The sequence below is a fragment of the Streptomyces rubiginosohelvolus genome, assembly GCF_014649875.1.
In the GTDB taxonomy this organism is placed as follows: domain Bacteria; phylum Actinomycetota; class Actinomycetes; order Streptomycetales; family Streptomycetaceae; genus Streptomyces; species Streptomyces rubiginosohelvolus.
On record NZ_BMTW01000017.1, the window covers coordinates 56,341 to 166,689 of the forward strand.

98 protein-coding genes, 2 tRNA genes, 1 pseudogene and 1 riboswitch (1 of these 102 only partly in view) are annotated in these 110,349 nt (G+C 71.9%); of the genes and pseudogenes, 63 read left to right on the forward strand and 38 right to left on the reverse strand.

All coding sequences use genetic code 11. From position 1 onward, the window contains the following. Positions 1-140, forward strand: partial view of a spherulation-specific family 4 protein gene (locus IE134_RS28790; protein WP_189432142.1) — the final stretch only. The gene continues 694 nt to the left of window position 1, outside the view; the window shows 140 of its 834 coding nt (coding positions 695-834); the start codon falls outside the window, past its left edge; the stop codon is at positions 138-140. A 99-nt stretch (positions 141-239) separates the two neighbouring features. After that, entirely contained in the window at positions 240-1,418 is a 1,179-nt protein-coding gene (moeZ, locus tag IE134_RS28795) for an adenylyltransferase/sulfurtransferase MoeZ (protein ID WP_030716783.1), read from the forward strand. Positions 1,419-1,531: 113 nt separating this feature from the next. On the opposite strand, the gene IE134_RS28800 is transcribed toward moeZ, so the two are convergent. Then, the gene (locus IE134_RS28800; RefSeq protein WP_189432144.1) at positions 1,532-1,924 is read right to left on the reverse strand and encodes a MerR family transcriptional regulator; all 393 of its coding nucleotides are present in this window, start codon (positions 1,922-1,924) and stop codon (positions 1,532-1,534) included. 203 nt (positions 1,925-2,127) lie between these two features. On the opposite strand from IE134_RS28800, the gene IE134_RS28805 reads away from it, so the two are divergent. Further along, the gene (locus tag IE134_RS28805; RefSeq protein WP_189432146.1) at positions 2,128-3,039 is read left to right on the forward strand and encodes an NmrA/HSCARG family protein; all 912 of its coding nucleotides are present in this window, start codon (positions 2,128-2,130) and stop codon (positions 3,037-3,039) included. Between the two features lie 9 nt (positions 3,040-3,048). On the opposite strand, the gene IE134_RS28810 is transcribed toward IE134_RS28805, so the two are convergent. Together IE134_RS28810 and IE134_RS28815 are read right to left on the reverse strand one after the other, a co-directional pair. Beyond that, a complete protein-coding gene (locus IE134_RS28810) occupies positions 3,049-4,641 on the reverse strand; it encodes an alpha/beta hydrolase (protein ID WP_189432148.1) in 1,593 nt (530 codons plus the stop codon). Between the two features lie 146 nt (positions 4,642-4,787). Beyond that, positions 4,788-7,610, reverse strand: coding sequence for a lysylphosphatidylglycerol synthase domain-containing protein (locus IE134_RS28815; RefSeq protein ID WP_126930805.1), 2,823 nt, complete (start codon positions 7,608-7,610; stop codon positions 4,788-4,790). 221 nt (positions 7,611-7,831) lie between these two features. Here IE134_RS28815 and IE134_RS28820 point away from each other — a divergent pair, with 221 nt between their 5' ends. The 5 genes from IE134_RS28820 (at position 7,832) to nudC (ending at position 18,166) form a co-directional block, all read left to right on the forward strand. Further along, positions 7,832-8,353, forward strand: coding sequence for an MGMT family protein (locus IE134_RS28820; protein WP_189432150.1), 522 nt, complete (start codon positions 7,832-7,834; stop codon positions 8,351-8,353). Positions 8,354-8,556: 203 nt separating this feature from the next. Further along, entirely contained in the window at positions 8,557-12,093 is a 3,537-nt protein-coding gene (locus IE134_RS28825; RefSeq protein WP_189432152.1) for an ATP-dependent helicase, read from the forward strand. 86 nt (positions 12,094-12,179) lie between these two features. After that, on the forward strand, positions 12,180-15,734 hold the full coding sequence (locus IE134_RS28830; RefSeq protein WP_189432155.1) for a UvrD-helicase domain-containing protein: 3,555 nt from the start codon (positions 12,180-12,182) through the stop codon (positions 15,732-15,734). A 10-nt stretch (positions 15,735-15,744) separates the two neighbouring features. Then, positions 15,745-17,142 (forward strand): dipeptidase, encoded by a 1,398-nt coding sequence (locus IE134_RS28835; RefSeq protein WP_098895434.1) that lies wholly within the window; start codon positions 15,745-15,747, stop codon positions 17,140-17,142. Positions 17,143-17,209: 67 nt separating this feature from the next. Next, positions 17,210-18,166 carry an NAD(+) diphosphatase gene (nudC, locus tag IE134_RS28840; RefSeq protein WP_189432157.1) on the forward strand — a complete coding sequence of 319 codons (957 nt, stop codon included), beginning with the start codon at positions 17,210-17,212 and terminating at the stop codon, positions 18,164-18,166. Between the two features lie 93 nt (positions 18,167-18,259). Here nudC and IE134_RS28845 read toward each other — a convergent pair whose 3' ends face one another. Next, the gene (locus IE134_RS28845) at positions 18,260-18,514 is read right to left on the reverse strand and encodes a glutaredoxin domain-containing protein (protein WP_006127421.1); all 255 of its coding nucleotides are present in this window, start codon (positions 18,512-18,514) and stop codon (positions 18,260-18,262) included. A 276-nt stretch (positions 18,515-18,790) separates the two neighbouring features. On the opposite strand from IE134_RS28845, the gene IE134_RS28850 reads away from it, so the two are divergent. From IE134_RS28850 to IE134_RS28870, 5 genes are all read left to right on the forward strand, one after another. Then, positions 18,791-21,010 carry an ATP-dependent DNA helicase UvrD2 gene (locus IE134_RS28850; protein WP_030716758.1) on the forward strand — a complete coding sequence of 740 codons (2,220 nt, stop codon included), beginning with the start codon at positions 18,791-18,793 and terminating at the stop codon, positions 21,008-21,010. Between the two features lie 176 nt (positions 21,011-21,186). Beyond that, positions 21,187-21,519 carry a hypothetical protein gene (locus IE134_RS28855; protein WP_030716755.1) on the forward strand — a complete coding sequence of 111 codons (333 nt, stop codon included), beginning with the start codon at positions 21,187-21,189 and terminating at the stop codon, positions 21,517-21,519. Between the two features lie 173 nt (positions 21,520-21,692). Further along, a complete protein-coding gene (locus IE134_RS28860) occupies positions 21,693-22,061 on the forward strand; it encodes a WhiB family transcriptional regulator (protein ID WP_006127424.1) in 369 nt (122 codons plus the stop codon). Further along, the gene (locus IE134_RS28865; RefSeq protein ID WP_075264344.1) at positions 22,058-22,417 is read left to right on the forward strand and encodes a putative WhiB-interacting protein; all 360 of its coding nucleotides are present in this window, start codon (positions 22,058-22,060) and stop codon (positions 22,415-22,417) included. Before IE134_RS28860 ends, IE134_RS28865 begins: the two co-directional genes overlap by 4 nt. 143 nt (positions 22,418-22,560) lie before the next feature. Further along, a complete protein-coding gene (locus IE134_RS28870; RefSeq protein ID WP_030716749.1) occupies positions 22,561-22,782 on the forward strand; it encodes a hypothetical protein in 222 nt (73 codons plus the stop codon). A gap of 37 nt (positions 22,783-22,819) precedes the next feature. On the opposite strand, the gene IE134_RS28875 is transcribed toward IE134_RS28870, so the two are convergent. After that, positions 22,820-24,244 (reverse strand): ABC1 kinase family protein, encoded by a 1,425-nt coding sequence (locus IE134_RS28875; RefSeq protein WP_189432159.1) that lies wholly within the window; start codon positions 24,242-24,244, stop codon positions 22,820-22,822. A 65-nt stretch (positions 24,245-24,309) separates the two neighbouring features. Next, positions 24,310-25,434 carry a ThiF family adenylyltransferase gene (locus IE134_RS28880; RefSeq protein ID WP_189432160.1) on the reverse strand — a complete coding sequence of 375 codons (1,125 nt, stop codon included), beginning with the start codon at positions 25,432-25,434 and terminating at the stop codon, positions 24,310-24,312. 235 nt (positions 25,435-25,669) lie between these two features. On the opposite strand from IE134_RS28880, the gene IE134_RS28885 reads away from it, so the two are divergent. From IE134_RS28885 to IE134_RS28900, 4 genes are all read left to right on the forward strand, one after another. Beyond that, positions 25,670-26,293, forward strand: coding sequence for a M48 metallopeptidase family protein (locus IE134_RS28885; protein ID WP_098895435.1), 624 nt, complete (start codon positions 25,670-25,672; stop codon positions 26,291-26,293). 121 nt (positions 26,294-26,414) lie between these two features. Continuing rightward, positions 26,415-28,049: a TerD family protein gene (locus tag IE134_RS28890; protein ID WP_030716730.1), complete on the forward strand. Its 1,635-nt coding sequence runs from the start codon at positions 26,415-26,417 to the stop codon at positions 28,047-28,049. A gap of 11 nt (positions 28,050-28,060) precedes the next feature. Continuing rightward, a complete protein-coding gene (locus tag IE134_RS28895) occupies positions 28,061-28,741 on the forward strand; it encodes an AIM24 family protein (protein WP_010061571.1) in 681 nt (226 codons plus the stop codon). Between the two features lie 19 nt (positions 28,742-28,760). After that, on the forward strand, positions 28,761-29,516 hold the full coding sequence (locus IE134_RS28900; RefSeq protein WP_030716728.1) for an AIM24 family protein: 756 nt from the start codon (positions 28,761-28,763) through the stop codon (positions 29,514-29,516). A gap of 87 nt (positions 29,517-29,603) precedes the next feature. Here IE134_RS28900 and IE134_RS28905 read toward each other — a convergent pair whose 3' ends face one another. Further along, positions 29,604-30,152 carry an NUDIX hydrolase gene (locus IE134_RS28905; protein ID WP_030716726.1) on the reverse strand — a complete coding sequence of 183 codons (549 nt, stop codon included), beginning with the start codon at positions 30,150-30,152 and terminating at the stop codon, positions 29,604-29,606. Beyond that, entirely contained in the window at positions 30,149-31,582 is a 1,434-nt protein-coding gene (locus IE134_RS28910; protein WP_189432163.1) for a zinc-dependent metalloprotease, read from the reverse strand. The genes IE134_RS28905 and IE134_RS28910 overlap by 4 nt, the downstream gene beginning before the upstream one ends. A 190-nt stretch (positions 31,583-31,772) precedes the next feature. On the opposite strand from IE134_RS28910, the gene IE134_RS28915 reads away from it, so the two are divergent. The 3 genes from IE134_RS28915 to IE134_RS28925 all read left to right on the forward strand — a co-directional run bounded on the left by IE134_RS28915 (position 31,773) and on the right by IE134_RS28925 (position 35,006). Continuing rightward, positions 31,773-32,924 carry an SDR family oxidoreductase gene (locus tag IE134_RS28915; RefSeq protein WP_030716720.1) on the forward strand — a complete coding sequence of 384 codons (1,152 nt, stop codon included), beginning with the start codon at positions 31,773-31,775 and terminating at the stop codon, positions 32,922-32,924. A 106-nt stretch (positions 32,925-33,030) separates the two neighbouring features. Further along, the gene (locus IE134_RS28920; RefSeq protein ID WP_010061565.1) at positions 33,031-33,492 is read left to right on the forward strand and encodes a molybdenum cofactor biosynthesis protein MoaE; all 462 of its coding nucleotides are present in this window, start codon (positions 33,031-33,033) and stop codon (positions 33,490-33,492) included. A gap of 398 nt (positions 33,493-33,890) precedes the next feature. After that, on the forward strand, positions 33,891-35,006 hold the full coding sequence (locus IE134_RS28925) for a YlbL family protein (protein WP_126930796.1): 1,116 nt from the start codon (positions 33,891-33,893) through the stop codon (positions 35,004-35,006). 85 nt (positions 35,007-35,091) lie between these two features. On the opposite strand, the gene IE134_RS28930 is transcribed toward IE134_RS28925, so the two are convergent. Further along, entirely contained in the window at positions 35,092-35,652 is a 561-nt protein-coding gene (locus tag IE134_RS28930) for a PPA1309 family protein (RefSeq protein ID WP_234431486.1), read from the reverse strand. A gap of 135 nt (positions 35,653-35,787) precedes the next feature. On the opposite strand from IE134_RS28930, the gene IE134_RS28935 reads away from it, so the two are divergent. The 4 genes from IE134_RS28935 to IE134_RS28950 all read left to right on the forward strand — a co-directional run bounded on the left by IE134_RS28935 (position 35,788) and on the right by IE134_RS28950 (position 41,387). Further along, positions 35,788-38,781, forward strand: coding sequence for a UPF0182 family membrane protein (locus IE134_RS28935; protein ID WP_097887452.1), 2,994 nt, complete (start codon positions 35,788-35,790; stop codon positions 38,779-38,781). A 42-nt stretch (positions 38,782-38,823) separates the two neighbouring features. Beyond that, positions 38,824-38,897 (forward strand) — tRNA-Met (locus IE134_RS28940). Between the two features lie 226 nt (positions 38,898-39,123). After that, the gene (locus IE134_RS28945) at positions 39,124-41,196 is read left to right on the forward strand and encodes a tetratricopeptide repeat protein (protein WP_030716711.1); all 2,073 of its coding nucleotides are present in this window, start codon (positions 39,124-39,126) and stop codon (positions 41,194-41,196) included. 117 nt (positions 41,197-41,313) lie between these two features. Beyond that, positions 41,314-41,387, forward strand: a tRNA-Met gene (locus IE134_RS28950). Between the two features lie 114 nt (positions 41,388-41,501). Here IE134_RS28950 and IE134_RS28955 read toward each other — a convergent pair. Further along, positions 41,502-41,921, reverse strand: coding sequence for a Fur family transcriptional regulator (locus IE134_RS28955; RefSeq protein ID WP_010061558.1), 420 nt, complete (start codon positions 41,919-41,921; stop codon positions 41,502-41,504). A 163-nt stretch (positions 41,922-42,084) separates the two neighbouring features. On the opposite strand from IE134_RS28955, the gene IE134_RS28960 reads away from it, so the two are divergent. Continuing rightward, a complete protein-coding gene (locus IE134_RS28960; protein ID WP_030716708.1) occupies positions 42,085-43,536 on the forward strand; it encodes a catalase in 1,452 nt (483 codons plus the stop codon). A gap of 79 nt (positions 43,537-43,615) precedes the next feature. Here the strand turns inward: IE134_RS28960 and IE134_RS28965 are convergent, their stop codons facing one another. Both IE134_RS28965 and hisN read right to left on the reverse strand, forming a co-directional pair. After that, positions 43,616-44,020, reverse strand: coding sequence for a CBS domain-containing protein (locus IE134_RS28965; RefSeq protein ID WP_030716705.1), 405 nt, complete (start codon positions 44,018-44,020; stop codon positions 43,616-43,618). A gap of 196 nt (positions 44,021-44,216) precedes the next feature. Beyond that, positions 44,217-45,017 carry a histidinol-phosphatase gene (hisN, locus tag IE134_RS28970; RefSeq protein WP_097885558.1) on the reverse strand — a complete coding sequence of 267 codons (801 nt, stop codon included), beginning with the start codon at positions 45,015-45,017 and terminating at the stop codon, positions 44,217-44,219. A gap of 122 nt (positions 45,018-45,139) precedes the next feature. On the opposite strand from hisN, the gene IE134_RS28975 reads away from it, so the two are divergent. Next, positions 45,140-45,766: a TetR/AcrR family transcriptional regulator gene (locus IE134_RS28975; protein WP_189432165.1), complete on the forward strand. Its 627-nt coding sequence runs from the start codon at positions 45,140-45,142 to the stop codon at positions 45,764-45,766. On the opposite strand, the gene IE134_RS28980 is transcribed toward IE134_RS28975, so the two are convergent. From IE134_RS28980 to IE134_RS28995, 4 genes are all read right to left on the reverse strand, one after another. Continuing rightward, entirely contained in the window at positions 45,723-46,046 is a 324-nt protein-coding gene (locus IE134_RS28980; RefSeq protein WP_030716696.1) for a DMT family transporter, read from the reverse strand. The genes IE134_RS28975 and IE134_RS28980 overlap by 44 nt on opposite strands. 121 nt (positions 46,047-46,167) lie before the next feature. Further along, entirely contained in the window at positions 46,168-47,184 is a 1,017-nt protein-coding gene (gene rsgA / locus IE134_RS28985; RefSeq protein ID WP_030716693.1) for a ribosome small subunit-dependent GTPase A, read from the reverse strand. 5 nt (positions 47,185-47,189) lie between these two features. Beyond that, complete coding sequence (aroA, locus tag IE134_RS28990; protein WP_189432167.1) at positions 47,190-48,542, reverse strand: 3-phosphoshikimate 1-carboxyvinyltransferase; 1,353 nt, start codon at positions 48,540-48,542, stop codon at positions 47,190-47,192. A 103-nt stretch (positions 48,543-48,645) separates the two neighbouring features. Then, positions 48,646-49,359, reverse strand: coding sequence for a M50 family metallopeptidase (locus tag IE134_RS28995; protein WP_010061549.1), 714 nt, complete (start codon positions 49,357-49,359; stop codon positions 48,646-48,648). 53 nt (positions 49,360-49,412) lie between these two features. Here IE134_RS28995 and IE134_RS29000 point away from each other — a divergent pair, with 53 nt between their 5' ends. From IE134_RS29000 to def, 8 genes are all read left to right on the forward strand, one after another. Further along, on the forward strand, positions 49,413-50,228 hold the full coding sequence (locus tag IE134_RS29000) for an SOS response-associated peptidase (protein WP_030716684.1): 816 nt from the start codon (positions 49,413-49,415) through the stop codon (positions 50,226-50,228). A 25-nt stretch (positions 50,229-50,253) separates the two neighbouring features. Then, a complete protein-coding gene (locus IE134_RS29005; protein ID WP_189432169.1) occupies positions 50,254-50,895 on the forward strand; it encodes an alpha/beta hydrolase family protein in 642 nt (213 codons plus the stop codon). Between the two features lie 311 nt (positions 50,896-51,206). After that, positions 51,207-51,863 carry a sigma-70 family RNA polymerase sigma factor gene (locus IE134_RS29010; protein WP_010061546.1) on the forward strand — a complete coding sequence of 219 codons (657 nt, stop codon included), beginning with the start codon at positions 51,207-51,209 and terminating at the stop codon, positions 51,861-51,863. Then, a complete protein-coding gene (rsrA, locus tag IE134_RS29015) occupies positions 51,860-52,180 on the forward strand; it encodes a mycothiol system anti-sigma-R factor (protein WP_030716680.1) in 321 nt (106 codons plus the stop codon). The genes IE134_RS29010 and rsrA overlap by 4 nt, the downstream gene beginning before the upstream one ends. A 98-nt stretch (positions 52,181-52,278) precedes the next feature. Then, positions 52,279-53,706, forward strand: coding sequence for an HD-GYP domain-containing protein (locus IE134_RS29020; protein WP_189432171.1), 1,428 nt, complete (start codon positions 52,279-52,281; stop codon positions 53,704-53,706). After that, positions 53,703-54,989, forward strand: a complete 1,287-nt coding sequence (locus IE134_RS29025; RefSeq protein WP_189432173.1) for an HD-GYP domain-containing protein — start codon at positions 53,703-53,705, stop codon at positions 54,987-54,989. The genes IE134_RS29020 and IE134_RS29025 overlap by 4 nt, the downstream gene beginning before the upstream one ends. Positions 54,990-55,081: 92 nt before the next feature. Then, a complete protein-coding gene (locus IE134_RS29030; protein WP_006127468.1) occupies positions 55,082-56,077 on the forward strand; it encodes a tetratricopeptide repeat protein in 996 nt (331 codons plus the stop codon). 75 nt (positions 56,078-56,152) lie between these two features. Next, positions 56,153-56,791, forward strand: a complete 639-nt coding sequence (def, locus tag IE134_RS29035; protein ID WP_030716672.1) for a peptide deformylase — start codon at positions 56,153-56,155, stop codon at positions 56,789-56,791. Between the two features lie 6 nt (positions 56,792-56,797). Here def and IE134_RS29040 read toward each other — a convergent pair whose 3' ends face one another. Further along, entirely contained in the window at positions 56,798-57,772 is a 975-nt protein-coding gene (locus tag IE134_RS29040) for a GlxA family transcriptional regulator (protein ID WP_030716669.1), read from the reverse strand. 81 nt (positions 57,773-57,853) lie between these two features. On the opposite strand from IE134_RS29040, the gene IE134_RS29045 reads away from it, so the two are divergent. Next, positions 57,854-58,066 carry a hypothetical protein gene (locus tag IE134_RS29045; protein ID WP_030716667.1) on the forward strand — a complete coding sequence of 71 codons (213 nt, stop codon included), beginning with the start codon at positions 57,854-57,856 and terminating at the stop codon, positions 58,064-58,066. Here IE134_RS29045 and IE134_RS29050 read toward each other — a convergent pair. From IE134_RS29050 to IE134_RS29095, 10 genes are all read right to left on the reverse strand, one after another. After that, the gene (locus IE134_RS29050) at positions 58,045-58,845 is read right to left on the reverse strand and encodes an ABC transporter permease (RefSeq protein WP_030716663.1); all 801 of its coding nucleotides are present in this window, start codon (positions 58,843-58,845) and stop codon (positions 58,045-58,047) included. The genes IE134_RS29045 and IE134_RS29050 overlap by 22 nt on opposite strands. Before the next feature lie 5 nt (positions 58,846-58,850). After that, entirely contained in the window at positions 58,851-59,708 is an 858-nt protein-coding gene (locus tag IE134_RS29055; RefSeq protein WP_030716660.1) for an ABC transporter permease, read from the reverse strand. Beyond that, positions 59,705-60,676, reverse strand: coding sequence for an ABC transporter ATP-binding protein (locus IE134_RS29060; RefSeq protein ID WP_030716656.1), 972 nt, complete (start codon positions 60,674-60,676; stop codon positions 59,705-59,707). Before IE134_RS29060 ends, IE134_RS29055 begins: the two co-directional genes overlap by 4 nt. A 181-nt stretch (positions 60,677-60,857) precedes the next feature. Next, positions 60,858-61,874 (reverse strand): ribonucleotide-diphosphate reductase subunit beta, encoded by a 1,017-nt coding sequence (locus tag IE134_RS29065; RefSeq protein ID WP_030716654.1) that lies wholly within the window; start codon positions 61,872-61,874, stop codon positions 60,858-60,860. Next, positions 61,874-64,288, reverse strand: coding sequence for a ribonucleoside-diphosphate reductase subunit alpha (locus IE134_RS29070; protein WP_098018076.1), 2,415 nt, complete (start codon positions 64,286-64,288; stop codon positions 61,874-61,876). Before IE134_RS29070 ends, IE134_RS29065 begins: the two co-directional genes overlap by 1 nt. 137 nt (positions 64,289-64,425) lie before the next feature. After that, a riboswitch (cobalamin riboswitch) is annotated at positions 64,426-64,549 on the reverse strand. Between the two features lie 64 nt (positions 64,550-64,613). Continuing rightward, positions 64,614-65,123: a GNAT family N-acetyltransferase gene (locus IE134_RS29075; RefSeq protein WP_030716648.1), complete on the reverse strand. Its 510-nt coding sequence runs from the start codon at positions 65,121-65,123 to the stop codon at positions 64,614-64,616. Beyond that, entirely contained in the window at positions 65,123-65,815 is a 693-nt protein-coding gene (locus IE134_RS29080; RefSeq protein ID WP_030716646.1) for a hypothetical protein, read from the reverse strand. Before IE134_RS29080 ends, IE134_RS29075 begins: the two co-directional genes overlap by 1 nt. A 123-nt stretch (positions 65,816-65,938) precedes the next feature. Next, positions 65,939-66,142, reverse strand: coding sequence for a YbdD/YjiX family protein (locus IE134_RS29085; RefSeq protein WP_010061528.1), 204 nt, complete (start codon positions 66,140-66,142; stop codon positions 65,939-65,941). After that, the gene (locus IE134_RS29090; RefSeq protein WP_030716644.1) at positions 66,139-68,364 is read right to left on the reverse strand and encodes a carbon starvation CstA family protein; all 2,226 of its coding nucleotides are present in this window, start codon (positions 68,362-68,364) and stop codon (positions 66,139-66,141) included. Before IE134_RS29090 ends, IE134_RS29085 begins: the two co-directional genes overlap by 4 nt. Positions 68,365-68,526: 162 nt before the next feature. After that, entirely contained in the window at positions 68,527-69,519 is a 993-nt protein-coding gene (locus tag IE134_RS29095; protein WP_098018070.1) for a helix-turn-helix transcriptional regulator, read from the reverse strand. Between the two features lie 533 nt (positions 69,520-70,052). On the opposite strand from IE134_RS29095, the gene IE134_RS29100 reads away from it, so the two are divergent. From IE134_RS29100 to IE134_RS29150, 11 genes are read left to right on the forward strand one after another with little or no spacing between them, the layout of a single operon-like run. Next, positions 70,053-70,433 (forward strand): hypothetical protein, encoded by a 381-nt coding sequence (locus IE134_RS29100; protein WP_030716641.1) that lies wholly within the window; start codon positions 70,053-70,055, stop codon positions 70,431-70,433. Beyond that, positions 70,430-71,440: a glycosyltransferase family 2 protein gene (locus tag IE134_RS29105; RefSeq protein WP_229823762.1), complete on the forward strand. Its 1,011-nt coding sequence runs from the start codon at positions 70,430-70,432 to the stop codon at positions 71,438-71,440. Before IE134_RS29100 ends, IE134_RS29105 begins: the two co-directional genes overlap by 4 nt. Further along, entirely contained in the window at positions 71,437-72,573 is a 1,137-nt protein-coding gene (locus IE134_RS29110; RefSeq protein ID WP_229823759.1) for a lysylphosphatidylglycerol synthase domain-containing protein, read from the forward strand. Before IE134_RS29105 ends, IE134_RS29110 begins: the two co-directional genes overlap by 4 nt. Further along, a complete protein-coding gene (locus IE134_RS29115; protein WP_030716636.1) occupies positions 72,570-74,018 on the forward strand; it encodes an aspartate aminotransferase family protein in 1,449 nt (482 codons plus the stop codon). The genes IE134_RS29110 and IE134_RS29115 overlap by 4 nt, the downstream gene beginning before the upstream one ends. After that, the gene (locus IE134_RS29120; RefSeq protein WP_030716634.1) at positions 74,006-75,052 is read left to right on the forward strand and encodes an NAD-dependent epimerase/dehydratase family protein; all 1,047 of its coding nucleotides are present in this window, start codon (positions 74,006-74,008) and stop codon (positions 75,050-75,052) included. Before IE134_RS29115 ends, IE134_RS29120 begins: the two co-directional genes overlap by 13 nt. Before the next feature lie 17 nt (positions 75,053-75,069). Next, the gene (locus IE134_RS29125; protein WP_189432177.1) at positions 75,070-76,125 is read left to right on the forward strand and encodes a UbiA prenyltransferase family protein; all 1,056 of its coding nucleotides are present in this window, start codon (positions 75,070-75,072) and stop codon (positions 76,123-76,125) included. Positions 76,126-76,177: 52 nt separating this feature from the next. Beyond that, on the forward strand, positions 76,178-77,209 hold the full coding sequence (locus IE134_RS29130) for a glycosyltransferase family 2 protein (RefSeq protein WP_030716630.1): 1,032 nt from the start codon (positions 76,178-76,180) through the stop codon (positions 77,207-77,209). Beyond that, positions 77,206-78,378 carry an endonuclease/exonuclease/phosphatase family protein gene (locus tag IE134_RS29135; protein WP_098018059.1) on the forward strand — a complete coding sequence of 391 codons (1,173 nt, stop codon included), beginning with the start codon at positions 77,206-77,208 and terminating at the stop codon, positions 78,376-78,378. The genes IE134_RS29130 and IE134_RS29135 overlap by 4 nt, the downstream gene beginning before the upstream one ends. Beyond that, positions 78,375-79,541, forward strand: a complete 1,167-nt coding sequence (locus IE134_RS29140) for a glycosyltransferase family 4 protein (protein ID WP_189432178.1) — start codon at positions 78,375-78,377, stop codon at positions 79,539-79,541. The genes IE134_RS29135 and IE134_RS29140 overlap by 4 nt, the downstream gene beginning before the upstream one ends. Beyond that, positions 79,541-80,680, forward strand: a complete 1,140-nt coding sequence (locus IE134_RS29145; RefSeq protein ID WP_098895215.1) for an endonuclease/exonuclease/phosphatase family protein — start codon at positions 79,541-79,543, stop codon at positions 80,678-80,680. Before IE134_RS29140 ends, IE134_RS29145 begins: the two co-directional genes overlap by 1 nt. Next, positions 80,637-81,647: an aldo/keto reductase gene (locus tag IE134_RS29150; protein WP_030716615.1), complete on the forward strand. Its 1,011-nt coding sequence runs from the start codon at positions 80,637-80,639 to the stop codon at positions 81,645-81,647. Before IE134_RS29145 ends, IE134_RS29150 begins: the two co-directional genes overlap by 44 nt. A gap of 90 nt (positions 81,648-81,737) precedes the next feature. On the opposite strand, the gene IE134_RS29155 is transcribed toward IE134_RS29150, so the two are convergent. Continuing rightward, complete coding sequence (locus tag IE134_RS29155; RefSeq protein WP_006127478.1) at positions 81,738-82,502, reverse strand: GntR family transcriptional regulator; 765 nt, start codon at positions 82,500-82,502, stop codon at positions 81,738-81,740. Positions 82,503-82,781: 279 nt separating this feature from the next. On the opposite strand from IE134_RS29155, the gene IE134_RS29160 reads away from it, so the two are divergent. The 4 genes from IE134_RS29160 to IE134_RS29175 all read left to right on the forward strand — a co-directional run bounded on the left by IE134_RS29160 (position 82,782) and on the right by IE134_RS29175 (position 87,599). Next, positions 82,782-84,080, forward strand: coding sequence for a sugar ABC transporter substrate-binding protein (locus IE134_RS29160; protein WP_010061526.1), 1,299 nt, complete (start codon positions 82,782-82,784; stop codon positions 84,078-84,080). 115 nt (positions 84,081-84,195) lie between these two features. Further along, a complete protein-coding gene (locus IE134_RS29165) occupies positions 84,196-85,200 on the forward strand; it encodes a carbohydrate ABC transporter permease (RefSeq protein WP_030716612.1) in 1,005 nt (334 codons plus the stop codon). Beyond that, positions 85,197-86,060: a carbohydrate ABC transporter permease gene (locus tag IE134_RS29170; protein WP_030716609.1), complete on the forward strand. Its 864-nt coding sequence runs from the start codon at positions 85,197-85,199 to the stop codon at positions 86,058-86,060. Before IE134_RS29165 ends, IE134_RS29170 begins: the two co-directional genes overlap by 4 nt. Positions 86,061-86,069: 9 nt before the next feature. Next, positions 86,070-87,599 (forward strand): glycoside hydrolase family 3 protein, encoded by a 1,530-nt coding sequence (locus IE134_RS29175; protein WP_030716606.1) that lies wholly within the window; start codon positions 86,070-86,072, stop codon positions 87,597-87,599. Positions 87,600-87,759: 160 nt separating this feature from the next. On the opposite strand, the gene nagB is transcribed toward IE134_RS29175, so the two are convergent. Then, positions 87,760-88,545: a glucosamine-6-phosphate deaminase gene (gene nagB, locus IE134_RS29180; RefSeq protein WP_006127483.1), complete on the reverse strand. Its 786-nt coding sequence runs from the start codon at positions 88,543-88,545 to the stop codon at positions 87,760-87,762. A gap of 207 nt (positions 88,546-88,752) precedes the next feature. Here nagB and IE134_RS29185 point away from each other — a divergent pair, with 207 nt between their 5' ends. Next, on the forward strand, positions 88,753-89,835 hold the full coding sequence (locus IE134_RS29185; protein ID WP_030716604.1) for an SIS domain-containing protein: 1,083 nt from the start codon (positions 88,753-88,755) through the stop codon (positions 89,833-89,835). A 367-nt stretch (positions 89,836-90,202) separates the two neighbouring features. Continuing rightward, complete coding sequence (locus tag IE134_RS29190; RefSeq protein ID WP_030716602.1) at positions 90,203-91,669, forward strand: sensor histidine kinase; 1,467 nt, start codon at positions 90,203-90,205, stop codon at positions 91,667-91,669. A 185-nt stretch (positions 91,670-91,854) separates the two neighbouring features. On the opposite strand, the gene IE134_RS29195 is transcribed toward IE134_RS29190, so the two are convergent. Together IE134_RS29195 and IE134_RS29200 are read right to left on the reverse strand one after the other, a co-directional pair. After that, complete coding sequence (locus IE134_RS29195) at positions 91,855-92,112, reverse strand: WhiB family transcriptional regulator (protein WP_003953983.1); 258 nt, start codon at positions 92,110-92,112, stop codon at positions 91,855-91,857. A gap of 320 nt (positions 92,113-92,432) precedes the next feature. Further along, complete coding sequence (locus IE134_RS29200) at positions 92,433-93,401, reverse strand: diacylglycerol/lipid kinase family protein (RefSeq protein WP_010061515.1); 969 nt, start codon at positions 93,399-93,401, stop codon at positions 92,433-92,435. Between the two features lie 165 nt (positions 93,402-93,566). Between IE134_RS29200 and IE134_RS29205 the strand changes: the two genes are divergently transcribed. Next, positions 93,567-94,016: a hypothetical protein gene (locus IE134_RS29205; RefSeq protein ID WP_032763749.1), complete on the forward strand. Its 450-nt coding sequence runs from the start codon at positions 93,567-93,569 to the stop codon at positions 94,014-94,016. Positions 94,017-94,046: 30 nt separating this feature from the next. On the opposite strand, the gene IE134_RS29210 is transcribed toward IE134_RS29205, so the two are convergent. The 3 genes from IE134_RS29210 to IE134_RS29220 all read right to left on the reverse strand — a co-directional run bounded on the left by IE134_RS29210 (position 94,047) and on the right by IE134_RS29220 (position 95,906). Beyond that, the gene (locus IE134_RS29210) at positions 94,047-95,003 is read right to left on the reverse strand and encodes an RNA polymerase sigma factor SigF (RefSeq protein ID WP_373296724.1); all 957 of its coding nucleotides are present in this window, start codon (positions 95,001-95,003) and stop codon (positions 94,047-94,049) included. Continuing rightward, on the reverse strand, positions 95,000-95,413 hold the full coding sequence (locus tag IE134_RS29215; RefSeq protein ID WP_003966375.1) for an ATP-binding protein: 414 nt from the start codon (positions 95,411-95,413) through the stop codon (positions 95,000-95,002). The genes IE134_RS29210 and IE134_RS29215 overlap by 4 nt, the downstream gene beginning before the upstream one ends. A gap of 232 nt (positions 95,414-95,645) precedes the next feature. Beyond that, positions 95,646-95,906 carry a UBP-type zinc finger domain-containing protein gene (locus IE134_RS29220; RefSeq protein WP_030716598.1) on the reverse strand — a complete coding sequence of 87 codons (261 nt, stop codon included), beginning with the start codon at positions 95,904-95,906 and terminating at the stop codon, positions 95,646-95,648. A gap of 34 nt (positions 95,907-95,940) precedes the next feature. Between IE134_RS29220 and IE134_RS29225 the strand changes: the two genes are divergently transcribed. Then, positions 95,941-97,542, forward strand: a complete 1,602-nt coding sequence (locus IE134_RS29225) for a Na+/H+ antiporter (protein WP_098018049.1) — start codon at positions 95,941-95,943, stop codon at positions 97,540-97,542. On the opposite strand, the gene IE134_RS29230 is transcribed toward IE134_RS29225, so the two are convergent. From IE134_RS29230 to IE134_RS29240, 3 genes are all read right to left on the reverse strand, one after another. Beyond that, entirely contained in the window at positions 97,518-98,456 is a 939-nt protein-coding gene (locus IE134_RS29230) for a 1-aminocyclopropane-1-carboxylate deaminase/D-cysteine desulfhydrase (protein ID WP_098018047.1), read from the reverse strand. The genes IE134_RS29225 and IE134_RS29230 overlap by 25 nt on opposite strands. 37 nt (positions 98,457-98,493) lie before the next feature. Continuing rightward, the gene (locus IE134_RS29235) at positions 98,494-99,690 is read right to left on the reverse strand and encodes a globin domain-containing protein (RefSeq protein WP_189432180.1); all 1,197 of its coding nucleotides are present in this window, start codon (positions 99,688-99,690) and stop codon (positions 98,494-98,496) included. 95 nt (positions 99,691-99,785) lie between these two features. Next, entirely contained in the window at positions 99,786-100,232 is a 447-nt protein-coding gene (locus tag IE134_RS29240; protein WP_097944699.1) for an RrF2 family transcriptional regulator, read from the reverse strand. A 177-nt stretch (positions 100,233-100,409) separates the two neighbouring features. Between IE134_RS29240 and IE134_RS29245 the strand changes: the two genes are divergently transcribed. The 6 genes and pseudogenes from IE134_RS29245 to IE134_RS29270 all read left to right on the forward strand — a co-directional run bounded on the left by IE134_RS29245 (position 100,410) and on the right by IE134_RS29270 (position 105,655). Then, positions 100,410-101,816, forward strand: a complete 1,407-nt coding sequence (locus tag IE134_RS29245; protein WP_030716587.1) for a family 2B encapsulin nanocompartment shell protein — start codon at positions 100,410-100,412, stop codon at positions 101,814-101,816. 91 nt (positions 101,817-101,907) lie between these two features. Beyond that, positions 101,908-102,951 (forward strand): family 2 encapsulin nanocompartment cargo protein polyprenyl transferase, encoded by a 1,044-nt coding sequence (locus tag IE134_RS29250; protein ID WP_189432186.1) that lies wholly within the window; start codon positions 101,908-101,910, stop codon positions 102,949-102,951. Positions 102,952-103,038: 87 nt separating this feature from the next. Further along, on the forward strand, positions 103,039-103,635 hold the full coding sequence (locus IE134_RS29255; protein ID WP_126930784.1) for a GNAT family N-acetyltransferase: 597 nt from the start codon (positions 103,039-103,041) through the stop codon (positions 103,633-103,635). A 67-nt stretch (positions 103,636-103,702) separates the two neighbouring features. Further along, a pseudogene (locus tag IE134_RS29260) lies at positions 103,703-104,125 on the forward strand (DUF6304 family protein); the annotation flags it as partial. A gap of 202 nt (positions 104,126-104,327) precedes the next feature. Beyond that, positions 104,328-105,296 carry a DUF1648 domain-containing protein gene (locus IE134_RS29265; RefSeq protein WP_030716575.1) on the forward strand — a complete coding sequence of 323 codons (969 nt, stop codon included), beginning with the start codon at positions 104,328-104,330 and terminating at the stop codon, positions 105,294-105,296. Between the two features lie 2 nt (positions 105,297-105,298). Further along, a complete protein-coding gene (locus IE134_RS29270; protein ID WP_006127498.1) occupies positions 105,299-105,655 on the forward strand; it encodes a GntR family transcriptional regulator in 357 nt (118 codons plus the stop codon). A gap of 187 nt (positions 105,656-105,842) precedes the next feature. Here the strand turns inward: IE134_RS29270 and snpA are convergent, their stop codons facing one another. Beyond that, entirely contained in the window at positions 105,843-106,508 is a 666-nt protein-coding gene (gene snpA / locus IE134_RS29275; protein WP_098018037.1) for a snapalysin, read from the reverse strand. Between the two features lie 316 nt (positions 106,509-106,824). Here snpA and IE134_RS29280 point away from each other — a divergent pair, with 316 nt between their 5' ends. From IE134_RS29280 to IE134_RS29290, 3 genes are all read left to right on the forward strand, one after another. Then, positions 106,825-107,778, forward strand: coding sequence for a LysR family transcriptional regulator (locus IE134_RS29280; protein ID WP_189432182.1), 954 nt, complete (start codon positions 106,825-106,827; stop codon positions 107,776-107,778). A 125-nt stretch (positions 107,779-107,903) separates the two neighbouring features. Further along, entirely contained in the window at positions 107,904-108,890 is a 987-nt protein-coding gene (locus tag IE134_RS29285; RefSeq protein ID WP_098018034.1) for an NAD-dependent epimerase/dehydratase family protein, read from the forward strand. A 148-nt stretch (positions 108,891-109,038) separates the two neighbouring features. After that, on the forward strand, positions 109,039-110,349 hold a 1,311-nt coding region (locus tag IE134_RS29290; protein ID WP_229823761.1), incomplete at its 3' end, for a choice-of-anchor A family protein.

Sequence of the window (110,349 nt, forward strand, 5' to 3'; positions counted from 1 at the left end):
GCTGGCAGGGCGCCGGGACGATCTTCTTCACCGACCGGAACGACCGGGACGGTCGAAGCGGACAAAGCGATCCATTTGCGGCGCTGCCCAGTTACTGGGACGAAATCGTCTCGCGGATCGGACCTGGTATCTCGGAATGAGGAGGGGCGTGGCAGTGTTACGGGGAGAACAACCGTACGTAGTCGACCGTAAGAAGCCGGTCTACGTAGAATCCGACCACCTGCATTGTTGAGGTTCCTGTGTCGCTGCCACCCCTGGTCGAGCCAGCTGCTGAGCTCACCGTCGACGAGGTCCGCAGGTACTCCCGTCACCTGATCATCCCTGATGTCGGGATGGACGGACAGAAGCGCCTGAAGAACGCCAAGGTGCTGTGTGTCGGCGCCGGCGGGCTCGGCTCGCCGGCCCTGATGTATCTCGCGGCGGCCGGTGTCGGCACGCTCGGCATCGTGGAGTTCGACGAGGTCGACGAGTCGAACCTGCAGCGCCAGATCATCCACAGCCAGTCCGACATCGGCCGCTCCAAGGCGGAGTCCGCCAAGGACTCGGTGCTGGGCATCAACCCGTACGTCAACGTGGTCCTTCACGAAGAGCGGCTCGAAGCCGAGAACGTGATGGAGATCTTCGCGCAGTACGACCTGATCGTGGACGGCACGGACAACTTCGCCACCCGCTATCTCGTCAACGACGCCGCGGTGCTGCTGAACAAGCCGTACGTGTGGGGCTCGATCTACCGCTTCGACGGCCAGGCCTCCGTGTTCTGGTCCGAGCACGGCCCCTGCTACCGCTGCCTCTACCCGGAGCCCCCGCCGCCGGGCATGGTCCCCTCCTGCGCCGAGGGCGGCGTGCTGGGCGTGCTCTGCGCGTCCGTCGGCTCCATCCAGGTCACCGAGGCCATCAAGCTGCTCGCCGGGGTCGGCGACCCGCTGGTCGGCCGGCTGATGATCTACGACGCCCTGGAGATGCAGTACCGCCAGGTCAAGGTCCGCAAGGACCCCGACTGCGCGGTCTGCGGCGAGAACCCCACCGTCACCGAGCTCATCGACTACGAGGCCTTCTGCGGCGTCGTGTCCGAGGAGGCGCAGGAGGCGGCGCTCGGCGCGACGATCACTCCCAAGCAGCTCAAGGAGTGGATCGACGGCGACGAGACGATCGAGATCATCGACGTCCGCGAGCCGAACGAGTACGAGATCGTCTCGATCCCCGGCGCGAAGCTGATCCCGAAGAACGAGTTCCTCATGGGCACCGCCCTCCAGGACCTCCCGCAGGACAAGCGCATCGTCCTGCACTGCAAGACCGGTGTCCGCAGCGCCGAGGTCCTCGCGGTCCTCAAGTCCGCGGGCTTCGCCGACGCGGTGCACGTCGGCGGCGGCGTGATCGGCTGGGTCAACCAGATCGAGCCCGAGAAGCCGGTGTACTAACACCCGTCCCGTACGGCTGTGGTGAGAAGGGGCTTGGTCCGCGCGTCGCGGACCGGGCCCCTTCTTCCGTACTCCCTGGGCGTGTTCCTCCGCCGCGCGCCGGAGGCGGCTCCTCAGGTCCTCCCGTCGCGCGGGCTGCCGTCGCCGGAGGACCGTTCCGCTTCCCCATCGCGGTGTGCCTCGGTGATGCAGGCGTGCAGCCGGTCGCGTGCGTCCCGCAGATCCGTCATCTGCCGTTCCAGGCGGTCGCGTTCGGCGGTGAGCAGCCCCACCAGTTCCGGTGATGCCCCGCCGGCGTCCGCGAACGACAGCACTTCGCGGACGATTCTGCTCGGCAGGCCCGCGGAGTAGAGACGCCGGATCAGGCAGACCCGCTCGACGGCGTCGGCCGTGTACTGGCGCTGGCCGCCCAGGTTCCGCGTGCAGTGCAGCAGGTCCCGCTCCTCGTAGTAGCGCAGCGCCCTGACGCTGACCCCCGCTTTCGCGGCGACCTCTCCGATCCGCATCCCGGCCTCCCGACCCGACTCCACGTCTCCCTTGCACCTGACGCCGACGTCAGGTTTTAGCGTAGCGGCGACCGGTGCGAACCGCCCTCACGAACCTCGGAGCCCCCTGTGACCAGCACACCCCGGACCTGCTTCCCGCGATGCCCGGCAGGCGCGGCCCTGTCCGCCGCCGTGATCCGCGCCCGGACCGGCGGGAGCGCGGCATGACCGGCACGGACGGCAGCCGGACCGTCGTCGTCCTGGGCGCCACGGGTCAGCAGGGCGGAGCGGTCGCGGCGGCGCTGCGGGCCGACGGCTGGTCGGTGCGCGCGGTCGTGCGGAATCCGTCCGGCCGCCGGGCCCGCGCCCTCGCCGCCGGCGGTGTCGACATCGTCCCCGGCGACCTCCGGGAGCCGGAGTCGCTCGGCGCGGCCTTCTCGGGCGCTCACGGCGTCTTCAGCGTCCAGCCGAACTCCGGGCAGGCCGGTGCGGAGGTGACCGACGAGGACGAGGTCCGTTTCGGTACGACGGTGGCGGACCTCGCCGAGCGCCTCGGCGTCGCCCATTTCGTCCAGAGTTCGGCGGTCACCGCGGGCGCCACGACGGGCGTCGGCCACCTCGACACCAAGAACCGTGTCGAAGCCCACGTCCGGAAGCTGGACACCGCCGTCACCGTCCTCCGGCCGGCCACCTTCATGGAGCTGCTGGTGGCCCCCGAAACGGGCCTCGACCAGGGGCGGCTGTCCTTCCTCATGCGCCCCGAACAGGCCATGCAGTTCATCGCGGTACGCGACATCGGGCGTATCGCCGCCACGGTCTTCGGCGCACCCGGTCGCTACGCCGGCCGGACGCTGGAGATCGCCGGTGACTCCCTCACCGGCGAGGCCCTGGCCGGCCACCTGACCCGGGCCGCCGGGCGGCCGATCGGCTACCGCCGACTGCCGGCAGGGGGCGAGGTCCTCGATCGGCTGATGGCGCTCGTCGACGACGGCAGGCTGGCGGGAAACGCGGACCTCGACGCCTTGCGCGCCGAGTTCCCCTTCCTGCTGGACTTCGACCGCTGGCTGGCGGGCCCGGGGGCAGGCCTGCTCGACGAGGCGCTCCGCGCCCCGCAGGAGGGCCGCGCGCAGCGCTGAGAGCCGGGGTCAGCCGCAGACCGTGCCGGACTTCGGCACCCGGCCGTCCAACAGGTAGCCGTCCACCGCCCGTTGCACGCACGTGTCCTTGCTGTTGTACGCCCCGTGGCCCTCGCCCTTGTACGTCAGCTCCACGCCGACGCCCTTGCCGAGCTGCTGCACCATCGCCTTCGCACCCGCGTACGGGGTCGCCGGGTCACCGGTGTTGCCGATGACCAGGATCGGCGCGGACCCGGAGGCGCTGACGTCCGGGGTCTCCCAGGCGCCCGCCACCGGCCAGCCGGTGCAGCTCATCAGCCCCCAGCCCAGGTACTCGCCGAACAGCGGGGACGCCTTGCGGAACTCGGGCAGCGCCGCCTTCGTCTGCTCCAGGGTGAACCGCTGCTTGCTGTCGGCGCAGTTGATGGCGATGCTGGCGGCGTTGGAGTTGTCGTACCGCCCGTCCTCCGAACGGCCGTTGAGGGAGTCGGCCAGGGCGAGCAGCAGCCCGCCGTTCCCGCCGCCCGCCTCGTCCAGGCCCTGCTCCAGCAGCGGCCAGGTCTCCTGGGAGTAGAGCGCGGACGCGATACCGGTGGTGGCCAGCGTCTGCGTCAGGGTCCGGTCGCCGAGCCCGTCGACGGGCTCCTCCTCCAGCTCGCCCAGCAGATCGGCGATGCCCTGCTCGACCTCCTGCGGGGTGGCCCCGGGGAGGGCGCAGTCGTCGCGCTCCGCACAGTCCTTCGTGAAGTTGTCCAGGGCGAGCTGGAATCCCTCGGCCTGGCCGAGGGCGGACTGCTCGGCGTCCTTCGTGGGGTCGACCACCGCGTCGAAGACCGCCCGTCCCACCTTGTCCGGGAAGAGATTGGCGTACACGCCGCCCAGTTCGGTGCCGTACGAGATGCCGAAGTAGTGGAGCTCGTCGTCGCCCAGCACCGTACGCATCAGGTCCATGTCGCGGGCGGCGTTCGTCGTGCCGACGAAGGGGAGTTCGGGGCCGGAGTTCTCCTCGCAGTCCGCGATGTAGTCCTTCTGCCCCTGGACGAACTGCTTCTGTTCGGCCGCGTCGTCCGGGGTGGAGTCCTCCTGGTAGAACGCGTCGAGCTGGGCGTCGTCCGCGCACTGGACGCCCTCGCTGCGTCCGACCCCGCGCGGGTCGAAGCTCACCAGGTCGTAGCGGGTGCGGAGCTTGTCGTACTCGGTGCCGAACGCGGGCAGCGTCGCGACGCCGGACGCGCCGGGCCCGCCGAAGTTGAACACCAGCGAGCCGATCCGCCGCTGCTGGTCCTTGGCCTTGGCCCGCACCAGCGCCAGTTCGATCGTGCGGCCGTCCGGCTTCGCGTAGTCGAGGGGTACGTCCATGAACGAGCACTCCCACACCACCCCGCCGGGCAGCGGGGACGGCGACTCGCCGCCGCCCTGGGCCGTGTTCGGGGGCGGGCAGGGGGACCACTCCAGCTTCTGCGAGGACAGGTCCTCGGCGGTGGCGGTCGGCGAGGCGGTCGAGGCCCCGGTGGGCGTCGAGGACCCCTCCCCGCCCCCGTCGTCCGAACAGCCGGCCAGCGGCAGCAGCACGGTGGCGGTGGCGGCGAGGGCGGCGGCACGCAGAGCGGGGGAAGTCCTCATGCCCCCATCGTGCGGCGGGCCGCCGGGGAGCGCGGCCGGGCGCGGTCCATGCGGGTGGCGGTGGGGCCGCGACCGGTGGACGGCGGCCGGGCCGCCACGGGTGGACGGCCGGCCGCGCCGCTACCGCCCTCGCCCGCCCGGCCGGATCACAGCTCGCCCTTGCGGGTCAGCTGGTTGAAGGCGAGCCACCCCGGCAGCACCGGCAGCCACAGCGTCATCACGCGGTACAGCAGCACCGCGGGCGCCGCGACCTCCTTCGGCAGCCCGACCGCGATCAGGCCCAGCGTCAGGGCCCCCTCGACCGCACCCATACCGCCCGGGGTGGGGGCGGCCGAGCCGAGCGCGTTCCCGGCGAGGAAGACCACCGCGATGCTCGCGTAGCTCAGCTGGGGGACGTCCGGTCCGCTGAACGCCCGGATCGAGGCGTCCAGGCAGAGCACGAACAGGCCGGTCAGCAGCAGCATCCCGCCGATGCCGGTGAGCAGCTTCTGCGGCCGCTGCACCACGTCCAGCATGCGCGGCACGACCCCGGCGAACAGCGAGCGCACCCGGGTCACCACGAACTTCCGCAGGAAGGGGACCGCCGTCACCACCAGCACCAGCACCGCGACCGTCAGCAGACCCGCGATCACGGTCCGGGACGGGGTCAGCGAGTCCGGCGTCTTCTCCGTACCCGTGAGATAACCGAACAGCGCCAGCAGCGTGATGTGGGCGCCGAGCCCGAAGAGCTGCGACGCTCCGACGCTCGCCACCGCGAGACCGGGGCGCACCCCGGCCCGTTGGAGGAAGCGGGTGTTCAGCGCCACGCCGCCGACCGCGGCGGGCGCCACGATCTTCACGAACGAGCCGGCCACCTGCGCCTGCACGGTCTTCAGGAACGACACCCGCTCGGGCACGAAGCCCAGCAGGCTCATCGCAGCCGCCACATAGCTCAGCGCCGAGAAGCCGAGGGCGGCCGCCACCCAGCCCCACTCCGCCTGCTCCACGACCGTCCCGAAGTCGGCCTGGGTGACCTGCGAGATCAGGAAGTACGCGGCGATGGCCCCGGCGATGAAGCTGAACAGGGTGCGCGGCTTGATCCGCTCCAGGCGGACCGGTTCGACCGGGGCCTGCGGGCGGATCAGCAGCACCTGACGGCGGATCTGGGCGAGCAGATCCTCCTCGCGGGCCTCCTCCAGCGCATCGTCGATGGCGCGCTTCTCGGCCTGCTTCTCCGTGCGCAGCGACTTCCGCTCGGCCTTCGTCTCCGCCTTGGACTCCGCCTTGGTCTCCGGCTTGGACAAGGCCGCGGGGCTGTCCGTCGTCTGCTCGGCCTTCGCCTGCTCGGCCCGCGCCTGCTTGGCCGCCTGTGAGGCCTCCACCACCGCCTCCCGCTCGCGCTGCGAACGCTCGCGGGCGATCCGGCGCAGCGTCGCCCGCGTGGAGCGGCTCAGCGCGATCGGCTGGAGCAGCGGCAGACAGTCCGCCACCGCGTCCGGGCCGAGCACGGCCAGCGCCCCGGCGACCGACCGCTCGGCCCCCACCCGCAGCCCCAGCGTGGTCAGCAGCTGGGCCACGTCCATCCGCAGCACCAGATCGCCCGCGGCGATCTCGCCGCCGCGCAGATCCGTCACGAACGCCCTGCCGGAACGATCCACCAGAAGCGCGTCACCGGTCAGCCTGCGGTGCGCGATCCGCCGCGACTGGAGGGCCTTCACCTGACGCCAGGCGCTGCGCACCAGATCGTCGGTGATCTCGTCGTCCTCCATCTGGTCCAGCGACCGGCCGCCGATGTGCTCGTAGACCAGCATCACCGCGTCGGGGCCCAGCTCCGACGTGGCGATCAGCTTGGGCGCATTCGCCCCGGCGGCGATGGCCGCGTACGCGAGCAGCGCCTCCTGCTCCAGCGCCTGGCGCAACGACTGGATCGAGCGCCGCTGGGTGAGCGTGCGCAGCGTGATCCGCCGCCAGGCCCGGTAGAAGAACCCCTGGGCCTGCTGTTCCCGGTCGACGACGGTGACGTCCAGCGGTGGCCCGTCCTCCAGCGTGACCAGATAGCGCCGCCCCCGGTCGCCCTGGTCGGCGCTGTCCTTGTCCGGGGTGTCCTCGGTGCGCATCGCCGCGACCGGGCGGAAGCCCACGTGCCGCAGACCCGCCATCAGGTGCTGGCCGGTGGGGCGGACGTTCGGCGAGCCGACCGCGTACAGCGTCCCGTACGCCACCGTCCAGCCGATCAGCACGGTGAGGATGATCGAGAACGGGGTGGTGTACCCGCCGACCAGCATCGCGAACGCGTCGAGCAGCAGCACCACCCACAGCACCACGCGCCAGCGCGGCCGGCGGGCCATCCCGACCGCCGTCATGTACGCGATGACCGGCGCGAGATAGCCGTGCACGGGGTCGGTCAGACCGCCCGCCGTCTGCGGCTGGGTCAGCGCGTCCTGGATGGTGCCGGGCGCGGTCCGCGAGACCCAGAGGTCCGTCGCGAGCGTCACCCCGTGGGCGAGCACGGCGGCGAGCACCCCGTCCGCGATGCGCAGCCCGTCGCGTTTGATGAGGCGTTCGATGGCGAAGGCGACCGGCACCAGCAGCACCGCGATGCTGGACACCAGACCGGCGATCTTGATCAGCAGATCGGGCGCCTGCTCGGTGCCCTTGGAGATGTCGTCCTCAAGACCGGTGGTGGTGCCCTGGGCGAACGCGGCGATCGCGAACAGCACCGCGATCGCGAGCACCCCGATGAGCAGCCGCATCAGGTCGGAGGGGCGGTGCACCCGGGCGGGGAGCAGCGGTTCGTCGCCGGAGACGCGGTCGGTCAGCGCGGCCTCGGCGGAGGCCAGCGTCGAGCCGGCCAGATGCCCGGTGGTGGACGCCGTGGGGCCGTCGGCACGGGACGGTCCGGCGGCGGCGCCGGGCGGCGCGGAGGACTCGGGAGCACCCTGCGGGCGCTCCCCGGCATCGGAGGCGTCCGCCGCCTTCGGTGGCTGCACGCCCTGCTCCTTCGTCGCCTCTGGTTCGTCTTCGTGTTCTGGTATCACCGGTCACCGCCCGCATGATGGTGGCACGGCCCGTAGACAGAGGGGGGCATCAGGGTGCATGGCACGGGCGCGGGAAGCGCAACATACGCTCCTTTGCCCCCGCGTGCACGCTGTGTACCCGGACGGACACCGTTTCGGCCGGGCTGTCGGTGGCGTACGGCAGGATGGGGCGGATGAGCCAGGACCAGAGGGACGGGGGCGGCTCCGGCACGGCCCCGCCGGGCGCCGGACCGCCGGATCACCCGGAGCTGCCGGAGTACGCGGAGCGCGTCCTCGACGTGGCCGAGCTGATCCCGCCCGGCCGGGTGATGACCTACGGAGACATCGCGGAGTGGCTGGGCGAGGGCGGTCCCCGCCAAGTCGGCCGGGTCATGGCGCTGTACGGCTCGGCCGTGCCGTGGTGGCGCGTCGTCCGCGCCGACGGGACGCTGCTCCCCGCCCACGAGCTGCGGGCGCTGGACCACTACCGCGCGGAGTCCACCCCGCTGCGCGAGGCGTCCCGCCAGGCGGAGGGGCACATCCCGCGCATCGACATGCGGCGGGCGCGCTGGGACGGCGGGACCGGAGGCTCCGGCGGCGCGGCCGGTCCGAGCGGCTCCGGTGGCGGGCCGGGCGGCCGTGCGAAGGACAGAGGCGGTCCGGGCGGCGGCGGCCCGGGCGGTCCAGGGGGTCCGGGCGAGGAAGCTCACACCTGACAGCTTCCGCCATGCGCCCCTGGCACGGGCGGCCCGACGCGGCCGCGCACGTGACGAGGGACGCAGCGCAGCCGCCGCCTCCCGCGCCACCGCTGGCGTAGCGTCGTCATCGCGCGGCACGCTCCGCCCCTCTCCTGGGGCTGTCCCGACTGCCCCGAACCTGTTCCTCATCACCTGTACACCCACCAGGACCGGCGATCCACGTGAGTTCCTCCTCCACCCGGCACAGTCCGCGCAGTGAGTCACGGCCGCGGACCACGGGCGCGTACCGACTGGTGCGGACTCCGCCGGGATCCGTGGAGCCCCCCCTCCTGGACGCAGGCCAGCGCGCGGTGGTTGATCACGCCGGCGGCCCGCTGCTGGTCCTCGCCGGGCCGGGCACCGGCAAGACCACCACCCTCGTCGAATCCGTCGCCGCCCGGGTGAACCGGGGCGGCGACCCCGCCCGCATCCTCGTCCTCACCTTCAGCCGCAAGGCCGCCGTCGAACTGCGTGACCGGATGGCGGCCCGCCTCGGGGCCGCCCGGGGCCCGCAGGCCACCACGTTCCACTCCTACTGCTACGCCCTGGTCCGGGCCCATCAGGACGCCGACCTGTTCGCCGATCCGCTGCGCCTGCTGTCGGGACCCGAGCAGGACGTCACGGTCCGCGAACTGCTCGCGGGCCAGCTCGACCTGGAGAAGGAGGGCCTGGCCCAGGTCCGCTGGCCGGACGAGCTGCGTGCCTGCCTGACCACCCGCGGTTTCGCCGACGAGGTGCGCGCCGTGCTGGCCCGCAGCCGCGAGCTGGGCCTGGGCCCGGACGCGCTGGCCGACTTCGCCCGCCGCACCGGCCGCCCGGACTGGAGCGCGGCGGCCCAGTTCCTCGCCGAGTACCTCGACATCCTCGACGCCCAGGGCGTGCTGGACTACGCCGAGCTGGTGCACCGCGCGGTCCTGCTCGCCGAGCGTCCCGAGGTGGCGGCGGAGCTGGCCGGCCGGTACGACGCGGTGTACGTCGACGAGTACCAGGACACCGACCCCGCCCAGGTGCGCCTGCTGCACGCGCTGGCCGGGAACCGGGGGCGCGCGCCGGGGTACGCCCGGGGGCACGGCGAGGAGGCGCGCGGCGGGGGCGGCCGGGGCGAGGGAGAGAGCGTGCGCGGTGAGGGTGCGCGCGCCGGGGATGCGCGAAGCGAGGGGGCGCGCGCCGGGCGGACGCTGATCGCCTTCGGCGACCCCGACCAGTCGATCTACACGTTCCGGGGCGCCGATGTGAACGGCATCCTCGACTTCCCGGACACCTTCCGCCGGGCGGACGGGACCCCCGCGCCCGTGGGCGTGCTCACCACCTCGCGCCGCTCCGGTGCCGGACTGCTGGCGGCGACCCGGCTGCTCACCCGCCGGATGCCGCTGACCCGGCTGCCCGCCGACACGGTCCGCGCCCACCGCGAGCTGCACGCCGTCCGGGACGGCGGCCGCGTCGAGACGTACACCTACCCGACCGCGTCCACGGAGCTGGAGAACATCGCGGACCTGCTGCGCCGCGCCCATCTGGAGGACGGGGTGCCGTGGCAGGAGATGGCCGTGCTGGTACGGGCCGGAGGCCGCTCGCTGCCCGCCGTCCGCCGCGCCCTCACCTCCGCCGGCGTCCCCCTGGAGGTCGACGGCGACGACCTCCCGCTGCGCCACGAACCAGCCGTCGCCCCGCTGCTGACGGCCCTGCGGGCGGTGGCGACGGCAGCGCTGCGAGGCCTCCCCGAGGGGGACGAGGACGAGGCGGACGGGGCGGAACAGGGCGAGACCGGCGGGGCGGACCAGGGCGAGGCGGACGGAGCGGACCCGGGTGAGACCGGCGGGGTGGGCCGTGCGGGGGCCCGGACGTCCTCCTGGCTCGACACCGAGACCGCCCTCACCCTCCTCACCTCGCCCCTCGGCTCCATGGACGCCGCCGACCTGCGCCGCCTCGGCCGCGCCCTGCGCGACGAGGAACGCGCCGCCGGGATCCGGGTCCCCGCCCCCTCCGACGAGCTGCTGGCCCGCGCCCTCGCCGAGCCTGAACGCCTCGTCACCCACGACCCGGCGTACGCCCACGGCGCGCAGCGCCTCGGCGCGCTCCTGCGCAAGGCCCGCGAGCTCCTCGAAGTCGGCGGCACCGCCGAGGAGGCCCTGTGGACCCTGTGGAACGGCACCCCCTGGCCCGGCAGGCTGGAGCGGGCCGCGCTGCGCGGCGGGGCGGGCGGCCGCAACGCCGACCGCGATCTCGACGCGGTCTGCGCCCTGTTCGACACGGCCGCGCGCGCCGAGGAGCGCACCGGCGGGCGCGGGGCCCTCAACTTCCTGGAAGAGGTCGACGCCCAGGACATCGCCGCCGACACCCTCTCCCGGCGGACCGCCCGCCCCGACGCCGTACGCCTGATGACCGCCCACCGGTCCAAGGGCCTGGAGTGGCGGCTCGTCGTCGTCGCCGGGGTCCAGGAGGGGCTCTGGCCCGACCTGCGCCGCCGGGGCTCCCTGCTGGAGGCGGACCGGATCGGCCGCGACGGGCTCGCCGAACCCCTCACCCCTGGGGCCCTCCTCGCCGAGGAGCGCCGCCTCTTCTACGTCGCCGCCACCCGCGCCCGCGAGCGCCTGATCGTCACCGCCGTGAAGGCCCCCGCCGACGACGGCGACCAGCCCTCCCGCTTCCTGACCGAGCTGGGCGTCGAACCCCGCGACGTGACCGGCCGTCCGCGCCGCCCCCTCGCCGTCGCCGCGCTCGTCGCCGAACTGCGCGCCACCACCGTCGACCCGGGGGCCACCGACGCGCTGCGCGAGGCCGCCGCCCACCGGCTCGCCCGGCTCGCCGCGCTCACCGACGACGAGGGGCAGCCGCTGGTGCCCGCGGCCCACCCGTACCGCTGGTGGGGTCTTGAGGAGCCGACCCGCTCCGCCGTCCCGCTGCGCGACCGCGACCAGCCCGTCACCCTCTCCGGCTCCGCCCTCGACCAGCTCGCCAACACCTGCGCCCTCCAGTGGTTCCTGGGCCGCGAGGTGAAGGCCGACGCCCCCGCCACCGCCGCCCAGGGGTTCGGCAACGTCGTCCACGTCCTCGCCGACGAGGTCGCTTCCGGCCGGACCCCCGCCGACCTGGACGTCCTCATGGAGCGCCTGGACTCCGTCTGGAACGGCCTCGCCTTCGACGCCCCCTGGAAGTCCGAGCAGGAGAAGGACCACGCCCGCGCCGCCCTCGAACGCTTCCTGCACTGGCACGTCCTGGACCGGGCCGGCCGGACCCCCGCCGCGAGCGAGCACGACTTCGACGTGACGCTGGAGGCGGGGGAGTACGCCGTCCGCATCCGGGGCTCCATGGACCGGGTAGAGCAGGACGCCGAGGGCCGGGCGTACGTCGTCGACTTCAAGACCGGCAAGGGCGCCCCCACCAAGGACGAGGTCGCCGCCCACCCCCAGCTCGCCGTCTACCAGCTCGCCGTCCGCGAGGGCGCGGTCGACGAGGTCTTCGACGGCGACCGGCCCGAACCGGGCGGCGCCGAACTGGTCCAGCTCCGCCAGCCCGCCCCCAAGAAGGAGGGCGGCGAGGCATTCCCCAAGGTCCAGGCCCAGGAACCGCTGGCGGGCGAGTGGGTCTCCGACCTGCTCGCCACCGCCGCCGGAAAGGTCCTGGACGAACGGTTCACGCCCACCACCGGAACGCACTGCTCCCACTGCACCTTCCGCGCCTCGTGCAGCGCCCAGCCGGAGGGACGCCAGGTGGTGGAGTAGCCGCCGCTTCCGGATGCCAGGTGGTGGAGCAGCCGTCGCATCCGGTTCGTGCCGGGTTGTCGGCGGTCCCGGTTACCGTTGTCCGGGTGTCCCCACGCATCACCGATCCCGAGCAGCTCAAGGAGCTCCTCGGGATCCCGTTCACCCCGGAGCAGACGGCCTGCATCATCGCGCCGCCAGCCCCGCAGGTGATCGTGGCCGGAGCCGGGTCGGGTAAGACCACGGTGATGGCCGCCCGCGTGGTCTGGCTGGTGGGCACCGGACAGGTCGCGCCCGAGCAGGTCCTCGGTCTCACCTTCACCAACAAGGCGGCGGGCGAGCTGGCCGAGCGCGTCCGCAAGGCGCTGATCGCCGCCGGGGTCACCGACCCCGACGTCATCGACCCGGACAACCCCCCGGGCGAGCCCACCATCTCCACCTACCACGCGTTCGCCGGCCGCCTCCTCACCGAGCACGGCCTGCGCATCGGCCTGGAGCCCTCCACCCGCCTCCTCGCCGACGCCACCCGCTACCAGCTGGCGGCCAAGGTGCTGCGTGAGGCCCCGGGGCCGTATCCGGCGCTCACCCGCTCCTTCTCCACCCTGGTCAGCGATCTGCTCGCGCTCGACGGGGAGCTGTCCGAACACCTCGTACGGCCGGGGACGCTGGAGTCGTACGAAACCGAGCTGCTGCGGGACCTGGCCAGCGCCAAGCTCAGCAACGCCGACCTGCGCAAGATCCCCGAGGCCGCCGAGGCCCGCCGCTCGCTGCTCGGCCTCACCGAGCGCTACCGGGCCGCCAAGCGCAGCCGGGACCTGCTGGACTTCGGTGACCAGATCGCGCTCTCCGCCGAGCTGGCCCTGACCCGGCCGGAGGTCGGGAGGATCCTGCGCGAGGAGTTCCGGGTCGTCCTCCTCGACGAGTACCAGGACACGTCGGTGGCCCAGCGGCTGCTGCTCTCGGCGCTGTTCGGCAGCGGTACACAGTCGGGGGCGGCCGACCACGCGCCTCCCACCGGCCACGCGGTGACCGCCGTGGGCGACCCCTGCCAGGCGATCTACGGCTGGCGCGGCGCGTCCGTCGCCAACCTCGACGACTTCCCCGAGCACTTCCCGCACGCCGACGGCACCCCCGCCACCCGCTACAGCCTCAGCGAGAACCGGCGCAGCGGCGGCCGTCTCCTCCAGCTCGCCAACGGCCTGGCCGAACCGCTGCGCGCGATGCACGAGGGCGTCGAGGCGCTGCGCCCGGCGCCGGGCGCCGAACGTGACGGCGTGGTCCGCTGCGCCCTGCTGCGTACGCACACAGAGGAGATCGACTGGCTCGCCGACTCCCTCGCCCACCTCGTGCGCACCGGCACCCCGCCCGGCGAGATCGCCGTCCTGTGCCGCACCGCCGGGGACTTCCCCGAGATCCAGGCGGCCCTGGTCGCCCGGGACATCCCGGTCGAGGTCGTCGGCCTCGCCGGACTGCTCCACCTGCCCGAGGTCGCGGACCTGGTGGCCGTCTGCGAGGTGCTCCAGGACCCGGGGGCCAACGCCTCGCTGGTCCGCCTGCTCACCGGACCGCGCTGGCGCATCGGCCCCCGTGACCTCGCGCTTCTCGGCCGCCGCGCCCGCCTCCTGGTGCACCGCGCCGGCCACGCGGACGACGCCGACGCGGACCAGCGGCTCGCGGCGGCCGTTGAGGGCACGGACCCGGCCGAGGTGATATCGCTCGCGGACGCGCTGGACACCTTCCTGGTGGCGGGGGACGCGGCCGACGACGGGCTGCCGTTCTCCGCCGAGGCCCGCGTCCGCTTCGCCCGGCTCGCCCGGGAGCTGCGCGACCTGCGCCGCTCGCTCGCGGACCCCCTGATGGACGTGCTGCACCGGGTCCTGGCCACCACCGGCCTGGAGGTCGAGCTGTCCGCGTCCCCGCAGGCGCTGGCAGCCCGCCGCCGCGAGACGCTGGCCAACTTCCTCGACACAGCGGCCCGGTTCGCCTCGCTGGACGGCGAGGCGTCGCTGCTCGCCTTCCTCGGCTTCCTGCGGACCGCCGCGCAGTACGAGAAGGGCCTCGACAACGCGCTGCCCGGCGGCGAGAACACCGTCAAGGTGCTCACCGCCCACAAGTCCAAGGGCCTGGAGTGGGATGTGGTCGCCGTCCCCGGACTGGTCACGGGCCAGTTCCCCAGCGGCCAGTCCCGGGACGCCTGGACCGCCCAGGCCAAGGTGCTCCCGCACGCCCTGCGCGGCGACGCGGCGACGCTCCCGGCCCTCGACAGCTTCGACGCCAAGGGGATCAAGGCGTTCAAGGAGGAGATGAAGGAGCACCAGCACACGGAGGAACTGCGCCTCGGCTACGTCACCTTCACCCGCCCCCGCTCCCTGCTCCTCGGCTCCGGCCACTGGTGGGGCCCGTCCCAGAAGCGGACGCGCGGTCCGTCCGCCTTCCTGGAGGCGCTGTACGAGCACTGCGCGGCGGGCCACGGCGAGATCGAGGCCTGGGCGGACGAGCCCGCCGAGGACGAGGAGAACCCGGCCCTCGCGGAGCGCGACGCGGACCTGGCCTGGCCGCTCCCGCTCGACCCCGACGCCCTGGCCCGCCGCCGCGCCGCCCGGGACACGGTCCTGGCCCACCTGGAGCGCATGGCCCTCCAGGGGGACGAGCAGGCACCGGCGTACGCCCCCGGACCCGGCGACGTACCGGCGCACGAACCCTGGGACGAGGAGCCTCCGCTCGACGAGCCCCCGGCCGACGAGGACTGGGACTGGGACGCGCTCCCCACCGAACGCCCCCCCGGCCCGCCGGAGGCCGAACCGGACCCGGCGGACACGGCCTCCGCGCCGGCCCCGCACACCGAGGTCGCACCGGACACGGCCTCCGAGCAGGCGGCCCCGCACATTCCGGCGGCCCGCCACCCGCGGGAGGACCCGGCCGCCCGCCACGCCCCGGAAACCACCGGCCCGGCCGACCGGCTCACCCCCGAGGAGGCCCGCACCCTCGCCTCATGGGACCGGGACCTGGACTCCCTCGCCGGGGAGCTGCGCCGCGCCCGCGCCACCGTGCGCGAGGTGGTCATCCCCGCCGCCCTCTCCGCCACCCAGCTGCTGCGCCTGGCCGAGGACCCCGACGCCTTCGCCCAGGAGCTGGCCCGCCCCATGCCCCGGCCTCCGCAGCCCGCCGCCCGCCGGGGCACCCGGTTCCACGCCTGGGTCGAATCCCGGTACGAGGAGCTGCCGCTGCCCATGCTCGGCCCCGACGAGCTGCCCGGCGGAGACGAGAGCGACGCCGAGATCGCCGACGAGCGGGATCTCGCCGAGCTGAAGGAGGCGTTCGAGCGCACGGCGTACGCCCGGCGCACCCCGTACCGGGTGGAGACCCCCTTCCAGATCACCCTGGCGGGCCGGGTGATCCGGGGCCGGATCGACGCCGTCTACCGCACGGGCGACACCTACGAGATCGTCGACTGGAAGACCACCCGCCACCGCACCGCCGACCCCCTTCAGCTCGCCGTCTACCGGCTGGCCTGGGCCGAGCTGCACGATCTGCCGCTCGACGCGGTCACCGCCACCTTCCTCTACGTACGCACCGGCGAGACCGTCCATCCGCAGGGGCTGCCCGGCCGGGCGGAGCTGGAGCGGATCCTGCTGGACGAGCCGGACCCCGATGGCGGATAGGCTCAAGAGCATGAGCGAGACCCCGGACAGCGTCGTCCGTACGTACACCGAGCAGCACCGCGCCGCCTTCCTCGACGACCTCGCCGAGTGGCTGCGCATCCCCTCCGTATCCGCGCAGCCGGAGCACGACGGGGACGTACGGCGCAGCGCCGCGTGGCTGAGCGCCAAGCTCAAGGAGACCGGCTTCCCGGTCGCCGAGATCTGGGAGACCCCCGGCGCCCCGGCGGTCTTCGCCGAGTGGCCGAGCGATGACCCCGGCGCCCCGACCGTCCTGGTCTACGGTCACCACGACGTCCAGCCCGCCGCCCGCGAGGACGGCTGGGCGACCGACCCGTTCGAGCCGGTGATCCGGGACGGCCGGATGTACGGGCGCGGCGCGGCCGACGACAAGGGCCAGGTCTTCTTCCACACCCTGGGCGTCCGCGCCCACCTCGCCGCGACCGGCCGCACCACCCCCGCCGTCAACCTCAAGCTGCTGATCGAGGGCGAGGAGGAGTCCGGATCGCCGAACTTCCGCGCCCTGGCCGAGCGGCACGCGGAGCGGCTCGCCGCCGACGCGGTGATCGTCTCGGACACCGGCATGTGGGACGAGGACACCCCGACCGTCTGCACCGGCATGCGCGGCCTCGCCGAGTGCGAGATCCAGCTGTACGGACCCGCCCAGGACATCCACTCCGGATCGTTCGGCGGAGCCGTCCCCAACCCGGCCACCGAGATCGCCCGGCTGGTCGCCGCCCTCCACGACGCGGACGGCAAGGTCGCGATCCCCGGCTTCTACGACGGGGTCACCGACCTCACCGACGCCGAGCGGGCCCTCTTCGCCGAGCTGCCCTTCGACGAGGCGACCTGGCTGCGCACCGCGAAGTCGGGCGCCGCGTCCGGCGAGGCCGGGTACTCCACGCTGGAGCGCGTCTGGGCCCGCCCCACCGCCGAGGTCAACGGCATCGGCGGCGGCTACCAGGGCGCCGGAAGCAAGACGATCATCCCCTCGTCCGCCCTGGTGAAGATCAGCTTCCGGCTGGTCGACGGCCAGGACCCCGACGACGTACAGAAGGCCGTCCGCGCCTGGGTGGAGTCCCGCATTCCGGCAGGCGTCCGGCACACCATCGCCTTCCAGCCCGCCACCCGGCCCTGTCTGACCCCGCTGGACCACCCCGCCCTGCAGGCCGTGGCCCGCGCGATGGGCCGGGCCTTCGGGAAGAAGATCCTCTTCACCCGTGAAGGAGGCTCGGGCCCGGCCGCCGACCTCAGGGACGTGCTCGGCGCCCCCGTCCTCTTCCTCGGCATCTCCGTACCCTCCGACGGCTGGCACGCCCCCGACGAGAAGGTCGAGCTGGACCTGCTGCTCAAGGGCGTGGAGACGACCGCCCACCTGTGGGGCGAACTGGCCACGGCGCTCGGCCGGTGAACCCCGGCCGATGAACCCCGCCCCACCTCCGTACACCCGATCCACCCAGGGGGAGTAGGAAGCACCTGTGAGCACCTTCGACAACGCTACCGCAGACCGCCCGATCGGCCTCACCGCGCCGAGCGGCATCGACCGCGCGGCACACCACCGTCTCGACGAGGCGTGGCTGGCCGTGGCGTGGAGCCACCCGACGACCCGCGTCTTCGTCGTCTCCGGCGGGCAGGTGCTGATCGACGACACCCCCGACGGGGGCACCGAGATCGTCATGACCCCGGCCTTCGAGGCCCCGGTCACCGAGACCCACCGGTACTTCCTCGGCACCGACGAGGACGGCGTCAGCTACTTCGCGCTCCAGAAGGACTCGCTGCCCGGCCGCATGGACCAGTCGGCCCGCCCGGCCGGACTCCGCGAGGCGGGCCTCCTCCTCGGCCCCCGGGACGCGGGGCTGATGGTGCACGCCGTCGCCCTGGAGAACTGGCAGCGGCTCCACCGCTTCTGCTCCCGCTGCGGCGAGCGCACCGTCATCGCGGCGGCCGGACACATCCGCCGTTGCCAGGCGTGCGGGGCCGAGCACTACCCGCGTACCGACCCGGCGGTCATCATGCTGGTCACCGACGACCAGGACCGGGCGCTGCTCGGCCGCCAGGTGCACTGGCCCGAGGGCCGCTTCTCCACGCTCGCCGGGTTCGTCGAGCCGGGGGAGTCGATCGAGCAGTCCGTGGCCCGTGAGGTCTACGAGGAGGCCGGGATCACGGTCGGCGAGGTCGAGTACATCGCGAGCCAGCCCTGGCCGTTCCCCTCCAGCCTGATGCTCGGCTTCATGGCGCGGGCCATCTCCTTCGACATCAACGTCGACGGCGAGGAGATCGAGGAGGCCCGCTGGTTCTCCCGCGAGGACCTCACCGCCGCCTTCGAGTCCGGCGAGATCATGCCCCCGTTCGGCATCTCCATCGCGTCCCGCCTGATCGAGCTCTGGTACGGCAAGCCGCTGCCGAAGCCGGGCACGGTGAAGCGGACCGCCTGAGGTCCGTCGACGTCCGCGCCCTCGGACACACGACTGCCCCCGGCGGTGCCGGGGGCAGTGGTACGCGCGACAGGCAGTCGTCTATCCGCCGGATCAGGCGGCGAGCGCCTGCTTCACCTGGGCGAGCGACGGGTTCGTCATGACCGACTCGGTGCCCGAGGGGGCCACGATCAGCAAGGTGGGGACCGTCTGGTTTCCGCCATTCGCCTTCTCGACGAACGCGGCCGACTCCGGGTCGTGCTCGATGTTGACCTCGTTGTACGCGATGCCCTCGCGGTCCATCTGGCTCTTCAGCCGACGGCAGTAGCCGCACCAGGTGGTGCTGTACATCGTCACAGTGCCCGCCATGTCGCTGGCGCTCCTTCGTCTCGTCCGTACCGCTGCGCGGCCGGCAGCGTCACCTGCGGACCGGCCACTCACCGCAGCGCTCCCGCAAGGTTAAGGAACGCACGGGAGGCGGCCACCATTCCCGCGAGGCAGGTACGGGCCCCGCGAGCGGCCGCTTATCGCCCGTCCGGGTCCGGGTCCGGGACCGGCCCCGCACCGCCCGCCCCGGTACGACAAACAGCTCACACCTGTGGACGACGGCCGCATCCGCCCCCGGGGACCTGGCAGCATGGCGGGGTGACAGCAGCAACGCACTCCACCCTCTTCCCGCAGGTACCCGAGACCCCGGACGCCGTGCTCGACGGGCTCGACCCCGAGCAGCGCGAGGTGGCGCTCGCCCTGCACGGACCGGTGTGCGTGCTGGCCGGAGCCGGTACGGGCAAGACCCGCGCGATCACCCACCGCATCGCGTACGGGGTGCGGGCGGGCATCCTCCAGCCCGCCACGGTCCTCGCCGTCACCTTCACCAACCGGGCCGCCGGAGAGATGCGCGGCCGCCTCCGCCAGCTCGGCGCGACCGGCGTCCAGGCGCGGACCTTCCACTCCGCCGCGCTCCGGCAGCTCCAGTATTTCTGGCCGAAAGCAGTCGGTGGCGAGCTGCCCCGGCTGCTGGAGCGGAAGGTGCAGCTCGTGGCCGAGGCCGCCGCCCGCTGCGAGCTCCGGCTCGACCGCAGCGAGCTGCGGGACGTCACCAGCGAGATCGAGTGGGCCAAGGTCACCCAGACCGTCCCCGCCGACTACGCGGCGGCCGTCGCCAAGGCCCAGCGGGACGCCCCCCGGGACCCGGCGGTCCTCTCCCAGATCTACTCCGCGTACGAACAGCTCAAGCGCGACCGCTCGGTGATCGACTTCGAGGACGTGCTGCTGCTGATGGTCGGCATCCTCCAGGACCGGGGAGACATCGCCGACCACGTGCGCGGCCAGTACCAGCACTTCGTCGTCGACGAGTACCAGGACGTGAGCCCGCTCCAGCAGCGGCTGCTCGACCTCTGGGTCGGCGACCGGGACAATCTGTGCGTCGTCGGCGACGCGAGCCAGACGATCTACTCCTTCACCGGGGCCACCCCCGACCACCTGCTGAACTTCCGCACCCGCCACCCCGGGGCGACCGTCGTCAAGCTGGTCCGGGACTACCGCTCCACCCCGCAGGTCGTCCACCTCGCCAACGGCCTGCTGAGCCAGGCCCACGGCAAGGCCGCCGACCACCGCCTGGAGCTGGTCTCGCAGCGGGACAAGGGCCCCGAGCCGGTCTACACGGAGTACGGGGACGAGCCCGGCGAGGCCGAGTCCACCGCCCGGCGCATCCGCGACCTCATCGCCGCGGGCGTGCCGGCCGGAGAGATCGCCGTGCTCTACCGGGTCAACTCCCAGTCCGAGGTCTACGAGCAGGCCCTCGCGGACGCCGGGGTGCCCTACCAGCTGCGCGGCGCCGAGCGGTTCTTCGAGCGGGCCGAGGTCCGGGAGGCGGGCGTCGCCCTGCGCGGCGCGGCCCGCGCCGGGGGCAACGACTCCCTCCTCGACGGGGCGGAGGACCTGGCCTCCCAGGTGCGGGCGGTGCTCTCCACCAAGGGCTGGACCACCCGCCCGCCCGCCGGATCGGGCTCCGTGCGCGACCGCTGGGAGTCGCTGGCCGCGCTGGTGCGCCTCGCCGAGGACTTCGAGACGGCGAAACCCGGGGCGACCCTGACCGACCTGGTCCGCGAGCTCGACGAACGGGCGGCCGCCCAGCATGCCCCGACGGTCCAGGGGGTGACCCTGGCATCGCTGCACGCTGCCAAGGGCCTCGAATGGGACGCCGTGTTCCTGGTCGGCCTGACCGAGGGCATGATGCCGATCGCCTACGCCAAGACCGATGAGCAGGTCGAGGAGGAGCGGCGCCTGCTGTACGTCGGGATCACCCGCGCCCGCGTCCACCTCTCGCTCTCCTGGGCGCTGACCCGGTCGCCGGGCGGCCGGGGAGGCCGCAAGCCGACCCGCTTCCTGAACGGGCTGCGGCCGGGCTCGACGGGGTCCGGTGCGCGGGGCGGCGTCGGCGGGGGCGGCGGGATCGACCGGGGCACCGGGCGGGCCGCGACGGCCGGGCGGACCCCGGCCGTCGAACGGAAGCCCAGGAGCCCGGTGCGCTGCCGGGTCTGCGGCCGGACGCTCACCGACGCGGGCGAGATGAAGCTGATGCGCTGCGAGGAGTGCCCCTCGGACATGGACGAGGCACTGTACGAGCGGCTCCACGACTGGCGCGCCGGCCAAGCGGCCCAGCTCGGCCAGCCCGACTACTGCGTCTTCACCGAGAAGACCCTCATGGCGATCGCCGAGGCCGTGCCGTCCACCGAGGGCGAGCTGGTCGTCATCGCCGGTGTCGGCAACCGGAAGTTGAGCCGCTTCGGCGCCGACGTTCTGGCCATCTGCGCAGGTGAGACGGTTGGTGACGGGCCCGAGGAGGGCGCCGGCACGACCTGAGGAAAACTCGTCCAGAAAATAGTTTGCGCGCGCACCAGTCGTCACCATAGGTTCTTAACCACGGGAACAGCGACTTCTCTGAAGCCCTGGCTCCGTGCTGTACTTAGCTGTACTTATCCGAATACGCAGGACCGGCCCCGGCCGGTCCCATGAGACGCCGAGAGGAGGCGATTGAAGTGATCAGCATCATCGAAACCCAGAAAATGACCGATCTTTCGGTCGTCTCCGCCTGCTCGCTCGGCCTCACCCGCTCCGCGGCTGCCTCGCTCCACGCCACCGGTCTGTCCGGCATTTCTGCCGCCCGTCCGCTGTCCCCGGCGAGCCTCCCCGTGACGCGGGAGCGCAATGAGCGACCGATCGAGGCACCGGCGGCAGCAGTAGTGAAGGCAGCGCAGGCTCAGGCCTATGCCTTTGCGGCAGCCGGTGCCGGAGTCAAGAAGCAGACGCAGATGAAGCACCACACGATGTGGGCCTTCCGTGGGCCTGAACCCTGGAGTGATCCAGCCTGATCCAGCATCAGGCCGGCGCCTTCAGGGCCGCGGAACCCCACTCGGGATCCGCGGCCCTTTTGTTTTGTCCGAACGGACGGAACGGAACGAAGGAGCCTCGGGACAAGCAGGACCTGGTACCAGCAGCCAACCGGCCAACAGGCCGGCACGACCAGACGAGGACACCACCCACCGTGCACATCGAAACGCACGCCCCGTCAGTACCGCTCTCCACCCCGATCTCGCCGCCCGGCTCCACGGAGGACTCCACCTTGACCCCGCTCACCACGCTCACCGCGCTCGACGACGCCATCGAGAACCTCGGTGTGCCCGTCCCGTGCCGCTCCTACGACCCGGAGGTCTTCTTCGCCGAGTCGCCCGCCGACGTCGAGTACGCCAAGTCCCTCTGCCGCACCTGCCCGCTCGTCGAGGCCTGCCTCGCCGGCGCGAAGGACCGCCGCGAGCCGTGGGGTGTCTGGGGCGGCGAGCTCTTCGTCCAGGGTGTCGTCGTGGCCCGCAAGCGTCCGCGTGGCCGTCCGCGCAAGAACCCGGTCGCAGCGTGACCGCGACCTGTGGGGTCCCCGCCCCCACCCGCAGTCTGCGCCTCGGAACGATCGACCGCCCCTACACACATGACCCCCGGAATCAGGCACCGATGATCACCCCCACGAAGGAGCCCGTCGGCTCCGCCACCCCCGACGTCACCATCATCGGCGCGAACGACTCGCGTCAGAACAGGACCCGCGAAATGCAACTCATCCCAGAAGCCCTGGCGCGTGCGCATATGCACGACCGCCTGCGGGAGGCCCAGGAGGACCGCCAGTCGGCCCGCCTGCTCGCCGCCCGCCGGATGCAGCGCCGAGCGGAGCGCGCCTCGCTGCGCGCCCGCCGCGCGCTGGCCATGGCGGTCATGCACTGATCTGCCATGCACCGATCTGCCATGTACTGGCGGTCACGCACTGACCTGCGTAGCCATCACGCCCCGGGGGGCCGTCCGGACACGGACGGCCCCCCGGGGCGTTTGCGCTGTCGGCCGTCCGGCCACGGGGATATCGTCAGGACGTGGACGAGGAGACCGAGCCCCCCGAACAGACCGCGCAGACCGAGCAGCCCGCCACGGGAAGCGTCGTGTGCGCCCGGTGCGGCACCACCGCCGGAGGCGACACCGTCCCCGTGACCTGGCTCAGCTCCGTGGAGGACGGACGCCGTCTCCACTTCTGCGAGGGCTGCGCCCGCCTTCACATCCGTGCGATCGAGAGCCGCCTCGACTCACTCTGGTGGTGAACCCCGGAGCCCCCCGGCCCGCCTACACCCGGCCCGCCTACACCTCGACCGTCTCCCCCTCCGGCTCGCCCTCCTCCTCCGGTGCCTCGGCTGCCTCGGTCGCCTCGGCGAGGAACCCCGGCAGCCACTCCTCCAGCTCTTCGCGCATCCGGACCGTCGCACCGAGCTGGCACAGCACCCCGATCGTGCTGAGCGTCACCCGGTGTATGAGGACATAGGACGGGGGGAGGTTCAGCTGCCGGCCGAGCTGATGGGCGGGGGAGCGCGGGTCCGCCACCCGGGCCGCCTGGTCACGGATCCAGCTCCGGGTGAAGGCGAACTCCTCCGCCTGCGTGGGCTCGATCATCGGAAGCAGATAGTCGAGGACCTCGTCCGGGTCCAGGTCGATCGACTCCTTCACGAAGTTCTCTTCGCGCAGCAGCTCGTACACCCCGGCCGCGTCGCCCTCCATCGCCATCCTCAGGGAGTCGCCGATGGTCTGCGGCAGCCCGCCCGGAAGCCGGTCGACCGTGCCGAAGTCCAGCACCCCCAGCCGCCACGAACCGGCCGAGGCGTCTTCCTCCTCCGGATGCTCCGCGTCCCGGGCCGGGGGCAGCAGGCGGAAGTTCCCCGGATGCGGGTCGGCGTGCAACAGCCCGGTGCGTGCCGGACCGGAGAAGAGGAAGCGGGCCAGCAGCTGCCCTGCGCGGTCCCGCTGCTCCGCCGTACCCTCCACGATCACCTCGGACAGCGGGATCCCGTCGATCCACTCCGTCACCAGCACCTGATCGGCCTGGTGCACCACCTGGGGGATCACCACATCCGGGTCGTCCGCGAACTCCGCCGCGTGCTCCCGCTGCGCCTGCGCCTCCAGCTCGTAGTCCAGCTCCTCCGACACCCGGTCGCGCAGCTCCTTGATCAACGGCTTGATGTCCACCCCCGGGACCAGCGGACCGAGCAGCCGGGCGAAGCGGCTGAGCTGGGCGAGGTCGGAGAGCAACGCCTCGCCCGCCCCGGGGTACTGCACCTTCACCGCGACGACGCGGCCGTCGTGCCACACCCCACGGTGCACCTGTCCGATCGAGGCGGCAGCCGCCGGCGTGTCCTCGAACTCCAGGAAGTACTCCCGCCAGTCCTCCCCGATCCGTTCCGCGAGCACCCCGTGGACCGTGCGCGCGGGCAGCGGCGGCGCGGCCTCCTGCAGCTTGGTCAGCGCGGCCCGGTAGGGGCCGGCGATCTCCTCGGGGAGCGCCGACTCGAAGACCGAGAGGGCCTGGCCCAGCTTCATGGCCCCGCCCTTCAGCTCACCCAGGGTCTTGAACAGCTGGTCCGCCGTGCGCTGCTGCACCTCACGGGCGACCAGCTCGGCCGACTTCCCGCCGATCCGCTTGCCCAGACCCCAGGTGGCACGGCCGGCGAAGCCCAGCGGAAGCGCGGCCAGCTTGGCCGTACGCGTAACCGCCTTCCGGGGAAGATCAGACATGTGCCCCTCCAGTTCCCAGACTGCCGTGCCGCTCGGGCCTGAAGGTGTCCCTCCGGCGCCGACGGTCACCCCGCCATTGTGTCCTGCGCCGGAACGCCACCGAAGACCCGTGTCCCCGCACCGCCCCCGGCGGCCCCGCAGGAGCAGTCCGCATGCGGGCCGATCTGCTCGGAACGCCAGTCCAGCAGGGGGAGAGCGGCCTCCCAGCGGGTTCCGGTACAGGCGGGGAGATCCCCGTCAAGGAACGCCAGGGCATGCGCCGCTGCCAGACCCGCGACCGCTGTGGCGAGCCCCAGATCGCAGGCCGGCACCGCTCCGCGCCGCCCGGAACGCCACTGCGCCAGCATCCGGGGCCACTGCGGATCCCGGTCCGCACGGTGCAGCTCCAGGCACCCCGCGCAGCCGGTGCCGCCGGGCAGGACGAGCGGCCCGACCACCCCGGTGGCCTCGATCACTCCCGCATAGAGATGGGGAGTGCCCGACGCGATCCAGGGACCCGCGGTGTCCGTGACCGGTGCGTACACCGCGAGGCCGTCCCGGGGGGCGACGACGATCAGGGACAGGCCGGGCTCCCCGGTGCTCTCCGCCGGGCCGGACCCCGGCGCCGAGCGGCGGACGAGCCGGCGGGCCGCCACATCGCGCCGTTCCCCCACGGACGCGGGAGGGAGGCCCCCGGGCGCCACGTCCCAGGGCTCGGCCCGGCCCCCGTCGAGCACTTCCACATGCCCCACCCCCGCACCGGAGAGCACGGAGGCGATGGACGCCCCGACCCGGCCCGCACCCCGCACCTGGACCCGCATCGCCCGCCGGGCCTCCATCCGGCGCAGCCCGCCGCCCGGCTCGGGCCGTACGACCGACAGCGAAGCCACGTCGGGACGCTGGCGGTCCATCACTTCGGCACGGCGGCGCAGCACATCGGCCTGTGGGCCGGCCGACCTCGGGTCGTCGAGGAGCCCGGCCTCCGCCAACCGACCGAGGAGAACGTCCATATGACGTTCCGACAGGTCCAGTGCGCGCGCCTCCTCGTACAGCAGCGGCAGTCCACGCGTGCCGTCGAGCAGTTCCAGGAAGCTCCCCGTGGCGATGTCCACCGGTCCGAGCGTCACGGCATGCGCGGGTGTCACACCGAACTGCACGGTGTTCCGTCCGCGCCAGGCGCGACGCAGTGCGGGCTTCAGCATCGGATACATGACTTCTCCCCCCCGGGAAATGCCACGGGCACGGGTGCGCCCGCGGACCTGCTGATCCGCGGAACTTCGGATCTTTCCGCCCTTTCCGCAGGACCACCGCCAGAATGCGGGCCCGCCCCGAACCGTGCGCGGAGTTGTCCACAGGCGCGGGCTGTTCATCGGGTAATCCGGGGATTGCGGTCGAACCGTTCCCCGGGGCGGGACTTCTTTCCCGGACAGCGGGTAACGTCGTGGCGTGCCCGCCGACCCCTCGTACGGCTCCGCCGGGGAGACCCCCGCGCGCAGCGCCGGAAGCCATCAGCGCAGCGCGGCAGCCCATCCGGCCCGCGCTTCGGCGACGAGCGCGGTCGAGGTCCGCCGGAGCACCCGGCGGAGGAAGTCGGTCTCCGCCTACCGCGAGGGCGACCGCACCATCGTGCTCATCCCCGCCCGGATGTCGCAGGCGGAGGAGCGGCGCTGGGTGGGCGTGATGCTCGACAAGCTCGCCGCCCAGGAGAGCAAGCGCCACCTGGGCGACACCGAGCTCACGGAGCGTGCCGCCCGGCTGTCCGCCCAGTATTTCGACGGTCGTGCCAGGCCCGCGTCGGTGCGCTGGGTGACCAACCAGAACACCCGCTGGGGCTCGTGCACCCCCGCCGAGGGCAGCATCAGACTCTCGCACCGGCTGCAGGGCATGCCGGAGTACGTCGTCGACTACGTGCTCCTCCACGAGCTGGCGCATCTGCTCGTTCCCGGACACGGCCCGGAGTTCTGGCGGCTGCTGGAGGCGTATCCGCGCACCGAGCGCGCCCGGGGGTTCCTGGAGGGCGTGGTGGCGGCCGAGCGGCTGCCGCAGCTGCCCGCCGACCGCGACGAGTGATCCGAGGTCATTCGCGTTCGTCGATTCTGTACCGGGTGTGTACCGGCTTGGTCCGATCTCGTTGTTTGCGGTTAGCCTGACGCGACGCATTTACCTTCGGGATGGGGGACGGTCGTTACGCATGGCCAGGGAATTCCAACGCGGCCACAAGGCCAAGATCAGTGATCTCACGGCAGGGACGGATCTGTACGTAGGCGTGCAGATCGCCGCTCCGGGGCTGACTTTCGACATCAGCTGCTTCGGTCTCGACGCCAACGAGCAGCTCTCCGACGACCGGTACTTCATCTTCTTCAACCAGCCGAAATCGCCCGAGGAGTCCATCCAGCTCCTGGGCGCGCAGTCCGGTGACACCGAGTCCTTCCGCGTCACGCTCGACCGCATCCCGGCAGCCATCCAGAAGCTCTCCTTCACCGCGACGCTCGACGGCGCCGGGCAGATGTCGCAGATCGGCCCGGGGTACATCCGGATCGTCGCGGGCGGCGAGGAAGTGGTGCGGTACTCCTTCACCGGATCGGAGTTCACCACCGAGCGCGCGGTGATGCTCGGCGACTTCTATCTGAAGGACGTCTGGCGTTTCGCCGCCGTCGGGCAGGGCTTCGACGGCGGTCTCGACGCGCTCCTGAAGAACTTCGGCGGCGAGGTCGCCGAGGAAGAGGCACCGCCCGCTCCGGCGGCAGCCGCCCCGGGATTCGCCCCGCCGGCCCAGGCCACCGCGCCCCCGTCCTTCGGCGCGCCGGCCGCCCCGTCCGCGCCCCAGGCCCCGCAGCCCGCCCCGTCCTTCGGTGCCCCGTCCGCGCCCACGCCGCCGCCCGCGCCGCAGCAGCCGGTGCACACGGCACCGACCATCGCCGCCCCGCTGGCACCGCAGGCCCCCGTGCCTCCGCAGGCGCCCCAGGCCCCGTCCCCGTACGGCCAGCCGCAGCAGCCGCAGTTCGGCCAGGTCCCGGGCCAGGCCGCCCCGCCCGCCGCTCCCTTCGGCCAGCAGGCCCCCGCTCCCTACGGTCAGCCCGCACCGGCCCCGTACGGTCAGCAGCCCCCCGGCTCCATGCCCCCGGGCGCCCCGCAGGGTGTGCCCCAGGGCGTGCCGGCCACGGGCGCGGGTCTTGAGGCAGCCCTCCGGCCGTACAAGGAGACTGCGACCGGGCAGCGCTGGACCCCGCAGAACCAGCAGCTCATGCGGGTCGACCTGACCATGGGCGGAGCCGGAGTCCTGGCCCGCCAGGGCAGCATGGTGATGTATCAGGGCAAGGTGGACTTCGGCTACAAGAGCGCCGGATTCGTCGGCCGCGCCGTGGGCAACGCCACCGGCCAGGAGATGCAGCTGATGCGCTGTACCGGCCGCGGCCAGGTCTTCCTCGCCGAGGAGGGCTCGCACCTGCACCCGATCGAGCTGCAGGGCGACGGCATCTGCGTCTCCGCCGAGAACGTCCTCGCCTTCGACGAGTCCCTCCAGTACGAGGTGCGCAGGGTCGAGGGCCACGGCATCCCCGGCGGCGCGCTGTTCACGATGCTGTTCCAGGGCACCGGCACCGTGGTCGTGAAGACCCACGGCACCCCGGTGGTCCTGCCGGTCACGCCCACCACGTTCGCCGACTGCAACGCGGTGGTCGCCTGGTCGGCCGCCTCCCAGGTGATCGTCTCCAGCCAGGTCCGGCTGCGCCGCAACGCGTACCCCGGACACAGCGGCGAGACCGTGAACCTCCAGTTCCGGGGAGCCCCCGGCAACTTCATCGTCGTCCAGCCCTACGAGGTCTGAGGGAGCCCGTCATGAACCAGCAACTCGCGGGCTTCGCCCCGACCCCCGTCACGGCCCGAATGGAGAACCACGGCAGGACCATGCTCAAGGTCGCCATGGCCTCCGGGCAGGACCTCTTCGCACGCACCGGCTCGATGGTCGCGTACGAGGGCTTCATCCAGTACGAACCCAACCCGCCCGCCGCCCGGCAGATCGCCTCACAGTGGATCACCGGCGAGGGCGCACCCGTCATGAAGTGCTCCGGCGACGGGCTGCTCTACCTCGCCGACTACGGCGCCGACGTGGTCGTCATCAACCTCAACAACGACTCCATCTCCGTCAACGGCACCAACCTCCTCGCCTTCGACGCCCACCTCACCTGGGGCGTCGAGAAGGTCAAGGGGCTCGCCAAGTTCGCCGGACAGGGCCTGTGGAACGTCGTCGTCCAGGGCACCGGATGGGTCGCCATCACCTCCCGGGGCACCCCGATCGTCGTCGACTGCGGACGCGGCGAGGACGAGACGTACGTCGACCCGGACGCGCTCGTCGCCTGGTCCCCGAACCTCAAGGTGAAGGGCAAGCGCAGCTTCAAGGCGGGCTCGCTGATCGGACGGGGCAGCGGCGAGGCGTACCAGATGGCCTTCTCCGGCCAGGGCATCGTCGTCGTCCAGCCGAGCGAGGACAGCACGGACCGTCTGCGGATCCGGAACTGACGGGGAGGGAGAACACATCATGCAGAGTCCGCTTTTCAGCTACACCGAGCAGCAGACCCAGGACCGGTACGCGATCCAGAACCCGCAGCTCCTGCGGGTCTCGCTGACCGGCCACGACGACATCCTCGCCCGCAAGGGCGCGATGGTCGCCTACCAGGGCCTGATGGACTTCGACGGGGAATACCAGTCGCGGAACCAGCGCAACGCCCGCGCGCGCACCGGCGAGGGCCTCGACCTGATGCGCGTGTCCGGTCAGGGCACCGTCTACCTCGCCAACCTCGCGCAGTACATCCACGTCGTGGACGTCGACCGTGAGGGGATGACCGTGGACAGCTCCTACGTCCTCGCGCTCGACTCCTCGCTGCACACCGAGGTCATCGCGGTCGACAGCCAGTACGGCATCTCCGGCAGCGGCAAGTACCAGCTCAACATCTCCGGCTCGGGCAAGGTCGCCCTCATGACCTCGGGCCAGCCGCTGATGATGCAGGTCACGCCCGAAAAGTACGTCAACGTCGACGCGGACGCGATCGTCGCCTGGTCCAGCTCCCTGCGGGTGCAGATGCAGGCCCAGACGCACTCCTCCGGCGTCTTCAGGCGTCGGGGCAACACGGGGGAGGGCTGGGAGCTGAGCTTCCTCGGCCAGGGCTTCGCCCTGGTCCAGCCGAGCGAGGTCATGCCTCCGCAGAACGCCCAGATCGGCCAGGGCGCCCGTGCCCAGTTCGGCATGGGCCAGCAGGGCTCCCACGGCCAGAACCAGAACAACGCCTGGAACTGACCGGCACCGCGCGGGTCCGGCGGACCACAGCGGTAAGGGGCGGCCTCCGGGAGGCCGCCCCTTACGCACATCGCCTGCCGCCCGCCGCTACAGCCGGGCCCGCGTCGCCTCCAGCAACCGGACGACCGAGTCGTCGGCCACGTCGGGCACCTCCTCGTAGCCGAACCAGCGCAGCTCGAGGGACTCCTCGCTGATCCGCTCCGCCGCCCCGGCCGGGGCCAGCGCGGCGTATTGCACATCGAGGTGCCAGTTGCAGGGGGACGGAATCGGGTGCCGGTCCAGCCGGACCGGTCCGCCGGGCAGCAGGGTGAGCCCCGCGATGCCGGACTCCTCCGTCGCCTCCCGGAGCGCCGCCGCCTCCAGGGTGGCGTCCTGCTCCTCACAGTGGCCGCCCATCTGCAGCCACATCCGCAGCTTCCGGTGCAGGGTCAGCAGCACCTTCCCGCGCTCCGGATCGATCACCAGGGCGCTGGCCGTCACATGCCCGGCGCCGCACGCCTTCCACATGCCGTCGTCGTGGCGTGCCAGGTGGTCCAGGTAGGCCTGACGCAGCTCAGCCTGGTCACCGTGCGCGTCCTCGGGGCCCTCGGGGGCGTACCCCTTCAGTACGAGAACGGCGTCATCGTGCAGGCTCACTGCTCGGGGCCGCCCTTGCCGTCTTCCTTGCCCTCATCGCCCTCATTGCTCTCGGAGGGCTTCTGCGGGCCCTTCGCCGCCTCGCCGAGCATCTTGTCCAGCTCGGAGAAGTCGGCCTGCTCGTGGTGGACGAAGCCGTCCGGGTCGTCCAGGTCGTGGGCGGTCGGCAGCATGTCCGGGTGGGCCCAGAGCGCGTCCCGGCCCTCCAGACCCCGGGCGTCCGCGAGCGAGGCCCACAGGCGCGAGGCGTCCCGCAGCCGGCGCGGGCGCAGCTGGAGACCGATGAGCGTGGCGAACGTCTGCTCGGCCGGACCACCGGAGGCGCGACGCCGGCGCATCGTCTCGCGCAGCGCGTCGGACGAGGTCAGCCGGGACTTCGCGGCCTCGTGGACCACCGCGTCCACCCAGCCCTCCACCAGCGCGAGAGCCGTCTCCAGACGGGCCAGGGACGCCTTCTGCTCGGGCGTGTCCTCGGGCTGGAACATGCCCTGCTGAAGGGCGTCCTGCAGCTGCTCCGGCTGCGAGGGGTCGAACTGGCCGACGACGTCCTCCAGCTTGCTGGTGTCGACCTTGATCCCGCGCGCATACGCCTCGACGGCACCGAACAGATGCGACCGCAGCCACGGCACATGGGCGAAGAGCCGCTGGTGAGCGGCCTCGCGCAGGGCCAGATACAGCCGGACCTCCTCCTGCGGGACGCTGAGGTCCTTGCCGAACCGCTCCACGTTCAGCGGGAGGAGCGCGGCTTTGCCCGCAGGGCCGAGCGGCAGCCCGATGTCGGTGGAACCGACCACCTCACCGGCCAGCGTGCCCACGGCCTGCCCGATCTGCTGGCCGAACATGGCGCCGCCCATCGACCGCATCATGCCGATCAGCGGGCCCGCCATGGCCTGCATCTCCTCGGGCAGCACGTCGCCCATCGCCAGGCCCACCCGCTCGGCCACCGGGTCGACCAGCTGCTGCCAGGCCGGCAGCGTCGCCTCGACCCACTCCGCGCGGCTCCACGCCACGGTGGAGACCGAACCGGAGGGCATCGACGTCACACCGTCCAGCCAGAGGTCCGCCAGGCGCAGCGCCTCGTCGACCGACGTGCGCTCCGACGGGCCGACGCTGGCGTCCTTCGTGCCGTCCGGGGTGCCCTGCGACACCGTCTGGCGGGCGATCTGCTTGGCCATGTCCCAGTTCACGGGACCGCCCTCGTAGCTCAGCATCTGGCCGAGCTGCTGGAAGGCCGCGCCGAGATCGTTCGGATTCATCGAGCCGAACATTGCGGCGAACGGGTTGTCCCCGCCCGCCCCCGGCCCGAAACCGAACGGGTTTCCCATCCCGCCCGCGCTCTGCCCACCTTCGGTGGGGTCCTTCTTCTTGCCCTCGTCGCCGTTCTCCGGCTCCTCCGGCGGAAGGCCGAATCCGAATGGGGTGTCACTCACGGGTTTCCTCGGCTCGTAGGGCCGCCGGCTCGAACCGACGGCGACTGCCCGACATCACCATCCAGCGTAGACACCACGCCCGCTTCGGGCCTCAGTGCTCCGCCGACTCCCGGCCTGCGGCAGGATGGACGCCACCTGGTACGTACGCGTCATTCGGGTACGTACTGAAGACAACCGCTGGAGACGCCCGGTGAGTTCCCCAGATCCGCAGGTTCGCGCAGCGCGAAACCTGACCGACCCCTCGCCCGAGAGCACGCCCGAAGAGAAACGCCCCAGGTCCCCCGGAAACCGGGGTCCCGTCGTCGCGGTCACCGGCGCCGCCACCGGCATCGGCGAACTGCTGACCGCCCACCTCGCCGCATCCGACGCGATCAAGCAGGTCATCGCGATCGACGAGCGGCGCGGTGAGGTCTCCGAGGCGACCTGGCACATCCTGGACGTACGGGACCCGGCGATCGCCGAGAAGCTGCGCGGCGCGGACGTCGTCGTGCACCTGGCCCTCGACCTCGACCTGGAGACCGACCCCGCAGCCCGCACCGCGTACAACGTACGCGGCACCCAGACCGTGCTCACCGCCGCGGCCGCCGTCGGGGTTCACCGGGTCGTGCTGTGCACCTCGGCGATGGTCTACGGGGCACTCGCCGACAACGACGTGCCGCTCTCCGAGGACGCGGAGCTGCGCGCCACCGCCGAGGCCACCGGCGTCGGCGACCTCCTGGAGATCGAACGGCTCGGCCGCCGGGCCCCGCGCGCCCACCCCGGGCTCAACGTCACCGTCGTACGCCCCACCGTCCTGGTCGGCGGCACCGACACCGCCCTGACCCGCTACTTCGAGTCCCCGCGCCTCCTGGTCGTCGCCGGATCACGCCCCACCTGGCAGTTCTGCCACGTCGAGGACCTGGTGACGGCGCTGGAGTACGCCGCCCTGGAGAAGATCGACGGCGAGTTCGCGGTCGGCTGCGACGGCTGGCTGGAGCAGGAGGAGGTCGAGGAGCTCAGCGGCGTACGCCGGATGGAGCTGCCCTCCGCCGTCGCGCTCGGCGCCGCCGCCCGGCTGCACCGGATCGGCCTCACCCCGTCCCCGGCGGGCGACCTGGCGTACACGATGCACCCGTGGGTGGTCAGCGTCAGCCGGCTGCACGATGCGGGATGGCGGCCGAAGTGGACGAACGAGGAGGTGCTCGGCGCCCTCCTCGAAGAGGTCGAGGGCCGCCACACGCTCGCCGGACGCCGTCTCGGCCGCAAGGACGCCACCGCCGCCGGAGCCGCCGGAGCCACGGTCGCCCTGCTCGGCGCCGCCGCCGTGGTCCGCCGCGCCCGCAAGGCCCGCCGCCGCATCTGACCGCGCACCGCGCCCGCGGACCCTGTAGGAGGCTCCAAACCGGCCGGCCGGCCGCCGGTAGAACAGGCAATTCCGGGATGTCGGAGCCGTACGGCACGATGGGAGCATGGCACCCACCCACGACCACCCCGGCGAGTACGCGGCGGCCGACCCCGTCCGGCTGCTGGCGATCCGGGACACCCCGCTCTCCGTCGACGAGGTCTTCCGCGCCGTCGGTGACGACGCGGCGGGCGGCATCGCGCTCTTCGTCGGCACCGTGCGCAACCACGACGCGGGACAGGACGTCGGCGCGCTCGGCTATTCCTGCCACCCCTCGGCCGAGGAGGAACTGCGCCGAGTGGCGGAGAAGGTCGTCGCCGACTTCCCGGTCCGTGCCCTGGCGGCCGTCCACCGAGTGGGTGAACTGGAGGTGGGTGACCTGGCCGTCGTCGTCGCGGTCGCCTGCCCGCACCGCGCCGAGGCCTTCGAGGCCTGCCGCAAGCTCATCGACGACCTCAAGCACGAGGTTCCGATCTGGAAACACCAGCGTTTCTCGGACGGCACGGAGGAGTGGGTCGGAGCCTGCTGAGCGCAAACCGTACCGGGGCGCATCAGCCCCGATTTGCGTAACCGCACCCCCGCCACGAGCGTTGGTCTTCCGGATCGTTAATCTGCTGATCGGGCATCCGGTCGCTCATGGGGTAGGGAGGTCGTGATGGCGGCACTCGCTTGGCTGTTGATTCCACTTATCGCTGCTGTCGGTGGTGCGATATGGGCGAGTTGGGCAGCCCGCAATCGCACGACCGGCGATGTCACCGAACTCGCCGGCTACGCCAGGTTCCGTGACGCGATGGAGAAATCGCACTCCGGTTCCGAGGCTCTCTGAGACCGACGCACGCCGCGTGACCACTTCCGCCGCGTTTCCGGTCGCCTCGTACGGACCGGCCCCGGCGGTGCACTGACAGGCCCTTCCCGTACTGTCGTTCCATGCCACGCCGCACCGCGACGATGCTCGCCTCCACTCTCGTCCTCATCGCGCTGCTCTGCGCAGGCGTGCTGATCAAAGTGCCGTATTCGGAGATGTCTCCCGGACCGACGGTCAACACGCTGGGCGAGGCGCGTGGCGAGCCCGTCCTGCAGATCTCCGGTCGCAAGACGTACCCGGCGTCCGGCCATCTCAACATGACGACCGTCCGCGTCACCGGGGCGGACTACCGGATGAACATCTTCGAGGCCGTCTACGGCTGGCTGGCCCACGACAGCGTCGTGGTGCCGCACGACACGCTCTACCCGGACGGCAAGACCGAGGAGCAGTCCACCCAGGAGAACGCCGAGGAGTTCAGCCAGTCCCAGGAGAGCGCCAAGGTGGCCGCTCTGAAGGAGCTGGACATCCCGGTCTCCACGCAGGTCGTGGTCTCCACAGTGGTCAAGGGCAGCCCGTCCGAGGGCAAACTGCACGCGGGCGACGTGATCAAGGCCGTCGACGGCACGGTGGTCAAGGAGCCCGACGACGTCGCGAAGCTCGTCACCGAACACCGCCCCGGCGAGAACGTCACCTTCACCATCGTCCCGGCCGCGGACGCCGCCGCGGCCGAGAAGGCCGGCCGTGAGCCCGAGGGCAGCGAGAAGATCACGATCAAGACCGTGAAGGCTCCCCCCGCCGAGGGCGACGGCGAGGAGGGCGGCAAGGACCGCGCGATCGTCGGGATCAGGGCCGGGACGGACCACACGTTCCCGTTCGAGATCGACATCAAGCTCGCGGACGTCGGCGGGCCGAGCGCCGGGCTGATGTTCTCCCTCGGCATCATCGACAAGCTCACCCCGGGCGATCTGACCGGCGGCAAGTTCGTCGCGGGGACCGGCACCATCGACGACGCGGGGACCGTCGGACCGATCGGCGGCATCACCATGAAGCTGGTCGGCGCCCGCGACGCCGGGGCCCGCTACTTCCTCACACCCGACGACAACTGCACCTCGGCCGCCGCCGACACCCCGGACGGGCTCACCCTCGTACGGGTCAAGACCATCGAGGACGCCACGAAGTCGCTGGAGCAGATCAAGGCGGGGAAGACCGCCGGCCTGCCGAGCTGCTCGGCCGGCTGACGACCGCGCGGCCCGGCCGTCGTACGGGTCCGGGCCGACGACCGCGCTGCCCGGGACCGCACGACGGCCCCGGGCAGCGGCCGGATCAGGACTCGAACGTCGCCGCGAGCGCCTCGGCGAGGCCGGGCACCAGACCGGCGCCGGTCAGCACCTCGGTCGGGGAGTCCTTCTCCCGCAGCCGTACGGCGGACTCACGCGCCCCGTCCCGCAGGACGGCCACGGTCATCCGCACCTCCTGGCGGTCGGGGTGCTTGGCCACCCACGCGGTCAGCTGCTTGTCGCTGAGCTTCTCCGGTACGGACGCCTCGGCGGACGGCGGCAGCATCAGCCGCTCCACCGTCATGGCGCAGCCGACCACGGCGTCGGGCCAGGCGATCGTGGCGAGGAACTCGTCGAGCGCGGTGCCCGGCGGCAGCTCGTCCTGCTCGATCGGGGTGAGCGCGGCGACGGAGGAATCTGGCTTCTCCAGGCCCAGCTGAGCGGCGAGGCCGGGCTCCTGGGTCCGCAGCCGGTCGGTGTCGACCAGGGCGAACAGCCGGGCGGGCTGGTCCCAGCCGAGGTTGGAGGCATAGGCGTCGATTTCGAGGACGGCGACGGTCAGCGGACTCGCGGCCATCGGGGGTCCTGCGGGGGAAACGTTGGGCATGGGCAATATCCTGCCTCCTTCCGCCCCGGGAACGGGAACTAGGTAAAGCCTCAGTAAGTTGCATAGGTGGGCTCTAGGATCGCTGGGCCTGTTCACACGACCGCGAACTTCGAGGTGCGCACGTTGGCTTTCCAGATGCCGGACCGCGGCGGAGGCCCGACCGGGCCACGGATCAGAGTCGGCCGCCCGTCCCGGCGTGCCCGTACCCTGCTCATGACTTTGGGTGTCCTGGCGGTTCTCGCCATGGCCTTCGTCATGTTCGCGGGGTTCTGGACGGACTGGCTCTGGTACAGGTCGGTCGCGTATTCATCCGTCTTCACCACCACCCTGTGGACCAAGATCGGGCTGTTCCTCGTCTTCGGACTGCTGATGGCGCTCGCCATCGGAGTGAACGTCTGGCTCGCGCACCGGCTCCGGCCGCCGCTGAGCGCGATGTCGCTGGAGCAGCAGAGCCTGGACCGCTACCGCATGAGCATCGCCCCCTACAAGAAGTGGGTGCTGCTCGCCGTCACGGCGCTCGTCGGACTGATCGCCGGAGCCTCCGCCTCCGGCCAGTGGCGCACGTGGCTGATGTACGTCAACGGCACGTCGTTCGGACAGAAGGACCCCCAGTTCCAGCTGGACGTCTCCTTCTACGCCTTCGACCTGCCGTGGTACCGCTTCATGCTGGGCTTCGGCTTCGCGGCGACGGTGCTCTCGCTGATCGCGGCGGCGCTGACCCACTATCTGTACGGCGGGCTGCGCATCACCAGCCCCGGCGCCCGGGCCACCGGGGCGGCCACCGGCCACCTCTCGGTCCTGCTCGGCATCTTCGTCTCCCTGAAGGCCGTGGCGTACTGGCTCGACCGGTACGGGCTGGCCGTGAAGTCCAGTGACTTCAAGGCCACCGACAACTGGACGGGTCTGAGGTACGTCGACGCCAACGCCTATCTCCCGGCGAAGACCATCCTGTTCTGCATCGCCGCGATCTGCGCGGTGCTGTTCTTCGCGACGCTGTGGCGCCGCACCTGGCAGCTCCCGGTCATCGGCTTCGGCCTGATGGTGCTCTCGGCGATCCTGATCGGCGGGCTCTACCCGGCGATCGTGCAGAAGTTCCAGGTCCAGCCCAACGAGCAGGCCAAGGAAGCGCCGTTCATCCAGAAGAACATCAATGCCACACGCGACGCGTACGACATCGATGACGCCAAGGTGGACGACTACGACGGTCAGGCGACCACGGAGGACGACACCAAGCTGCGGGCCGCGGCCAACACCGCCGCCAGCTACCGCATCATGGACCCCAACGTCGTCTCCCCGGCCTTCCAGCAGCTCCAGCAGCGGAGGAACTACTACCAGTTCCCGAGGACGCTCGACGTCGACCGTTACAAGGACAAGGACGGCAAGGAGCAGGACACGATCATCGGTCTGCGTGAGCTGAACATCCAGGGCCTGCCCAAGCGGAACTGGATCAACGACCACTTCACGTACACCCACGGCTACGGCGCCATCGCTGCCAGCGGAACCACCACCGGCACCAACCCGACGGGGTCCCCGGACTTCACCGAGTCGGGTCTGCCCTCCACCGGTGAGTTCGGGAAGTACGAGCAGCGGATCTACTACGGCGAGAAGACCGAGCAGTACTCCATCGTCGGCGGGCCCCAGAAGGAGCTCGACTACGAGGAGGACGGCGAGAAGACCACCAGCTACGAAGGCGACAGCGGGGTCAGTCTCTCCAACTCGTTCAACCGTGCCGCGTACGCGGTCGCCTTCAGCGAGCCGCAGATCATGTATTCGGGAGCCATCGGTGACGGCTCGCGGATCCTGTACAACCGCACGCCCAAGGAGCGTGTCGAGGCGGTCGCCCCGTGGCTGACCATCGACGGCGACGCCTACCCGGCGGTCGTCGAGGGCCGGATCAAGTGGATCGTCGACGCGTACACCACGACCAACGGCTACCCGTACGCGTCCCGGACGACGCTCGGCGACACCACGGCCGACTCGCTGACCACCAACCAGCGCGCGGTCGTCGCCCAGCAGAACCAGGTCAACTACATCCGCAACTCGGTGAAGGCCACCGTCGACGCGTACGACGGCAAGGTCAAGCTCTACGAGTGGGACACCGAGGACCCGGTTCTCAAGACCTGGCGCAAGGCGTTCCCGGGCACGGTCGAGCCGCGTGGTGAGATCCCGCAGGAGCTCGTGGACCACCTGCGGTATCCGCAGGACCTCTTCAAGGTCCAGCGCGAGCTGCTGACCCGCTACCACGTCGAGAACCCCGCGCAGTTCTACAGCGGTTCCGACGCCTGGCAGGTGCCGGACGACCCGACCAACAAGGAGCCGGGCTCCGTCCCGCCGTACTACCTGAGCATGAAGATGCCGGGCCAGGACGAGCAGCAGTTCTCGCTGACCACCACGTTCACGCCGAGAGGGCGCCCCAACCTGGGGGCCTTCATGGCGGTGAACGCGGACGCGGCCAGCAAGGACTACGGCACCATGCGGCTGCTGCGGGTCACCTCCACGGTGAAGGGCCCGGGCCAGGTACAGAGTGAGCTGAACGGCAACGAGGACGTCGCCACGTTCGTGAGGGACCTCAGAGGGTCGGACTCCGACATCGAGTACGGCAACCTGCTGACGGTTCCGTTGGAGGGCGGCTTCCTCTACATCGAGCCCGTCTACACGCGCGGTGGCACCCAGAACTACCCGCTGCTGCGCAAGGTGGCCGCCTCGTACGGTTCGAAGATCGTCTTCGAGAACAGTCTCGCAGAGGCGCTCAACGCCGTCTTCGGGGTCGAGGACGACGGGTCCACGACGCCACCGGACACTCAGGACCCGCCGGGCGAGACCGACGATCCTCCGGCCACCGGCAGCGCCGCCCTCAAGAAGGCCATCGCGGACGCCCAGAAGGCGTACTCCGACGGCGAGAAGGCGCTGCAGGAGCAGGACTGGCCGGCGTACGGCAAGGCCCAGGAGGCTCTCCAGGACGCCCTGGAACGAGCCGCCGCCGCGCAGCCCAAGGCGGGCAGCGAGGGGGACAAGGGCGACAGCGCCGAGGAGCCGGAAGGCGACGCCAAGCCGGAAGGCGACGCCAAGCCGGAAGGTGATGCGAAGCCGGACAGTTCGGCCGAGCAGGCCTCCGACCAGGGCAGCTGAGCAAGGCCCACCCCGCGTCGTGGTACGGTTTGAACACAACGACGCGGGGTGGAGCAGCTCGGTAGCTCGCTGGGCTCATAACCCAGAGGTCGCAGGTTCAAATCCTGTCCCCGCTACTGAAAGACGAAGGCCCGGATTCCCTTGGGATCCGGGCCTTCGTCGTGTCCGTTGTGTGTGCGGGCCGTGTCGGTCCCAGGCTGGGGACGCGAAGTGCGGTTCGCTGGGCAGCAGTTGCCTCCAGGCGTGTTTGACTTGTCTCCCTGTGGGCATGTCGACAAAACGCTGTAGTGACCTCACTGGCCGCGATATACCAGGTGTACGCGGGTTGCAGGTGGTGCGACGATGGTATTTATGGGGGACAGGGCAACTCTGTTGGAGACAGGGCGGTTTGTGCAGCAGCACGGCCAAGATACGGAAAGCGCGGTAGACGCGGCTTTCGCCGCTGCCATCGCCGGGGCGGGCGCACCGGTCCAGCGGACCGGCGCCGCCGATGCGAGCGCTGCCGCCGCCCCGTCCGACGAAGACACCACGGACGCGGTCGACGCCGCGGACAGCGCCGAGAGCGAGGCGCGCCACCGCCGTGCCGCCGACGCGGGGGACACCGCGTCCATGAGCGTCCTGGGCGCGCTGCTGCTGCGCCGCGGGGAGCTGGACGGCGCCGAGCGGTATCTGCGCGCCGCCACCGCCGACGGGGACCGGGCCGCCGCCAACAACCTGGGCGTCCTGCTGCACCAGCGCGGATACCCGGACGAGGCCGCCGGATGGTGGCGCATCGCCGCCGTGGCCGGTTCCGCCGCCGCCGCCCACGCGCTCGGCCGGCACTTCCGCGAGCGCGGTGACGAGCCCGGCGCGGAGTACTGGCTGCGCCAGTCCGCCGAGCAGGGCCACGCGCTGGGCGCGTACGCGCTGGCCGACCTCCTGGAGCACCGCAGCGACGTCGGCGCCGAGCGCTGGCTGCGTGCCGCCGCCGAACAGGGGCACCGCGAGGCCGCCTACCGGCTCGCCCGGGCCCTGGAGCGGAAGGCCGTCGAGGACCCGCACGACGCCTTCGGCCTGGGCCGGAGCGCCGCTTCCGGGGGGACCGCGACGGGCCTCGGCTTCCCCGGCGCCACGCCCGCGCCCGGGGAGAACGCCCCGGCAGCGGCCCCCGCAGGGGCGAAGGGCGCGGCCGAAGGCGACAGCCCCGTGGCGGGTCCCGCCGCCGGCCGGGTCGGCGAGGCCGAGCAGTGGTACCGCCAGGCCGCCGCCCGGGGCCACCGCCGCGCCGCCCTGCACCTCGGCGCGATCCTGGAGCAGCGCGGCGAGCTCAAGGAGGCCGGCCGCTGGTACCTCACCTCCGCCAAGGACGGCGAGCCCCGCGCCGCCTGCGCCCTGGGCTTCCTGCTGCGCGACGCGGGCGACGAGGAGAGCGCCGCCGTGTGGTGGCTGCGCGCCGCCCAGGACGGCGACGGCAACGCCGCCAACGCACTCGGCGCGTTGCACGCCGCACGCGGTGAGCAGCAGACCGCCGAGCGCTGGTACCGGGCCGCCATGGACGCCGGTGACGTCAACGGGGCGTACAACCTCGGGCTGCTCTGCGCCGCCCAGGACCGCACCCCGCAGGCCGAGCAGTGGTACCGCCGCGCCGCGTACGCCGGACACCGGGAGGCCGCCAACGCGCTCGCCGTGCTCCTCCTCCAGGCCGGCGACCACGCCGGTGCCGAGCCCTGGTTCTCCAAGGCGGCCGAGGCGGGCAGCGTCGACGCCGCATTCAACCTCGGCATCCTGCACGCCGGGCGCGACGAGGACCGTACGGCGCTGGGCTGGTACGAGCGTGCCGCGGCGGCCGGGCACACCGACGCCGCGCTCCAGGTCGCCATGGCGCTGCTGCGCGACGGTGACGACCAGGGGGCCGAGCGGCACCTGCGCTGCGCCGCGGGCGGCGGCAGCGCCGAGGCCGCGTTCCGGCTGGCCGGGGTGCTGGACGCGCGCCAGCCGCCGCCGGGCCCGCCCGCGCTGGGCGAGCCGATGCCGGAGAAGACCGAGTGCGAGGAGTGGTACGAGCGGGCCGCCCAGCAGGGCCACCGCCGCGCCCAGGTCCGGGTCGGCATGCTCGCCGCCGCACGCGGGGACGTGGAGAGCGCCGCCCACTGGTACCGGGAGGCCGCCGAGGCGGGCAGCCGCAACGGGGCCTTCAACCTCGGGCTGCTGCTGGCCCGCGAGGGCAGCGAGCGCGAGGCCGCCCTGTGGTGGACCCGCGCGGCCGGCGCCGGACACGGCCGGGCCGCGCTGCGCCTGGCGCTCCTCGCGGCGCGCCGGGGTGAGCTCACCGAGGGGCAGCGCTGGTGCGCGCGGGCCGTGGAGCTGGGCCCGGCCGAGGTGGCCGAGCGGGCTGCGCGGCTGCGGGAGGCGCTGCACCAGGAGCTCACCGCGTGACGCGGTGAGCGCCCGGCGCCGGGGCCCCGACCTCCTGGGTCGTGCCCAGGGGCCTTCCCGGGCCGCGTGAATGGATTTGCGCTGCCCGACCCGCTGACGTAATGTTGCATTCACCGACGCGGGGTGGAGCAGCTCGGTAGCTCGCTGGGCTCATAACCCAGAGGTCGCAGGTTCAAATCCTGTCCCCGCTACTGAAGACGAAGGCCCGGATCTCATCGAGATCCGGGCCTTCGTCGTATCCGGGCACACAAAGAGCCGGGGTCCGCCTGTCGTGACAGGCGGACCCCGGCTCCTGCGGTTGTCGCTCAGGCGGTGGCGGCGCAGTTCGGGCAGATGCCGCGGTACGTCACCTCGACGCCGGAGACCATGAAGCCGTAGCGCTCGTCCGTCGGCAGGTCCGCCAGCGGGTTGCCCGCCGGGTGCACGTCCCGGATCGCGCCGCACTGCGCGCACACCAGGTGGTGGTGGGGGCGGTGCGCGTTCGGGTCGTAGCGCTTGGCCCGGCGGTCGGTGGAGACCTCCAGCACCTCACCGAGAGACACCATCTCGCCGAGGGTGTTGTAGACGGTGGCGCGCGAGATCTCGGGCAGCCGGGAAACGGCCCTCGCGTGGACCTCGTCCGCCGTCAGGTGCACGTGGTCCCCGTCGAGGACCTCGGCCACGACACGCCGCTGCGCCGTCATGCGCCAGCCGCGTCCACGAAGTCGTTCCAGCAGGTCGCTCATGCAGCCCAGCCTAACAGTGGGGGGACCGAGTCCCGATCGGGTGTGACTTTGGATGCTCGCTTGACTTAGACATTGTCCATTGTAGGATCGATAACGGCATTGGCCAAGGGGCAGGGCTGTACAGGACGGAACGCTGTGCAGGGATACGACGCAGGAGGCGCACGTGACGCAGGGACCGCTGACGACGGAGGCCGGCGCGCCGGTTGCCGACAACCAGAACAGTGAGACAGCGGGCCCCGGCGGTCCCGTTCTCGTGCAGGACCAGGCGCTGCTGGAGAAGCTCGCCCACTTCAACCGCGAGCGCGTCCCGGAGCGCGTCGTGCACGCCCGCGGCGCCGGCGCGTACGGCACCTTCACGCTGACCCGTGACGTCTCGCAGTGGACCCGGGCGAAGTTCCTCTCCGAGGTCGGCAAGCGGACCGAGACCTTCCTGCGCTTCTCGACCGTCGCGGGCAACCTCGGCTCCGCCGACGCCGTGCGCGACCCCCGCGGCTTCGCGCTGAAGTTCTACACCGAGGAGGGCAACTACGACCTCGTCGGCAACAACACCCCGGTGTTCTTCATCAAGGACGCCATCAAGTTCCCCGACTTCATCCACACCCAGAAGCGCGACCCGTACACCGGCTCGCAGGAGGCGGACAACGTTTGGGACTTCTGGGGTCTGTCGCCCGAGTCGACGCACCAGGTGACCTGGCTCTTCGGCGACCGGGGCATCCCGGCCACGCTGCGCCACATGAACGGGTACGGCTCGCACACCTACCAGTGGAACAACGAGGCCGGCGAGGTCTTCTGGGTCAAGTACCACTTCAAGACCGACCAGGGCATCAAGAACCTCACCCAGGACGAGGCCAACAAGCTGGCCGGCGAGGACCCCGACAGCCACCAGCGCGATCTGCGCGAGTCGATCGAGCGCGGCGACTTCCCGTCCTGGACCGTGCAGGTCCAGATCATGCCCGCCGCGGACGCGGCGACCTACCGCTTCAATCCGTTCGACCTCACCAAGGTGTGGCCGCACGCGGACTACCCGCCGATCGAGATCGGCAAGCTGGAGCTCAACCGCAACCCGGAGAACGTCTTCGCCGAGGTCGAGCAGTCGATCTTCAGCCCCGCGCACTTCGTGCCGGGCATCGGCCCGTCCCCGGACAAGATGCTCCAGGGCCGCCTCTTCGCGTACGGCGACGCCCACCGCTACCGCGTCGGCATCAACGCCGACCACCTGCCCGTGAACCGCCCGCACGCCACCGAGGCGCGCACCAACAGCCGGGACGGCTTCCTCTACGACGGCCGCCACAAGGGCGCCAAGAACTACGAGCCCAACAGCTTCGGCGGCCCCGCCCAGACCGACCGGCCGCTGTGGCAGCCGCTCCCGGTCACCGGCGCCACCGGCAACACCGAGGCGCCCAGCCACGCCGAGGACAACGACTTCGTCCAGGCGGGCGACCTCTACCGGCTCTTCTCCGAGGACGAGAAGGTCCGGCTGGTCGAGAACCTCGCCGGGTTCATCGCCAAGGTCTCGCGCGACGACATCGCCGAGCGTGCGATCGGCAACTTCCGCCAGGCGGACGCCGACTTCGGCAAGCGGCTGGAAGCCGCGGTCCAGGCCCTTCGCGGCTGACCGGACGCTTGTCGTCGACCGTGGGCCGGGTCCCCTCGCGGGGGTCCGGCCCACCGGTCGTTCCGGCCCCCGGCGGGCGTCAGCCGGCCGCCGCGGCGGGCGTACGGCGGCGGGCGGGGGCCCAGCAGCGGATGATGTCGCGGACCGACACGATGCCCACCGGGCCGTCGCCGTCCAGCACGATCAGGTGCCGGAACCCTCCGTGCGTCATGGCTTCCGCGGCCTCCTCCAGGGTCCACGCCGGGGCGGCGAACACCACGTCGGTGGTGGTGTGGGCGGACGTGGTCTCGCGGTCGGGGTCCAGCCCCGATCCGACCGCGTCCAGGATGTCGCGCTCGGTGATGATGCCGAGCCCGCAGGTGTCCGGGTCGTGGACGACAGCTGCCCCGATCCGGCGGGCCGACATCAGCCGGGCCGCCTGGCGGAGCGTGTGGGTGGGGCCGATGGTGAGGACCACCGTGCTCATGGCGTCACGGACGAGCATGAATCGAGCCACCTCCTCGGTGAGCCGACTCTGTGAGTCGATTCACAAGTTCACAAGTGGGGGACTCTCAGAGTTGCACCCTTGGGCCGGGTCGACAAGGGGTGGGTGGGCGTGCGCCGGGGGAGTGCGCGAGCGCGCACGCGACGGCCGGCGCCGCCGGGGCGGCACGGTTCAGCGGTGCCGCCCGAGCGCGGGCTCAGTAGCGCTGGTTGAGATACCCCAGCAGCTCGTCGTGGAGGAGACCGTTCGAGGCCGCCGCGTTTCCGCCGCCCGGACCGTCCTCCCCGTCCAGCGAGGTGTACCGGCCGCCCGCCTCCTGGACGACGATCGCGGGCGCCGCCATGTCCCACAGCGACAGCTCCGGCTCCGCGCAGAGGTCCACGGAACCCTCGGCGACCATCATGTACGGCCAGAAGTCCCCGTAACCCCGCGTCCGCCAGCAGGCCCGGGTCAGGTCCAGGAGACCGTCGAGGCGGCCCTGCTCCTCCCAGCCCGACAGCGAGGAGAACGCGAACGAGGCGTCCGCGATCCGCCCCACCTTCGACACATGCATCCGGGTCGCGGAGGTGAGGCTGCGGCCGGTGTACGCGCCCGCGCCCTTCGCCGCCCACCAGCGCCGGTTCAGCGCGGGCGCGGAGACCACGCCCACCACCGGGCGGAAGCCCTCGTCGCCCGCCTCCATCAGCGAGATCAGCGTCGCCCACACCGGCACACCGCGCACATAGTTCTTGGTGCCGTCGATCGGGTCGATCACCCAGCGCCGCGGACCGGTGCCCTCGACCCCGTACTCCTCGCCCAGGATCGCGTCCCTCGGGCGGGCCCGATGCAGATGGCCCCGGATCAGCTCCTCGGCGGCCTTGTCGGCCTCGCTCACCGGCGTCATGTCCGGCTTGGTCTCCACCTTCAGGTCGAGAGCCTTGAACCGGTCCATCGTCGCGGCGTCGGCGGCGTCCGCCAGTACGTGGGCGAGGCGCAGATCATCGTGGTAGTCGGGCATGCCGCCACAGTATCCAGCGCCGCCGGACGCGGGCCACAGCGCCCCTGCGGCCCGCAACTCTTGACAGCCCCCGGGAGCGCGTCAACTCTGAACGGCAGGATCCCGGGGCGGGGGAGGCGACGATGCCGACAGCGCGGCAGGCCTTGCTGGACGCCGCCCTCCGGGCCCTGGCCGGCCGGCCCTGGCGCGCCGTGCGCATGGTGGACGTCGCGACCCTGGCCGGTGTCTCGCGCCAGACCCTCTACAACGAGTTCGGCACCAAGGGCGGACTGGCCGGGGCCCTTCTGCGAGGGGCCGCCGACGGCTATCTCGCCGGGGTCGACCGCGCCCTGACCGCCCCCGCGCCCGATCGTCCGGCCGCCGTCGCGCTCTGGACCCTCCTGGCCGCCCGCCAGGACGTGCTGGTCAGGGCGCTGCTCACGGGGCACTGGGCGGAGGGGCTGCCCCGCCCGGACCGGCGGCCGGACCCCCGGGGGCGTACGGGCGGGAAACCGCCGCCGGAGCCCGGGGAACTGCTCGCGCTGGTACGGGACCGGATGGCGGCGGCCTCGCCCGGGGTCACCGCCGGGCGCTGCGAGACCGTCCTGCGCCTCGCACTGTCCTGTGTGATCGTGCCGGTGCCGGACGACGACGTCACGGACAGCCGCGCGCTCCGCCTCGTCCGGGAGGCGACGCGGCCGATGGTCCTGGAGAGGGCGGCGGGGATCAGTGGGCCGAGCCGGACAGCTGGAGGCCGATCACACCGATGATCACCAGGGAGATCGACACCAGTTTCAGGGTGGAGACCACGTCGCCGAGGAAGATCATGCCGTAGATCGCGGTCCCGGCGGCCCCGATCCCGGTCCACACCGCGTACGCCGGGCCTACGTCCAGTTTCCGCAGCGCCAGGGTCAGCAGCCCGAAGCTGCCGAGCGCGAACACGGCGAACGCGACCGTCGGCCAGAGCCGGGTGAATCCGTGGGAGAGCTTCAGACACACGGCGAAGCCGGTCTCCAGCAGTCCTGCGACCACGACCAGCAGCCACGCCATCGTCAGTTGCCTCCCGCATAGGTGACGGCTTCGTCCCACTCGGTGCGATTATGCCTTTACCGGTCGTTGAAGCTCGCAAACATGCCCACGCCGCCCCGAAGGATTGCGGCCGGACGCGCCGTCAGTCGCCCTCGCGCCGCTCGCGGGTGGCGAGCAGCCGGCGCAGGGAGTCCAGGCGCGCCGGGTCGGCGTGCCCCTCGGCCACCCAGGCGTCCAGCGCGCACTCGGGCTGGTTCCCGTCATGGGTGCAGCCGCGCGGGCACTCCTCGGTGCCCGGCTCCAGGTCCGGGAAGGCGTGGATGACGCGCGACGGGTCGACGTGGTGCAGCCCGAAGGAGCGCACGCCCGGGGTGTCGACCACCCAGCCCCGGTCGCCGGGCAGCGGCAGCGCGAGGGCCGAGGTGGTGGTGTGCCGGCCCCGGCCGGTGACCGCGTTGACGATGCCGGTGGTCCGCCGCCGGTCCTCCGGCACCAGGGCGTTGACCAGCGTCGTCTTGCCGACCCCGGAGTGGCCGACGAAGGCGGTGACCTTGCCCTCCAGCAGCTCGCGCACCCGCTCCGCCGCGTCGCCGTTCTCCAGCTCCTCGCGGCTGGTCACGACGTACGGGACGCCGAGCGGGGTGTACGCCTCCAGCAGCTTGTCCGGCGACGCCAGGTCGGACTTGGTCAGCACGAGGAGCGGGGTGAGCCCGCCGTCGTACGCCGCCACCAGACAGCGGTCGATCATGCGCGGGCGGGGCTCCGGGTCGGCCAGCGCGGTGACGATCGCCAACTGGTCGGCGTTGGCGACGACCACGCGCTCGTACGGGTCGTCGTCGTCGGCCGTGCGGCGCAGCACCGTACGGCGCGGGGCGATGCGCACGATCCGGGCCAGGGTGTCCTTCTCGCCCGAGAGGTCCCCGACGATGGAGACGGTGTCGCCCACCACGGCGGCCTTGCGGCCCAGCTCGCGGGCCTTCATCGCCACCACGGTCCGGCCCTCGACGAGGCAGGTGAGCCGGCCCCGGTCGACGGTGAGCACCATGCCGTCCTCGGCGTCCTCGTGCTTGGGCCGGATGTGCGTACGCGGCCGGTTGCCCTTGCGGTTGGGGCGGACGCGGATGTCGTCCTCGTCGGGGTTCTTCCCGTAGCGGCGCATGACTTCTAGGCCCCGAGCATTCCGGTCCACATGTCCGGGAAGTCCGGCAGGGTCTTGGCGGTCGTGCCCACGTTCTCGATCTCCACGCCCTTCACCGCCAGGCCGATGATCGCCCCGGCGGTGGCCATGCGGTGGTCGTCGTACGTGTGGAAGACGCCGCCGTGCAGCGGGCGCGGGCGGATGTGCAGTCCGTCGGCGGTCTCGGTGACATCGCCGCCCAGCTCGTTGATCTCCTTGGTCAGCGCGGCCAGCCGGTCCGTCTCGTGCAGCCGCAGGTGGGCCACCCCGCTCAGCGTGGAGGGGGAGTCGGCCAGGGCGGCGACCGCCGCGATGCCCGGCGTCAGCTCGCCGACCTCGCCGAGGTCCACGTCGATGCCGTGGATCCGGCCCGTACCGGTGAAGGTCAGCCCGCGCTCGGTCAGCTCGCAGGAGCCGCCCATCGCGGTGAAGATCTCGCGCAGCGCGTCGCCCGGCTGGGTGGTGCGCTCGGGCCAGTCCGGGATCGTGACCCGGCCGCCGGTCACCAGGGCCGCCGCCAGGAACGGCTGGGCGTTGGAGAGGTCCGGCTCGATCGTCAGGTCCCGGCCGAGCAGGGCGGAGGGGGAGACCCGCCAGACGTTGGGCTCACCGCCCGTCTCCGGCTCGTCCACCTGCGCGCCGACGGCCCGCAGCATGTCGACGGTCATCCGGATGTGCGGCATCGAGGGGAGCACGGCCCCGGTGTGCCGGACCTCCACACCCTGGTTGAACCGCGGCGCCGACAGCAGCAGCGCCGAGACGAACTGCGAGGACGACGACGCGTCGATCGAGACCGGGCCGCCCTCCAGCGCCCCGCCGCCGTGCACGGTCAGCGGCAGCGCGCTGCGCCCGTCGTCGTCGATCCGCGCGCCGAGAGCGCGCAGGCCCTCGATCACCCCGGTCAGCGGGCGCTCGTAGGAGCGGGGGTCGCCGTCGAAGCGGATCGGGCCGTCGGCGAGCGTGGCGACGGGCGGCAGGAAGCGCATGACCGTGCCCGCGTTGCCGACGTCGACCGTGGCCGGGCCGTGCAGCCCCGCCGGGATGACCCGCCATGCCTCGCCCGAGCTGTCCGGGGAGGCCGCGGCGGACGGGCTGCTCGCGGACGAGGAGGAGACGGTCTCCTCGATGCCGACGCCCATGGCGCGCAGCGCGTCGGCCATCAGCAGGGTGTCGCGGGAGCGCAGCGGGCGGCGCAGCCAGCCCGGCTCGGCGGCCAGCGATGCCAGCACGAGCGCGCGGTTGGTGACCGATTTCGATCCGGGCACGGTGACGGTGGCGTCGACGGCCCCGCTCGCATGGGGGGCGGGCCAGAGGGCGGGCTGCACGGAACTCTCGGTCATGGCCAACACTTTAGTGGCTTTACGCCGACCTGGATCCTGGCCAAAAGGGCGGAAACCGTCCCGTAACCAGAGAGTGGTACGGACCGCGACGGCCGCCCCGTCCTCACCAGCCCAGCAGCCACCTTCCGCCGCCGATCAGCGAGCACAGCGACACCGCGTGGAAGAGGAAGAGCCACAGCACCGCCGGGGCGTGCGTGAGCCGGGCCAGCTGGTCCGCGTCGGAGTCCGGGGCGCCGCCGTGCCGCCGCTTGGACTGGAGCTCGAACGGCGGCCGCACCCCGCCCAGCAGCAGGAACCACACCACCACGTACGCGAACGCCGACTGCACGTCGGAGGAGGCCAGCCAGGACACCAGGAGGAACGTGGTGCCGGTCAGGATGACGGTGAGCGCCCCGTACACATTGCGGATCATCACCAGCATCACCGCGAGCAGGGCCGTCGCCACCCACAGCAGGAGCGTGATCCTGCCGTTCGTCAGCAGCCAGGCGCCGCCCAGGCCCAGCAGGGACGGGGCCGTGTAGCCCGCCGCCGCGGTGAGGATCATGCCGATCCCCGTCGGCTTGCCGCGGCTCACGGTCAGCCCGCTGGTGTCCGAGTGCAGCCGGATGCCGGAGAGCTGCCGCCCGGTGAGCAGCGCCACCAGGCCGTGGCCGCCCTCGTGCGCGATGGTGATCGTGTTGCGGGCGAGGCGCCATATCGGGTTCGGTACGACCGCGATGAGCGCGAGCGTGGCCGTCACCACCACCAGCCACTGCTCGGGAGCGGACTGGGTTCCGGTCACGCGATCCCACAGATCGCCCAATTCGGTGCTGTTCATCGGCCGGGCGACTCCTTGCGGTCAGGGCGGGCGGTCGTGGCAGTCTGGCACTTATGTGCGGACGGTATGCAGCGAGTCGGAAGCCCGAGGACCTGACCGGACTCTTCGGTGTCGAGAAGTGGGAGCCCACCGAGACCCTGGAGCCGGACTGGAACGTGGCGCCGACCAAAGAGGTCTACGCGGTTCTGGAGCGTCCTGTTAAAGACGCGGACGACCCGCGTCCGGTTCGCCAGCTGCGCGCCCTGAAATGGGGACTCGTCCCGTCCTGGTCCAAGACCCCCGAGGGGGCCGCCCGGATGATCAACGCCCGCGCGGAGACCGTGCACGAGAAGCCCTCCTTCCGCCGCGCCTTCGCCCAGCGCCGCTGCATCCTGCCCGCCGACGGCTACTACGAGTGGGTCACCGGAGCCGAGGAGCGGCAGCTGGAGGAGAAGAAGGGCAAGAAGCGGCCCCGCAAACAGCCGTACTTCGTCACCCCCGCCGACGGATCCGTCTTCGCGATGGCCGGACTGTACGAGTTCTGGCGCGATGCGACCCTGCCCAAGGACCACGAGAACGCCTGGTGGGTGACGTGCTCGGTGATCACCACCGAGGCGGAGACCACGCCGCTGGCCGTCGCCCCCGCCGAAGGGCCGGGCGCGCTCGCCGACATCCACCCCCGGATGCCGCTCATGCTCACCCCGGACCGCTGGGACGTCTGGCTGGACCCCTCGCGCACCGGCGAGGACGAGCTGCGGGCCCTGCTGGAGCCGCCGCCCGGCGGGCTGATGCGCGCCTACCCGGTCGCCACCGCCGTCAGCAACGTCCGCAACAACGGGCCCGAACTGCTGGAGGAGCTGGCCGCGCCGGAGGAATCCACGCTGTTCTGAGGCGCGCGCGGGGGAGGATGGCGCGGTGAGCCGTCAACCACGTACGCAGAACGTCACCACCGACGCCGGTGAAGCCCGGATCACCTGGGTTCCCGCCTCCGCGCCCCGCCGCGTGCTCGCCGTGAGCCACGGGGCGGGCGGCGGGATCGAGGCCCGTGATCTGAAGGCGCTGGCCGCCGCCCTGCCCGGACACGGCGTCACCGTCGCCCTGGTGGAGCAGCCCTGGCGGGTGGCCGGCAAGAAGGTGGCGCCCGCCCCGAAGACCCTGGACACCGGCTGGCGCGGACTGTGGCCGGCCCTCGCCGCCCCCGGGCTCCCCGTCATCGCCGGAGGCCGCAGCGCCGGGGCCCGCGTCGCCTGCCGGACCGCCACCGAACTGGGCGCGGCCGCCGTCCTCGCGCTCAGCTTCCCGCTGCACCCGCCGGGCAGGCCGGAGAAGTCCCGCGCCGACGAACTGCTCGGCACCGGAGTGCCCACCCTGGTCGTGCAGGGCGGCAACGACCCGTTCGGCAAGCCCGGCGAGTTCCCGCCCGGCTCGTACACGCTGGCCGAAGTGCCCCACGGCGACCACGGGTTCGCGGTGCCGAAGCGGTCCGGCCTCACCGAGGAACAGGCGGTGGGCATCCTCACCGAAGCCGTCACCGGGTGGCTCATGTCACTCGGATGACCCAGCGCCACCGGTCGGCACGGCCGTCGCACGCGTGCCACCGGCCCCGGGAATGCTCCGCGCCGGGGCGCTGTTGTTCGGGACGTCGGTACAACAACGTCGTACGTGGAGAGGGAGTCCGTCGCATGGGTTCGACCATCTGCCCCAGCCGCTCGAACGCCGCTGACCTGGAGTGGACCGTGCTGCCTGCGGCGAGGACCACCTCCGAGCGGCCCCTGGGCGGGGGTAATCGACAGGCCGCCACCAAGCAAGGTCGACTATTCTCCGAGGCGAGCGGGTCCGGTTTCGGCTCCGCCACATCGTTGGAGGAGGTGGGTCCGGTCACTGGGACCGACACAGGGACCGACGACGGCCGCGCACCCGAGACGCCGGCCGAGCGCAACGCGCGCTTCGAGCGGGACGCGCTCGGCTTTCTCGACCAGATGTACTCGGCCGCGCTGCGCATGACGCGCAACCCCGCCGATGCCGAGGACCTGGTCCAGGAGACCTACGCGAAGGCGTACGGCTCCTTCCACCAGTTCCGTGAGGGCACCAACCTCAAGGCGTGGATGTACCGCATCCTCACCAACACCTTCATCAACTCGTACCGCAAGAAGCAGCGGGAACCCCAGCGCAGCGCCGCCGAGGAGATCGAGGACTGGCAGCTGGCCCGGGCCGAGTCGCACATGTCGACCGGTCTGCGCTCGGCGGAGTCCCAGGCCCTCGACCATCTCCCGGACTCCGACGTGAAGTCGGCGCTCCAGGCGATTCCCGAGGAGTTCCGCATCGCCGTGTATCTCGCCGATGTCGAGGGCTTTGCCTACAAGGAGATCGCGGACATCATGGGGACTCCCATCGGTACGGTGATGTCCCGGCTGCACCGCGGCCGTCGCCAGCTGCGCGGCATGCTGGAGGACTACGCCCGTGAGCGCGGGCTCGTCGCGGCCGGTGCCGGTGACTCGGACGATCGGAAGGGCTCGGCCTCATGAGCTGCGGAGAGCCGCACGAGACGGATTGCTCGGAGGTCCTCGACCATCTCTACGAGTTTCTCGACCGGGAGATGCCCGAGGGCGACTGCACCAAGTTCGAGACGCACTTCGAGGAGTGCTCCCCGTGCCTGGAGAAGTACGGCCTCGAACAGGCCGTGAAGAAGCTGGTGAAGCGCTGCTGCGGACAGGACGACGTCCCGACCGACCTGCGCTCCAAGGTGATGGGCCGGATCGACCTGATCCGGGCCGGCGAGGCCGTGCCCGATCAGGACGTGACCGTGCAGGACACGGACCGGTCGGCGACCGCCGCCGAATAGTCACCCGAATGTGCTAATCGGATCCGTAGCGGCTCGGTGAGCCGCGCAACTCACTAGCGTGGCGCGTCCATCGACCATGCTGGGGGGCGACTGCGGGCGTGAGCGGCACACCGGCGGCGGCGCGTGCCTGCATCCTGGCCGCCGTCCTCTGCGCGATCTGGTGCACGCTTCCCGCGTACACCCCCGACGCCCCGGTCCCGTGGGGCACGGCTGTCCTGCTGGCCGCCCTCGGGCTCGGCTGCCAGGCGGCCGGCCGCCGCTCGCCGCCCGGGGGCCCCGGACCGGTCGCCGCCGGAGCGTTTCTCCCGGTCCTCCTCACCGCCGCCTTCCTGCTGCCGCCCGCGGCCGCCGCGCTGGTGGCGGCGAGCGGTTCCCTGGCCGGGCGGGTGGAACAGCCGCCGTACGCGGCCCGCCGGATCTGGCGGGCCGCGCAACTCGCCCTCACCTGTGCCGCCGCCTCCTGGGCGTACGCGACCCTCGGCGGCCCCGGGACCCTCGGCGGCGGGGGAGCGGCCCCGGACTTCCCCCGCGCCCTGCTGCCCGCCTGTGCCGCGGCGCTCGCCTTCAGCCTGGTGCTGACCGCGCTCGACGGCCTCGTCCTCGCGGCGGCGGAACGCAGGCCCGTCCACCGCAGCGTGTACGCCCTCCTGCCGCTCGCCCTCGGTCCGCATCTGGTGCACGCGCTCGCCGGGCTGATGACGGCCGTCCTGTGGCGGAGCCCGTACGGCCCGCTCTCCGCGCTCCTCGTGCTGCTCCCGATGTACCTCTCCCGCTGGGTGTTCGCGCAGTACCACCGCGAACAGGCCGCCCACCGCGCCACGATCCGCGCCCTGGTGCACGCCGTCGACATCAAGGACACCTACACCCGGGGCCACAGCGAACGCGTCGGCCGGGCCTCCGTTCTGATCGCCCGCGAACTCGGCATGGACGACCGCCGGGTGGAGGGGCTCCGGTTCGCCGGGATCCTGCACGACATCGGCAAGCTCGGCGTCCCGACCCGGGTGCTGCGCAAGGACGGGCCGCTCACTCCCGAGGAGCGGCGGATCATGGAGCTGCACCCGGAGTACGGGCACGAGATCGTCCGGGGCATCGGCTTCCTGGACGAGGCCCGCGACGCGATCCTGCACCACCACGAACGGCTCGACGGCAGCGGCTATCCCTACGGGCTCAGCGGCTCGCGCATCCCCGAGTTCGCCCGGGTCGTGGCCGTCGCCGACGCCTTCGACGCGATGACCTCCACCCGCTCCTACCGCCGCGCCCGCCCGGTCCCCGCCGCGCTCGCGGAGCTGAAGCGGTGCGCGGGCAGCCAGTTCGACCCCCGGATGGTGGGGGCGCTGGACCGCGCCCTCGGCCGGCACGGCTGGAGCGAGGCCGACACCGCCGTCACGGCCGACGAACCGCGCGAGCCGTACGTATCGCGCGAGCCGTACGGTGCGGCGGCCGGGCTCCGCCAGGACGCGCCTTTGATCCCGCGCGCCCGGAGCGCCGCTCCGCTGTCCGGACCGTCCCGGGACCGCCGCCGGTGAGGGCCCCGTACGGGAGCGGCCCGCTCGCCCCGGCCGTCCTCGCGGTGCGCGGGGCCGCCCTGCTCCTCGCCCTCGTCGCGCTCGCCCACACATCGGTGCGGGGACTCGCCGAGCCGGGCCTCGCCCTGGTCTTCGGCCTCCTGGTCGCCGCCGGGGAACTGGTCCGCCGGGGCGCCGCCGCCGGGGAGCGGGAGCCCGCGCCGCTCGCCGCGGCCGGGGCCCTCGCGTACGCCCTGCTCGGGGACAGCGCCGGGCGGCCGACCACGCACGGGTCGCTCCAGGTGATCGCGGTGGTGGTCGTCGCGCAGGCGCTCGCCGCCGTACCGCGCAGGGCGTGCGGCCGTCGCACGGACGCCGACCGGGCCGCCCGCCGGACCCTGACCGTGGGCTTCGCGGCGGTCTGCTTCCAGCCGCTGTACGCCTCCGGGCAGGCCGAGCGCTGGTTCGGCGACGGGCCGTGGTTCCCGCTGTTCCCGCTCACGGTCCTGGCGCTGACCGCCCTGTGCGACGCCGTGCCGGCCGCCCTCCTGGCGCGTTCGGCGGCCCTCGCCGGGGGCCCCGGGGCTCTGCCCCCGTACGGATCGCTCCTGGTCGACGAGGTGCGCGCGCTCGCCGGGACCGGAGTCGCGATCGGGGCGACCGGGGTCGTGACGGCGCTGGGCGTCGCGGTCGCCGGGCCGTGGGCGCCGGCGGTGCTGTGCGGGCCGCTGCTGCTCACCCAGGTCTCCGCCCGCCGGTACACCGCCGTCCGCACGACCTGCGGGCAGACGATGGCCTCGCTCGCCCGCGCCACCGAGATCGCCGGGTACACCCCGCCCGGCCACGCCCGCCGGGTCGCCGCGCTCGCCACCGCCGTGGGGCGGGAGCTGGGGCTGACCGGGCCCCGGCTGACCGTCCTCGAACACGCCGCCCTGATGCACGACATCGGTCAGCTCTCCCTCCTCGACCCGGTCGCCGACGGGGCGACCGCCCGGCTGCCCGCCGCCGAGCAGCGCCGGATCGCCCTGCTCGGCGGGGCCGTGGTCCGGCGTACCGGGGCCGGTCCGGAGGTCGCGGCGGTGGTGGAGCAGCAGGCCGATCCGTACCGGGAGCAGCCGCTCGCCGCCAGGATCGTCAGGACGGTCAATGCATACGACGACCTATGCGGGGAAAGCGTCGGCGGGCCGCTCCGGGCGCTGGAGCAGCTCAGGCTCGGCACCGGGCACGACCACCAGCCACAGGTGGTCGAGGCGCTGGGACGCGTCCTCGCGCGGGGCGGTCTGACCCCGGCCGGAGCTGGGTAACCCATGGGTAATGAGCGGGCGTCCACCCGGGCATGGTTGGATGCGAAAGCAGAGCGGATGACGAGGGTGTCCAGTCGGGACAGGCGGGAATCGTGAGGATCTTCGGGAAGGTACGGCATCGGCCGTCCGCCTCTTGGCGGCAGGCCACGGACCGCGCGTTCACGCTGATCGGCGACGGCCGGTACGAGGACGCGGGGGCGCTGCTGACGCGTGCGGCGGATCTGGAGCCCTGGCTCTCGGAGTCCTGGTTCAATCTGGCGCTGCTGCACAAGTTCCGGCACGACTGGGAGCAGGCGCGCGCGGCGGGCCTGCGGGCGGTCGCGCTGCTGGACCGCGAGTCCGGCGCCCCGGACTGGTGGAACGTGGGGATCGCGGCCACCGCGCTGCAGGACTGGCCGCTGGCGCGGCGGGCCTGGCAGGCGTACGGACTGAAGGTCCCCGGCGGCGGCCAGCACAGCGCGGCCACCACCGAGCCGACCGGCATGGAGCTGGGCAGCGCCGCCGTGCGGCTCTCGCCGGAGGGCGAGGCCGAGGTGGTCTGGGGCCGTCGGCTCGACCCGGCCCGGATCGAGGTGCTCTCGATCCCGCTGCCGTCCTCCGGGCGGCGCTGGGGCGAGGTCGTCCTGCACGACGGGGTGCCCAACGGCGAGCGGGTCACCGCGGCCGGGCCCGCCTATCCGGTGTTCGACGAGATCGAGCTGTGGGCGCCGTCCCCGGTGCCGACCTGGGTGGTGCTGCTGGAGGCGGCGACCGAGGAGGACCGGGACGCCCTGGAGAAGCTGGCGTCGGACGCCGGGTTCGCCGCCGAGGACTGGTCCTCGTCCGTGCGCCTGCTGTGCCGGGCGTGCTCGGAGAGCCGGATGGAGAGCGACGAGGGCGACGGGGAGCACCTGGACCCGCACGACCACAGCGAGCCGGGCCACCCGGGACCGCTCGGCCACCGCACCGCCGGGGCCGGCGACCTCTGGGTGCCCGAGCGCGAATGCGGTCTCGCCGCCCCCGCCGGACTGGTGCGCGGACTGCTCGACGGCTGGGTCGCCGACAGCCCGGACAGCCGCGAGTGGCGGGATCTCGAAGAAGTCTGCTGACCGCTGCCCGTAGGCTGTAGGCGCACCGATCGCGGTGCGGTTCCCCCAGGTTTTGCAGGAAGGCGTACGGCGGACATGTCGCAGCAGGAGACGGACGGGCGGATCGACGTGGACGACGAGGGGTTCGTCGTCGACACCGAGGACTGCGAGGAGCGTGAGGCGGCCTACCGCGCGCGCGGCACCTCGCGTCCGATCACGACCGTGGGCAACCCGGTGCTGCACAAGGAGTGCAAGGACGTCACCGCGTTCGACGACGAGCTGGCCCAGCTGATCGACGACATGTTCGCCAGCCAGAAGACGGCCGAGGGCGTCGGCCTCGCGGCCAACCAGATCGGTGTGGACCTGAAGGTCTTCGTCTACGACTGCCCGGACGACGACGGCAAGCGGCACACCGGCGTCGTCTGCAACCCGGTCCTGGAGGAGCTGGCCCCCGAGATGCGGGTGCTCGACGACTCCAACGAGGGCTGCCTCTCGGTCCCGACCGCGTACGCCTCGCTCGCCCGCCCCGACTACGCGGTGGTGCGCGGCCAGGACGCCCAGGGCAACCCGATCCGCGTCAAGGGCACCGGGTACTTCGCGCGCTGCCTCCAGCACGAGACGGACCACCTGTACGGCTACCTGTACATCGACCGGCTCTCCAAGCGGGAACGCAAGGACGCGCTGCGGCAGATGGAAGAGGGCACGCCGCGCTACGAGACCGTCCCCAACGACTGAGGCCTCTCAGGCGGCTTCGGCCGTGGCCGCCGGGCCCCGGAAGGTCCGGCGGTAGGCGTTCGGCGTCGTACCGAGCGTGCGCACGAACTGGTGCCGCAGCGTCGCCGCCGTGCCGAAGCCCGTCTGCCCCGCGATCGTGTCGATCGTCCGGTCGGAGGTCTCCAGCAGATGCTGGGCCAGCAGCACCCGCTGCCGCAGCAGCCAGCGGTACGGCGTGGTCCCGGTCTCCTGCTGGAACCGCCGGGCGAAGGTGCGCGGCGACATGTGCGCCTGCGCGGCCAGCTGTTCCACCGTCATCTCCTGGTCGAGGTGCTGCTCCATCCACGCCAGGGTCCCGCCGACCGTGTCGCAGGCGTTCCTGGGCAGCGGCCGGTCGATGTACTGCGCCTGGCCGCCGTCCCGGTGCGGCGGGACCACCATCCGCCGGGCGATGGTGTTGGCCGCGTCCTGCCCGTACTCCTGGCGGACCAGATGCAGGCAGGCGTCGATCCCGGCGGCGGTCCCGGCCGAGGTGATCACCGGGCCCTCGTCGACGTACAGCACGTCCGGCTCCACGATCGCCTTCGGGTAGCGGCGGGCCAGATCCGCCGCGTGCCGCCAGTGCGTCGTGCAGCGGCGGCCGTCCAGCAGCCCGGCCGCGCCGAGGACGTACGCCCCCGAACAGACGCTCAGCACCCGCGCACCGCGCTCCACGGCCCGGCGAAGGGCGGACAGAGCCTCCTCCGGATGCGTCTTGGCCATGACGTTGCCGCTCGCGGGGACGGCGATGAGGTCGGCCTTCTCCAGCCGGTCCAGGCCGTGGGGCGTGCTGATGGTGAAGCCCGCGTGGGTGCGCAGTTCGGGTCCCTCGGCGGAGACCACCGCGAAATCGTGCACCGGCAGGCCCTCTTCGCTGCGGTCGAGGCCGAACACCTCGCACAGCACGCCGAGTTCGAAGGGGTGGACCTCGTCCAGCAGCAGGACGGCGACATTTTTCAGCATGGAGCCAGTGTGGCAGTAATTTGATGCTGTGTGGCAGTGCTGCCACTGACCAAAGTCCTCCGGGCGGGCGAAGGTAGAGGCATGAACCTCTTCCTGAACTACCTCGTCGTGACCGCCCTCCTCGCCCTCGTCCTCCTCCCCGCTGGCCTCGGCATCGCCCGTGACCGCCGCATCGACCGCCAGCTGCGCGACGCCGCCCGGAGGGAGGCGGGACCCACGGAAACGGAAAGCCGAGGCGGGTTCTCCCGAGAGCCTCGCACGGTCGGTCCCGCTCAGTGCCCGCTGCTCTCGTAATGGCGGGACTGCCGCTCCCAGAAGCGGTATGCGGCGTACATGAGCACGACGCCGATGGCCGGAGCGCCCCAGGCGAGCCATTCCGGCACGGCGAGTTCCTCTCCCCGTTCCATCAGCACGGTCGCCGGCAGATAGGCGACGAAGGCCAGGGGGAAGACGAAGGTCAGCCCGAAGCCGGCCACCGGGCCGAAGATCTTCAGCGGGTAGTTGCCGAAGTCGCTGAAGATCATGTCGATGGCGAACTTGATGGGAGAGACCCTCTTCATCCTGAAGACCAGCGCGGAGGCGGCCAGTTGCAGAGAACCCTCCACCAGCGCACCGCCCACCACGGCGAGCAGGAGGAAGCAGACGGCTCCCGGTGACCAGTCGACCGGTGCGGAGGCCGAGGCGATGGACAGGAGGACCACTCCGCCCGCCAGGTCACCGAGCGAGCTCAGCCGGACCCTGCGGGTGAGGAGCTGGACCAGCGGTGGCACCGGACGGACGAGATAGCGGTCGTAGTCGCCCTCGATGACGACCTCGTCGACGTGGATCAGCTGGTGACCGGGGAGCAGCCACAGGCCGTGGGCGGTGAGCCTGATTCCGTAGAGGAAGGCGATCTCCGCCAGTCCCCAGCCGCCGACCTGCCCGAAGCGGTCCAGCACCGCCCAGATGAACGCCAGCCCGACGCCCTGGTAGAACAGGCCGCCGATGATGTTGATGAACAGGTTCCCCCGGTACTGGAACTCGGCCCGGAACGCCGCACCGGCCAGCAGCAGATAGACGCGCGCACCTCGCATCGCCCTCATCCCCCCTGCGACATGACGCGGCGCCGGGCGCGCGACCAGACGAACGCGGCCAGCGCACCGAGCGCGCCGATCCAGGCGAGCTGGACCCCCAGGGCGGCCACGATGCCCAGGCCCTCGACCTGGCCCAGGTAGACGGCCGCGGGGGTGTACGCGGTGGCCTGGAACGGCAGCCATTCCGCGGCCGCCCTCACCGGTCCCGGCATGAACCACAACGGGACCAGGGCCCCGGAGAAGAACTGTGCGACGAAGCGGTAGGCCATCAGGGCGCCGCTCACCTCCAGGGTCCAGAACGAGACCATGCCGAGCAGCAGCCCGAGCAGCTGGTTCACGAGCAGCGCGCCGATCAGCGCCACCGGGTAGGCGAACCCCGCGGCCGCCGATGCCGGTGCCTGGCCCGCGCCGATCAGCAGCGCGAACGGCAGGGCCACCAGTAGGACCGGGACCGCGGCCGATGCCCACCCGAGCTGGCCGGAGAGCATCTGCCCGGGAAAGCCGACGGGCCGCAGCAGGTCCACGGCGACCTTGCCCTCCCGTACCCGCTGGTCGATGGGGGAGGACCGCCACGGGCTGACGAGCTGGTACTGGAGCGTCGTCAGCGTCGCGTACGCCGTCATGGTGGTGAGGCTGAGCCCGTCCACCTCGGCGCGGCCGTCGTAGAGGGCCTTCCAGACCACCGTCAGCAGCCAGATCTGCAGGAGCATCATGGCGAAGGACGACAGATAGGCCGTGCGGTAGGTGAGGGCGGCGCGGAACTCTATCCGGGCGCAGGCCAGATAGGACCGCAGCAGGGTCCCGGCCGGCTGCTTCGCGGAGGTGGGGGCCGCCTTCGTGGCGGAGGCCGTCGGGGCGGTCATCCGCGGTCCGCGTAGATCCGGTGGATGACGCTCTCCAGCTCGGGTTCCACGATCGAGAGGTCGGTCACCCGGTGCCGCTCCAGCACCGCCGCCACCAGTTCGGCGGGCGGGGTGCGGACGGGGTCGAAGCGCAGCCACACCTTGCCGTCCTCGCGGCGGACGACCTCCGCGCCTTCGACGCTCTCCAGCCGGTCGGTCTGCACCACGAGTTCGCGGTGCGGCGCGTAGCGGGCCTTCAGCTCGTCCACCGCGCCGTCGTAGGCGACCTTGCCGTGGTCGATGAGGATGATCCGGCCGCAGAGTTCCTCGACGTCGTCGAGGTCGTGGGTGGTGAGGACGACCGTGGTGCCCGATGCGCGGTTCAGCTCCCCGACGAAGGTGCGTATCCGCTCCTTGGCGATGACGTCGAGCCCGACGGTCGGCTCGTCCAGATAGAGGATGTCCGGGTCGTAGAGCATCGCGGCGGCGAGGTCGCCGCGCATCCGCTGGCCCAGGGAGAGCTGGCGGACGGGAGTGTCGAGGAACGGACCGAGGCCGAGCACCTCACTGAACTGCCGTTGCCTCTCGCGGAACCGGGCCTCCGGAACGTCGTAGAGGCGGCTGATCAGCCAGAGCGAGTCGCGCAGCGGCAGGTCCCACCAGAGCTGGCTGCGCTGGCCGAAGACCACGCCTATCCGGCGCGCGTTGCGGGACCGGTCCCGCCAGGGCGTGGCACCGGCGACCGTGACCGTGCCGGAGGTCGGGACGAGGATGCCGGTGAGCATCTTGATGGTGGTGGACTTCCCCGCACCGTTGGGGCCGAGATAGCCGACCATCTCACCCTGCTGGACCGTGAAGTTCACGCCGTCGACCGCACGCTTGACGGTCTGCTCACGCGTCAGCAGCGTACGGAGGCCCGCGAAGCGGCCCTCCTGCCGTGTGGGTCGGCTGAACTCCTTGACGAGGTCTGCCACTTCTATGACGGGCATGTCCGCCTCTCTGGAGCGATCCGGGCCCGGTCGGGCGTGATCGATCTGAGAGTGTGCACGCCGAGGCTTGGTCTAGTCCAAGTGTTTTTCCGTTCGGCCGGTTCTCGTCATGCTGTCAGGGACGCGGAAGGCCCCACCGTGCTCAGCGGCACGGTGGGGCCTTTCAGGTTCCGGAGCGGGTCTAGAAGTCGTCGTCGAACCCGACCGAGCCCTCGACCGCCACCTGGTAGGCGGACGGGCGGCGCTCGAAGAAGTTCGTCAGCTCCTGGACGCCCTGCAGCTCCATGAAGGAGAACGGGTTCTCCGAGCCGTACACCGTCGGGAAGCCGAGGCGGGCGAGCCGCTGGTCGGCGACGCACTGCAGGTACTCGCGCATCGACTCGGTGTTCATGCCCGGCAGTCCGTCGCCGCACAGGTCGCGGCCGAACTGGAGCTCCGCGTCGACCGCTTCCTTCAGCATGTCGGTGACCTGCTGCTGGAGCTCGTCGTCGAAGAGCTCCGGCTCCTCCTTGCGGACGGTGTCCACGACCTCGAACGCGAAGTTCATGTGCATCGTCTCGTCACGGAACACCCAGTTGGTGCCGGTGGCGAGACCGTGCAGCAGACCGCGCGAGCGGAACCAGTACACGTACGCGAAGGCGCCGTAGAAGAACAGCCCCTCGATGCAGGCCGCGAAGCAGATCAGGTTCAGCAGGAAGCGACGGCGGTCCGCCTTCGTCTCCAGCCGCTCGATCTTCTCGACCGAGTCCATCCACTTGAAGCAGAACTGCGCCTTCTCGCGGATCGACGGGATCTCCTCGACCGCGTCGAACGCCGCCGCCCGGTCGTCCGGGTCGGGCAGATAGGTGTCCAGCAGCGTCAGATAGAACTGGACGTGCACGGCCTCCTCGAAGAGCTGCCGCGACAGGTACAGCCGCGCCTCGGGGGAGTTGATGTGCTTGTACAGCGTCAGCACGAGGTTGTTCGAGACGATCGAGTCACCGGTCGCGAAGAACGCCACCAGCCGCCCGATCATGTGCTGCTCACCCGGCGACAGCTTCGCGAGGTCGGCGACGTCCGAGTGGAGGTCGACCTCCTCCACGGTCCAGGTGTTCTTGATCGCGTCCCGGTAGCGCTCGTAGAAGTCCGGGTAGCGCATCGGACGCAGGGTCAGCTCGAAGCCCGGGTCGAGCAGGTTCTTGTTTTCGGTGGAGCTCATTACTGGCAGGCCTCGCAGGACTCGGGGTTCTCAAGAGAGCAGGCGATGGCGTCCGCGTCGGGCGCCGAAGCCTGCTGTACGGGAATGGGGGCGGCGGCCGACGCCTGGCCGGACGCGGCACGGGCGATCCGGGTCGCCGGGCGCGAACGCAGGTAGTACGTCGTCTTCAGCCCCTGCTTCCAGGCGTACGCGTACATCGAGGAGAGCTTGCCGATCGTCGGCGTCTCCAGGAACAGGTTGAGCGACTGGCTCTGGTCGAGGAACGGCGTACGGGCCGCCGCCATGTCGATCAGACCGCGCTGCGGGATCTCCCACGCCGTGCGGTACAGCGCCCGCACGTCCTCGGGGATCCAGGCGAAGCCCTGCACGGAGCCGCTGGCCTCGCGCAGCGCCTCACGGGTGCGGGCGTCCCACACGCCGAGCTTCTTCAGCTCGTCCACCAGGTAGGCGTTGACCTGGAGGAACTCACCGCTGAGCGTCTCGCGCTTGAACAGGTTGGAGACCTGCGGCTCGATGCACTCGTACACACCGGCGATCGAGGCGATCGTCGCGGTCGGCGCGATGGCGAGCAGCAGGGAGTTGCGCATCCCGGTCTTCGCGACCCGGGCGCGCAGGGCGTCCCAGCGCTCCGGCCAGTTCAGCTCGGTGGCGTAGTGGTCGGGGTGCAGCACCCCGCGCGCGGCACGCGTCTCCGACCACGCGGGCAGCGGGCCCGAGCGCTCGGCGAGGTCGCAGGACGCCTCGTACGCGGCCAGCATGATCCGCTCGGAGATCTTCGTGGAGAGCGCGCGCGCCTCGGGCGAGTCGAACGGCAGCCGCAGCTGGAAGAAGACGTCCTGGAGGCCCATGGCGCCCAGGCCGACCGGCCGCCAGCGGGAGTTGGAGTTCCCGGCCTGCTCGGTCGGGTAGAAGTTGATGTCGACGACCCGGTCCAGGAAGGTCACGGCCGTACGGACGGTGGAGTCCAGGCGCTCCCAGTCGATCGAGCCGTTCGCCACGAAGGCGCCCAGGTTGACCGAGCCCAGGTTGCAGACGGCCGTCTCGCCGTCGTTGGTGACCTCCAGGATCTCCGTGCACAGGTTCGACGAGTGCACGACCCGGCCCGGCTCGGCGGTCTGGTTCGCGGTCCGGTTGGAGGCGTCCTTGAACGTCATCCAGCCCTGGCCGGTCTGCGCGAGGGTCCGCATCATCCGGCCGTACAGCTCACGCGCCGGCATCGTCTTGCGGGCCAGCCCCTTGGCCTCGGCCGCCCGGTAGGCCGCGTCGAACTCGTCGCCCCACAGGTCGACCAGCTCGGGCACGTCCGCCGGGGAGAACAGCGACCACTCGGTGTCCGCGTCCACCCGGCGCATGAACTCGTCCGGGATCCAGTGCGCCAGGTTCAGGTTGTGCGTACGCCGCTGGTCCTCACCGGTGTTGTCGCGGAGCTCCAGGAACTCCTCGATGTCCGCGTGCCAGGTCTCCAGGTAGACCGCCGCCGCGCCCTTGCGCCGGCCGCCCTGGTTCACCGCCGCCACCGAGGCGTCCAGCGTCTTGAGGAACGGCACGATGCCGTTGGAGTGCCCGTTGGTGCCCCGGATCAGCGAACCCCGGGCGCGGATGCGGGAGTACGACAGACCGATGCCGCCCGCGTGCTTCGAGAGCCGCGCCACCTGGTGGTAGCGGTCGTAGATCGAGTCCAGCTCGTCCTTCGGCGAGTCCAGCAGATAGCAGGAGGACATCTGCGGGTGCCGCGTACCGGAGTTGAAGAGGGTGGGGGAGGAGGGGAGGTAGTCCAGCTTGCTCATCAGCCCGTAGAGCGCGGCGACCTCGTCCAGCGCCCGCGCCGACTCGTCCTCGGCGAGGCCCGCGGCCACGCGCAGCATGAAGTGCTGCGGGGTCTCGATGACCTGCCGGGTGATCGGGTGGCGCAGCAGGTAACGGCTGTGCAGCGTACGGAGACCGAAGTAGCCGAAGCGGTCGTCGGCGCCGTCGGCCAGCGTCCGCTCGACCAGCTCGTCCAGCGCCTTCGCGTGCAACTCGACGAAGGCGGCGGTGCGGTCGGCGATCAGGCCCTCGCGGTGACCCACGGCGACCGAGGCGGAGAAGGACGTCGCGCCCTGGCCCGCCGCCTCGTCGGCGATCGAGAGGGTCAGCAGCCGGGCGGCCAGCCGGGAGTACGCCGGGTCCTCGGAGATCAGCCCCGCGGCGGCCTCGGTGGCCAGCGTGCGCAGCTCGGCCTCGTCGGAGCGGGCGTTGCGTCCGCGCAGTGCTGCGGCGGCGACCCGTCCGGGGTCGGTGTCGGGAAGATCGACGGTGAGATCGGTCAGGGTCCGCAGCAAGGCGGTCCCGGGTCCGTCGTTCGGGGCTTTCCCGGCCGGGGTCGACTCGGCGGATTCGGTGGCTGAAACCGGATCGGCGGGCGCGATGGTCACTGGGCTTTCCCTCGCTCGGCAGGGGGCCGGCGGAAGGAGGGGAAGCCGGGCAGCGCGAAACCCGGGGCGGGGCAGCACTGCTGACGGCGTCCACCGGCCTATCCGCGAGGCCCGGACGTCTGGCATCCGGTTCGGTCGAGCCGGACGCACTGTCGACAGGTCTTCGGACTTGCAGGTGCGCAAAAGCACACTGATCACACCGTTGCGGGACAGTTCCGGATTCGCACCGGATTCCCCTGCGGCGACAGCGAGGTCGAGCATACATGTGGGGGCCGCCAGATGCTGCGGCCCCCACATGTTGTGTCGCGTCGATTTAATGTGCCCCTCAGGACACCGCCTCCAGCGGCAGCCGGAAGGTCATGAGCCGTAGGCCCGGCACCGGTTCCCAGTCCCGTTCGGGGGTCCGCAGAAAGCCGAGCCGCCGGTAGATCCTATGGGCTGAGAGCATGGCCGGCTGCGTCGACAGCACCAGCGCCCGGACACCTTCCGCCGACCGGGCCCGCTCGATGCACGCCCGTACGAGCGCCTCTCCCACGCCCCGTCCGCGCCCCTCGCGGGCCACGGCCAGCATCCGGAATTCGGCCTCGTCCGGACCGGCGATGTCGCGCCACGGCGTGCCGGGAGCGGCATATGTCACACCGCCGAGCACGGCCCCGTCCGCGTCGAGCGCGACCAACGTCTCCGCCTCGGCCGCCCGCTGCTCCACCGCCCGCAGTTTGAGCAGATACGGGTCCTGCGGGCCGTCCAGCAGATCATCGCCGAGATACGCCTCGGCGATGATCCCGCCGAGCACGGCGTACTCGGCCGGCTCCGCCACCCTGATCGTCAGGTCCATCAGCCACTCGTCCCCACATCGTTGTTCGGTGCGCCGTCGCCGACCGGCGGCAGATCGCCGCGCTCCACCGGCTGCCGCCCGGCGCCCTCCCCGGCGGGCGGCAGCACCTGATCCAGTTCGTAGTCGTCGGCGCGGTGGGCGGCCCGGGCCGCCGCGCGCAGCGTCGCCCGGTCCACCTCCTGGCGTGTTCCGCTCAACGTCACCACCAGGCCGCCCTGTTCCCGGGCGTACGCATGACCCGACTCCGTGGCCCGGTACCACTGCTCGCCGTCCCGCTCGCAGGCCACCAGGGGCTCCTGGGCGCTGCCCGACGCCGGGCCGTCCGTGCAGTCGGCGTCGGCGTGCGGGAGGCGTTCCACCGACAGCCGTATCTGCCCGCCGTCCGGCTCGGTGTAGACGCTGCCGAACCCGTCGTCGCCGAGCACCCCGACCGACTGGCGCGCCAAGGCGTAGCCCGCGGCCTCGGTCACCCATACATGCTCCGCGACGAGCTGGGCGGCGCTCGCCCGCGCCTCCAACTCCGCCCGGCCGGGCGCCGGATCGGCCGAGGAACTCCGGTCGGCCGCCGTCTGCGAGCCGGGCGCCGGCTCGGTGCCGCAGCCCGTCGCCGCCAGGGCCAGTGCCAGCGTCATGGTCAGCGTCGGGGTCAGGAGGAGGGGCCGGAGCCGAGGTGACCGGGAGCGCGGTGTCATGGGCACATCCTTGCGTACGGTGAAGGTGCGGTGTCCCGCACGGCCGGACCCGGTCGGGGGCGCGGAAAGGGCCGCCGCGCCCCCTGGCCGGGATGCGGCGGCCCCGGTGGCGGCCCGTGGTGCTCAGCAGCAGCGGAAGCCCTCGCGGGGATCCGCCTCGCGGGCGTCCGTGCGGCTGCGTTCGAAGGCGCGGCGGGTCATCACGGGCGCGTCCGGATCGTGTGTCCTCGCGTGCGCCACATAGCGGTCGTACGTGGACTCGCCGGTCAGCTCACGGACGTACCAGCGGATCCGTCCGGCCACCCGTCGTACGTCCGCGACGGTCATGTCCGGCTCCCCGTCTCCGCCGGCTCCTTGCGGATGCCGCCCTCGGGTCCGACACCGGCGGCGACCAGTTCGGCCTTCTCCTCCTTGGTGGCGAACAGCGAGGCCGGGGCGACGAGCTTGGACTCGACGTACGGCGTCTCGTGGAGCTTGACGCTCTCCGGGTCGCGGATGGCCTTGTAGCAGACCCGGCCGGCGTCCACGAGCACCACGATGATGAGGAGCGCGAAGAGCGCGCTCAGCACCCCGTCGACCGTGGAGTTGGTGACGACGGTCCGCATGTCGTCCATGGACTTGGCCGGCGCCAGCACCTCGCCCGCGTCGATGCCCGCCTGGTACTTGTCGCGCTGGGCGAAGAAGCCGACCTTCACGTCCTCGGAGAAGATCTTCTGCCAGCTCGCGGTGAGTGTGACCGCCACGTCCCAGGCGAGCGGGACCGCGGTGACCCACGCCCACTTCAGCCGGCCGGACTTGACGAGCAGGGTGGTGCAGACGGCCAGCGCGACGGCGGCCAGCAGCTGGTTGGCGATACCGAAGAGCGGGAAGAGCTGGTTGATGCCGCCCAGCGGGTCGTGCACGCCGACCCAGAGGAAGTACCCCCAGCCGCCGACCACGACGGCGCTGGCGAACCAGACGCCCGGCTTCCAGCTGACCTCGCGGAACGGCTTGTAGGCGTTGCCCAGCATGTCCTGGAGCATGAAGCGCCCGACCCGGGTGCCGGCGTCCACCGTGGTGAGGATGAAGAGGGCCTCGAACATGATGGCGAAGTGGTACCAGAACGCCTTCATCGCCGTTCCGCCGACGACCGCGGAGAAGATCTCCGACATGCCGAGGGCGAACGTGGGCGCGCCACCGGTCCGGGAGAGCAGGCTCGCCTCTTCGACGTCCTTGGCGGCCTGGGCCAGGGCGTCCGGGGAGATGGTGAAGCCGAAGTTGGCGACGGCCTGCGAGGCGGACTGGACGCTGTCGCCGATCACACCGACGGGCGCGTTGATGGCGAAGTAGAGGCCGGGGTCGATGATGCAGGCGGCGATCATCGCCATGATCGCGACGAACGACTCGACCAGCATGGAGCCGTACCCGATCATCCGGATCTGGGTCTCCTTCTGGACCATCTTCGGCGTGGTGCCGGAGGAGACCAGGGAGTGGAAACCGGAGAGGGCGCCACAGGCGATGGTGATGAAGACGAACGGGAACATCGAGCCGGCGAAGACCGGGCCCGATCCGCTGGAGGCGAAGTCGGTGACCGCGGGCATCTTCAGGGTCGGCAGCGCGACGACCACGCCGAGGGCCAGCAGCCCGATCGTGCCGACCTTCATGAAGGTGGAGAGGTAGTCGCGCGGGGCCAGCAGCAGCCACACGGGGAGTACGGAGGCGAGGAACCCGTACGCGATCATCCAGATGACCAGCGTGCCCGGCTCCAGCGTGAAGAAGTCCGCCCACGAGGACTCGGCGACCCAGCCGCCCGAGACGATCGCGAGCAGCAGCAGCGCGACGCCTATGAAGGAGACCTCGCTGACCTTGCCGGGCCGCAGGACACGCAGATAGACGCCCATGAAGAGGGCGATCGGGATGGTCATGCCGATGGAGAAGACGCCCCACGGCGAGTGCGCGAGCGCGTTCACGATGACCAGCGCGAGGACCGCCAACAGGATGATCATGATGATGAAGACCGCGACCAGGGCGGCGATCCCGCCGACCGGGCCTATCTCGTCGCGCGCCATCTGACCGAGCGAACGGCCGTTGCGGCGGGTCGAGAAGAAGAGCGTCACCATGTCCTGCACGGCGCCGGCGAAGATGACGCCGACGACGAGCCAGATCGTGCCGGGCAGATACCCCATCTGCGCGGCGAGCACGGGTCCGACCAGCGGCCCCGCTCCGGCGATGGCGGCGAAGTGGTGGCCGAACAGCACCCGGCGGTCGGTGGGATGGAAGTCGACACCGTTGTCCAGCCGTTCGGCCGGGGTCGCACGGTTCTTGTCGGCCTTCAGGACCCGGTTGGCGATGAACCGGGAGTAGAAGCGGTACGCGATCGCATACGAACCGAGGGCCGCCGCCAGCATCCAGGCGGCCGAGACCTCTTCACCCCGCGAGAGCGCGAGGGCGGCCCAGCCGATGGCGCCGGCCAGGGCCACGAGGCTCCAGACGGCTATGGACTTCGGGGTCGGCCCTCGCCGCCCCGCTGCTGGTGGGGCAGGTGGTGCTGGTGTGGGCGATTCCGCCATGTTGTGCTCCGTCCCCTCGCTGATCACCGGTGCGATGGGCAGGAAATCTATGGGACGCGTCCGACCAGCGTCACCCCCTGTCCGCATTGCGGTCCGGCAACGGTGATGTGTCGCAACAGGACACGGGCGGCACGCCGGCCCGGTTCACTCGGCGAGGGACGCTCAGACCCAGCCCCGCCGGGCCGCCTCCGCACCCGCCTGGAACCTGCTGCGGACCTGCATCCGGGCCGTCAGCTCCGCGTTCATCCTGCGCACGGTGCGCAGCGACACCCCCAGGCGGCGTGCCGCGGTCGCGTCCGTGTGCCCCTTCGCCAGCAGCGACAGCAACTCGTCCTCCTGAGGGGTCAGCCCGTTGCCGTCCCGGGCGGGAGCGGAGCAGAGCGGGGTGGCGTTCACCCACAGCTGCTCGAACAGCATCCGGGCCACCGCGACCGCCCCCTTGCTGCGCAACTCCAGGGCGCCCGCCCGCCCGTCGTCGGGGTCCAGCGGCACGAGCGCGACCTCGCCGTCGACCACCACCATGACCAGCGGCAGCGTCGGCAGCGTCCGGTTCTCCGCACCGAGCGACCCCAGCCGGTTCACGTAGCGCAGGGTCGGCGGGTCGTTGCGGAAGCTGTCCTGGTAGATGCTGCGCAGCCGCACCCCGCGCTCCAGCGCCCGCCGGTCGAGAGGCCAGCTCGCCTCCAGCGTGTCCGGGGACTGCGCGCCGCCGGGCAGCAGCGAGAGGCACTCCGCCCGGGCCAGCTCGGCCAGTTCGGTCAGCCGCTCGCGTACCGCGCCGAGCCCCTCCAGCCGCTTGACGACGTCGAATCCGCCGCCGGCCCGCCGTCCCCGGTCCGTGGTGAGGACCGACATCGCGTCCCGGGCGACTTCGAGCCCTCGCTGCTGCCGTGCCAGTTCGGCCTCCCGGCGGGACAGGAGGAACGGCAGGCTGGCCGCCGGGTCCAGGGCCCGGAAGACCGGCTGGCCCTGCTCCGTGCCGTGGGGGGCGTCGTCCAGCAGACACAGCTCCGCCAACTGGTCCAGGGCCCGGCGCACATCGTCCTCGCTCCGCCCCAGCCGTGCCACGATCTCGTCGAGCCGCAGCTCCGGTTCCTCCAGGACGAGCCGGTAGACCAGCTCCGTCCGCGCGTCCAGCCCCAGTACCTCTAACATCCCTGGCTCCCCCGCAGATGTCACGCCGTCCCCGCACGCCGGTGCGGGACGCCCCTTCAGCACCGGGCGCGAGTGTAGGGGCGGTGCGTTGTGAAGGTATAGACCAGGTCCACGGGATGGATGGGCCCGGCGGGGCGTTCATGGCCGGAAAAGCCGAGTCCCGGCGGTGGCCGCACGGTGCCCCGAGCGCGGCGACGGATGGCCGCAAGGTGCCTGGCAGTTTGCTGCCGCCACCGCATCGTCGCAGGCAGTGGGCTTCGTGAGGCCGTTCCCGCGGCTGGCACCCTGCTGCCCCGCAGCTTTCGGCCACCCGGTAACCGTGGCCCCCGGCGCGGCGATGGCGACAGGATCTGGCCGTCACAAGTCATTCACACACCGCTATGTTCCGAGGAGTCTTCCCATGCGGGCGTTCCCTGTCCCTGCCCTCCGTCACGCGTCGGCCGTCGGCTCTCCCGCCCTCGGGGCGGCCCTGTGCGCCGCCTCGGCCCGGGACGGCTTCTCCTGGGGGTGACCCGGGGGAACGGGACGCCTCCGTGTTCCTGGTGACCGCGCTCCTCGTGCGCACCGGGCCCCCGCGCACCGACCGGTGGACAGCCCGCGACCTGGCCCGCTGGCTGCGCTCCCGCCACGTCCGGGCCGGGCCCCACACGCCCGGACCGGTCCATGTGTACGTCGTCGAGGGTCCGGACGGCACGGTCCGCGCCGCGCTGTACATGGAGAGCCCCGACCCCCTCCAGGCCGAACTGGCCGCGCTGGAGCACCTCCTGGCCGCCCTGTGCGCCGCCCGGCCCTCCTCCCTCGACTGGCGGCCCGCCGCACTCGGCGGCGTCTTCGCCCGCCCGGGCCCGCATCGATCCCCCGAACCGAAAGGACCGGACCCGCCATGCCACGGGAGCGCCCCTCCGTGTCAGTGATCATCCCCAACCACAACTACGAGAAGACCCTGCGGGCTTGCCTGGAGTCCGTCTACGCCCAGACCCTGCGCCCGCTGGACGTGGTCGTCGTGGACGACGCCAGCACCGACGGCTCCCGCGACATCGCCCGCACCTTCCCGTGCGTCCTGGTGGCCCGCCCGGAGAACGGCGGGGTCTCCGCCGCCCGCAACCTGGGCGTCGCCGCTTCCTCCGGGCACGTGCTGTTCTTCCTCGACTCCGACATCGCCCTGGCCCCCGACGCGATCGAGAACGCCGTCGACCTGCTCATGGACGATCCGGAGACCGGCTGCGTCCACGGCGTCCTCGACCCCGAACCGCTCTTCGACGACGGCCCGGTGGAGGTCTACCACTGCCTGCACGCGCACTTCTGGCGGCGCCGCAGCGCCGGAGTCGTCGGCACCGCCTTCTTCGCCCTGGCCGCGATCGAGCGCTCCGTCTTCGAGGCGACCGGACCCTTCGACGAGAACCTCCGCGACTCCGAGGACGTCGAGTACAGCGACCGCCTCGCCGCCACCCACCGCATCCGCCTCAGCGAACTGGTGACCGGCCGCCACGACGACGTGGACCGGCTGCTGCCGATGCTCGCCGAGCAGTACCGCCGCTCCCAGCTCCTCGTCCCCGTCGCCGCCGTGGAACGCCGGCGCGGCGGCGGACTGCGGGCCAACCGTACGGGCGGCGTGCTCGCCGCCGGACTGGTCCCGCTCACGCTCCCGCTCGCCCTGCTCACCCCCTGGCTCCTCGCGGTGCCGCTCGCCTGCGCCGCGGCCTTCGCCCTGGCGGACGTGGGCCTGTCCCGCTTCGTGGCCCGCCGCAAGGGGTGGCTCTTCCTGCTCCGCTTCACCGCGCTGCACTTCGCGGTGCACCTGGCCCTCGTGCTCGGCGCGGTGGCCGGTGGCGTGCGCTGGCTGGTGGACCCGGGCTTCGGCCCCTCGGCGCGGGGCCGCCGCGCCCGCAGCGACGATCCGGCCCCGGCGGCGGCACCGTGAGCGCCGGGCCGGACCAGGAGCCGGAAGCCGTACGGCCGAGGGGCGCGCTGCGCAAGGCCGTACGGTCCGGGGCCGCGTCGCCGGAAGCCGAAGCCGAAGCCGAAGCCGAAGCCGTACGGTCCGGGGGCCTGCCGCCGGAAGCCGGACCCCCGGCCGGGGCGGCGGCGAAGGCCGCGCCTGGTCCCTCCCGGTGGGCCCGGGTGCTGCGTCCCGCCGCCGCGCTTGTTCTTGTCGCGGCCACCTGCTTCGCCGTCGGCGGTTCGCTCCGCGCGGCCGGAACGGAGCTGGCCGACGCCGCCGGCCGGCCCGGGGGAGTGCTTCTGCTGAGCGCGGCCCTGGTCGCCAACGCCGCCGGACTCGTCCTGTCCATGCTCTCCTGGCGGGTCCTCGTCGTGGACGGCGGTTCCCCCGCCCGTACCAGCGACACCGCCCGCATCTTCTTCATCGGGGTCATCAGCAAGTTCGTCCCCGGCCGGATCTGGGGCGTCCTCGCCCACGTCCAGCTCGGCAAGGCCGTCGGCATCGCCCCCGAGCGGATGATCGCCGCCTTCGGACTCGGCCTCGTCATCGGGATGACCACCGGGGCCGCCGCCGGACTCCTCGTCGCCCCGGCCGTGTTCGGCACGGGAGCCTGGGTCTTCGCCCCGCTCGTGCTGGTCGCGGCGGCGGCCGTGGCCCGGCCCGGCTGGGTGGGCCGGCTCGTCGCGTGGACGATGCGGCTGGCCCGCCGCCCCGCCGGGGCCGCCGACAGCTCGCCCCGCGCCCTGCGGCTCTCCATCGGCTGGGCGTGCGCCTCCTGGGCGGTCTCCGGACTCCACCTGTGGGTCATCGCCGTCCTGCTGGGCGCCCCGCCGCTGCTCTCCCTGCCCGTCTGCGTCGGCGGCTTCGCCCTGGCCACCGTCGCCGGAAGCCTCGCCTTCGTCCTGCCCGACGGCTGGGGAGCGCGCGAGCTCGTCCTCCTCGCCCCCCTCGGCGCGGTCATGCCGCTCTCCGCGGCCACCGCCGCCGTCATCGCCAGCCGGCTCGTCTGCGTGCTCAGCGAGGTCGCCGCCACCGGCGCCGCCCTCGCCTGGGCCCGCGCCGCCGGACCCCTGCCCGCCCCCCGACCCGCGCTCCGGGAAGGAGCCGCATGACCTCCGACGCAACCCCCCTGCTCACCGTGGACGACTGCGAACGACTGTCGACGAGCCAGGTGCACGAGTTGTACCGGTCCCACGTCAACAAGAGCCAGGTCTCCCTGATGACCTCCTTCGGCTTCGGCCGCGAACTCGTCGACCACGCCGAAGGGTCCTGGATCCACACCCGGGACGGCCGCCGGATCCTCGACTTCACCGGCGGCGTCGGCGTCCTCAACCACGGCCACAACCACCCACGGATCCTCGCCGCCCGCCGCCGCTTCCAGGAACAGCGCCGGATGGAGGTCCACAAGACCTACTTCTCGCCCTACATCGCCGCCCTCGGCCACAACCTCGCCCGGCTTCTCCCCGGCGACCTGAACCTCTCGTTCTTCCCCAACTCGGGTGCCGAGGCCGTCGAGGGCGCGGTGAAACTCGCGTACAAGTACCACGGCGGCCGCCGGCAGCAGATCCTGCACGCCGACATCAGCTTCCACGGCAAGCTGCTCGGCTCCGGCAGTCTCACCGGCAGCGCCCAGAACGCCTTCGCCTTCCCCGGCATCCCCGGTGTCTCCGCCTTCCGGTACGGCGACCTCGACTCCGTGCGGCAGGCGGTCGCCGGGGCCCGCGACGCCAAGGGGCGCTGCGACGTCTACGCGATCCTCATCGAGCCCTTCTCGGCCTCCACCATGACCGAGTGCTCCGAGGAGTTCCTGCGCGGGCTGCGGGAGTTGTGCACCGCCGAGAAGATCGTGCTGATCTTCGACGAGATCTACACCGGGTGGGGCAAGACGGGCAGCCTCTTCCACTTCATGCGCTACCCGGACCTGGTCCCGGACGTCGTGACCACCTCGAAGTCCTTCGGCGGCGGCAAGTCCTCCGTCTCCGCCTTCGTCGCCCGCGAGCCCGTCTTCCGTACGGCCTACGACAGCCTCGGCGACGCCATGCTCCAGTCCACCAGCACCACCTACTACGGCTTCGGCGAGGAGACCGCCACCGCGCTGGAAGCCGTCAACATCGCGGTCGAGGACGACTACCCGGCCCGCGCCCGCGCCATCGAACGCGTCCTGAAGCCGGGCCTGGAGAGGCTGCGCAAGCAGTACCCCGACCTCATCGCCGACGTCCGGGGCGCCGGTGCGCTGTACGGGATCTTCCTCGACGGCGGCCCCCGCCTCCTGGACCTCGCCGCGAAGATCGCCCCCGGCGGCCTCGCCCGCGACCCGCTGCTGCGTACCAAGGTCATCACCTGCGCGGTCGTCAACGCGATGTACCACGACCACGACGTGTACATGTACTACACGCTCAACGGCCGCAGCCCCCTGGTGGCCGCGCCCTGCCTGGTCGCGGGCCCCGACGAGGTGGAGATCTTCCTCGACGCCTTCGACCGGACCCTGGCCAAGGGCATGAACCGGCTGCTCACCGCCTTCTTCAAGGACAAGGCGGTGTCCCGATGGGCGGCCTGACCATCGCCGTGACCGGCGCCGCCGGCATGCTCGGTTCCCACCTCGTCGCCCGGCTCGCCGCCGACGGCCATGACGTCGTCGGGATCGACCTGCGCGAGGACCCCCACCCGCCCGCCGGCGCCCGGCACGTCGTCGCCGACATCCGCGACGGGGCCGCGCTCGCCCGCGCCTTCGACGGAGCCCACGCGCTGGTGCACTGTGCCGCCGCCCTGCCCTCCTACCCCGTCGACCAGATCCGCTCGATCACCGTCGACGGCACCCGGACCGTCCTGACCGCCGCGCACCGGGCTCGTGTCGAACGGGTCGTGCACATCTCCTCCACCGCCGTCTACGGACTGCCGAAGCGGGTCCCCACCCCGGAGGACCACCCCCGCGAGCCCGTCGACCCGTACAGCAGCGCCAAGGCCGAGGCCGAGGAGGTCTGCGAGGAGTTCCGGGGGCGCGGGATGTGCCTGCCGGTCCTGCGCCCCAAGACCTTCCTCGGACCCGGCCGGATGGGCCTCTTCTCGATGCTCTTCGAATGGGCCGAGGAACGGCGCAACTTCCCCGTCCTGGGCCGGGGCGACGTCCGCATCCAGATGTTCGGCATGGCCGACCTGGTCGACGCCGTGGTGCTCGCCCTGCACGCCCCGCCCGAGGTCGCGAACGACGTCTACAACCTGGGCGCCGCCGAGTTCGGCACCCTGCGCGAGGACTTCCAGGCCGTACTGGACGCGGCCGGGCACGGCAAGCGCGTGGTCCCGCTGCCGGCAGCACCGGCACTCGCGGTCCTGCGCGCACTGGAGCGCACCAAGCTCTCCCCGGTCTACGGGCGGCTGCTGTTCAAGCTCCTCGACGACAGCTACGTGGACATCGCCCGGGCCACCGAACGGCTCGGTTTCCGTCCCGCGCTCTCCAACCAGGACGCCATCCTCTCCACCTACGCGTGGTGGCGCACCCAGCGGCGGGGCGGCGCCCCCGCTCCCGGAGCCGGCCGGACCAGCCGGGACCCGTGGCGCCAAGGGGCGCTCGGCCTGGCCAAGGTCTTCTTCTGATCCCCTGGAGCCCTGCCGTGGACATCACCCGGTCGTCCCCCGCGCCCCTGCGCGTGGTGGCAGTCCCGCCCGAACCCGAACCCGCCGACCTCACGGCTCTGACCGAGCCCGCCGACCTCACCGCGCTGCCCCAGCCCGCCCCCGACCGGCCGTCGACGGCCGCCGCCCCCACCGCCGTACCGGAGGAACGCCGCCGCAGCCGTCCCCGTGACCTGCTCGCGCTGGTGCGCCCCGGCCAGTGGGTGAAGAACCTGGCCGTCGTCCCGCTCGCACTCCTCGACACCCATCCCTGGGGGGCCGCCGACCTCCTGCGCACCGGCTGGGCGATCCTCGGTTTCACCCTCGCCTCCGCCGTCGTCTACGTCGTCAACGACCTCGCCGACCGGGAGCGGGACCGCCTGCACCCGGTCAAGCGCCACCGTCCGATCGCCTCCGGCCGCGTCTCCCCGGCCGCCGCCACCGTCCTGGCCGGGCTTCTCGCCCTGTCGCTGACCGGCTGGGCGGTGGCCGGTCCCGCCTGGCAGTGGTGGCCCACCGCCCTCTACCTGGCGCTGAGCCTCGCGTACTCCCAGGGGCTCAAGCACGTACCGCTGGTGGACGCGTTCATCGTGGCGACCGGCTTCGTCCTCCGGCTCCTCCAGGGGGCGCTGCTCATCGGAGGCCGGCTCTCCGAATGGCTGGCGCTCTGCGTCTTCTCGCTCTGCCTGATGCTGTCCCTCGGCAAACGGCGGCACGAGATGACGGCGGTCGGCCGAGCCCACCGCCCCGCCCTGCGCGGCTACACGGTCGCCTTCCTCGACCACCTGGTCGTCCTGGTCGCCGTGCTGACCGCCGTCAGTTACGTCCTCTACCTCCGCGACGACGCGGCCCTCGCCGCCGGTGCCTCCTTCGTCATCCTGCTCTCCGCCCCTTGCGCCGTCTTCGGCCTCGCCCGCTACCTCCAGCTCCTCCTGGTCGAGGAGGGCGGCGGCAACCCCGTCCACGTCCTCTTCCGGGACCGCGCGACCCTCGTCAACGCCGGCCTGTGGGCGGTCCTCGTCGCCCTCGCCCTCCTCACGCATCCCTCCGGCTGACCGTCTCCGTCCGGCCCGCCCGTCCGCCCCTCCGACCGCCCGAAGGCGTCCCATGAACCGGAAGCACCCCCTCGTCTCCGTCGTCATCCCCAACTACAACTACGGCCGCGCCCTGGAACTCTGCCTGCGCGCCGCCCTCGCCCAGACCTACGAGCCCCTGGAGGTGCTGCTCGTCGACGACTGCTCCACCGACGACTCCGTCGCCGTCGCCGAGGCCTGCGGGGTCCGGGTGATCAGCACCGGTGTCAACAGCGGTGTCGCCACCACCCGCAACACGGGGGCGGCCCACGCCCGGGGCGAGATCGTCGTGTTCGTCGACTCCGACGTGGCGATGGAACCGGACGCGATCGCCAACGCCGTCGCCCTGCTCGACTCCGACCCCCGCATCGGCGCGGTCTGCGGCACCTACGACGCCGAACCCCTCATCCGCGACAGCCTGATCGAGGAGTACCGCTGCCTGCACCAGTTCTACTGGCTGGCCGAGACCGAGGGCCGCATCGGCACCCTGCACACCGCGATCTGCGCCATGCCCGCCCGGGTCTTCGCCGAGATCGGCCCCTTCAACCCCCGGCTGCGCCACACCGAGGACGGCGACTACGCCGCCCGCATCTGCCGGAGTTACGAGGTCCACAGCTCCACCGCCGTCCGGGGCCGGCACGACCACGACGACACCTGGCGGGTCGTCCTGCGCAAGGTCTTCCACCGCACCCGGCTGCACATCCCGCTGTACGTGCGCCGGGGCGACCTCCCCGGCGGTATCGCCACCGGCCCCCGGGCCGGGGCCAGCATCGCGGCCCTGCTCGCCCTGATCACCCTGCCGCTCGGCCTGATCGCCGCGCCCTGGCTGCTCGTCCCGGCCGCCCTGCTCGCCCTCACCCTGCTCGCGGACACCGCCCTGTACCGATTCGTGCTGCGCCGCCGGGGCCCCCTGTTCGCCGCCTACTTCGCCTTCGCGCACACCGTCGTCAACGCCGTCATCGCGGCGGGCGCGGGCGTCGGCGCCCTCCAGTGGCTGGCCTCGCGCCGCTTCCGGCGCCTGTACGAGCCGGGCGCGCACCTCGCCGCGGTACGGGCCACGCCGTGACGGGGACCCTGGCGGCGGACAGCGCCGCCCCCACGGAGGCGGACGCGGCCGACGCGGGCACACCGGCCGAACGGGAGGAGCGAGTCCGCCGGTGGCCCGGCCGGCTGCTGCTCGCCGTCGCCGTGCTGTGGGCCCTGTTCGTCGCCGCCCGCGCGCTCCTCAGCGGCCGGTGGTGGGCGTGGAACGGACTCGGTCTCGCCCCGCCCGTCTTCCATCTCCTCCTCCCGCTCGTCCTGTTGATCCCGGCCGCGCTGATCCGCCACCGGCGGCGGGCGGCCGTGGGCGTCGTCCTGGCCTCGCTCCTGCTGGGCTCCTGGCAGACCGGGCTGCACCCCGGGGCGCTGCTGCGCGGACAGCCGGCCGTACCCCCGGATGCCCTGAAGGTGGTCAACTGGAACACCTTCTTCTGGGACCAGGACAGTGACACCGACGCCTTCTACGCCTATCTGAAGTCCCACTCCGCCGACGTCTACCTCCTGCAGGAGTACCAGAACGCCCGGGGCGACGAACCCGCCCCGATCGATGATCTGGCCCGGATCCGCAGGGAGTTCCCCGGCTTCCACATCGCCACCGAGGGGGAGTTCCTCACCCTGTCCCGCTTCCCGATCACCTCGGTGCGGGCGCTGCGGCCCGACGGCCTCGCCCCGCCCGACACCTCCTGGGCCGACTACTGGAACATCCGCGTCCTGCGCACCGACATCGACGTGGACGGCGAGACCCTGTCCCTCTACAACACGCACCTGCCCGATCTGCTGAACGTCGACCGCAACCCCCTGACCGCCGCCTACCACCGCTCCGTACGGCAGCTCTCCGACCGCCGCGACCGCCACTTCCGGGCCCTGCGCGACGACCTCGACGCCAACGAGAACCCGGTGGTCCTCGCCGGGGACCTCAACGTGCTGCCGGGCACCGGTGACCTGCGCTGGTTCGACGGGCTGCGGGACGCCGCCGACGCCGGGGACTCGGTGTACCCGGCGACGTTCCCGGTGAGCGGCCCGGCCCTCTGGCGGCTCGACTGGGCGTTCGTGTCGCCCCGCGTCGACCTGCACCGGCAGTCCGTCCAGGACCCGCCCGCCGCGCTCTCCACCCACCGGCTGATCGAGCTGGACCTCTCCCTGCCCGCCTCCGGGGCCACCACCGCCCCGGCCACCGAGAAGGACCGGTCATGACCCGGCGCTCCGCGCGCTCGCCCCGCTTCGACGCGACGATCGTGCTCACCTACTACCTCCCGTACACCAGCGGGCTCACCGAAGTGGCGCGCACGGTCGCCGAAGGGCTGGCCGCGCGGGGCCGCCGGGTCGCCGTCGTCGCCTGCCGCCACGAGCCCGGGCACCCCGCACGGGAGACCGTGAACGGCGTGGAGGTGTTCCGCGCCCCGGTCGTCGCCCGCATCGGACGCGGCGTGGTCAGCCCGGGGTTCGCTCCGCTCGCCGGACGGATCGCCCGCGCCTCCCGGGTCGTCAACCTCCATCTGCCGATGCTGGAGGCCGGGATCGTCGCCAGGCTCGCCGGAGACACCCCGGTCGTCGCCACCCACCACGACGACGTCTGGCTGGCCGGCGGCGTGCTCGCCCCGCTCCAGGTCAAGGTGGTCGACGCCTCGGTGGCCGGGGCGCTGCGCCGCTCGGCCGCCGTCGTCGTCAACAACGTGGACCATGCGGAGCATTCACGCCACTGGCCCCTCATGCGGGAGCGCCGTCTGCTCTCCATCGCCCCGCCCTGCCGGGAGCGCGAGCCCGCGCCCGCCGCCTTCCGCGAGACGGCGGGCCCGCACGTCGGTTTCCTCGGCCGGATCGCCCCGGAGAAGGGGCTGCACCACCTGGTCGACGCCTTCCGGACCTTTCCGGACCCCGAGGCCCGGCTGCTCATCGCGGGGGACTACTCCAAGGTCGCCGGCGGCAGTGTCGTCGGGGCGCTGCGCACCCGGGCCGGGGACGACCCCCGCATCCGCTTCACCGGTTTCCTCCACGACGACCAGGTGGCGGGGTTCTACGCCTCGCTGGACGCCTTCGCCCTCCCGTCCGTCGCCGAGGAGTCCTTCGGTATCTCGCAGGCGGAGGCGATGATGCTCGGCGTCCCCTCGGTCGCGAGCGACGCCCCGGGGATGCGCGTCCCGGTGACGGAGACGGGTTTCGGCCGTCTCTTCCCGCCCGGCGACGCCCACGCCCTGGCTGCGGCCCTGCGCGAGGTGGCCGCCTACCCGCCGGAGCGCCGCGCCGCGGGCGGTCGCGACGCCCGCGCCCGGTACGGGACGGACCACTGCCTGGACGCCTACGACGCCCTGTTCCGGGAGGCCGGGGCACGGCGGGGCGTCCGGGGAGCCCCCGCGTGATGACGGCCGTCGCCCTCGGCGGGTCCCTGGCGAACGCGGCTGCGGGGGAACCGGGCCCGCCGCTGTGGGCCGCGCTGGCCTGGGCCGGGTTCCTCGCCGCCCACCTCGCCCTCAACGGCCGCTGGTGGTTCTGGCTGCTGCCCTCGTTGCTGCCGCCGCCCCTCTTCGTCGCGGTGCCCGCCCTGCTCCTGGTGCTCGCCGGGGTGACGGGAGACCTCGCGGCCGGAGCGGTGGCCGCCGCGGCTCTGCTGCTGGGGGCCCGGCAGTCCGGTCTGGTGCCCGCCGCACTGGTACGGGGAACGCGCCGCCCACCGCCGGACGGGGCCGTGCGCATCGTCTCCTGGAACACCCAGCACTGGTGCCAGAGCACCGACCCCGACCCGTTCTACGCCTTCCTGCGCGAGCTCGACGCCGACGTCTACCTCCTCCAGGAGTACCACCACGACCGGTTCAACGGCACCTACCGGCTGATCGACGACGAGCGGCGGCTGCGCGCCGCCTTCCCCGATCACGAGGCCGTCATCGCCCGCGGCCTGATCACCCTGTCCCGCCTTCCGGTCGCCGCGACCGTCGAGACGGCCGCCCGCCGGACCCTGCGGGTGGATCTGGAGATGCCCGGCGACGGTCGGATTCTCGCCACGTTCAATGTCCACATCCCGGTACAGCTGCGGCTGATCAGCCCGTTGCGCGCAGACTTCTACCGCGCGGTCCGCTCCCGGGCCGCCGACCGGCGGCAGGAGTACCGGGGACTCCTCGCGGACGTCGCCGACTGCCCCCATCCGGCCCTGATCGCCGGGGACTTCAACACCACCGCCGCGATCGGGGACGCCCGCCGCATCGCCCGCCTGGGCGCCGATGCCGTCGCCCTGACCGGGAAGGTCTGCCCCGTCTCCTGGCAGGCCCGCCCGGGCCTGCGCTGGTGGCGGCTGGACTGGGTGCTCAGCACACCGGGCGCCCGCGTCCACAGCTACCGCTTCCGCGATCCGCGCGGACTGTCCGACCACTGCGTCCAGGAGGTGTCCGTGTCGCTCGCCGAACCGGACGAACGGCCCCCGGCCGGCCTCCGTGTCCACCACCACGACGAAGGAACCCACCATGCGTTACCGCTACCTCGGCAAGACCGGCCTGCGGGTCAGTGAACTCTGCCTGGGCGCCATGACGTTCGGCCGGGAGGCCGACGAGACCACCAGCCACGCCCTGCTGGACCGCTTCACCGAGGCGGGCGGCACCTTCGTGGACACCGCCGACATCTACTCCGCCGGAGCCTCCGAGGAGATCCTCGGCCGCTGGCTGAAGAGACAGCGCCGCGACGACGTGGTGATCGCCACCAAGGTCCGGTACGGCACCGGGGAAGGCCAGAACGACCGCGGCCTGGGCCGCAACCACCTGATGGCCGGGGTCGAGTCGAGCCTGCGCCGGCTGGGTACCGACCACATCGACCTCTACCAGGTGCACGCCTGGGACCCCGGCACCCCGCTGGAGGAGACCCTCGCGACGCTGGACGCCCTGGTCACCTCCGGCAAGGTTCGCTACATCGGGGCCAGCAACTTCTCCGGCTGGCAGCTCCAGAAGGCCGTCGACCTCAGCCGTGCGAACGGCTGGGAGCCCTTCACCGCCCTCCAGCCGCTCTACAACCTGCTGGACCGCTCCGCCGAGTGGGAACTGCTGGAGGTCAGCCGCAACGAGGGCCTAGGCGTCATCCCGTGGAGCCCGCTGCGCGGCGGCTGGCTGAGCGGAGCGATCCGGCGCGGCACGCAACGGCCGCCCACGGGCACCCGCGTGGAGACCGCCGAGCGGCTCGGCTGGGGCGAGTCCTGGAGCGCGTACGAGGGCGACGAGCGCACCTGGCGGGTGCTGGACGCCGTGCACGAGGTCGCGGGACGCACGGGCCTGGCGGTGCCGGTGCTGGCCCTCGCCTGGCTGCTCGGCCGGCCCGGCGTCACCGCGCCCATCGTGGGCGCGCGCACCCTGGAGCAGCTGGAGACCAACCTGGGCGCCGCGGACCTGGACCTGGACCCGGCCGACGCGGACCTGCTCACCGCGGCGAGCGACCAGGCGCTCCCGTACCCGTACAGCGTGATCGAGATGGACCCCGAACTGCGCTGACGCTCCTCGCGTGACCGAAAACGGGCGGTGGCCCGGGGAGCCGATCCCCGGGCCACCGCCCTGTGTCCGTCGCGCCGGCGCCTGCGGCTCTCAGTCCGTCGGGCGCTTGAGGCGCGCCACGAACTTGTAGCGGTCGCCCCGGTACACCGAGCGCACCCACTCCACCGGTTCGCCCTGGCCGTCCACCGAATGGCGGGACAGCATCAGCATCGGCAGGCCCACGTCCGTGCCCAGCAGCCCGGCTTCCCGGGGCGTGGCGAGCGAGGTCTCGATGGTCTCCTCCGCCTCGGCGAGACGGACGTCGTACACCTCGGCGAGCGCGGTGTAGAGCGACGTGTACTTCACCAGCGAACGGCGCAGCGCCGGGAAGCGTTTGGCCGAAAGGTGCGTGGTCTCGATCGCCATCGGCTCGCCGCTGGCGAGCCGCAGCCGCTCGATCCGCAGCACCCGGCCGCCCGTCGAGATGTCCAGCAGACCGGCGAGCGTGTCGTCCGCCGTGACGTAGCCGATGTCCAGCAGTTGGGACGTCGGCTCCAGCCCCTGGGCACGCATGTCCTCGGTGTACGAGGTGAGCTGGAGGGCCTGGGAGACCTTCGGCTTGGCGACGAAGGTGCCCTTGCCCTGGATGCGCTCCAGCCGTCCCTCGACGACCAGTTCCTGGAGCGCCTGGCGCACGGTGGTGCGCGAGGTGTCGAACTCGGCGGCCAGGGTGCGTTCGGGCGGCACCGGGGTGCCCGGCGGCAGGGTGTCCGTCATATCGAGGAGATGCCGCTTGAGCCGGTAGTACTTCGGCACGCGCGCCGTGCGCGTACCGGTACCGGTCTCGCTCCCCGTACTGCCCCCGTCGGCACTCATGGCCCGCCTTCCCGACGCTTGCGTTACTGCCGTCACCGGCTCCTCCGACTGTCGCGGCTCACATGGTGGCACGGTCCGGTCACGGGTCGTCGCCCTCCCTTAGGTGTCGGTCCTATAACGGACGCGAGTGCACTTCTTATACACCCTTGACACCCCTAAAGGTCTAGGCCAAGCTCCCGGTACTGGTCTAAACCATTAAAGACCAGGTCCAGCCCCAGCAGAACTCGTCGAATGTCTTCGCGGTGGGTGGGGTTGCAGCATCCCTGAGGAGGGTTTGACGTGAAGCGCAAGCTCATCGCGGCGATCGGTGTCGCGGGCATGTTGGTTTCGGTCGCAGCGTGTGGTTCGGATGACAAGAATTCGTCCGCCGACCCCAAGGACCGCAAGGAAACCCTGACCGTCTGGCTCATGGGCGAGGCCCAGTCCACCTGGCCGGAGCTGGTCAAGGACGTCAACGCCGAGTTCAACAAGAAGTACCCGGGTGTCACCGTAAAGGTTCAGTACCAGCAGTGGGCCGACAAGGTCAAGAAGCTGGACACCTCCCTCGGTGGCGACAAATTCCCGGATGTCGTCGAACTCGGCAACACCGAGACCATGCAGTACATCCTCAATGGTGCGCTCGGAGAAATCGACCCCAAGAAGTACGAGAACTCGGACACCTGGATCAAGGGTCTGAAGGACACGTGCTCCTTCGAGGGCAAGACCTACTGCGTTCCGTACTACGCGAGCGCCCGTCTCGCCGTGTACAACAAGGACATGCTGAAGGCCGGCACCGGCAGCGACGCCCTCCCGCAGACCGAGGACGAGTTCCTCGCCGCGATGGACAAGGTCGACGCCGAGCTGGGCAAGAAGGACAAGCGCGCCTCCTCCCTCTACTTCCCGGGCCGTTACTGGTACGCCGCGATGTCCTACGTCGCCGCCTTCGGTGGCCAGATAGCCACGTACGACGAGGGCAGCAAGGAGTGGAAGGCCGCGCTCTCCACCCCCGAGGCGCAGAAGGGCCTGCAGCACTTCGTCGACCTGGTCAAGAAGTACAACAAGGCCGACGTGACGAAGGACGAGCAGGACCACGCCAACGTCATGGCCAACGAGAAGGCCGCCGTGATCTACGGCCAGGCCTGGGAGGCCGGCAGCGTCACCACCGGCGAGAACGGCAACCCGAAGCTCGAGGGCAAGATCGCCACGGCCGGTATGCCCGGCCCCGAGGGCAAGGCCCTCCCGTCCTTCATCGGCGGCTCGGACCTCGCGACCATCTCCAAGTCCAAGGTCCAGGACCTCGGCGAGGAGTGGATCTCCCTCTTCACCAACGCGAAGTCCATGGAGGTCCTCGCGTCGAAGAACATCCTCCCCAACAACGAGAAGCAGCTTGAGCCGCTGAAGCAGAAGCCGGAGACCGCCGCCATCGCCAACGCGGTGCCGGACGCCTGGTTCACGCCGATCGCGCCGGGCTGGGCCTCCGTGGAGAAGGAGGAGATCCTCCAGAACATGCTCCTGGAGATCGTCAAGGGTGCCTCCGTCGCCGACGCCAGCAAGAAGGCCGACGAGAAGATCAACGAGCTGATCAACAAGGAATCCTGACCTTCCGATCGCCAGGCGGGGGCCCGGCACCTGTGCCGGGCCCCCGCTCCTTTCCCGCAAGTGCATGCCGTGAATTCCGGGGTTCGCCCCGGACCCGCGATGGAAGGTCAGCCACGTGTCTGCCGCTGATACCAAGGCCGCCGGGCCGCCGGTCCCCGTACCACCCGTCCCGCAGGTGACCGGAAAGTCGCCGCACGACGACGCGCCCCGGGTGCAGAAGAGGAAGCGGAAGAAGGGCGAACTGCTCCCCTACTTCCTCATCCTCCCGGCGATCGTGGCGATCGCCGCCGTCTACCTCTACCCCCTCGGCAAGACGGTAGTCATGTCCTTCCAGGACATGGGCCGCCGCGAGCTGTGGTCCGGTGAGCCGGCCCCCTGGGTCGGCTTCGAGCAGTTCACGAACATCCTCGGCGACTCCGAGTTCTGGTGGGTCACCTTCCGCACGATCGTCTTCATGGCCATCTGCGTGGTGCTCACCATGGGGATCGGGCTGCTGGTCGCCCTGCTCATGCGCAGGCTCTCCACCTGGGTCCGGCTGGTGCTCACCGCCTGCCTCATCGCCGCCTGGTCCATGCCGCTGATGGTCGCCGCCTCGATCTTCCGGTTCATGGCCGACTCCGACTACGGCCTGATCAACACCCTGATCGCCAAGGTCGCCGGCGAGGACTGGCTCGGACACAACTGGTACCTCAACCCGATCCAGGGCTTCGGCATCATCACGCTGCTGGTCGTCTGGGGCGCCATCCCGTTCGTCGTCGTCACCCTGTACGCCGCCCTCACCCAGGTCCCCAAGGAACTGGAGGAGGCCGCCGCCCTCGACGGTGCCAGTGCCTACGGCATCTACAAGTTCGTCACCTGGCCGGTCATCAAGCCGGTCTTCACCATGGTCGCCACCCTCTCGGTGATCTGGGACTTCAACGTCTTCGGCCAGATCTGGCTGCTGCGCGGCAACAAGCCCGAGCCGGAGTACGAGACCCTCGGCCTCTACTCCTACTCCAAGGCGTTCGAGTCCACCTCCTTCAGCCAGGGCACCGCGATCGCCCTGATCACGGTGCTGCTGCTGTCCGGCGTGGCCGTGTACTACCTGCGCCAGCTCATGAAGACGGGAGAGGTCGAATGAGCAGCACGACCCAGACGACACAGGCGCTGCGGCCCGACCGCAAGAAGAGCCGGCTCCACCTCGACATCATCGGCCTCGGTATCGCCCTGGTCATGGTCTTCCCGGTCTACTGGCTGGTCATCAGTGCCCTGCGGCCCAACCGGGAGATCCGCAGCTACGACCAGACGCTCTGGCCCACGTCGATCACCTTCGACAACTTCGTCCGGGCCACCGAGCAGCCGAACTTCGGCACCGCCATCCAGTCCAGCCTGATCGTCGCCGTCACCGCCGTGGTCGGCGGCATGATCATCGCGACGCTGGCGGCCCTGGCGATCGGCCGGTTCCGGTTCTTCGGCCGCAAGGCCCTGGTCCTGATCATGATCCTGGTCCAGATGCTGCCGCCGACGGCGATGCTCATCCCCATCTACGCCCAGCTCAACGCGATGGGCGGGATCGACGAGTACTGGGGACTGATCGTCGTCTACCTCGTCTCCACGCTGCCCTTCGCCACCATCATGATCCGCGGCTTCGTCGTGAACATCCCGGTGGAGCTGGAGGAGTCCGCGATGGTGGACGGCTGCACCCGCTTCCAGGCCTTCCGCCGGGTGATCTTCCCGCTGCTCGCCCCCGGGCTCGCCGCCGCGTCGATCTTCGCCCTGGTGAACGCGTGGAACGAGTACCTCTTCGCGTACATCCTGATCAACGACAACTCCAAGTACACGCTGAACGTCTGGCTGATGACGTTCACGACCGAGCGCGGAACGGACTACGGCGCCCTCATGGCCGCATCGACCATGATCGCCATCCCCGTCGTCGTGTTCTTCATGATCATCCAGAAGAAGATGGCCACCGGCCTCACTTCCGGCGCCGTGAAGGGATAGTGCGGGCCCATGACCACCCTCGTCTCCACCACGGACACGGTGACGCGCGACGCGCTCGCCGTGCTCCAGCCCGGATTCACCGGAACCACCGCACCGGACTGGCTGCTGCGCCGCGTCGGTGAGGGCCTCGCCTCCGTGGGCCTGTTCGGCCGCAACATCACCTCGCCCGAGCAGCTCACCGCGCTCACCGCGCGGCTGCGCGCCGAGCGGGACGACGTCCTCGTCGCCATCGACGAGGAGGGCGGCGACGTGACCCGCCTGGAGGTCACGCACGGCTCCTCGTTCCCCGGCAACTTCGCGCTCGGCTCGGTGGACGACGTCCACCTCACCCGGGCCGTGGCCCAGGAACTCGGCCGCCGGCTCGCCGAGTGCGGCGTCAACCTCAACTGGGCGCCGTCCGCCGACGTCAACTCCAACCCGGGCAACCCGGTCATCGGCGTACGCTCCTTCGGCGCCGACACCCGGCTGGCCGCCCGGCACACCGCCGCGTACATCGAGGGGCTCCAGGCCGCCGGCGTCGCCGCCTGCACCAAGCACTTCCCCGGACACGGTGACACCGCGGTCGACTCGCACCTCGCGATGCCCCGCATCGATGTGGACCTCGACACCTTGCACGCCCGTGAGCTGGTGCCCTTCCGGGCGGCCATCGCCGCGGGTTCCAAATCGGTGATGAGCGCGCATATCCTGCTTCCCGCACTCGATCCTGACCGCCCGGCGACCCTGAGCCCGCAGATCCTCACCGGTCTGCTGCGCCAGGAGCTGGGCTACGACGGCCTGATCGTCACGGACGCCGTGGAGATGGACGCCATCGCCGGTGCGTACGGCATCGAGCGCGGGTCCGTCCTCGCCCTCGCGGCGGGCGCCGACGCCATCTGTGTGGGCGGCGGCCTGGCCGACGAGGAGACGGTGCTGCGGCTGCGCGACGCCCTCGTCGCGGCCGTGCGCAGCGGGGAACTGACCGAGGAGCGGCTCGCCGACGCGGCCGCCCGTGTACGAGCCCTGGCGTCCTGGACGCAGAGGGTTCGGGGGGACATCCGGGAGTCGGGCGCGGCAGTGCAGGAGGGGACCGCGCCCGGCACCGGAGTCAGCTCCGACATAGGTCTGATCGCCGCCCGCCGCGCGGTCCGGGTGACCGGCTCCGGCGACCGGCTGACCGAGGCGGCGTACGTGGCCTCGTTCGGCGCGGAGGCGAACATCGCGGTCGGCGACGAGACCCCGTGGGGCATCGCCGCCGAGCTGGAGCGGATCCTGCCCGGCACCGGCACGGACACCTACACCGCCGGGACCACCGCTGTGGTGGACGCGATCCTGGCGGCGGCGGGGGAGCGGCGCATCGTCGCCGTGGTCCGCGACGAGCACCGGCACGCCTGGATGGGCGCGGCGCTCGACGCCCTGCTGGCGGCCCGCCCGGACACGGTCGTGGTCGAGATGGGCCTGCCCCAGTCGGACCCCCGGGGCGCGCTGTACATAGCCACCCACGGCGCGGCAAGGGTCTGCGGAGTGGCAGCGGCGGAAGCACTGACCGGCACGAAGACCTGACAGGCCAGCCAGATCAAGCCCGTCCGGCGATTGAGGACAAAGCCTCCCGCCGGACGGGCTGCACCATTTCCTCACCGAACACCGAACACCGCACGGCAAAGGGCCGGGACACCACAACGGCGTCCCGGCCCTCCGCCGTAACGGGGCGAGGGGCGAAGCCCTACAGCCCCTGCCACCCCGGCTTCGCCGCATACGTGGCCCGGAAGTAGTCCGCCAGCTTCAGCTTCGACGCCGCCGCCTCGTCCACCACCACCGTCGCGTGCGGGTGCAGCTGGAGCGCCGACGCGGGCACGATCGAGGCGACCGGCCCCTCCACGGTCTGGGCGACGGCCTCCGCCTTGCCCTCGCCGGTGGCGAGCAGGATCGGGTGCCGGGCGTCCAGGATCGTCCCGATGCCCTGCGTGATCACGTGGTGCGGCACCTGCTCGATGTCGTCGTCGAAGAAGCGCGCGTTGTCCACCCGGGTCTGCTCGGTCAGCGTCTTGATCCGGGTGCGCGAGGCGAGCGAGGAGCACGGCTCGTTGAAGCCGATGTGCCCGTCCGTGCCGATGCCCAGCAGCTGGAGGTCGACGCCGCCCGCCTCCGCCAGCGCCCGGTCGTACGCCTCGCAGGCCGCCTGGACGTCCTCGGCCGCGCCGTCGGGACCCATGAAGGAGGCCTCGGAGAGCCCGAGCGGCTCGACGACCTCGCGCAGCACCACGGAGCGGTACGACTCCGGGTGGCCCGCGGGCAGCCCGACGTACTCGTCGAGCTGGCAGATCCGGGCGCGCGACGCGTCGACCGCGCCGGAGGCGACCTTCGACGCGAGCGCGCGGTAGATGGGCAGCGGGGTCGAGCCGGTGGCAACGCCGAGCAGGGCGTCGGGCTTGCGGCGGAGCAGCGCGGCGATGGCCTCCGCGATCAGTTCGCCGCCTGCCGTGGCGTCCGGGACGATGACAACTTCCACGCTGTGCCTGCCGATCTGACTAGAGGTGGAGGTGGTATAGACCAATCAAACTCCAATTTAGCAGAATCGGGCAGCCGTACGGAGAGGAGTCCACACACCGGCGGCCCGCATCCCCGCCCGCCCCGGCCCGCTGGCGGCCCACGGGATTGCCTGGTCGACTTGTCCGGTACGGCGACACCGCAGCCGACAGCGCAGGGAGGCCCCCACATGTCCGCCACCTTCCCGGTCGACCCGGGCGGCCGGGGCGAGGAGCCCGGCCGCATCATGTCCGGCGAGATGGCCGAGCAGCCCGCGATGCTGCGCCGCATCCTCGACCGGGGCGCGCCCCGCATCCGCGAGGTCGCCGCCGAGATCGCCGCCCGGAAGCCCCGCTTCGTCCTGCTCACCGCGCGCGGCACTTCCGACAACGCGGCGCTCTACGCCAAGTACCTGCTGGAGATCCGCCTCGGCCTGCCCTGCGGCCTCGCCTCGATGTCCACCACGACGGCGTACGGGGCCAAGCCGGATCTGCGGGACGTCCTCGTGATCACCGTCAGCCAGTCGGGCGGCTCACCGGACCTGGTGGCCTCGACGCAGGCGGCCCGGGACGCCGGAGCCGTCACCCTCGCCGTCACCAACAACCCGGACTCCGCGCTCGCCGCCGTGTCCGAGTACCACATCGACATCCTGGCGGGCCCGGAGAAGGCGCTCCCGGCCACCAAGACGTACACCGCCTCCCTGCTCTCCCTGTACCTCTTCGTGGAGGGCCTGGGCGGCCACGACGGCACCGAGGCCGCCGGGGGCCTGCCCGACCTCGCGGGCGCGATCCTGGGCCGCCGGGCCGAGGTGAAGGCGCTGGCCTCCCGCTACCGCTTCGCCGAGCGCATGGTGATCACCTCGCGCGGCTACGGCTATCCGACGGCCAAGGAAGCCGCCCTGAAGCTCATGGAGACCAGCTACATCCCCGCTCTCTCCTACTCCGGCGCGGATCTGCTGCACGGTCCGCTGGCGATGGTCGACAACATCTCCCCGGTGATCGCCGTGGTCACCGACGGCCGGGGCGGCGAGGCCCTCCAGCCGGTGCTGGACCGGCTGCGTGGCCGCGGTGCGGATCTCTTCGTCGTCGGCCCCAAGGCTCAGGTGGAGGCGGCGTCGGCCGGCTTCTCGCTGCCCACGGCGGGCGTCCCGGAGGAGTTGCAGCCGATCCTGGAGATCCTGCCGCTGCAGATGCTGGCGTACGAGGTGACGATCGCCCGGGGCCAGGACCCGGACGCGCCCCGCGCCCTGGCGAAGGTCACGGAGACCCGCTGAGGGCTGAGGCGGTACGGCCCCGAAAACACCCGCGGGCCGCGGCGCCGGGATGGGACCCTCAGCCCAACCGGCACCGCAGCCCGGAGCTACCTGGCCGGCGGTGTGCGGTGCCCCCGGCCACTGGAGGCACCGGCGCGGTCAGGGCAGAGAGCGCCGGGTCCTCGGTCCACTCTCCTGTGCGGGGAGAGCGGAGGTCTTGATGAACATTGTGGACTAGACCAATACTCGTGTCCATCCGTGTGCACGACATTCTCGGGCCGACCGCCGCCCCTGTCCATCGTCGTACCTTCCTACACCTGCACGGCTCATCGGCCCCAGCGGTTCGAACGCCTTCGGTGACCCCAGGTACGCTCCACACGTGCCCTCCATGAACGACCTCGTCCGCCAGCACACCGCTCTGAGCGACACCGACCTCGAGTGGCTCCATCTGCTGGTCTCGGAGTGGCAGCTGCTCTCCGACCTGTCCTTCGCCGACCTCGTGCTGTGGGTGCCCACCCGCGACGGCACGCGGTACGTCTCCGTCGCCCAGATGCGCCCCAACACCGGGCCCACCTCCTACCAGGACGACATGGTCGGCCACCTGGTCCCGCGCGGCCGCCGCCCGCTGCTCGACGCGGCCCTGGACGAGGGCCGGATCGTGCGCGAGGGCGACCCGGAGTGGCGCGAGGAGGTGCCCGTACGGGTCGAGTCCATCCCCGTACGCCGTGACGGGCGGGTGCTCGGCGTCATCGCCCGCAACACCAACCTGCTCACCGTGCGCACCCCCTCCCGGCTGGAGCTCACCTACCTCCAGTCCGCGTCCGACCTGGCCCAGATGATCGCCGCCGGGTCCTTCCCCTTCCCCGGCCAGCAGGTCGACATGGACGCCTCCCCGCGCGTGGGCGACGGGCTGATCCGGCTCGACGCCGACGGGATCGTCCAGTACGCCAGCCCCAACGGCCTCTCCGCCTACCACCGTCTCGGCCTCGCCTCCGACCTGGTCGGCCACCACCTCGGTACCGTCACCGCCGAACTGGCCCCGTCGCGGGGGCCGGTGGACGAGGCCCTGGTCAAGGTGGCGAGCGGTTACGCGCCCCGCGAGTTCGAGGTGGAGTGCGCGGGCGGGGTGATCCAGCTGCGGGCCATCCCGCTCAAGCCCAAGGGCGTCCGGATCGGCTCCCTGGTCCTCCTGAGGGACGTCACCGAACTGCGGCGTCGCGAGCGCGAATTGATCACCAAGGACGCGACCATCCGGGAGATCCACCACCGGGTGAAGAACAACCTCCAGACGGTGGCCGCCCTCTTGCGCCTCCAGTCCCGCCGGATGGACTCCGAGCAGGGCCGTGAGGCCCTCAACGAGGCGGTCCGGCGCGTCGGTTCGATCGCCATCGTCCATGAGACGCTGTCCCAGAATCTGGACGAGCGGGTCGAGTTCGACGAGATCGCCGACCGGGTCATCGCGATGGTGTCGGAGATCTCCCCGGGCAAGGTGACCTGCCGGCGCACCGGACGCTTCGGCATCCTCGACGCCGAGGTCGCCACCCCGCTCTCCATGGTGCTGACCGAGGTGCTGCAGAACGCCCTGGAGCACGCCTTCGCCGTGGCCGACCACGGGACGGTCGAGGTCTCCGCCGTGCGCGGCGGGTCGCCCACCGAGGGGCGGTTGCTGATCACCGTCACCGACGACGGGCGCGGCCTGCCCGAGGGGTTCGACCCGAAGCAGGCAGGCAACCTCGGGCTCCAGATCGTACGGACGCTGGTGGAGGGGGAGTTGGGCGGGACGTTCGGCATGGTCCCGGCCCCCGAGCGCGGCACCCAGGTGGTGCTGGACCTCCCGGTGCAGGGTCTCAAGTAGCGGGGCAGTCCCGGGCAACCGGGCGCACACAGCAGAGCGGGCCCGGACCGTGGTGACGGTCCGGGCCCGCTCCGTGATGCTCACGTTGCGATGCGCTTCGGGGTACTGCGCGCTGCGACTCGAAGGCGGGGCTGTGCGTACGCTCTGTACGCGCCGCCGGGCTGAGGCTTGGTGCGGGGTGTTGCTCAGGCGCTGGCGTTACGCGCCCGGTTGCGAGCGGCGCGGCGCTTCATCGCGCGGCGCTCGTCCTCGCTGAGGCCACCCCAGACGCCGGAGTCCTGGCCGGACTCGAGCGCCCACTGCAGGCACTGCTCCATGACGGGGCAGCGGCGGCAGACAGCCTTGGCTTCCTCGATCTGCAGCAGCGCAGGACCGGTGTTGCCGATGGGGAAGAACAGCTCGGGGTCTTCCTCACGACAAACGGCGTTGTGACGCCAGTCCATGGCTGCTACCTCTCCTTGGTATTACACGTTTGTTGCTTGTGAATGTGAACGCTTTCACGAATCCCCCCGCAGGTGACGGGCCGACCCCCAGATGGACTGGGTGTGGTCTGTGATGGTGAGGAGGGGTTCTGGCTCTCAGTGGAGGCCGGTGTTGCGGGCCGTCCCGATCGCCATGAAGAGATTCCCAAACCTGGGCGACGGATACAACCCCTTCTGGAAAGTTTTTTTTGATTCCTCGGTGTCGACTAGGTCACAGGCGCACTTCTTGGGGGTGGGACCCAGTCCAAACGTTCGAGTTAAAGGACTTTCGGCCCTTCCACTCACACAATCACACGCAGTGCACGGCGTACGCCTGTGAACGTCACGCTCGTACGCAGTCCCAGGTGGTCACCGTCCATCTGGAAGGGCAGTGGAACCTTTGAATGCAAGGTGAAGTCCGTGAGGTCATGCCGTGAAACGGCATGCTTCCCGCGCGGCCCCTTCTCGGGGCTCGAAGTGAGCAGCTGGGTGCCGTACAGGGCCACCGCCGGAGTGGACAGACGCTTCAGTCCGAGGACGTCCAGCGCGGTGTCGAAGGAGGCCTTCGGCGAGGCGTAGACCGGACGATTGCCCAGGTAGGTCCAGGGTGCGGTGTTGCAGATTATGGAGAGCGCGAGGTCGGTCACCGGGTCCTGGCCGGGCACGTCGAGCGTGATCGTCCCGTGTCTGCGGTGGGCCTCGTTCAGGAACTGCCGCACCACCTGGCGTACGTACAGGGCGTGCGTCGAGCGCTTGCCGCCCTCGCGTTTCTGTTCGACCCGCCCGACGACTCCGGCGTCGAACCCGAGTCCGGCACAGAAAGTGAACCAGCGTTCGGGGACGGACTCGTCCTCCGTGCCCGGGGTGCCGGCGGCCAGGCCCAGACCAACCGTGCGTTCGGTCCGGTTCTCCAGGGCGTCCAGGATCGCGCCGGTCGCCTCCACCGCGTCGTTCGGCAGCCCCAGGGCGCGCGCGAAGACATTCGTGGACCCGCCGGGCACCACGGCGAGCTTCGGAAGGCTGTCCACGTCCGGGCCCCGGTGCAGCAGCCCGTTCACGACCTCGTTCACCGTGCCGTCGCCGCCGAGGGCGACCACCAGATCGATGTCGTCGCTGTCCGCGGCCCGCCGCCCCAGATCCCGTGCGTGCCCCCGGTACTCCGTGGTCACCGCCTCCAGCTTCATCTCGCTGGCCAGCGCGTGGATGAGCACGTCACGGGTGCGGGCACTGGTGGTGGTAGCAGCTGGATTGACCACGAGGAGTGCGCGCATGACGGCCAGCCTACCTACCGGGCGGTTCGAGACCGAAGCCCCGGTTCGCTGCGCTCCAGGGCGGTGACGGAGCGTGACGCCCTACCCCGGTGCACCGCCGAACGGGTGCGGCTCCCGCGCACCCCGGCTTCACTTCCGGGCCCCGGGGATGCCAACCTGAAAGGCGTGAGCACTCAGCAGACACCGTCCACGCCGTCGCCCTCCACCGCGGAGCGCCCGACCAGGATCACCGTCCTCGCCGGGGTCAACGCCCTCGAAGGCGTGGCTCTCGCCGTCGGCGGGATCTACCTGCTGATCATGGGGCTGCTCGGAAAGCTGGAAAGCACGCAGCAGGCGGAGACGGTCGGGATCACCCTGGTCGCGCTCGGCGCCATCCCGCTGATCGCCGCCCGCGGACTGCTGCTGCTGCGCAGCTGGAGCCGGGGGCCCGCGCTGATCACCCAGATCATGGCGCTGCCGGTGGCCTGGACGCTGCTGCGCTCGCAGGGTGCGCTGATCCCCACCGGGATCGTTCTCGCGGTGGTCGCCGTCACCGGCCTCGTGCTCGTCCTGAACCCGGCGACCACCCAGGACCTGGGCATCCGCCGGGGGCCGAGGACGACCCCCGACGCCTGAGCCTCACGGCCCCGCTCGTCGCCCCTCGGCTCACTCCTCGACGAGCAGCCGCTCGCGGAGCTGCGCCAGGGTGCGGGCCAGCAGCCGCGAGACGTGCATCTGCGAGATGCCGACCTCCTGGGCGATCTGCGACTGGGTCATGTTCCCGAAGAACCGCAGCAGCAGGATCCGCTTCTCGCGCGGCGGCAGGTCCTCCAGGAGCGGCTTGAGCGACTCCCGGTACTCCACGCCCTCCAGCGCCTCGTCCTCCGAGCCCAGCGTGTCCGCCACGGCCGGCGACTCGTCGTCCGTGTCCGGCACGTCCAGCGAGAGCGTGCTGTACGCGTTGGCCGACTCCAGGCCCTCCAGCACCTCCTCCTCGGAGATGCCGAGCCGCTCCGCCAGCTCGTGCACGGTCGGCGAACGGCCGTGCTGCTGGGAGAGCTCCGCGGTGGCCGTGGTCAGCGAGAGACGCAGCTCCTGGAGGCGGCGCGGCACCCGCACCGCCCAGCCCTTGTCCCGGAAGTGGCGCTTGATCTCGCCGACCACCGTGGGAGTGGCGTACGTCGAGAACTCCACCCCCCGGTCCGGGTCGAACCGGTCCACGGACTTGATCAGCCCGATCGTGGCGACCTGCGTCAGGTCGTCCAGCGGCTCGCCGCGATTGCGGAACCGGCGGGCCAGGTGCTCCACCAGCGGCAGATGCATGCGCACCAGCCGGTTGCGGAGCTCCGCCTTCTCCGCGGAACCGTCGGGCAGCTCCCGCAGCTCGAAGAACAGGGCCCGGGCCCCGCTGCGGTCGTGTGGATCGTGGTGCCCGTGCTCGCTCATCTGGCCCGCCCGCTCTGCCTGCGACTGCTGCTCCACCGCGACGTCGAAGCCCTCGGGCCCGTCCGCTCCGTCCTCCGGATGCGGTCGGGCCTGTTGCTCCGGGATGCCTGCTGGGCGCACCACCCCGGATCGGATCGTCTCGTCCCGCACAGGACCGTCCCCGTTCCCGTCGCTCACGCCGGCCCGGGGCCCGCGCCGCGCTGTTTGTAGAGGCTGATGCTGACCGTACGGTCGTCCGCGACCGTGGAGTCGACCTTGCCGGCCAGCGCGGAGAGCACCGTCCAGGCGAAGGTGTCGCGCTCGGGCGCCCGGCCGTCGGTGGTGGGCGCCGACACCGTCACTTCGAGGGAGTCGTCGACGAGACGGAAGACGCAGCTGAGGACCGAGCCCGGCACGGCCTGCTGGAGCAGGATCGCGCAGGCCTCGTCGACCGCGATGCGAAGATCCTCGATCTCGTCGAGAGTGAAGTCCAAACGCGCTGCGAGACCGGCCGTGGCCGTTCGCAGCACCGACAGGTAGGCACCCGCAGCGGGCAGCCGGACTTCCACGAAGTCCTGATTCCCGGGCTCGCCTGCGATCTGGGACACCCTCACCTCCAAGGTGGCACAAACTCTTTCGAGGTTCCGGGAAGGGTGGCCCGGAGCCATGCGGTCCGTCGACGGTTCTTCGGCTCGGCGACGTTATCGGATCCATGATGCCGTGTCGTACGGACCCCACACCGCGACCGTCACTCATGGTAACTCCATGAGTACGGAAAGTGGCTAGGGGTCTGCGGCGTCCAATTGCGAAGAACCGGCGCCGCATTGACGTACCCAGGCGTCAGACGATCGAACCGTCCTCGAAGCACCAGCGCCAGCTCTCGTCCGGCTCGAAGCTCCGCATCACGGGGTGACCGGTCGCCCGGAAGTGTCCGGTGGCGTGCCGCAGCGGCGACGAATCGCAGCAGCCGACGTGCCCGCAGGTCAGACAGAGCCGCAGCTGTACGGGGTGGGTGCCCGCCTCCAGGCACTCGGGACACGTCTTCCCGAGCGGTACGGGCTCGGGGCGTGGCAGTTCCGCTACATGCGCACACTCGCTCATGATGGGCAGGTTACGACGGATCGAGGACGGTGGGATGGACGCGCTGCCGCTGATCGCCCTGGTCGCCGTGAGTGCGGCGGTGGCCGGTGCGGCCCGCCGCACTCCGGTGCCCGCCCCGCTCGTGCTGGTCGCCGTAGGCCTCGTGGCCGGCTACCTGCCGGGCGTCCCGACGTACCACCTGGACGCCCATGTCGTCCTCCCGCTGCTGCTTCCGCCGTTGCTCCATACGGCGGCCCTGGACAGCTCCTACCTGGATCTGCGGGCCAACATCCGGCCGGTCGCCCTGCTCTCCGTGGGCTACACCCTCTTCGCCACCGTGGCGGTGGGCTGGCTCGCGTACCGGATCATCCCGGACCTGCCGCTGACCGCCGCCCTGGTCCTGGGGGCGGTCGTCGCCCCGCCGGACGCCGTGACGGCCGCCGCGATCGCCCGCCGGGTCGGGCTGCCCGCCCGGGTGACCACGATCCTCCAGGGCGAGTCCCTGGTGAACGACGCCACGGCGATCACCGCCTTCAGGGTGGCGCTGGCCGCGGCCGTGGGGGAGGGGATGAGCTGGGGCGCCGGAATCGGCGAGTTCCTGCTCGCCGCGATCGGCGGGGTCGGTGTCGGGCTGCTGCTGATGGTGCCGCTGCACTGGCTGCGCACCCACCTCAAGGAAGCGCTCCTCCAGAACACGCTGTCCCTCCTGATCCCCTTCGTGGCGTACGCGGCGGCCGAACGGGTGCACGCCTCCGGTGTCCTCGCCGTGGTCGTCGTCGCCCTCTATCTGGGGCACCGTTCCTGGCAGGTCGACTTCGCCACGCGTCTTCAGGAAGCGGCCGTCTGGAAGATGGTGGCGTTCATCCTGGAGTCCTCGGTGTTCGCGCTGATCGGCCTCCAGCTGCCGTTCGTCCTGAAGGAGCTCGGCCCGTTCGGCGTCGAGGAGGCCATCGGTTACGCGGTCGTGGTCTTCGTGGCCGTCGTCGTGGTCCGCTTCCTCTGGGTCTACCCGGCCACCTATCTGCCCCGGTGGCTCTCCCGGCGGGTGAGGGAACGGGAGCCCGGCACCGACTGGACCGCGCCGCTCATCGTCGGCTGGGCCGGGATGCGCGGAGTCGTCTCGCTCGCCGTCGCGTTCTCCATCCCGCTGGTCACGCAGGACGGCGAACCGTTCCCGGCCCGCAGCCTGGTGCTGTTCCTGACCTTCACCACCGTCATCGGGACGCTGGTGATCCAGGGCCTGACCCTGCCCGTCCTCGTCCGCGTACTGAAGCTGCCGCACCCCGACCCGCAGACCGTCACACTCATCGAGGCGCAGGCCCAGAGCGAGGCGTCCGAGGCGGCGGAGGCCCGGCTGCGGGAACTGCTCGACGACCCGCACAACAGCCTCCCGCCGCCGCTGGCCGACCGGCTGCACACGGTGCTGGAGCGCCGCCGCAACGCCGTCTGGGAGCGGCTGGGCGCCGCCGACCCGGTCACCGGCGAATCGGCGGACGACACCTACCGGCGGCTGTCGCGGGAGATGATCGAGGCCGAACGCGAGGTCTTCGTCCGGCTCCGGGACGAGCGGCGGATCGACGACGAGATGATGCGGACGTTGCTGCGCCGGCTGGACCTGGAGGAGGCGGCCGCCTACCGGGAGACGGACGACTCCTGAAGCGGCGCGTCCGGGGCGCCGGTGATCACGGCCGCCACCCGGGTGCCCGGCGCGAACGCCCCCTCGTCGGTCAGCGCGGTCAGCGCGAACAGCAGCTTGGCGACGTAGACGCGCTCCACGGGCAGCCCGTGCCGGTCCTCGAAGCCGTCGGCGAAGGCGTCCAGTTCCGGGGTCGTACGGGCGTAGCCGCCGAAGGCGAAGCGCTCCTCCAGCGCCCAGTCCCCGGCCGGGCCGCCGAACGCCTCGCGCTGGAGCCGCGTCACCTCCCCGGCCAGGAAGCCACCGCCGACCACCGGCACGCCCAGCGCCCGCTGCCCGGGATCCAGCCCGCCGGCGAGCCCGGCCAGCGTGCCGCCGGTCCCGCAGGCCACGGCCGCCACATCGGCCTCTCCGGCCAACTCGCGCCCCAGCGCCGTACAGCCCTGTGCGGCCAGGGCGTTGCTGCCGCCCTCCGGGATGACCTTCACGTCCCCGAACCGGCTCAGCAGCCCCGCCAGGACCTCGGGGGACGCCTTCGCCCGGTACGTCGTACGGTCCACGAAGTGCAGCCGCATCCCGTCGGCCGCGCACCGGGCCAGCGAGGGGTTGAGCGGCCGGTGCGCCAGCTCGTCGCCGCGGACGACGCCGACGGTCCCGAAGCCCAGCAGCCGCCCGGCCGCCGCGGTGGCCCGGAGATGGTTGGAGTACGCGCCCCCGAACGTGAGCACGGTGCGCCCGGCGGCGGCTTCCAGATTGAGGGCGAGTTTGCGCCACTTGTTGCCCGGCAGATCGGGGTGGATCAGATCGTCCCGCTTGAGGAACAGCCGCACCCCGCGGCGGGCGAAACTCTCGTCGTGGACCTCCTGCAAGAGGGAGGGGAGGCGGGGCCGCAGGAGGGCGTCGAGGCGGGGCGGGCCGGGGGGCGGGCTGGTCACCCGCTCATTGTCGCCTGCCTGCTGCGGGGACGGCGTTTCAGGAAGAGGCCAGCCAGAGGTCCGGGCCGAACACCTCGTAGTGGATGTCGGCCGGCCGGACTCCGGCTTCCAGCAGCCGGCCCCGGACGGCCCGCATGAAGGGGAGCGGGCCGCACAGATAGGCGTGCGTTCCGGGTCGTACGGTGACGCCGTCCAGGTCGACGAGGCCGGTGCGGTTCGCCGGCCGGCCTGCCTCCGGGGCCTCGTACCAGAAGTGCGCCTCGGCGTCCGGGAGCTTCTCCGTCAGCCGTACGTGATCGGTGCGCAGGGCGTGGTCGGCCGGTGAGCGGTCGCCGTGCACGACGGTGACCGGGCCCTGGTGGCCCTCCTGGGCGAGGTACTCCAGCATCGACAGCATGGGGGTGCAGCCGATGCCCGCCGAGGCCAGCAGCAGGGGCGCGTCCAGGTGGTCCAGCACCAGGTCCCCGTAGGGGACGGAGAGGCGCAGCAGGTCACCCGCGCGGGTGTGCTCGTGCAGGTGGCCGGAGACCTCGCCGTCGGGCGAGCCCTGGCCGCGCACGCGCTTCACGGTGATCGACCGGAGCCGGGAGCCGGGTGCGCAGGAGAGGCTGTACTGGCGTATCTGGCGCGCCCCGTCCGGGAGTTCGACCTGTACGGAGACGTACTGGCCGGGCCGGAAGGCGGGCGCGGGCCCGTCCTCGGCCGGGCGCAGCAGGAAGGTGGCGACGTCCTCGGTCTCCTCGACCCGGGCGGCCACCTCCCACGCGTGCCAGACGTCGCCCGCCAGGACGCCCTGCTGGGCGTAGAGGCGTTCCTCGACGGCGATCAGGGAGCCCGCCATCAGCCAGTAGACCTCGTCCCAGGCGGCGGCGACCTCCGGGGTGACCGCGTCGCCCAGGACGTCGGCGATGGCCGCGAACAGATGGGTGTGCACCACCTCGTAACTCTCCGGGGTCACCCCGAGCGAGGCGTGCTTGTGGGCGATCCGGTCCAGCATCACGTCGGGCCGGGTGCCGGGCCGCTCGACCAGCGCGGTCGCGAACGCGGCGATGGAACCGGCCAGGGCCCTGCGCTGATCGCCTGGGGCCTGGTTGCCCCGGTTGAACAGGTCCCGCAGCAGCTCGGGGTGGGCGGCGAAGAGCTTCTCGTAGAAGAGGTCGGCGATGTCCCCGATGGCCGCGCCGACGACGGGAAGGGTGGCGCGGACGGTGGCGGTGGACCGGTCGGAGAGCATGAGGCTCCTTGTTATTGGAATGCTGGATGCGTATTTAAGGGCAAGGGGAACTCGCCCCGCACGGGTGTGCGTGAGGGTGCGGGGCCGGGACGGGGTCAGCCGGGTGGTGGGCCGCTGCCGATGCCCAGCAGGAGCGGGCCGGTGGGGGAGGCGACGAGGTCGGTGACGGTGATCGGGTCCAGTGCGGCGTAGAAGGCCTCCTGGGCTCCGCGCAGGGCCCCGCGCAGTCGGCAGGCGGAGCGGAGCGGGCAAGGGGTGTCGCCCTCGCACTCGACGACCTCCTCCGGCCCCTCCAGCTCCCGCACCACCGAGCCGATCGACGCGGATCGGCCGGCCGAGGTCAGGGTGAGTCCGCCGCCCCGGCCGCGCCGGGCGTCGAGGAGGCCGAGATGCTGGAGCCGGGCGACGACCTTCGCGGCGTGGGTGTACGGGACCCGCATGGTGGCCGCCACCTCGCGGGTGGTCGGCGCTTCCGTGCCCTCGGCGACGGCGAGCCGCATGAGGACGCGGAGTGCCACGTCGGTGAATCTCGTCAGCCGCATGAGGTCACCGTAGATAAGTTGCACAGATGATGCAAATTAAAGGGGTGGTCCGGTGGCGGGGATCAACGTGCCCCGCCTGAAGGCGGATTAGTCACACTCTTTTGTGTAATGGCGGGTCTCCCCCTCCTGCTGAAAGTCTTTTCCTCGCAGGTCAGCCCATGATCGAGAGGACGTCAGATGTCCGTTGGTGAAGAGGTTCGCGACACGCAGGCGCCACCGCAGCAGAGTCTGGGGACGGCAGCTGCGCGGAACCTCGCGACGACCACCAAATCCGCGCCGCAGATGCAGGAGATCACCTCGCGGTGGCTGCTGAAGATGCTGCCGTGGGTGCAGGTACAGGGCGGTACGTACCGGGTGAACCGTCGGCTCAGCTATTCGGTCGGCGACGGCCGGGTGACCTTCGTCCAGACCGGGGACCGGGTGGCCGTGATCCCCGCCGAGCTGGGGGAGCTGCCCGCTCTGCGGAACTTCGGGGACGAGGAGGTCCTCGCCGAGCTCGCCCGCAGGTGCGAGCAGCGGGACGTGGCCGCGGGGGAGGTGCTCGCCGCCTCGGGGGACGCGGCGGACCGGGTCTATCTGCTGGCGCACGGCAAGGTCGAGAAGATCGGCTCCGGCCTCTACGGGGACGAGACGGAGCTCGGGGTCCTCGCCGACGGCGCGTACTTCGGCGACCAGAGCCTGGTCGACGGCTCCGCCGTCTGGGAGTACACCGCCCGCGCGGTCACCCCGTGCACGCTCCTCACCCTGAGCCGGGCCGACGTGTACAACCTCGCGGAACGCGCCGAATCCCTGCGCGGCCACCTCGCCGGACTGCTCTCCATCCCGCATCAGCGGACCAACCACTACGGCGAGGCGGCGATCGACCTCTCCGCCGGCCATGTCGGCGAGGCGGTCGTCCCGCACACCTTCGTCGACTACGACGCGGCACCCCGCGAGTACGAACTGAGCGTCGCCCAGACCGTGCTGAAGGTCCACAGCCGGGTCGCCGACCTCTACAACCAGCCGATGAACCAGACCGAGCAGCAGTTGCGGCTCACGGTCGAGGCGCTCCGCGAGCGCCAGGAGCACGAGCTGATCAACAACAGGGAGTTCGGCCTTCTCAACAACTGCGACTACGGGCAGCGGATCCAGCCCCACGACGGGGTGCCCGGCCCGGACGACATGGACGAGCTGCTCTCGCGCCGCCGCGGGTCGAAGCTCTTCCTCGCCCACCCGAAGGCCATCGCCGCCTTCGGCCGCGAGTGCAACCGGCGCGGACTCGTCCCGGAGAGCGTCGACATCGGCGGCCACCACGTGCCCGCCTGGCGCGGGGTGCCGATCTTCCCGTCCAACAAGATCCCCGTCACCGACGCCCGCACCACCTCCATCATCTGCATGAGGACCGGCGAGGCCGAGCAGGGCGTCATCGGCCTCCAGCAGACCGGCATCCCCGACGAGATCGAACCGAGCCTCTCGGTCCGCTTCATGGGGATCGACGAGCAGGCGATCATCTCCTACCTCGTGACGGCGTACTACTCCGCCGCCATTCTGGTACCGGACGCCCTCGGAGTGCTGGAGAACGTCGAGGTCAGCCGCTGGCGCTGATCCCGAGTCACCCCGGGGGTCCGGGCGGCAGCGGCCGCCCGGACCCCCGGGTCCGCACCCACCGCCTCGCCCCAGGGAGTTGACCGTGACCATGACCAGTACGGACGCAGCGACGGAAGGGCACGAGGCCGCGGCGCTCCTGGAGCGCACCCGCGCCGTCGTCGACCCGCATCTGCGATCGGCCGTGGAGTCGTTGCCCGGCGGCATACGCCGGATCGCGATGTACCACTTCGGCTGGCAGAACGCCGACGGAACCCCCGCCGCCGGCCAGGCCGGAAAGGCCATCAGGCCGGCCCTCGTGCTGGCCGCCGCCCGCGCGCTGGGCGGCGATCCGGAACGCGCCGTCCGGGCCGCCGTCGCCGTCGAACTCGCCCACAACTTCACCCTGCTCCACGACGACGTCATCGACGAGGACACCACCCGCAGGCACCGGCCCACCGCATGGGCGGTCTTCGGCATCCCGGACGCCATCATCAGCGGCGACGCCATGCTCGCCCTCGCCCAGCGGCTGCTGGCCGAGGACGCGCATCCGGCCGCAGCGCTCGCCGCCGCCCGGCTCTCCACCTGCGTCATCGAGCTGTGCGCGGGCCAGCAGGCGGACTGCGCCTTCGAGGAGCGCGGCCCCGACGAGGTCACGCTCGACGAATGCCTCGCCATGGCGACCGCCAAGACCGGCGCCCTGCTCGGCTGCGCCTGCGCGCTCGGCGCCCTCTACGCCGGGGCGGAGGACCGGGCGGTCCGCGCGATGGACGGGTTCGGACGGGAGGCCGGGCTCTCGTTCCAGCTCATCGACGATCTGATCGGCATCTGGGGCGACCCCGGCCGCACCGGCAAGCCCGTCGGGGCCGACCTGTCCGCCCACAAGAAGTCCCTGCCCGTGGTCGCCGCCCTCACCTCCGGCACCCCGGCCGCCGCCGAGCTCGCCGCGCTCTACCGGGGGCCCATGAACACCGCCGCCGAGGTGAGCAGGGCGGCCGACGCGGTGGACCGGGCCGGCGGGCGGGACTGGGCCCAGGTCTGCGCGGCCGACCGGATGGCCCGCGCGGTCCACCACCTCTCCCGCGCGGTCCCCGACCCGAGCGCGGCGGGCGACCTGCTCGCGCTGGCCGAATTCGTCACCCGCCGGACCAGCTGACCCACCTCGGGTGACCGGCGGCACCCTGTCAACTCTAGTATTCCGGAGGTTGGTTGAAGGAAGGCAGCAGAGAGGCGGCAGCCCGTCATGGGTATACGGATCCAGCAGGCGGAGCAGCGCGACCGGGAGCTCGTCGTCTCGGTCATGGAGGAGGCTTTCCATGACGACCCGGTCAGCAGCTGGGTGTTCCCCGACGAGGCGCACCGGCGCGCGGTGCACGGCAGGTTCCTCGGCGTCTTCGTCGACGTCGCCCTCGCCGAGGGGCGCATCGACATCGCCGAGGACGAGGCCGCGGTCGCCCTCTGGCTGCAGGTGCCCGCCGGGGCCCCCGAGGAGGAGGACCCCACGCCCGCGCTGATGCGGCAGACCGCCGACCCGGACAACGAGCGCTGCGAACTGGTGGGCAGGCTCACCGGGGCGATCCACCCGCACGACCGCGCGCACGCCTATCTGCTGATGATCGGCGTCCGTCCCGAACGCCAGGGGGAGGGCATCGGGGCGGAGCTGATCGGAGCGGAGCTGGAGCGCTGTGACCGGGAGGGCCTGCCGGCCTATCTGGAGGCGAGCAGCGCCCGGAGCCGGGTGCTGTACGAGCGGCTCGGCTTCCGCTTCCTCAGCCGGGCGGTCGACCTGCCGGACGGTCCGCCGATGTACCCCATGTGGCGGGAACCTCACGCGCGTTGACGCCCCGTCGGTTCGCTGCGGAGGGTGGTACGGCAGTTGTCCGAGGCGGGGGCTACAGTCCCTGCTCATGACAGATGAGTCGTGGGCCGGCTGGTACCGGGACAACAAGGGTTCCGACGCCGCCGTTCTCACCACGGACGGACAGCGGATCCGGCTCCGGATCAGAGGGGCCGACTTCGAGGGCGAGAGCTTCGACGGCCTGAGCCCCGTCGCGGGCGCCCCGCCGGAGGACGGGTTGTTCGGTCTCCGGGACGGCGCGCTCACCGACTGCGTCCTGGAGTGGGACCGGACGCTGCCCGTCCTCGTCGCGGGCACGCCCCGCCACGCCACCCTCACGTGCCTGCTCTCCCTGCGCCGGGCCGACCCGGATTTCCACCTCGCCCTCCATCTGGACGGCGCGGTGTACGAATCGGCCCGCGCCGAGCGCGACTTCGCCGCGGCCCTGGCTGCCGTGGAGCGGGCCCTTCCGGACGACGTCCGTGTGCAGACCCGTGCCGCCTGGCCCGGAGCCGCCTGACCCGAAGCCCGTCCTGCCGCCACCGGCAACCACCCCCAACCTCCCGTCACCGACGAACCGTTCGCGTCCGCCCCGTACCGCATCCCGGTACGGGGCGGACGCGCGTTTCCCCGTCGCCTTCTCCCGTTGCCTCCATCCCATTGTTCTACTAGCATGCCAACAACGGAGGTTTTCCATGACAAGCAAGAACCTTGGCCGCGTCACTCTCGCCGCCCTGCCCTTTGTCCTCGCACTCCTCATCGACCTCACGCTCTACGCCGCCATCGCGGACCGCCTGCCCGACCGGCTGGCCGTCCACTTCGACGCCGCCGGATCCGCCGACGGATATCTGGGCTTCACCGCCTATCTGCTCTACACGCTCCCCTCGCTGCTGGTGCTCGGCGCGCTGTGGGCCTTCATCGCGGCCAAGGGCAGGCTCCACGGCCGCGCCCGCCGGTGGCTCATCGGCGGGGGCTTCGCCGTGGCCGCGTTCCTCGGCTATCTGCAGATCGCCGTCCTGTTCGTCAACGTGGACGTCCCCGAGGGCGGTTCGGCCGACGGGTTCCCGCTCTGGCACATCGCGGTGGCCCTCGGGGCGGCCGCCCTCGCCGGAGCCCTCGGGCTGCTGCTGGCCCGGCTGGTCCCCGTGCCCGACGACCCGCGCGACCCGGACCCGGCGACCCGGGAGAGGATCGTGCTCGCCGACGGCGAGGTGGCCGCCTGGGGGCGCGGCATCGGCGCCTGGTGGGCACCCGTCGCCGTGCTGGTGCTGCTGTCGGCCGGTGTCACCGTCGGCCGGGAGCAGAGCTGGTTCATCGGGGTGCCGCTGATCCTGCTCGCCCTGGTGGCGGGCACCTTCTGCCGCCCCCACGTCACCGTGGACCGGCGCGGTCTCACCGTCTCCGGACTGCTGCCCCGGCCCCGGGTGCGGGTGCCGCTGGAGCGGATGGAGGTCGCGGACAGCCGCCCGGTCAACGCCCTGGCGGAGTACGGCGGCTGGGGCTATCGAATCCGCCCCGAGCGCAGCGGCGTCATCACCCGCTCGGGTGAGGCCATCGTCGTCAGCCTGACGAGCGGCCGCGAGTTCGCCGTCACCGTCGCGGACTCGGCCACCGGCGCCGCTCTGCTCAACACGCTGCTCGACCGGCAGCGGGCGGGGCGCTGACCATGCTCTTCCGGGTCGATCCCACCTCCACCGTGCCGCTCGGGGACCAGATCGCCGCCTCGGTCCGGCGTGCGGTCGCCGAGGGCGCCGTGGCCCCGGGCGAGCGGCTGCCCGCCGCCCGGGCGCTCGCCGAATCCCTCGGCGTCAACGTCCACACCGTCCTGCGCGGCTATCAACGGCTCCGTGAGGAAGGGCTCATCGAACTGCGCCGCGGACGGGGCGCGGCGATCACCGCGGGCGCATCGCCGCAGCGCGCCCGGCTGCTGGAGAGGGTGCGCGAAGCGGTCGCGGACGCCCGGGACCTGGGCATGACCGAGGACGAACTGCTGACCCTCGTCCGTAACGAACTCGACGCCTGACAGGGGGAGGCGTCGGGACCGCGAAGAGGACCGTTCCGGAAGCGGAACGGTCCTCTGTCGTGTGGGGGGTGCCGGCCGGTCCCGGGACACGGGACCGGCCGGACGAGCGCGGCGACGCCGGGGACCTATCGACGCCCCGGGGGCGCGATGACGTCAGGAACGTGACGGCGTCCGGAACGTGACGGCGTCAGGATGCGGAACGGGCGAGCGAGGCCAGGCCGTTCTGCCACAACTGGTTGACCCGGGCCCGCTCGTTGGCGTCCGGCTGCGCGTTGGTGCAGGACGGGCCGGGGCCGCCGCCGGACATCAACTCGCTGCACGGGCCGGAGTAGTTGTCCGGCAGGCCGAGCACGTGCCCGGTCTCGTGCGTGGTGACGCGGGTCGAGTCGTACTGCTGGTTCTGGGCGTAGTCCAGGAAGATGTACCCGCGGCCGTGGCCGTCGGTGCTGGCGTAGGAGCCGCGCGGGTCGTTGCCCTCGCGGTAGGTGAAGTCGGCGCCGGAGCCTTCCTGGAGCTGGACGTTGGAGACCGAGCTGTTCCAGATCTGCGTGCTGTTGGCTATCTGGCTGCGGAAGGACGGCGCGCCGGAGGCGTCGTAGGTGACCGTGACGGCCTTGATGCCCGGGTTGGCCGCGCGCTTCTCGGCGACGGACTTCATGACCGCGTCGAGGAAGGCGCGGTTGGCGGCGGCGTTCTCGCCGGAGCCGTTGTACGCGGCGATGGTGGAGGAGGCGGAAGGGGCGGCAGGGGCGGCAGGGGCCGGAGCGGCGACAGCGACCGGTGCGGTGCCCAGCGCGGCGACGAGACCGAGGCCGGCGGCGGCGGTGGCGACGGCGTTCTTGAGGTGTCTCATGGGGGGATTTCTCCTACCTGTCCGAACGAACCCACGCCGTGGGGGTGTCCGCTGAACGGACAAGGCGTGGGGCGGTACGGGGAAGAGTGTGGTGCAGCGCACAGTCGCCGGGGATGATGCCGAACGGCGATAGCACCGCCCTATCGCCACCCGGCCCTGCTTCTTTGCGCACGTCAGACGTTCACCGTCATGCCATGCCCACGTCGTCAACACGGCATCGCCACAGTCCTCCGAGCCCAACACTCCCTGAATTGATGCTGTTTGGTGGGGTTGCGACGTCTGGTGCCCGGCGGACGGCGGTCATAGTCTCCGCTGCATGGAGCTGGAGGTGAGACACCTCAAGGCGCTGTGCGCCATCGCCGACGCGGGCAGTCTGCACCAGGCGGCCCGTCGCCTCGGCGTGAGCCAGCCCTCCCTGACGACCCAGCTGCGGCGGATCGAGAACGTGCTCGGCGCCGAACTGTTCTTCCGCGAGCGGACCGGCTGCCGCCCGACGTCCCTGGGCCGGGCCGTCCTGAGCCGGGCCCGGCCCCTCGTCGACGGCATGAGCGACCTGGTGGCCGCGGCGCTGGAGGAGGCCGAGGCCGCCCGGCCCCGCGGCTCCCGGCTGCGCATCGGGTCGACCGCGAGCCGGGTCATCGGCGGCTGGCTGCGCCGGCTGCGGGTCGCCCTGCCCGGTACGGACATCTCCCTGCGGGTCGACGTCTCCGCCCACGAGCTGTTGCGCTCGGTCGCGGCGGGCCGCCTGGACGTCGCTTTCGTGCACGAGGTGGAGGGCTGCCCGCTGACGCTGCCGGAGGGCCTGGAGCAGCGCGTACTCGTGGACCGGGAACCGCAGTTCATCTCCCTCTCCCGCGACCACCCGGCCGCCCGCCGCCGGGTGGTGGAGCTCGGGGACCTCGCGGGCGACCCGTGGATGGTCGATCCGACGGTGGACGGCGAGTGGGACGGGGTACGCCGGGTGCTCGGCGCCGCCGGACTCAACCCACCGGTCCTGCACGGCGACTACCTCACCGCCGCCTCCCTCGTCGTGCTCGGCGAGGCCGTCGCCCCCTGCCAGCCGACGTCGGGACCGCGCGACGACATGGTGATCCGACCCCTGCTGGGCGACCCGCTCGCGGTACGCCTCCTCCTGGTCTCCCGGCCCGGGACCGACATCGAGGTGGTGTACGCGCAGTTGGAGGACGCCTACCGAGACGCGGCGCGACGGGCGAGCGGCTACCACGAGTGGCTGCTGCGCCACCGCTCGCCGCTGGCCCGCACGCCCTGACGCCGTACGGCTGCGCCGGTCGGCCTCTCAGCCCGTCGGCCCCGGAGAGTTCCCCGTTCTGCTGACAGCGTGCACGGGTTCCTGCACCGCCTGCCGCCGGGCAGAGTCGTCCCATGAGGCTTCTGATGCTGGGCGGTACGGAGTTCGTCGGGCGGACTGTCACCGACGCGGCGCTGGAGCGGGGCTGGGATGTCACGGTGTTCCACCGCGGCCGCCACGCGCCCCCGCCCGGCGTGAGCGCGCTGACCGGGGACCGGACCGCGGGTGGGCGGGGGCTCGCGGCGCTGGCGGAGAGCGGGCAGGACTGGGACCTGGTCGTCGACACCTGGAGCGGTGCCCCGGCGGCCGTCCGGGACGCCGCCCGTCTGCTGTCCACCCGGGCCGGGCACTTCAGTTACGTCTCCAGCCGCTCGGTGTACGCCTACCCGGCCGCTCCCGGGCTCGACGAGAACGGCCCGCTGGTCACCGGCGCCTCGCCCGACGACGGCGGGGACGTGCCGTACGACCGGGCCAAGCGCGGCGGCGAGCTGGCCGCCCTGGACGCCTTCGGGGAGCGGGCCCTGCTGGCACGGGCCGGGCTGATCATCGGCCCCGGGGAGAACATCGGCCGGCTTCCCTGGTGGCTGTCGCGGATCGCCCGCGGCGGACCGGTGATCGCCCCCGGCCGGCCCGACACGGAGCTCCAGTACGTCGACGTCCGGGACCTGGCCGAGTGGATCCTGGACGCCGCGGCGGACGGGCTGCACGGCCCGTACAACACCGTCAGCCGCCCCGGCCACACGACCATGGGCGAGCTGCTGGAGGCATGCGTCCGCGTCACCGGCTCCGATGCCGAACTCCGCTGGACGGATCCGGAGGTCCTGCAGGCCGCCGGGGCCGAGCCCTGGAGCGACCTGCCGATCTGGCTGCCGCGGGGCGAGCTGCACGACACGATGCACCGCGGCGACCACACCAAGGCACACGCGGCGGGGCTGCGCTGCCGCCCGGTGGAGGAGACCGTCGCGGACACCTGGGCCTGGCTGCGCGCGCTCGGCGGCACGGCTCCCCAGCGCCCCGACCGCCCGGCCGTCGGCCTCGACCCGGAACTGGAGGCGAAGCTGCTGGCGCTCTGACGGCTGCCGACGCTCTGTCACTCCGCCTCTCCGACACGCCGCTCCTGTGCGCGTGTCGCGCGAAGAAACCACCCATAGGCCTACGCAACGGGACAAGAGCGGCGTGTCATACAAAACGACAAAGTGATGACCATGCATATTGCGCGGCATGGAACAGAAGGCGCGCAGGCGCGGCAACGCAATCCGGGCAGCAGTGACAGTGGCCACGGCCGCGGCGATGGTGGGCGTGCTGGCCCCGGCCGCGGGTGCCGATCCGCTGCCGGGCGGACTGGGACCCTGCCTCGGCAGCTCCTGCCCGCCCAGCTGGAACGACCCCAACAACGGCCCGGTCGTCGGATTCGACAGCAACATCAACGTCTTCGTCGGCGGGGACTTCCTGGTCCGCGAGGCGGCGGCCGAGGCGGAGGGCAAGGTCGTCACCCTCGGTGAGTTCGACATGAACAAGCGGGAGGGGGTCTCGCAGGTCTACAACGTCGGTATCGCGGGCGTCGGTTCACGGGTGCCGCCGCCGGACGGCTCCGACTATCTGACGACGGGCGGGGACGTCACCATCGCCGACGGTCAGCGCCTCCTCGCCGAGGAGGGCGAGCACTCCGGCCGCGTCGCCTACGCGGGGGACCTCACGGGCACGGTGAACCCCACCACCGCCCCGCGCTTCGACGCGGACGCGGCCGCCCCGTACACGCAGCTGCGCCCGCAGCTCACCGAGGCCAGCCGGTGCTACGCCTACGACGGCGACGAGCACCGGGAGGCGACGGGCACCTGGGAGCAGGTCGGCGACCTCATGACGTTCACCGGCGACGGCACCTCCGCGATCCAGATCTTCGACGTGGACGCGGACCTGGAGTCGGAGACGGGCGGCAACACGGGGTTCGTCTTCAACGGGATCCCCGAAGGCGCGACCGTCCTGGTCAACGTGTACGGCAGCACCCGCAGCGTCGCCACGTTCATGGGCTCGTTCCCCAACGAGGGCCTCCGCGAGAACCTGCTGTGGAACTTCCCGGACGCCACCGCTCTGTCGCTGACCGGCCCGGCCCAGTTCGAGGGCAGCATCCTGGTCGGCCAGCCGGCGAGCTCCACCGTGCTCAGCATGAGCGGCACCAACGGCCGTTTCTACACGGCGGGTTCGCTCACCCACACCTCGCAGGGCCAGTCGGGTGGCCAGGAGATCCACGCGTACCCCTTCGACGGGGACCTGCCGTCGTGCGCCCCGGAACCGACGCCGACCCCGACGGACCCGACTCCGACGCCTACGGACCCGACCCCCACCCCCACGGACCCCACGCCGACCCCTACGGACCCCACCCCCACGCCGACGGACCCGACCCCCACCCCCACGGACCCGACGCCGACGCCGACGGATCCCGCGCCGACCCCCACGGACCCGACGCCGACCCCCACGGACCCCACCCCGACCCCCACCGACCCCACCCCGACCCCGACGGACCCCACCCCGACG

What these genes read in the sequence shown, in the direction of transcription:
- IE134_RS29090 (WP_030716644.1), bottom strand. Translation starts at nt 68,364, where the DNA reads ATGGCGGAATCGCCCACACCAGCACCACCTGCCCCACCAGCAGCGGGG.
- rsgA (WP_030716693.1), bottom strand. Translation starts at nt 47,184, where the DNA reads ATGCGCCGCTACGGGAAGAACCCCGACGAGGACGACATCCGCGTCCGC.
- IE134_RS29060 (WP_030716656.1), bottom strand. Translation starts at nt 60,676, where the DNA reads ATGCCCGTCATAGAAGTGGCAGACCTCGTCAAGGAGTTCAGCCGACCC.
- IE134_RS29185 (WP_030716604.1), top strand. Translation starts at nt 88,753, where the DNA reads ATGTCCGCCACCTTCCCGGTCGACCCGGGCGGCCGGGGCGAGGAGCCC.
- IE134_RS28980 (WP_030716696.1), bottom strand. Translation starts at nt 46,046, where the DNA reads ATGGCGTGGCTGCTGGTCGTGGTCGCAGGACTGCTGGAGACCGGCTTC.
- IE134_RS29075 (WP_030716648.1), bottom strand. Translation starts at nt 65,123, where the DNA reads ATGGACCTGACGATCAGGGTGGCGGAGCCGGCCGAGTACGCCGTGCTC.
- IE134_RS28965 (WP_030716705.1), bottom strand. Translation starts at nt 44,020, where the DNA reads ATGCTCGTCCGTGACGCCATGAGCACGGTGGTCCTCACCATCGGCCCC.
- IE134_RS28935 (WP_097887452.1), top strand. Translation starts at nt 35,788, where the DNA reads ATGCCGGACCGCGGCGGAGGCCCGACCGGGCCACGGATCAGAGTCGGC.
- IE134_RS29050 (WP_030716663.1), bottom strand. Translation starts at nt 58,845, where the DNA reads ATGCGAGGTGCGCGCGTCTATCTGCTGCTGGCCGGTGCGGCGTTCCGG.
- IE134_RS28920 (WP_010061565.1), top strand. Translation starts at nt 33,031, where the DNA reads ATGGCACCCACCCACGACCACCCCGGCGAGTACGCGGCGGCCGACCCC.
- IE134_RS29225 (WP_098018049.1), top strand. Translation starts at nt 95,941, where the DNA reads ATGGACGCGCTGCCGCTGATCGCCCTGGTCGCCGTGAGTGCGGCGGTG.
- IE134_RS29040 (WP_030716669.1), bottom strand. Translation starts at nt 57,772, where the DNA reads ATGCTGAAAAATGTCGCCGTCCTGCTGCTGGACGAGGTCCACCCCTTC.
- IE134_RS29130 (WP_030716630.1), top strand. Translation starts at nt 76,178, where the DNA reads ATGAACCGGAAGCACCCCCTCGTCTCCGTCGTCATCCCCAACTACAAC.
- IE134_RS29190 (WP_030716602.1), top strand. Translation starts at nt 90,203, where the DNA reads ATGAACGACCTCGTCCGCCAGCACACCGCTCTGAGCGACACCGACCTC.
- IE134_RS28875 (WP_189432159.1), bottom strand. Translation starts at nt 24,244, where the DNA reads ATGTCTGATCTTCCCCGGAAGGCGGTTACGCGTACGGCCAAGCTGGCC.
- IE134_RS28810 (WP_189432148.1), bottom strand. Translation starts at nt 4,641, where the DNA reads ATGAGGACTTCCCCCGCTCTGCGTGCCGCCGCCCTCGCCGCCACCGCC.
- IE134_RS28820 (WP_189432150.1), top strand. Translation starts at nt 7,832, where the DNA reads ATGAGCCAGGACCAGAGGGACGGGGGCGGCTCCGGCACGGCCCCGCCG.
- IE134_RS28835 (WP_098895434.1), top strand. Translation starts at nt 15,745, where the DNA reads ATGAGCGAGACCCCGGACAGCGTCGTCCGTACGTACACCGAGCAGCAC.
- IE134_RS29155 (WP_006127478.1), bottom strand. Translation starts at nt 82,502, where the DNA reads ATGAGTGCCGACGGGGGCAGTACGGGGAGCGAGACCGGTACCGGTACG.
- IE134_RS29080 (WP_030716646.1), bottom strand. Translation starts at nt 65,815, where the DNA reads ATGACACCGCGCTCCCGGTCACCTCGGCTCCGGCCCCTCCTCCTGACC.
- IE134_RS29065 (WP_030716654.1), bottom strand. Translation starts at nt 61,874, where the DNA reads ATGAGCTCCACCGAAAACAAGAACCTGCTCGACCCGGGCTTCGAGCTG.
- IE134_RS29055 (WP_030716660.1), bottom strand. Translation starts at nt 59,708, where the DNA reads ATGACCGCCCCGACGGCCTCCGCCACGAAGGCGGCCCCCACCTCCGCG.
- IE134_RS28930 (WP_234431486.1), bottom strand. Translation starts at nt 35,652, where the DNA reads ATGCCCAACGTTTCCCCCGCAGGACCCCCGATGGCCGCGAGTCCGCTG.
- IE134_RS29140 (WP_189432178.1), top strand. Translation starts at nt 78,375, where the DNA reads ATGACCCGGCGCTCCGCGCGCTCGCCCCGCTTCGACGCGACGATCGTG.
- IE134_RS29095 (WP_098018070.1), bottom strand. Translation starts at nt 69,519, where the DNA reads ATGTTAGAGGTACTGGGGCTGGACGCGCGGACGGAGCTGGTCTACCGG.
- IE134_RS29200 (WP_010061515.1), bottom strand. Translation starts at nt 93,401, where the DNA reads ATGCGCGCACTCCTCGTGGTCAATCCAGCTGCTACCACCACCAGTGCC.
- IE134_RS29150 (WP_030716615.1), top strand. Translation starts at nt 80,637, where the DNA reads ATGCGTTACCGCTACCTCGGCAAGACCGGCCTGCGGGTCAGTGAACTC.
- def (WP_030716672.1), top strand. Translation starts at nt 56,153, where the DNA reads ATGTCGCAGCAGGAGACGGACGGGCGGATCGACGTGGACGACGAGGGG.
- IE134_RS29175 (WP_030716606.1), top strand. Translation starts at nt 86,070, where the DNA reads ATGACCACCCTCGTCTCCACCACGGACACGGTGACGCGCGACGCGCTC.
- IE134_RS29220 (WP_030716598.1), bottom strand. Translation starts at nt 95,906, where the DNA reads ATGAGCGAGTGTGCGCATGTAGCGGAACTGCCACGCCCCGAGCCCGTA.
- IE134_RS29245 (WP_030716587.1), top strand. Translation starts at nt 100,410, where the DNA reads ATGTCCGTTGGTGAAGAGGTTCGCGACACGCAGGCGCCACCGCAGCAG.
- IE134_RS29120 (WP_030716634.1), top strand. Translation starts at nt 74,006, where the DNA reads ATGGGCGGCCTGACCATCGCCGTGACCGGCGCCGCCGGCATGCTCGGT.
- IE134_RS28805 (WP_189432146.1), top strand. Translation starts at nt 2,128, where the DNA reads ATGACCGGCACGGACGGCAGCCGGACCGTCGTCGTCCTGGGCGCCACG.
- IE134_RS28975 (WP_189432165.1), top strand. Translation starts at nt 45,140, where the DNA reads ATGCCGACAGCGCGGCAGGCCTTGCTGGACGCCGCCCTCCGGGCCCTG.
- IE134_RS29145 (WP_098895215.1), top strand. Translation starts at nt 79,541, where the DNA reads ATGACGGCCGTCGCCCTCGGCGGGTCCCTGGCGAACGCGGCTGCGGGG.
- IE134_RS28895 (WP_010061571.1), top strand. Translation starts at nt 28,061, where the DNA reads ATGAACCAGCAACTCGCGGGCTTCGCCCCGACCCCCGTCACGGCCCGA.
- IE134_RS28845 (WP_006127421.1), bottom strand. Translation starts at nt 18,514, where the DNA reads ATGGCGGGCACTGTGACGATGTACAGCACCACCTGGTGCGGCTACTGC.
- IE134_RS29240 (WP_097944699.1), bottom strand. Translation starts at nt 100,232, where the DNA reads ATGCGGCTGACGAGATTCACCGACGTGGCACTCCGCGTCCTCATGCGG.
- IE134_RS29285 (WP_098018034.1), top strand. Translation starts at nt 107,904, where the DNA reads ATGCTGGGCGGTACGGAGTTCGTCGGGCGGACTGTCACCGACGCGGCG.
- IE134_RS29115 (WP_030716636.1), top strand. Translation starts at nt 72,570, where the DNA reads ATGACCTCCGACGCAACCCCCCTGCTCACCGTGGACGACTGCGAACGA.
- IE134_RS29235 (WP_189432180.1), bottom strand. Translation starts at nt 99,690, where the DNA reads ATGCTCTCCGACCGGTCCACCGCCACCGTCCGCGCCACCCTTCCCGTC.
- hisN (WP_097885558.1), bottom strand. Translation starts at nt 45,017, where the DNA reads ATGCCCGACTACCACGATGATCTGCGCCTCGCCCACGTACTGGCGGAC.
- IE134_RS29250 (WP_189432186.1), top strand. Translation starts at nt 101,908, where the DNA reads ATGACCAGTACGGACGCAGCGACGGAAGGGCACGAGGCCGCGGCGCTC.
- IE134_RS29255 (WP_126930784.1), top strand. Translation starts at nt 103,039, where the DNA reads ATGGGTATACGGATCCAGCAGGCGGAGCAGCGCGACCGGGAGCTCGTC.
- IE134_RS29085 (WP_010061528.1), bottom strand. Translation starts at nt 66,142, where the DNA reads ATGACCGTCGCGGACGTACGACGGGTGGCCGGACGGATCCGCTGGTAC.
- IE134_RS28900 (WP_030716728.1), top strand. Translation starts at nt 28,761, where the DNA reads ATGCAGAGTCCGCTTTTCAGCTACACCGAGCAGCAGACCCAGGACCGG.
- IE134_RS29280 (WP_189432182.1), top strand. Translation starts at nt 106,825, where the DNA reads ATGGAGCTGGAGGTGAGACACCTCAAGGCGCTGTGCGCCATCGCCGAC.
- snpA (WP_098018037.1), bottom strand. Translation starts at nt 106,508, where the DNA reads ATGAGACACCTCAAGAACGCCGTCGCCACCGCCGCCGCCGGCCTCGGT.
- IE134_RS28995 (WP_010061549.1), bottom strand. Translation starts at nt 49,359, where the DNA reads ATGAACAGCACCGAATTGGGCGATCTGTGGGATCGCGTGACCGGAACC.
- IE134_RS29265 (WP_030716575.1), top strand. Translation starts at nt 104,328, where the DNA reads ATGACAAGCAAGAACCTTGGCCGCGTCACTCTCGCCGCCCTGCCCTTT.
- IE134_RS29270 (WP_006127498.1), top strand. Translation starts at nt 105,299, where the DNA reads ATGCTCTTCCGGGTCGATCCCACCTCCACCGTGCCGCTCGGGGACCAG.
- IE134_RS28925 (WP_126930796.1), top strand. Translation starts at nt 33,891, where the DNA reads ATGCCACGCCGCACCGCGACGATGCTCGCCTCCACTCTCGTCCTCATC.
- IE134_RS29195 (WP_003953983.1), bottom strand. Translation starts at nt 92,112, where the DNA reads ATGGACTGGCGTCACAACGCCGTTTGTCGTGAGGAAGACCCCGAGCTG.
- IE134_RS28880 (WP_189432160.1), bottom strand. Translation starts at nt 25,434, where the DNA reads ATGTATCCGATGCTGAAGCCCGCACTGCGTCGCGCCTGGCGCGGACGG.
- IE134_RS28800 (WP_189432144.1), bottom strand. Translation starts at nt 1,924, where the DNA reads ATGCGGATCGGAGAGGTCGCCGCGAAAGCGGGGGTCAGCGTCAGGGCG.
- IE134_RS29045 (WP_030716667.1), top strand. Translation starts at nt 57,854, where the DNA reads ATGAACCTCTTCCTGAACTACCTCGTCGTGACCGCCCTCCTCGCCCTC.
- aroA (WP_189432167.1), bottom strand. Translation starts at nt 48,542, where the DNA reads ATGACCGAGAGTTCCGTGCAGCCCGCCCTCTGGCCCGCCCCCCATGCG.
- IE134_RS28890 (WP_030716730.1), top strand. Translation starts at nt 26,415, where the DNA reads ATGGCCAGGGAATTCCAACGCGGCCACAAGGCCAAGATCAGTGATCTC.
- IE134_RS29170 (WP_030716609.1), top strand. Translation starts at nt 85,197, where the DNA reads ATGAGCAGCACGACCCAGACGACACAGGCGCTGCGGCCCGACCGCAAG.
- IE134_RS29000 (WP_030716684.1), top strand. Translation starts at nt 49,413, where the DNA reads ATGTGCGGACGGTATGCAGCGAGTCGGAAGCCCGAGGACCTGACCGGA.
- rsrA (WP_030716680.1), top strand. Translation starts at nt 51,860, where the DNA reads ATGAGCTGCGGAGAGCCGCACGAGACGGATTGCTCGGAGGTCCTCGAC.
- IE134_RS28955 (WP_010061558.1), bottom strand. Translation starts at nt 41,921, where the DNA reads ATGAGCGACCTGCTGGAACGACTTCGTGGACGCGGCTGGCGCATGACG.
- IE134_RS28945 (WP_030716711.1), top strand. Translation starts at nt 39,124, where the DNA reads ATGGTATTTATGGGGGACAGGGCAACTCTGTTGGAGACAGGGCGGTTT.